91 protein-coding genes, 1 tRNA gene and 1 pseudogene (1 of these 93 only partly in view) are annotated in these 93652 nt (G+C 65.6%); 65 read left to right on the top strand and 28 right to left on the bottom strand.

The features are described from left to right. The first annotated feature begins 1238 nt into the window (after positions 1–1238). A complete protein-coding gene (locus QX135_RS29445) occupies positions 1239–1442 on the top strand; it encodes a hypothetical protein (protein WP_315739236.1) in 204 nt (67 codons plus the stop codon). Here the strand turns inward: QX135_RS29445 and QX135_RS29440 are convergent. Next, the gene (locus QX135_RS29440) at positions 1435–1650 is read right to left on the bottom strand and encodes a hypothetical protein (protein ID WP_316182047.1); all 216 of its coding nucleotides are present in this window, start codon (positions 1648–1650) and stop codon (positions 1435–1437) included. The genes QX135_RS29445 and QX135_RS29440 overlap by 8 nt on opposite strands. Positions 1651–1669: 19 nt before the next feature. Here QX135_RS29440 and QX135_RS29435 point away from each other — a divergent pair, with 19 nt between their 5' ends. Further along, positions 1670–2416: a TauD/TfdA family dioxygenase gene (locus tag QX135_RS29435; protein ID WP_316182045.1), complete on the top strand. Its 747-nt coding sequence runs from the start codon at positions 1670–1672 to the stop codon at positions 2414–2416. A 54-nt stretch (positions 2417–2470) separates the two neighbouring features. Here the strand turns inward: QX135_RS29435 and QX135_RS29430 are convergent, their stop codons facing one another. Then, entirely contained in the window at positions 2471–2752 is a 282-nt protein-coding gene (locus QX135_RS29430; protein WP_316182043.1) for a hypothetical protein, read from the bottom strand. Positions 2753–3140: 388 nt separating this feature from the next. Here QX135_RS29430 and QX135_RS29425 point away from each other — a divergent pair, with 388 nt between their 5' ends. The 5 genes from QX135_RS29425 (at position 3141) to QX135_RS29405 (ending at position 7929) form a co-directional block, all read left to right on the top strand. After that, the gene (locus QX135_RS29425) at positions 3141–3986 is read left to right on the top strand and encodes a CmcJ/NvfI family oxidoreductase (protein WP_316182041.1); all 846 of its coding nucleotides are present in this window, start codon (positions 3141–3143) and stop codon (positions 3984–3986) included. A gap of 163 nt (positions 3987–4149) precedes the next feature. Continuing rightward, positions 4150–5271: a methionine ABC transporter ATP-binding protein gene (locus QX135_RS29420; RefSeq protein WP_315786571.1), complete on the top strand. Its 1122-nt coding sequence runs from the start codon at positions 4150–4152 to the stop codon at positions 5269–5271. Next, complete coding sequence (locus tag QX135_RS29415) at positions 5261–5926, top strand: methionine ABC transporter permease (RefSeq protein WP_315786568.1); 666 nt, start codon at positions 5261–5263, stop codon at positions 5924–5926. The genes QX135_RS29420 and QX135_RS29415 overlap by 11 nt, the downstream gene beginning before the upstream one ends. Positions 5927–6110: 184 nt before the next feature. After that, complete coding sequence (locus QX135_RS29410; protein ID WP_316182038.1) at positions 6111–6893, top strand: class II aldolase/adducin family protein; 783 nt, start codon at positions 6111–6113, stop codon at positions 6891–6893. A gap of 259 nt (positions 6894–7152) precedes the next feature. Continuing rightward, positions 7153–7929, top strand: coding sequence for a MetQ/NlpA family ABC transporter substrate-binding protein (locus QX135_RS29405; protein ID WP_315739244.1), 777 nt, complete (start codon positions 7153–7155; stop codon positions 7927–7929). Here QX135_RS29405 and QX135_RS29400 read toward each other — a convergent pair. Next, a complete protein-coding gene (locus QX135_RS29400; RefSeq protein ID WP_316182034.1) occupies positions 7911–9335 on the bottom strand; it encodes an FAD/NAD(P)-binding protein in 1425 nt (474 codons plus the stop codon). The genes QX135_RS29405 and QX135_RS29400 overlap by 19 nt on opposite strands. A 448-nt stretch (positions 9336–9783) precedes the next feature. Here QX135_RS29400 and QX135_RS29395 point away from each other — a divergent pair, with 448 nt between their 5' ends. From QX135_RS29395 to QX135_RS29380, 4 genes are all read left to right on the top strand, one after another. Further along, positions 9784–11379: an FAD-binding protein gene (locus QX135_RS29395; protein ID WP_316182032.1), complete on the top strand. Its 1596-nt coding sequence runs from the start codon at positions 9784–9786 to the stop codon at positions 11377–11379. Further along, entirely contained in the window at positions 11376–11750 is a 375-nt protein-coding gene (locus QX135_RS29390; protein ID WP_316182031.1) for a ferredoxin family protein, read from the top strand. The genes QX135_RS29395 and QX135_RS29390 overlap by 4 nt, the downstream gene beginning before the upstream one ends. After that, positions 11747–12976, top strand: a complete 1230-nt coding sequence (locus QX135_RS29385) for an LLM class flavin-dependent oxidoreductase (RefSeq protein ID WP_315739248.1) — start codon at positions 11747–11749, stop codon at positions 12974–12976. Before QX135_RS29390 ends, QX135_RS29385 begins: the two co-directional genes overlap by 4 nt. A 135-nt stretch (positions 12977–13111) precedes the next feature. Next, positions 13112–13966 (top strand): NADPH-dependent oxidoreductase, encoded by an 855-nt coding sequence (locus QX135_RS29380; protein WP_315799077.1) that lies wholly within the window; start codon positions 13112–13114, stop codon positions 13964–13966. A gap of 58 nt (positions 13967–14024) precedes the next feature. Here QX135_RS29380 and QX135_RS29375 read toward each other — a convergent pair whose 3' ends face one another. The 9 genes from QX135_RS29375 to QX135_RS29335 form a co-directional block, all read right to left on the bottom strand. Continuing rightward, positions 14025–14852, bottom strand: coding sequence for a MetQ/NlpA family ABC transporter substrate-binding protein (locus QX135_RS29375; RefSeq protein WP_315777391.1), 828 nt, complete (start codon positions 14850–14852; stop codon positions 14025–14027). Between the two features lie 76 nt (positions 14853–14928). After that, positions 14929–16272: an LLM class flavin-dependent oxidoreductase gene (locus QX135_RS29370; RefSeq protein ID WP_316234423.1), complete on the bottom strand. Its 1344-nt coding sequence runs from the start codon at positions 16270–16272 to the stop codon at positions 14929–14931. 57 nt (positions 16273–16329) lie between these two features. Beyond that, complete coding sequence (locus QX135_RS29365; RefSeq protein ID WP_315739253.1) at positions 16330–16557, bottom strand: hypothetical protein; 228 nt, start codon at positions 16555–16557, stop codon at positions 16330–16332. A gap of 254 nt (positions 16558–16811) precedes the next feature. Further along, on the bottom strand, positions 16812–17771 hold the full coding sequence (epsC, locus tag QX135_RS29360; RefSeq protein WP_315739254.1) for a serine O-acetyltransferase EpsC: 960 nt from the start codon (positions 17769–17771) through the stop codon (positions 16812–16814). A 28-nt stretch (positions 17772–17799) separates the two neighbouring features. Beyond that, on the bottom strand, positions 17800–18372 hold the full coding sequence (locus QX135_RS29355) for a flavin reductase family protein (protein WP_315739255.1): 573 nt from the start codon (positions 18370–18372) through the stop codon (positions 17800–17802). Positions 18373–18434: 62 nt separating this feature from the next. Continuing rightward, positions 18435–19664: an acyl-CoA dehydrogenase family protein gene (locus QX135_RS29350; RefSeq protein WP_315739256.1), complete on the bottom strand. Its 1230-nt coding sequence runs from the start codon at positions 19662–19664 to the stop codon at positions 18435–18437. A gap of 41 nt (positions 19665–19705) precedes the next feature. Further along, positions 19706–20722: an NrtA/SsuA/CpmA family ABC transporter substrate-binding protein gene (locus tag QX135_RS29345; RefSeq protein WP_315739257.1), complete on the bottom strand. Its 1017-nt coding sequence runs from the start codon at positions 20720–20722 to the stop codon at positions 19706–19708. Positions 20723–20739: 17 nt separating this feature from the next. Then, complete coding sequence (locus tag QX135_RS29340) at positions 20740–21459, bottom strand: ABC transporter ATP-binding protein (protein ID WP_315739258.1); 720 nt, start codon at positions 21457–21459, stop codon at positions 20740–20742. Continuing rightward, positions 21456–22316 (bottom strand): ABC transporter permease subunit, encoded by an 861-nt coding sequence (locus tag QX135_RS29335; RefSeq protein ID WP_315739259.1) that lies wholly within the window; start codon positions 22314–22316, stop codon positions 21456–21458. The genes QX135_RS29340 and QX135_RS29335 overlap by 4 nt, the downstream gene beginning before the upstream one ends. Positions 22317–22618: 302 nt before the next feature. Between QX135_RS29335 and QX135_RS29330 the strand changes: the two genes are divergently transcribed. The 12 genes and pseudogenes from QX135_RS29330 to QX135_RS29275 all read left to right on the top strand — a co-directional run bounded on the left by QX135_RS29330 (position 22619) and on the right by QX135_RS29275 (position 33195). Next, positions 22619–23713, top strand: coding sequence for an LLM class flavin-dependent oxidoreductase (locus QX135_RS29330; protein ID WP_315739260.1), 1095 nt, complete (start codon positions 22619–22621; stop codon positions 23711–23713). A 250-nt stretch (positions 23714–23963) separates the two neighbouring features. Next, positions 23964–25055: an ABC transporter substrate-binding protein gene (locus QX135_RS29325; RefSeq protein WP_315739261.1), complete on the top strand. Its 1092-nt coding sequence runs from the start codon at positions 23964–23966 to the stop codon at positions 25053–25055. Next, complete coding sequence (locus QX135_RS29320) at positions 25033–26046, top strand: ABC transporter permease (protein ID WP_315739262.1); 1014 nt, start codon at positions 25033–25035, stop codon at positions 26044–26046. The genes QX135_RS29325 and QX135_RS29320 overlap by 23 nt, the downstream gene beginning before the upstream one ends. Beyond that, positions 26040–26831 (top strand): ABC transporter ATP-binding protein, encoded by a 792-nt coding sequence (locus tag QX135_RS29315; protein ID WP_315739263.1) that lies wholly within the window; start codon positions 26040–26042, stop codon positions 26829–26831. The genes QX135_RS29320 and QX135_RS29315 overlap by 7 nt, the downstream gene beginning before the upstream one ends. Continuing rightward, a complete protein-coding gene (locus QX135_RS29310) occupies positions 26825–28009 on the top strand; it encodes an acyl-CoA dehydrogenase family protein (protein ID WP_316234422.1) in 1185 nt (394 codons plus the stop codon). The genes QX135_RS29315 and QX135_RS29310 overlap by 7 nt, the downstream gene beginning before the upstream one ends. A 21-nt stretch (positions 28010–28030) precedes the next feature. Further along, the gene (locus QX135_RS29305) at positions 28031–29134 is read left to right on the top strand and encodes an LLM class flavin-dependent oxidoreductase (RefSeq protein WP_315799088.1); all 1104 of its coding nucleotides are present in this window, start codon (positions 28031–28033) and stop codon (positions 29132–29134) included. Then, entirely contained in the window at positions 29131–30072 is a 942-nt protein-coding gene (locus QX135_RS29300; RefSeq protein WP_316182000.1) for an ABC transporter substrate-binding protein, read from the top strand. The genes QX135_RS29305 and QX135_RS29300 overlap by 4 nt, the downstream gene beginning before the upstream one ends. Before the next feature lie 964 nt (positions 30073–31036). Next, positions 31037–31393 carry a hypothetical protein gene (locus tag QX135_RS29295; protein WP_315799090.1) on the top strand — a complete coding sequence of 119 codons (357 nt, stop codon included), beginning with the start codon at positions 31037–31039 and terminating at the stop codon, positions 31391–31393. A 177-nt stretch (positions 31394–31570) separates the two neighbouring features. After that, a pseudogene (locus QX135_RS29290) lies at positions 31571–31819 on the top strand (VapC toxin family PIN domain ribonuclease); the annotation flags it as partial. Between the two features lie 159 nt (positions 31820–31978). Next, on the top strand, positions 31979–32434 hold the full coding sequence (locus QX135_RS29285) for an RbsD/FucU family protein (protein WP_315777406.1): 456 nt from the start codon (positions 31979–31981) through the stop codon (positions 32432–32434). Between the two features lie 230 nt (positions 32435–32664). Further along, positions 32665–32919 carry a type II toxin-antitoxin system ParD family antitoxin gene (locus tag QX135_RS29280; RefSeq protein ID WP_315799091.1) on the top strand — a complete coding sequence of 85 codons (255 nt, stop codon included), beginning with the start codon at positions 32665–32667 and terminating at the stop codon, positions 32917–32919. A 24-nt stretch (positions 32920–32943) separates the two neighbouring features. Then, positions 32944–33195 carry a type II toxin-antitoxin system RelE/ParE family toxin gene (locus QX135_RS29275; RefSeq protein ID WP_315770961.1) on the top strand — a complete coding sequence of 84 codons (252 nt, stop codon included), beginning with the start codon at positions 32944–32946 and terminating at the stop codon, positions 33193–33195. A 327-nt stretch (positions 33196–33522) separates the two neighbouring features. Here the strand turns inward: QX135_RS29275 and QX135_RS29270 are convergent, their stop codons facing one another. Beyond that, on the bottom strand, positions 33523–35745 hold the full coding sequence (locus QX135_RS29270; RefSeq protein ID WP_316181994.1) for a right-handed parallel beta-helix repeat-containing protein: 2223 nt from the start codon (positions 35743–35745) through the stop codon (positions 33523–33525). A 718-nt stretch (positions 35746–36463) separates the two neighbouring features. On the opposite strand from QX135_RS29270, the gene QX135_RS29265 reads away from it, so the two are divergent. After that, complete coding sequence (locus QX135_RS29265; RefSeq protein ID WP_315799093.1) at positions 36464–36799, top strand: hypothetical protein; 336 nt, start codon at positions 36464–36466, stop codon at positions 36797–36799. A gap of 277 nt (positions 36800–37076) precedes the next feature. On the opposite strand, the gene QX135_RS29260 is transcribed toward QX135_RS29265, so the two are convergent. Further along, a complete protein-coding gene (locus tag QX135_RS29260) occupies positions 37077–37454 on the bottom strand; it encodes a hypothetical protein (RefSeq protein ID WP_315770966.1) in 378 nt (125 codons plus the stop codon). Between the two features lie 1052 nt (positions 37455–38506). Continuing rightward, complete coding sequence (locus QX135_RS29255) at positions 38507–39712, bottom strand: M20/M25/M40 family metallo-hydrolase (RefSeq protein WP_316181991.1); 1206 nt, start codon at positions 39710–39712, stop codon at positions 38507–38509. 143 nt (positions 39713–39855) lie between these two features. Between QX135_RS29255 and QX135_RS29250 the strand changes: the two genes are divergently transcribed. From QX135_RS29250 to QX135_RS29225, 6 genes are all read left to right on the top strand, one after another. Further along, positions 39856–40614 carry an SDR family oxidoreductase gene (locus QX135_RS29250; RefSeq protein WP_316181988.1) on the top strand — a complete coding sequence of 253 codons (759 nt, stop codon included), beginning with the start codon at positions 39856–39858 and terminating at the stop codon, positions 40612–40614. Next, complete coding sequence (locus tag QX135_RS29245; RefSeq protein WP_316181986.1) at positions 40611–41519, top strand: sigma-70 family RNA polymerase sigma factor; 909 nt, start codon at positions 40611–40613, stop codon at positions 41517–41519. The genes QX135_RS29250 and QX135_RS29245 overlap by 4 nt, the downstream gene beginning before the upstream one ends. Before the next feature lie 81 nt (positions 41520–41600). Continuing rightward, positions 41601–42167, top strand: coding sequence for a cytochrome b (locus QX135_RS29240; protein WP_315739273.1), 567 nt, complete (start codon positions 41601–41603; stop codon positions 42165–42167). Positions 42168–42307: 140 nt separating this feature from the next. After that, the gene (locus QX135_RS29235; RefSeq protein WP_316182051.1) at positions 42308–42712 is read left to right on the top strand and encodes an OsmC family protein; all 405 of its coding nucleotides are present in this window, start codon (positions 42308–42310) and stop codon (positions 42710–42712) included. After that, positions 42709–43410: a VIT family protein gene (locus QX135_RS29230; RefSeq protein WP_315739274.1), complete on the top strand. Its 702-nt coding sequence runs from the start codon at positions 42709–42711 to the stop codon at positions 43408–43410. Before QX135_RS29235 ends, QX135_RS29230 begins: the two co-directional genes overlap by 4 nt. A 254-nt stretch (positions 43411–43664) precedes the next feature. Further along, positions 43665–44483, top strand: a complete 819-nt coding sequence (locus QX135_RS29225) for an HlyD family efflux transporter periplasmic adaptor subunit (protein ID WP_316181982.1) — start codon at positions 43665–43667, stop codon at positions 44481–44483. 31 nt (positions 44484–44514) lie between these two features. Here the strand turns inward: QX135_RS29225 and QX135_RS29220 are convergent, their stop codons facing one another. Both QX135_RS29220 and recQ read right to left on the bottom strand, forming a co-directional pair. Then, complete coding sequence (locus QX135_RS29220; protein WP_315739276.1) at positions 44515–44820, bottom strand: hypothetical protein; 306 nt, start codon at positions 44818–44820, stop codon at positions 44515–44517. Positions 44821–45212: 392 nt separating this feature from the next. Then, on the bottom strand, positions 45213–47018 hold the full coding sequence (recQ, locus tag QX135_RS29215) for a DNA helicase RecQ (RefSeq protein ID WP_315739277.1): 1806 nt from the start codon (positions 47016–47018) through the stop codon (positions 45213–45215). 223 nt (positions 47019–47241) lie between these two features. Between recQ and QX135_RS29210 the strand changes: the two genes are divergently transcribed. From QX135_RS29210 to dhaK, 13 genes are all read left to right on the top strand, one after another. Further along, positions 47242–48129, top strand: a complete 888-nt coding sequence (locus tag QX135_RS29210) for a 4'-phosphopantetheinyl transferase (RefSeq protein ID WP_316181979.1) — start codon at positions 47242–47244, stop codon at positions 48127–48129. 331 nt (positions 48130–48460) lie between these two features. Further along, positions 48461–49792 carry an ABC transporter substrate-binding protein gene (locus QX135_RS29205; RefSeq protein ID WP_316181977.1) on the top strand — a complete coding sequence of 444 codons (1332 nt, stop codon included), beginning with the start codon at positions 48461–48463 and terminating at the stop codon, positions 49790–49792. A 124-nt stretch (positions 49793–49916) separates the two neighbouring features. Beyond that, positions 49917–50879, top strand: coding sequence for a sugar ABC transporter permease (locus QX135_RS29200; RefSeq protein ID WP_316181975.1), 963 nt, complete (start codon positions 49917–49919; stop codon positions 50877–50879). Further along, on the top strand, positions 50876–51829 hold the full coding sequence (locus tag QX135_RS29195) for a carbohydrate ABC transporter permease (RefSeq protein ID WP_315712568.1): 954 nt from the start codon (positions 50876–50878) through the stop codon (positions 51827–51829). The genes QX135_RS29200 and QX135_RS29195 overlap by 4 nt, the downstream gene beginning before the upstream one ends. Before the next feature lie 17 nt (positions 51830–51846). Beyond that, positions 51847–52044 (top strand): hypothetical protein, encoded by a 198-nt coding sequence (locus tag QX135_RS29190; RefSeq protein ID WP_315739282.1) that lies wholly within the window; start codon positions 51847–51849, stop codon positions 52042–52044. Positions 52045–52048: 4 nt separating this feature from the next. Next, the gene (locus QX135_RS29185; protein WP_316181973.1) at positions 52049–53161 is read left to right on the top strand and encodes an ABC transporter ATP-binding protein; all 1113 of its coding nucleotides are present in this window, start codon (positions 52049–52051) and stop codon (positions 53159–53161) included. Further along, positions 53154–54164, top strand: coding sequence for an ABC transporter ATP-binding protein (locus QX135_RS29180; RefSeq protein WP_316181971.1), 1011 nt, complete (start codon positions 53154–53156; stop codon positions 54162–54164). The genes QX135_RS29185 and QX135_RS29180 overlap by 8 nt, the downstream gene beginning before the upstream one ends. Before the next feature lie 3 nt (positions 54165–54167). Continuing rightward, on the top strand, positions 54168–54773 hold the full coding sequence (gene dhaL, locus QX135_RS29175) for a dihydroxyacetone kinase subunit DhaL (protein WP_315739285.1): 606 nt from the start codon (positions 54168–54170) through the stop codon (positions 54771–54773). A 2-nt stretch (positions 54774–54775) separates the two neighbouring features. Then, complete coding sequence (dhaM, locus tag QX135_RS29170; protein WP_284416623.1) at positions 54776–55174, top strand: dihydroxyacetone kinase phosphoryl donor subunit DhaM; 399 nt, start codon at positions 54776–54778, stop codon at positions 55172–55174. A gap of 12 nt (positions 55175–55186) precedes the next feature. Next, positions 55187–55489, top strand: coding sequence for an HPr family phosphocarrier protein (locus tag QX135_RS29165; RefSeq protein ID WP_315739286.1), 303 nt, complete (start codon positions 55187–55189; stop codon positions 55487–55489). A 2-nt stretch (positions 55490–55491) separates the two neighbouring features. Beyond that, entirely contained in the window at positions 55492–57111 is a 1620-nt protein-coding gene (ptsP, locus tag QX135_RS29160; protein ID WP_316181969.1) for a phosphoenolpyruvate--protein phosphotransferase, read from the top strand. After that, entirely contained in the window at positions 57108–57560 is a 453-nt protein-coding gene (locus QX135_RS29155) for a hypothetical protein (RefSeq protein WP_315777419.1), read from the top strand. The genes ptsP and QX135_RS29155 overlap by 4 nt, the downstream gene beginning before the upstream one ends. After that, entirely contained in the window at positions 57557–58546 is a 990-nt protein-coding gene (gene dhaK, locus QX135_RS29150; protein ID WP_316181967.1) for a dihydroxyacetone kinase subunit DhaK, read from the top strand. Before QX135_RS29155 ends, dhaK begins: the two co-directional genes overlap by 4 nt. Positions 58547–58558: 12 nt before the next feature. On the opposite strand, the gene QX135_RS29145 is transcribed toward dhaK, so the two are convergent. After that, positions 58559–59335: a GntR family transcriptional regulator gene (locus QX135_RS29145; RefSeq protein WP_315777421.1), complete on the bottom strand. Its 777-nt coding sequence runs from the start codon at positions 59333–59335 to the stop codon at positions 58559–58561. 66 nt (positions 59336–59401) lie between these two features. On the opposite strand from QX135_RS29145, the gene QX135_RS29140 reads away from it, so the two are divergent. The 6 genes from QX135_RS29140 to QX135_RS29115 are packed head-to-tail and all read left to right on the top strand — an operon-like array spanning position 59402 to position 66860. After that, positions 59402–60733, top strand: coding sequence for a M20 family metallopeptidase (locus QX135_RS29140; RefSeq protein ID WP_316181964.1), 1332 nt, complete (start codon positions 59402–59404; stop codon positions 60731–60733). Further along, positions 60721–62271, top strand: a complete 1551-nt coding sequence (locus QX135_RS29135; RefSeq protein WP_315739292.1) for an ABC transporter substrate-binding protein — start codon at positions 60721–60723, stop codon at positions 62269–62271. Before QX135_RS29140 ends, QX135_RS29135 begins: the two co-directional genes overlap by 13 nt. 15 nt (positions 62272–62286) lie before the next feature. Then, a complete protein-coding gene (locus QX135_RS29130) occupies positions 62287–63234 on the top strand; it encodes an ABC transporter permease (protein WP_315780351.1) in 948 nt (315 codons plus the stop codon). Next, a complete protein-coding gene (locus tag QX135_RS29125) occupies positions 63227–64057 on the top strand; it encodes an ABC transporter permease (RefSeq protein WP_315799279.1) in 831 nt (276 codons plus the stop codon). Before QX135_RS29130 ends, QX135_RS29125 begins: the two co-directional genes overlap by 8 nt. Continuing rightward, on the top strand, positions 64054–65628 hold the full coding sequence (gene nikE / locus QX135_RS29120; RefSeq protein WP_316181961.1) for an ABC transporter ATP-binding protein: 1575 nt from the start codon (positions 64054–64056) through the stop codon (positions 65626–65628). Before QX135_RS29125 ends, nikE begins: the two co-directional genes overlap by 4 nt. Before the next feature lie 17 nt (positions 65629–65645). Next, positions 65646–66860, top strand: a complete 1215-nt coding sequence (locus tag QX135_RS29115; protein WP_316181959.1) for a M20 family metallopeptidase — start codon at positions 65646–65648, stop codon at positions 66858–66860. Between the two features lie 7 nt (positions 66861–66867). Here the strand turns inward: QX135_RS29115 and QX135_RS29110 are convergent, their stop codons facing one another. The 4 genes from QX135_RS29110 to QX135_RS29095 all read right to left on the bottom strand — a co-directional run bounded on the left by QX135_RS29110 (position 66868) and on the right by QX135_RS29095 (position 71877). Then, positions 66868–67227 (bottom strand): carboxymuconolactone decarboxylase family protein, encoded by a 360-nt coding sequence (locus QX135_RS29110; RefSeq protein ID WP_315739298.1) that lies wholly within the window; start codon positions 67225–67227, stop codon positions 66868–66870. A gap of 9 nt (positions 67228–67236) precedes the next feature. Then, positions 67237–70458 (bottom strand): efflux RND transporter permease subunit, encoded by a 3222-nt coding sequence (locus tag QX135_RS29105; RefSeq protein ID WP_316181957.1) that lies wholly within the window; start codon positions 70456–70458, stop codon positions 67237–67239. Then, positions 70455–71444, bottom strand: a complete 990-nt coding sequence (locus QX135_RS29100; protein ID WP_315780360.1) for an efflux RND transporter periplasmic adaptor subunit — start codon at positions 71442–71444, stop codon at positions 70455–70457. The genes QX135_RS29105 and QX135_RS29100 overlap by 4 nt, the downstream gene beginning before the upstream one ends. Before the next feature lie 124 nt (positions 71445–71568). Then, complete coding sequence (locus QX135_RS29095) at positions 71569–71877, bottom strand: metalloregulator ArsR/SmtB family transcription factor (protein ID WP_315780362.1); 309 nt, start codon at positions 71875–71877, stop codon at positions 71569–71571. A 118-nt stretch (positions 71878–71995) separates the two neighbouring features. On the opposite strand from QX135_RS29095, the gene QX135_RS29090 reads away from it, so the two are divergent. The 5 genes from QX135_RS29090 to QX135_RS29070 all read left to right on the top strand — a co-directional run bounded on the left by QX135_RS29090 (position 71996) and on the right by QX135_RS29070 (position 75876). Beyond that, complete coding sequence (locus QX135_RS29090) at positions 71996–73282, top strand: FAD/NAD(P)-binding oxidoreductase (protein ID WP_315770992.1); 1287 nt, start codon at positions 71996–71998, stop codon at positions 73280–73282. After that, on the top strand, positions 73279–73719 hold the full coding sequence (trxC, locus tag QX135_RS29085) for a thioredoxin TrxC (protein WP_315739304.1): 441 nt from the start codon (positions 73279–73281) through the stop codon (positions 73717–73719). The genes QX135_RS29090 and trxC overlap by 4 nt, the downstream gene beginning before the upstream one ends. Before the next feature lie 61 nt (positions 73720–73780). Further along, positions 73781–73984, top strand: a complete 204-nt coding sequence (locus tag QX135_RS29080) for a DUF2892 domain-containing protein (RefSeq protein ID WP_315739305.1) — start codon at positions 73781–73783, stop codon at positions 73982–73984. Between the two features lie 37 nt (positions 73985–74021). Further along, positions 74022–75467: a cytochrome c oxidase accessory protein CcoG gene (ccoG, locus tag QX135_RS29075; protein ID WP_315780365.1), complete on the top strand. Its 1446-nt coding sequence runs from the start codon at positions 74022–74024 to the stop codon at positions 75465–75467. A 196-nt stretch (positions 75468–75663) separates the two neighbouring features. Beyond that, positions 75664–75876: a hypothetical protein gene (locus QX135_RS29070; protein WP_315780367.1), complete on the top strand. Its 213-nt coding sequence runs from the start codon at positions 75664–75666 to the stop codon at positions 75874–75876. Between the two features lie 72 nt (positions 75877–75948). Here the strand turns inward: QX135_RS29070 and QX135_RS29065 are convergent, their stop codons facing one another. Further along, positions 75949–76587, bottom strand: coding sequence for a TetR/AcrR family transcriptional regulator (locus tag QX135_RS29065; protein ID WP_315739308.1), 639 nt, complete (start codon positions 76585–76587; stop codon positions 75949–75951). 262 nt (positions 76588–76849) lie between these two features. Here QX135_RS29065 and QX135_RS29060 point away from each other — a divergent pair, with 262 nt between their 5' ends. From QX135_RS29060 to QX135_RS29025, 8 genes are read left to right on the top strand one after another with little or no spacing between them, the layout of a single operon-like run. Continuing rightward, positions 76850–77710: a xanthine dehydrogenase family protein subunit M gene (locus tag QX135_RS29060; RefSeq protein WP_315780634.1), complete on the top strand. Its 861-nt coding sequence runs from the start codon at positions 76850–76852 to the stop codon at positions 77708–77710. Beyond that, positions 77707–78240 (top strand): (2Fe-2S)-binding protein, encoded by a 534-nt coding sequence (locus QX135_RS29055; protein WP_315780369.1) that lies wholly within the window; start codon positions 77707–77709, stop codon positions 78238–78240. The genes QX135_RS29060 and QX135_RS29055 overlap by 4 nt, the downstream gene beginning before the upstream one ends. Then, positions 78237–80612 (top strand): xanthine dehydrogenase family protein molybdopterin-binding subunit, encoded by a 2376-nt coding sequence (locus tag QX135_RS29050; protein ID WP_316181946.1) that lies wholly within the window; start codon positions 78237–78239, stop codon positions 80610–80612. Before QX135_RS29055 ends, QX135_RS29050 begins: the two co-directional genes overlap by 4 nt. 24 nt (positions 80613–80636) lie before the next feature. After that, on the top strand, positions 80637–81887 hold the full coding sequence (locus QX135_RS29045) for an ABC transporter substrate-binding protein (protein ID WP_316181944.1): 1251 nt from the start codon (positions 80637–80639) through the stop codon (positions 81885–81887). Positions 81888–81897: 10 nt separating this feature from the next. Continuing rightward, the gene (locus QX135_RS29040; protein WP_316234421.1) at positions 81898–82770 is read left to right on the top strand and encodes a branched-chain amino acid ABC transporter permease; all 873 of its coding nucleotides are present in this window, start codon (positions 81898–81900) and stop codon (positions 82768–82770) included. Further along, positions 82770–83771, top strand: coding sequence for a branched-chain amino acid ABC transporter permease (locus tag QX135_RS29035; protein WP_316234420.1), 1002 nt, complete (start codon positions 82770–82772; stop codon positions 83769–83771). Before QX135_RS29040 ends, QX135_RS29035 begins: the two co-directional genes overlap by 1 nt. Beyond that, on the top strand, positions 83768–84523 hold the full coding sequence (locus QX135_RS29030; protein WP_316234419.1) for an ABC transporter ATP-binding protein: 756 nt from the start codon (positions 83768–83770) through the stop codon (positions 84521–84523). The genes QX135_RS29035 and QX135_RS29030 overlap by 4 nt, the downstream gene beginning before the upstream one ends. Then, positions 84516–85235, top strand: a complete 720-nt coding sequence (locus QX135_RS29025; protein WP_316232363.1) for an ABC transporter ATP-binding protein — start codon at positions 84516–84518, stop codon at positions 85233–85235. Before QX135_RS29030 ends, QX135_RS29025 begins: the two co-directional genes overlap by 8 nt. A 20-nt stretch (positions 85236–85255) precedes the next feature. Here QX135_RS29025 and eutC read toward each other — a convergent pair whose 3' ends face one another. Further along, a complete protein-coding gene (gene eutC / locus QX135_RS29020) occupies positions 85256–86047 on the bottom strand; it encodes an ethanolamine ammonia-lyase subunit EutC (protein WP_316234418.1) in 792 nt (263 codons plus the stop codon). Further along, complete coding sequence (locus QX135_RS29015; RefSeq protein WP_315770998.1) at positions 86047–87432, bottom strand: ethanolamine ammonia-lyase subunit EutB; 1386 nt, start codon at positions 87430–87432, stop codon at positions 86047–86049. The genes eutC and QX135_RS29015 overlap by 1 nt, the downstream gene beginning before the upstream one ends. Before the next feature lie 260 nt (positions 87433–87692). Between QX135_RS29015 and QX135_RS29010 the strand changes: the two genes are divergently transcribed. Beyond that, positions 87693–88037: a Lin0512 family protein gene (locus tag QX135_RS29010; protein WP_315757820.1), complete on the top strand. Its 345-nt coding sequence runs from the start codon at positions 87693–87695 to the stop codon at positions 88035–88037. Between the two features lie 787 nt (positions 88038–88824). On the opposite strand, the gene QX135_RS29005 is transcribed toward QX135_RS29010, so the two are convergent. Then, a complete protein-coding gene (locus tag QX135_RS29005; RefSeq protein WP_316159945.1) occupies positions 88825–88965 on the bottom strand; it encodes a hypothetical protein in 141 nt (46 codons plus the stop codon). 204 nt (positions 88966–89169) lie between these two features. Here QX135_RS29005 and QX135_RS29000 point away from each other — a divergent pair, with 204 nt between their 5' ends. After that, complete coding sequence (locus QX135_RS29000; RefSeq protein WP_316234417.1) at positions 89170–90174, top strand: glycerophosphodiester phosphodiesterase family protein; 1005 nt, start codon at positions 89170–89172, stop codon at positions 90172–90174. A gap of 58 nt (positions 90175–90232) precedes the next feature. Here QX135_RS29000 and QX135_RS28995 read toward each other — a convergent pair whose 3' ends face one another. Continuing rightward, the gene (locus QX135_RS28995; RefSeq protein WP_316234416.1) at positions 90233–91573 is read right to left on the bottom strand and encodes a TROVE domain-containing protein; all 1341 of its coding nucleotides are present in this window, start codon (positions 91571–91573) and stop codon (positions 90233–90235) included. A 173-nt stretch (positions 91574–91746) separates the two neighbouring features. Continuing rightward, positions 91747–91821: transfer RNA gene (locus QX135_RS28990), tRNA-OTHER, on the bottom strand. A gap of 1133 nt (positions 91822–92954) precedes the next feature. On the opposite strand from QX135_RS28990, the gene QX135_RS28985 reads away from it, so the two are divergent. Further along, positions 92955–93652, top strand: partial view of an Acg family FMN-binding oxidoreductase gene (locus QX135_RS28985; RefSeq protein WP_316234415.1) — the 5' portion only. 382 nt of this gene lie beyond the right edge of the window; the window shows 698 of its 1080 coding nt (coding positions 1–698); its start codon is at positions 92955–92957; its stop codon lies beyond the right edge, outside the window.

Raw genomic sequence — 93652 nt, 5'->3', positions numbered from 1 at the left:
TCAGTTTGTAAGCCGTCGGAAACTGACGGTTCTTCCCTCTTGCTGCCACAGGTCATCCTCGAAATGCCTGTCACAGAGATTATCGTGTCTCACTTAAGGGGTGCAGTCCAATGCATAAAACTCGTGAGCTTCGCTCGCTATCTCGAACGCCCTCGCTGCCCCGTTCAGCGCGGGGACCGCGACGAAGGCCCGGGCATCCACGTCTTTCTTCGTGATGACCACGACGTGGATGGCTGTGACCGAGCATGGCCATGACGATGGGGGAGGGCGAGGCGACTCACGGACGCCCGGTCGTCGTGGGATGGATCATCTGCCCGACGAGCAATCCACGCATTCCCTACATGCGCCAACTGCCCGTCGTGCCAGTTTGTCGCGGACTCCTCACTTGCGTTGTCGGGCAAATCACCTCCACATTCTCGCGCATCCCGGCTCGCTGAAGAGGGACGTTTCGCGATCGTCACGAGCGTCGAGCTGGGGAGGCGATGGGCGCGTTGCTCTGCAGCCGGGTGTCAAAGCCCGCGCCGACGAACGGAGCGATGCGACGGCGAAGTGGTGTGGTCCTGGCATCGCGGTGCTGATGCCAAGCCGGCGGTGATGATGATCCGCTGGCGACGGGGGCAAGACAGCCGATCCCCGGGGAGAGCGCCTATAACCCGTTCAAACCGTCGCGCAGGGAAGGCCGGATATTGGGCTGAACCTGTGGTTCTGCCGCGTGCTTTTTGTTGCACGCGGACCGCGGGTATCAGCCGATACCCGGTCTTCCCTGCGCCTCTTCTTCAAAGGAGAGGTCGAACGAATGCAAAGCTCGGGCGCATGCGGCCGCGAGATCCCCGAGCCATGCCTGCTGTTTGAAACGTGGAGAAAGCTTTTGTCGTACGATGTCCCACGCCGCGTCATCTGCAAGTCCGTCTCAATCCCAGCTTCCGGATAAGCGAGCGACTATTTGCGTCGAGATGTGTCGTTCTGAAATAAACGATGCGCTGGTTTGCAATCTTTGAAGTTCCATTTCATTGACCGCATAGCGCCTCGCGCCGATATTCCCTGTCGTCATCGCTCAACCACGGAACGCCAGATGAGAACCCGAACCGCAGCCGATCGCCTGGTGCGCAAGCGCCTTGCCGGCCGCTGTTTCTCTGCGGCGACCGGGGCCTGTTGCTGATCGCTGCAGCCGAATTCAACGCCTTCAACCATCTGCAGATCAGACAGGAGCGCCGCACGCACGCGGCGAACGACCAGTCATGTCCAAAGCCTATGTCATCGAGGTTCTCAACCGCACCGCCGGCATCGTCACGGCCGACGAGCGCGGCTTCAGCTTTTTCTCATCCGAACGCGCATTCGACAGCCTGGAGGGACAGCACTTTGCCTCCGCGCGCGAGGCCGAACGCGCGGCCCGTGCGCTCGTCGCGACCGGCGGAGGACGCCTGCGCCGCGCGGTCATCTGATCTCCCACATCGCAACTTTCGAGAAGGACAAGTCATGAGCTTCTACAGGGACTTCAACGACAAGCTGGCCATCCAGGGATGGAACAGCGCCCGGCGCGAGCCGTATCGCACGATTAAGGTGCGGCAGCTCAGTCCGACGGTCGGCGCCGAGATCGGCGGCGTCGATCTCACCAAGGATCTGCCGGACGAGCAGTTCGCGGAAATCCACCGCGCGCTCGATGAGAATCTTGCGATCGTGTTCCGCGATCAGGAGATCGTCGAAAGACGACCACAAGCGCTTTGCGCGCCGCTTCGGCAAGTCGCTGCACCGGCACGAGCTGGCCGCGACCCGCTTCCGGCACGACGGGCCGTTCGATCCGGAATTCCTGTCGTGGAAGACCGATGCGAATTCGCGCTTCACCGCCGGTGACGGCTGGCATCCGGACGTGTCCTGCGATCCCAGCCCGATTGCGGTCTCGCTGCTTCGTGTGACCAAGACGCCGCCGCTCGGCGGCGACACGGCCTTCGCCAACATGTATCTGGCCCATGAATTCCTGTCGGATCCGATCAAGCAGCTGCTGGATGGCCTCACGGCCATCCATGATGGATCATTGGCCTGGACCGCCGGTTATGGCGCCAAGCCCGATCCCGGCAAGACCTATCCGCTATCCGAGCATCCGGTGGTCGTGACTCATCCGCGTACCGGCCGCAAGTTCCTGTACGTCAATGCGTCCTTTACCTCGCACATCGTGCAGCTGACCCGGCGCGAGAGCGATGCGCTGCTGCAGCTCCTGTTCCGTCACATCGAAGGCCAGCTTGCACTGCAGACGCGGGTGCAGTGGCGGCCGAACTCGCTGCTGGTTTGGGACAATTGGGCGAGCCAGCATCATGCGGTGTGGGACTACTATCCCGAAGAGCGCTGGGGCGAGCGTGTGTCGGTGGTGACCGGCGAGGTGCCGCGGGCGCGGCTTGGACTCAGCGAGGCCGCGGAGTAGGGCGGTCGCGCTGCACAGGCGCGGGCCCGAACGGGCCTGCGCTTCCCTGCGGTGTCAGTCCGGGCTGATATGTACCAAGAGAAGGCGGGAGATCGCCCCGTCGGCAAGCTCGTCGGCGCGGTCGCGATAGACGGCGGCCTCGTCGTCGGTTGCTCCGCGGAGCGCAAGCCGTTCGGCCTGGGCGGGACGCCTCAGCCGGCAGAAAGCGTCGATCGCGCGGAGCAATCGCGGTGACCGCACCAGGCTCTGCGCCATGTCGTGATCATTCGCGGCGAACACGAAGGCCGGGCGCCGGCCAAGATCGATGGCGAAGACCTGCGGAGGTGCGGCTGACATGCGGTGGCGTCGGATCGTGTCTGTTCGGCGCGGGGCGCGTTGGTGCTCTGATGCTGAGTGTAGAAGGACGCCGCATGCCGTCAATAAAATGGGTCGCGCGATTTTCAGGCTGATCGAGCAAGAATTTTTCTGCGCGGGCGGCGTGACCCGAATGCAAGGGACCCGATGGCGCCGAGTCTGGCTGCGGTGATGTCATGCCAGCCATGTCCTGGCGCAGGACGCGACACCCAGAAGAAAACTTCGGTCTAGCACTGTGTTCGACGAGCAATTCCTTGCTACGCCGGGCCGTAGCGAAAGCAGGAGCGTTGCTATTTCGGGCGCCGGCTTGTTCTGACCGCCGGCGCCGATCAAGCTACATGCAATCGCATGAAACTGCCCGGAGACATCCATGAGCCTGGTCGAGAGAAAGATCGAAGCGTTGCCCTTCGTTCTCGCCGAGCTGAACTATCTGGCGCCCACCGCGGGCAAGCCGCGCACCTATGCGTTCGACCCGCCGCCGGGCGAGCCGAAATCGACCGCGCTGCCGGAGCCCCGTCAGGTGCCGGTGTTCAACGGCCGCCCGATCGCGCAATCATTCTCGCTCGACCGCGAGGGCTTTGCGCTGGTGCGACACCCCACATTCGTGCGTGACTTCACCAACGAGAAGGAAATCCGTAGCATCTATTATCCGGCGGCGGAGGCCTTCATTCGTGCGACCTTGCGCGCCGATCGCGTCGTGATCTTCGACCACACCCTGCGCAAGCGTGTGGCCGGTGCTCCCGTCGTCCGTGACGGCGGGCCGCGCCAGCCGGCGACGCGCGTGCATGTGGACCAGACCGCGACGTCGGGTGCCAACCGGGTGCGTGAGCATCTCGGCGCCGAGGCGGAGGACCTGCTGCGCGGGCGGGTTCAGGTGATCAACCTGTGGCGGCCAATCATCGGGCCGTTGCGCGACACGCCGCTGGCGATGTGCGACGGGACCACGGTCGCGCCGGATGATCTGGTCGCGTCCGACCTGATCTATCCCAACCGCAACGGCGAGATCTACTCCGTCACGTACAATCCCGTTCATCGCTGGTTCTATTTCCCGGACATGACACCCGACGAGGCGCTGCTGCTGAAGTGCTACGATTCGGCGACCGACGGGCGCACGCGGTTCGGACCGCATACCGCGTTCGTCGACCCGACGACGCCGGCCGATGCGCCACCGCGCGAGAGCATCGAATTGCGGATGCTGGTGTTCCACTTCGATTGAACGTGAGCAGGAGGATGACGTTTCACGGACGGTGACGCCGTGAGAAGCTTCGTCCAACTTGGGGGCATTTTCTGAAATTGCCTCTGGACTGATCGCAGGCGATGGTGAGCGCAATTCGAGTGCGCTGCAGCATCTGAAGCCAAGGTCAGTCCAAGGTCAGTCCATGAATGCCCACCCAACCCTGGGGATCGCCGAGCCGGTCGTGCCGGCCGGTCTCGTCCCTTCGTCTCTCGTCGCCGAGCCGATGGTTCGCTTCGAGGGACTGTCGAAGATCTATCCCGCCTATCGCGACAAGCCGGATGTCGAGGCGCTCAAGGATATTGACTTCGCGATCGCGCGGGGCTCCATCACCGGCGTGATCGGACGGTCCGGCGCCGGCAAGTCGAGCCTCGTCAGGCTGATCAATGGGCTGGAGAAGCCGACGGCGGGACGGGTGGTCGTCGATGGACGCCACATCTCGGCTCTGCGCGGCCAGGCGCTCCGGCTGGCGCAGCGTTCGATCGGCATGATCTTCCAGCACTTCAACCTGCTGTCGTCGCGCACGGCCTCCGACAACATCGCACTCCCGCTCGAGATCGCCGGCTGGTCGAAGGCCGACATCAGGACGCGGGTCGCCGAGCTGCTGGAGCTGGTCGACATCGCCGACAAGCATGATCGCTACCCGGCGGAGTTGTCCGGCGGTCAGAAGCAGCGCATCGGCATTGCGCGCGCGCTGGCGACGCGGCCGAACGTGCTGCTGTCGGATGAGGCGACGTCGGCGCTCGATCCGCAGACCACGCGCGCGATTCTTGACCTGCTCGCCAACATCAATCGCGAACTCGGCGTCACCATCATCCTGATCACCCACGAGATGTCCGTGGTCCGCCAGCTCGCCAAGGAAGTCGTCGTGATTGATGGCGGCCGCGTCGTCGAGCGCGGCCATGTCGCCGACATCTTCACCCATCCGAAGCATCCGACAACGCAGACCTTCCTGGCCGAGGTGCTCGGCGACGCCGTGCCGGTGTCGCTGGCGAGCCGCCTCGTGCAGGAGCCTGTGCCGATCGGACAGACGGTGCTCCGCGTCCAGGTGCGCGGCTCGGATGCCGGCGACACGCTGGTGGCGCGGCTGGCACGCGAGCTGTCGATCGATGTCGCGCTGCTGTCGGCGCGGATCGACGAGATCGGCGGCCAGCATGTCGGCTCGCTGATCCTGGGCATTCCCGGCGGCGAGGCGGCGGCGCGGCAGACGCTGGCCTATCTCTCACTGCATCACTTCGCAGCGGAGCGTCTCGGCTATGTCTCCTGAGCTCATCACCCTGATCATCCAGGCCACCGGCGAGAGCCTGTTCATGGTCTCGACCGCGGCGTTGGTCGCGACCTCGCTCGGGTTGCCGCTCGGCGTCTTCCTGGCGACGAGCCGCGCGGGGGAGTTGTTCGCAGCGCCCGCGGCCAACGCGATCCTTGGCGTCGTCGTCAACGCCACGCGCTCGACGCCCTTCATCATCCTGGTCGTCGCCATCATCCCGTTCACGCGCCTCGTCGCCGGCACGTCGATCGGCTCGGGGGCTGCGATCGTGCCGCTGACGGTGGCGGCGACGCCGTTCATCGCGCGGCTGGTCGAGGCGGCGATCCGCGAGGTCGATGGCGGCCTGATCGAGACCGCGTCCTCGTTCGGCGCGACTCCGCTGCAGATCGTGTTCAAGGTGCTGATCCCGGAAGCCTTGCCGGGCCTCGTGCTGGCGTTGACGCTCGCCGTGGTCAGCCTGCTCGGCTACTCCGCGATGGTCGGCGCCGTCGGCGGCGGCGGCCTCGGCGATCTCGGCATCCGCTACGGCTACCAGCGCTTCATGCCGGAGATGATGCTGGCGGTAGTGGTCGTCCTGATCGCGCTGGTGCAGACGGTGCAGACCGTCGGTGATCATCTCGCGCGCCGGCTCAATCGGCGGCTGCGGCAGCGCTGAGCAGAGATTGCGCTGCGACGGCGCGCCGGAGATGTTCTCGGTTGACGTGGGAAACGAGGGCTCGCCGGCATTTCCGGTGAGCCTCGATCTTTGAAAAGATCGTCTCGCGCGGTTCGTTCTACCATCAGCCCAACGAGCTGACCGCGCGATGGACGCGCGCGCTCGAGGCAAGAGGTGAACGGCCATGAATACGCTCGTCGAGAAACCCAGGAAGTTTGCGCTCGTCGAGCGCCAGCCCGCCGCCACGTTCGCGGAGGAGCGGCTGCATCGCAAGCAGCGCCTCGCGGCGACCTTCCGCCTGTTTGCCCGCTACGGTTTCGATCAGGGCCTGGCGGGCCACGTCACCGTGCGCGATCCGGAATTCCCCGACCGGTTCTGGATCAATCCGCTGTCGGCGCATTTCAGCCAGATCAAGGTGTCCGACCTGCAACTCGTCGATCACGATGGCAACATCCTGATCGGCGACAGGCCGATCAACCCGGCCGGCTTCGTCATTCACTCCGCGATCCATGCGGCGCATCCGCATGTGATCGCCGCCGCGCATACGCATTCGACCTATGGCAAGGCGTGGTCCGCGCTCGGCCGGCTGCTCGATCCGCTGACGCAGGATTCCTGCGCGTTCTACGACGACCACGTGCTGTTCGACCCGTTCGCCGGCGTCGTGCTCGATGCCGAGGAGGGCAAGAAGATCGCGCAGGTGCTGGGAACGAAGAAGGCCGCCATCCTGCAGAATCACGGGCTGCTGACCGTCGGCCCGACCATCGAGGCGACCGCGTGGTGGTACATCGCGATGGACAATGCCGCGCGTACGCAATTGCTGGCCGAGGCGGCCGGCCCGACCAAGCCGATTCCGCACGAGATCGCCAAGCTGACGGCAGGGCAGGTCGGCACCCACAAGGGCGGCTATTTCAGCTTCCAGCCGCTGTGGGACTGGATCACGGCGCAGGAGCCGGACCTGTTCAACTGAGCGAGCGCCCGTAGCCCGCATGAGCGTCAGCGACATGCGGGTTCTCCTCCACGGCCTCGTGTGACCCCGGATGTCGCTTCGCTCATCCGGGCTACAGATTGAGAGAATGAATCGATCAGAAGGGCTGAGATGAAAGAACATTTGTGCGCGATGATCACTTTCGAGAGCGCGTCCATTGCTTTGTTCGCACCTGCGATTGCGGCCCGGCTGTTGCGGCGCTAGTGAGCAACGAAACTTGGTTGTTTCGTTGGAGACTTGAATGCGCCTTCCCATTGTTGCCATTGCCGCCCTTGTGTCGTTGATCCTTCCCGCACAAGCGGAAGCCATCCGCGTCGGCGTGACCGCCGGGCCGCATGCCGAAATCATCGACGTCGTGAAGAAGGTCGCTGCCGAGCGCGGGCTCGACATCAAGGTCGTCGAGTTCACCGACTACGTGATTCCAAACCAGGCGCTGGCGTTGAAGGATCTCGAGGCGAACTCGTTCCAGCACGAGCCCTATCTGAAGAACCAGATCTCCAAGACCGGATGGAAGATCGTCAAGGTCGCGACCACCATCGCCTCGCCGCAGGGCGTGTATTCGCAGAAATACAAGACGCTGGCCGAGCTTCCGGAAGGCGCCAAGGTCGCGATCGCCAATGATCCGTCGAACGGCGCGCGCGGGTTGATGATCCTTGCGCTGCACGGTGTCATCAAGCTGAAGGATCCGAGCAATGTCGCCTCGACAGTGGTCGACATCACCGACAATCCGAAGAAGCTGAAATTCGTCGAGCTCGACGCGGCGCAGCTGCCGCGCGCGCTGGCCGATGTCGATCTCGTCTCGATCAACAACAACTACGCCGTCCAGGCCGGGCTCAATCCCGCCAAAGATGCGATCGCGCGCGAGAATGCCGAGGGGCCCTGGGTCAACATCCTCGCGGTGCGCGAGGAGGACAAGGACAAGCCCTGGGTCAAGCAGCTGATCGAGGCCTACCACTCCGAGCCGGTCAAGGCGTTCCTGGAGACGCGCTTCAAGGGCACCTACATCGCGACCTGGTGATCGGCAACCGCCGCCAACGCCGGCGCATCGCGCGGCGACCCGACGATCGGGCGGGCCTGCAATAGCCGGTCCGCCAGATCGGCGCACTGGCTTCGGATGTCCGGGATCGCGATGATCTCCCAGAAGGCGGCGCGGGTCAGCGGGCCGATTGCGAACAGGCGCTGTGACGGCGTGCCATCGGCACCGACGATGGCGCAGTCCGCCGTGACCTCGATGCCGATCCGCAGCGGATCGCAACGCGCCAGCCCCTGATCGAACAGGCTGCGGACCGCAGGATTGGCGGTGGCGCGGGGGTCCCTGACGATCCCCGTGCAGTCGATCACGGCACCGACCTCGAGCGTCTCGATCTCGCTGCGGCCACGCCGGCGATAATGCGCGCGGGCGCCTTGCGTCCCACCGTCGATCTTGACGAGCTTGGCGGCGGCGACCCGAAGCTGGCCGTCCGCGATCGCCTGCGCGATGCGCTTCTTCACCTCGGGCGCCATGCGGTGCCGATGCACATCCCACCATGCCCGCGCATGCTCCAGGAAGCTGCGCTTGGACGCCAGCGGCAAGTCCTGCCACAGCCGATGGCTGAACGGCCTGACGGCGTCGATGACGCCGCGCCAGTCGCCACCCTCGGCGATGTGGGCGGCGATCCGCTGCCGGAACCAGCGCAGTAGAACGCTGCCGCGCGCACCGAACGGAACCTCATCCTCGCTGATCTTGCAGGGAGTGATACGCCGATGTCCCTTGACCATCAGGCCGCGGCGCGAGATCGCGAGGATCGGGCCGCGATGGCCCTCGCGCAGCAGCGACAGCACGTAGTCCGCCATAGTCAGGCCGGCGCCGAGAATGAGCACCGCCGAATCGCGGCTGAAGCCGGGAATGGACGGCGAGATCCAGGGATCGGCATGCCAGGCCGAGCGCGGGATGGCCGCGTCATGCCCGGTCGCGAACACCGCGACGTCGCCAACCTGCCGCGTCCCATCCGCCAAACTCACGGTCACGGTGTGAGCGCCCTCGCTCACCGCGATGCATTCGCCACGGATAATGCTGAGACGCCGGGCGCCGTCCTCGGTCTCCAGGAACGGCGCGATCAGGCTAGCGATGTAGTCGCCATAAAGGCGGCGAGGCACGAAGCAGAACGGATCGGGACAAAGCCGCAGGCCATGCTCGTGCGTCGACAGCCAGCGCCAGAAATGGTCGGGATCATCGGGCAGCGCACTCATGTTGGCAGCGCGCACGTTGAGCAGGTGATCAGCATTGCCGGTGTGATAGGCCAGCCCGCGACCGACTTCCGAACGCTTCTCGATCAAGGTGACCCGGATATCGGACTTCGGACGTTGCAGCAGCTGATAGGCCAGAAGAACGCCGGATGCGCCGCCGCCGACGATGATCACGTGTCGTTCTGGAAAACGGCCCATGCAAAGATGCCTTTTCTCTCGCGCGCGGACGATGTGCTACGTTTGTAGTCTAGCACGTAAAACATCGGCCGGATTCGGAAAGACGAATATTCTACTTGTTGGCGCGTTCCGATCGATGGTGTTCCAAGAACATACAGATTGTTGTCGCAGGTGTGTCGTCATTAGCGACGCTGCGATAGAAATATTATTTGCAGCCGGCTGGCGCGCCGGGCGGCGATGGAAGCCTGGAACACTCGACCGAAATCTTCTCCGATCATGGATCGCGGCGAGAACAGAGCGTTTGAAAATCGCGCAACTCTGAAATTGCCAGCGACGCCGCACTGGATGACCATGACGGCGCGCGTGCGTCGTTTGCGCACGGCTGCGGAGTTCGGAACATGGTTGCGCAGGCCACGCCGGCAGAACGAACGGGAGCGCGCGCCTTGCGGATGACACATCCGGTGTCGCCGTGACTGCTTCAGGGCCAGATCCACTATCGCTCACCGCCGACGTGCTCGTCATCGGCGGCGGCATGGCCGGTGCCTGGGCTGCGGTCTCGGCCGCGCGCGCCGGTGCGCGGGTGATCCTCGTCGACAAGGGCTATTGCGGCACCAGCGGCGTCACGGCCGCGGCCGGCCCCGGTCACTGGTGGGTGCCGCCGCAGGCGCGCGAGCAGGCCGTCAGCCAGCGTGTCATCGCGGGTCTCGGTCTCGGCGAAGCCGCATGGATGCATGGGATCATCGCGGAGACTTGGCGGACATTGCCAACGCTCGCGAGCCACTACGCGTTCGGCATCGACGATGACGGGCAGACCAACTATCGCGCGGTTCGCGGTCCCGAATACATGCGGGCGCTGCGTGCCTTTGCGCGTGATCATGGCGTCACGATCCTTGACCATTCGCCAGCGCTGGAACTGCTGGCGCGCAGTGACGGCACGATCGGCGGTGCACGAGGCCTTCGCCGTCAGGATGGGGCGCGGCCTTACCAGATCGCCGCAGGTGCGACTGTGCTCGCTGCCGGCGGCACCAGCTTCCTGTCGCATCTCTTGGGATCGCGCACCAATACCGGCGATGGCTATCTGCTGGCGGCGGAAGCCGGCGCCGATCTCTCAGGGATGGAATTCACCGCGGCCTACACGATCGCGCCGGCGCATTCGACGATGACGCGCAGCATGGCCTATGCGTTCGCGACTTATTACGACGCCGACGGGCGCGAACTCGATCTGCCGTTCGGGCCGCAGCAGACGGTCGGGTTGGCCAAGGCTATGCTTGCTGGACCGGTGTTTTGCTCGCTCCATCTTCTGCCCGACGACATCAAGGCCCGCCTGCATACGATCTCGCCGAACGTGCCGCTGGTGTTCGATCGCTGGGGCGTCGATCCCTGGCGCGATCGCTTCGAGGTCACGCTGCACAATGACGGTACCATCCGTGGTCTCGGCGGCGTCAGGGTCGACGATCTCGACGGGCGTACTGCCGTGCCGGGGCTGTTCGTCGCCGGCGACAACGCCTCGCGCGAGAAGGTTGCCGGTGCGATCTCCGGCGGCGGCAGCATCAATTCGGCCTGGGCGCTGTCGTCGGGCGTCCGTGCCGGGCAGGCCGCCGCGCGACTGGCGCGCAGCATCGGGTCGAAAGCCTCGTCCTTGATTCCGCTCGGACAGGCCGGCTTGCGGCCGAGGGTGCGGAGCAGAGCGGGCGATCTCGACGCGATCAGGGCCGGCGTCCGCGCCGAGATGCATCCATTCGACAAGAACCTGTTCCGCAAGGAATCGACGCAGGCTGCGTCGCTCCGGTCGCTCGACGGGCTCTGGCGCGAGATCGCCGACCATGCGGGCGGCGATCCGCTGCGGTCGCGCGAGACGGCGGCGCTGGTCGCAACGGCGCGCTGGTCGGTCGCGACCGCGCGACAGCGGACCGAAAGCAGGGGGATGCATCGCAGGCTCGATCATCCCGGCGTCGATCCGGACCTCGCAGTGCGCCTGGTGAGCCGCGGCCTCGATCGCGTCGACATCGCAGCCGACACGCGCCGTGTGCCGGCAGCTCCAATCGCCCTGGAAGCCGCGTCATGATCGAGCTCATCGTTGCCGATCGCTGCACGGACTGTGGCGCCTGCGTCGAGGCGTGCCCGACCAACGTGCTCGACCGCGCGTCGTCGGGGCCGCCGCTGCTGGCGCGGGTCGAGGATTGCCAGACCTGCTTCATGTGCGAGCTGTATTGCCGCGCGGATGCGATCTACGTCGCGCCCGATTGCGACCGCCGCGTCACGATCACGCCGGGCGAGGCGGTGGCCTCGGGACGCCTCGGTCAATATCGCAAGCATTCCGGCTGGGACGAATGGGCCCGGCAGTTTCCTAACGAGCAATGGCTGATGGAAACGGTGTTTCGCCGCGCCGGCGAAACCGTGCGTGCAACCGCCGCAGACGACAGGAGGACGGCATGACCATCATCACCCACCGGCCAGGAGCCCTTGTCGGCCTCGACGGCTTTCCGGGACCGGCCGACCGGCCGGACAGCCCGTTGTCGCAGGCGCTGCAGCAGCCGCTGCTGCTCGGCCTGTTCCTGCCGATCCAGGCCGGCGGCTGGAGCGCGTCGACCTTGCCGCGGACGACGTCCTGGCATTTCGACTACAACCGCGACCTGGTGCTGGCTGCGGAGAATCTCGGCTTCGATCTGGTGTTCGCGCTGTCGCAATGGCTGCCCAAGGGCGGCTATGGCGGCGTCTTCACCGGCGAGGCGCTCGACTCGTTTATGACCACGGCGGCGCTGACCAGCGTGACCCGGCGCATCATCCTGGTCTCGACCATCCACGTGCTCTACGGTCCCTTGCATCCGCTGCATCTCGCCAAATATGGCGCCACGCTCGATCACATCTCCAACGGGCGCTGGGGCATCAATGTCGTGACCGGCCATCGCGCCGCCGAGCACGAGGCGTTCGGCTGGAGCCGGATCGATCACGACCGCCGCTACGAACTCGCCGCCGAGTTTCTTGAAGTGCTGCAGCGGCTGTGGGGCGACACTGAGAACTACTCATTCTCCGGCCAGTCGTCCTGGAAGCTCAACGGCGCCTTCGTGACGCCGAAGCCGCGCTACGGCCGGCCGGTGCTGGTCAACGCCACCGGCTCGGACGCCGGCATCGCCTTTGCCGCGCGCTATTCCGACATCGTCTTCATCACCAGCCCGACAGGCTCGAGCTTCGAGAGCGCCATTCCTGCGCTGCCGGCGCATACGGCGAGGGTCAAGCAGGCGGCGCGCGATCTCGGCCGCGAGGTGCGGACGCTGCTCAATCCGATGGTGATCTGCCGCGAGACCGAGCGCGAGACCTGGACCTATCACGATGCCATCGTCGCCCATGCCGATCCGGTCGGCGACTTCAACCGGCTCGACAGCGACGCTCATGCCTGGCGCGGCCGTGTCGGCGTCGATGCGCCCAAGCGCCGGGCGATCGGCGGCAACATCGAGGTGATCGGCACCCCCGAGCAGGTGGTCGAGCAGTTCGTCCAGCTCAAGAAGGCCGGCGTCGATGGCCTGCAGCTGTCGTTGTACGATTTCAAGCCCGACCTCGACTTCTTCGGCCGCCGCGTGCTGCCGCTGATGGAGCAGGCGGGCTTGCGTAAACCCGTGATTGAGACAGTGGCTCATCCTGCTGCTGCGGAGGCCGCCGAGTAGCCGTGAGCGCCGACCGACGCGGGCGATATGGGGATTGCCGTCGTCCGCGAGGTCGGCTTTGCTGCGGATCGAAGTGCGAGCTGGACGAGATGACTGCCGGCGCGAAAAGCGCACGGCATGACGTGAGGGACTGGAATGACGATTGTTGAAACGAGGACATCGCGCGCGGCGGAAGACGATGTCACGGCGGCGCTGCGCAAGCGTTATGGCGCGCATATCCCTGCGGTCGCCGCCGGCGCCGAGGACATCCTCGGCCAGTTGCTGGCGCATCGCTCGATCCGCAGCTATCGGCCTGATCCGGTGCCGCCGCACACCGTGGAGACGTTGGTAGCCGCCGCGCAGTCGGCCGCGTCGTCCTCTAACCTGCAGACCTGGAGCGTCGTCGCGGTCGAGGATCCCGCGCGCAAGCAGCGGCTGTCGGAGTTCGCCGGCAACCAGAAGCATATCCGCGAGGCGCCGTTGTTCCTGGTCTGGCTTGCCGACCTGTCGCGGGCCGAACGGCTGGCACGGCGCGAAGGGCGCTCCGACGACGGCATCCATTTCCTGGAAACGCTGTTCGTTGCGGTCATCGATGCCGCGCTCGCAGCCCAGAACGCCGTGGTGGCGCTGGAGGCGCTCGGGCTCGGCTCGGTCTATATCGGCGCGATCCGCAACCGCCCGCAGGCGGTGGCCGAGGAGCTCGGCCTGCCGCCGAACGTGCTTGCCGTGTTCGGCCTCTGCGTCGGCTATGCCGATCGGGCCGCCGGCGAGGACGTCAAGCCGCGGCTGCGCCAGAGCGTGATCCTGCATCGCGAGCGCTATGCGCCGACGGACGAGATCCACGGCATCGCCGCCTATGACGAGACGCTGCGCGACTTCCAGACCAGCCAGGGCATCGCTGCAGTCGGCTGGCGAGAAGCCGTGCTGAACCGACTGGGCTCGGCGAAGGCGCTCAACGGCCGCGACAAGCTGACCGAGGCGCTGCGCGCGCTCGGCTTCGGATTGAAGTAGAGCTGGCGTCGACCGAGATCAGCGGCGGCCCGTGACGAGCGCGGGCCGCCGCCGTTGGTCACTTCATGTAATCGGGCAGCGTGAAGCCGTCATAGAAGCGATCGGCGAGGATCGCGGCCTTGAAGCCTGGCGACTTGTAGCCCGCTACGATGTCCTTCGCCCAGGCGGTGTCGGCGTTGTCGCGCTTGACCGCGACCACGTTGATGTAGGGCGTCGTCATCTTTTCCAGCGCGAAGGCGTTGGTCAGCTTCAGGCCGCTGAAGATCGCGAAATTGCCCTGGACGGCGGCGAAGTCGACGTCGTCGAGCGCGCGCGGCGCCTGCGCGGCCTCCAGCGGGACGATCTTGATGCCGCCGGGATTCTTGATGACGTCGAGCTCGGTGACGTCGACCGGCTTGGAGTCGCGGATCTCGATCAGGCCGAGATCGCGCAGGATCCACAGCGCGCGCTGCAGGTTGACCGGATCGTTCGGCACCGCGATCTTGGCGCCGGCGCCGATCTTGGTGCCGAGCGGGTGCTTCTTGGAGTAGATCCCCATCGGCGGCGTCGGCACGTGCACGATGCCGGTGAGATCGGTCTTCTGCCGCTCATTGTAGGAGTTCAGGAACACCGTGTGCTGCATGACATTGGCGTCGATCTCGCTCTTGAACACGGCATTGTTGGCCTCAAGCCCGGTCGAGAACTCGACATAGCGGATCTGATAGCCCTTCTTTGCAAGCTCGGGCGCAACGCCGATCTTGAACTCGTCGATATAGGGGCCGGGCACGAAGCCGACCTTGAGCTCCTTCTTCTCGGCCGACTGCGCCGACGCGCTGGTGACGGTGAACAGGGAGAGCGTCGAGGCGGCGAGCAGGCGGAGGACTTGCGATCGTGTCAATGCAGGCATGGGACTTCCAAAGCTTCGACAAACGAAGAGCGGCGCGGATGCCTTGCAAGGCGTCCGCGCCGCTCGGGAACGGATCTCAGGCAATCGCCTGGACCTGGTGACTGAAGGCGCTGTCCGGACGGTCGAGCCCGTAATGCTCGCGCAGGGTCTTGCCGGTGTAGTCCTCGCGGAACAGGCCGCGCTTGCGCAGGATCGGAACGACGTGCTCGGCGAACAGGTCGAAGCCGCCGGGCAGCCAGGGCGGCATCACGTTGAAGCCGTCGGCGGCGCCGTTCTCGAACCAGGTCTGGATGTTGTCGGCGATCTTTTCCGGCGTGCCGGCGATCACCCAATGGCCGCGTGCGCCGGCGAGGCGCTGGATCAGCTGCCGGATCGTCGGCTTCTCGCGGTCGACGATGTCGACCACGAGCTTGAAGCGGCTGGCGACGCCGCGCGCGCCGTCGGTCTCGATCAGATGACGCGGGAACGGGCCGTCGAGATCGAAGCCCTGGAGGTCGAGACCGAGCATCTGGCGCAGCTGCACCAGCGAATAGTCCGGCTGGATCAGGTCGTTGAATTCCTCCTGCAGGCGGTCGGCTTCGGCCTGCGTCGAGCCGACGAACGGGCTGATGCCGGGCAGGATCTTGACGTGATCCGGATTGCGATCGAGCGAGCGCGCCTGGCGCTTGATGTCGGCATAGAACTCCTGCGCGCTCGCCAGCGTCTGGTGCGCGGTGAAGATGGCTTCCGCGAAGCGCGCGGCGAAGGCGCGGCCATCCTCGGACGAGCCGGCCTGGACGTAGACCGGCCGCCCCTGCGGCGAGCGCGGCACGTTGAGCGGACCGCGCACGCGAAAATACTTGCCGACATGGTTCAGCGCATGGACCTTGTCGGTGTCGGCGAAGATGCCGGAGGCGGGATCGTTGACGACCGCGTCGTCCTCCCAGCTGTCCCACAGCGCGGTCACGACATCGAGGAATTCCTTGGCGCGCTCGTAGCGTTCATGATGCGGCGGATGCTCCGGCAGGCCGAAGTTCTGCGCCGCCTGTGGCGCGCTTGTGGTGACGATGTTCCAGCCGGCGCGGCCGCCGCTGAGATGATCGAGCGAGGCGTACAGGCGCGCCAGATTATACGGCTCGTGATAGGTGGTCGAAGCCGTGCCGATCAGGCCGATGCGGCTGGTCGCGGCGGCGATCGCCGACAGCCAGGTGATCGGCTCGAAGCGGAAGCGTTGCGCGTAGCGGACGTTGTCGGCGAGCGCCGGACCGTCAGCGAAGAAGATCGCATCGAACTTGGAGTGCTCCGCCGTCCTTGCCAGCTGCTGATAGTAGGTGATGTCGAGCGCGCGGCTGGTCGCCGAGCCCTTGTAGCGCCAGGCCGCCTCGTGATGGCCGCCGGGATAGATGAAGAGGTTGAGGTTCAGTTGGCGACGCTGGCTCATGGGGCGCTCGTGTTGTGGCGTGCTGATGTGCGTGTATCGGCAACCGACCGATATCGGCTAGTGCGGATCGCGGGCGGATGCGTAGCTCAAGTCGTGAGCCGATCGCAGGCGCCGGGCGATTTGATCGGCCAGCCAGTTGATGCCGGCGCGGAGGTCGAGACCTGCTTTGTGGCCCTCCAGGCAGCGCTTGCCGGAATGGTCCTGGATGCCGCCGGGCGGCTCACCGGTACCGGCAAGCCCGGGCGTATTCTGCTGAAGACTGATCACGGCGAGAGGGTCGAACATCGCAGCTTCCGTTGAAACGCTGCAGCCATCGGAGCGACTGGCGCCGGCTGCGGGAGGTCAAAATCTAGTGGCCCTGTCCCGATGCTGTCGATGAAATGGATTTGCATTGTTGATCGGGGCACGAGCATGAATGCGTCGTCCTCATCAGGAACGGGGGAGCGACATTTCGAGCGGCTGCCTTCCTGCACAGCGGATCGTCGATCGACCGTGTGCTCGGTCGCGGCGACTGTCGCCGTCACCGCAAAATGAGTCGATCATGACTTCTGCAGCGCAGGTCCACCGACCTTGTTGCGCAGGGAGGCCTGGGTCACGACGCTGTTCGCGGGCACGTCGTGGGTCAGCCAGACGTTGCCGCCGATCGTCGAGCCCCGTCCGATCGTGATGCGGCCGAGGATCGTGGCGCCGGCATAGATGACGACGTCGTCCTCGACGATCGGATGGCGGGCGTCACCCTTGATCAGCGTGCCGTCCTCCTCGGTCGGGAAGTGGCGCGCGCCGAGCGTCACGGCCTGGTAGATCCGGACGTGGTCGCCGATCACGGCGGTCTCGCCGATCACCACTCCGGTGCCGTGATCGATGAAGAAACCGGAGCCGATCTGGGCGCCCGGATGAATGTCGATGCCGGTGCTGTTATGGGCGATCTCGGCGATCAGCCGCGACACGAGGCGAGCGTCGAGGCCATAGAGCAGATGGGCGAGCCGGTGATGGATGATCGCCGTCATCCCGGGATAGCCGATCAGGATCTCCGGGAAGCTCTTGGCGGCGGGGTCACCGACGAAGGCGGCGCGCAGATCGCTGATCAGGACACCGCGCAGGGTTGGCAGCCCAGCCGCGAAGCGGCGGGTCAGCTCCACAGCCTCGGGCTGGCGGAAGCCGGGGATCAGCTCATCGCCGACGAACAAAGCGGAGCGGTGGATCTGATCCGACAGCAGATCGAGCCCGATGCTGAGCCGGTGGCCGACGAAATAGTCGATGTTCTCGCCGTCGAGATCGTATTGGCCATAGTGGCGCGGGAACATCGCTTCGGTGAGCGCGGAGACGATCTGCGCCAGCTTGTCGCGCGATGGCGGCCGGTGGATGACGCCGTCCTTGCGGATGCTGTGCGTCTCCTCGCGTGACACGCGCAGCTCCGCAACGAGCCGGTCGAGACCCCAGCGTTCGCCTGCAGAGGTGGCGTTGTCCGGACCCGATCCCGTGGTGGGGCGAGAGCTCATGCCGTTTCCTCCGTGCGCATGCGCGTCATCACCGGACATGGGTCAAGGGCACGCTGACCTCGGCGAGCAGGTCGAGATCCGCATTGCGGTCGACCTCGACATACTGGTCGTTCCAATACAGCAGGCTCGACAATTTGGGCGCAAGCTCGACGCTGTCGGGGCGACCGACGATGATCGCATGCGCGTAGCGCTCGATGATCTCGTCGACCTCGCACGCGATCGCGGCCTGGGCGTGCTGCAGCAGCGGGACGCCGGCCGGGCCGCGCGACCAGTCGATGCCCTCGAACTTCTGCTGTCCCGACAGATGCGGCGTGCTGAAGCGATCAGCGAGCGCGAGCTGGTCCGAGCTGAGGATGTTGATGCCGAACCAGCCGTCGCGAGCGATCAGCGGGAACGCTGACGACCGGCTGCCGAGACTGATCATGAGCCGCGGCGGCTCTGATGACAGCGAGATCAGCGAGGCGATCGTCACCCCGGTGATCTCCTCGCCGCGGCCCGCGGTCACGACGCTGACGCCGGCCGCGACACGGCGCAGGGCCGAGTGGAAGTGCTGGGGATCGAACGCGGTCTCAGATACGAGATGAAGGTCACGCTTGCTCATCCGTCGCCTCCCTCGGGCACGCGCCGTATTGGCCGTGTCCCTCGTCGCGGCAGCGCCGTCGGTCAGAAGAAGCCCTTGGCCGGAAGCGGCGTGCCGTTGATCAGATACTGCCCGATCGCCCGCTCCTTGTAGGTGACCGGGTTGTGCGACGACAGGGTGCGGGCGTTGCGCCAGTGCCGGTCGAAATTGGTGGCCTTCTTGGTCGACGAGGCGCCGCCGACGTCGAAGATGTGTCCGCCATTTTTGATGGCCGCATCATCCGCGATGATCTTGGCCTGCGCCGACAGCAGTGCAGCCCGGTGGGCCAGCTCCTCGGCATCGGCGCGTCCGGCATCGAACGCCTCCGTGGCCGCGTCGAGCGCTTCGGCCGCGACAAGGACGACCGTCTCCGCGGCATGCGCCGCGCTCGCGATCTTGCCGATGGTCTCCTGCAGCAGCGGGTCCTCGGTCGGCTTTTCATGCGGCGCATAATAGAACGTGCGCTTGCGCGAGCGGACCAGCGCGATTGCGTCGCGCAGGGCGGCGCGGCTGATGCCGGCGACGGCGGCGGTCAGGAACAGCTGCGCGAACGTGTTCGAATAGGGCACGCCGTAGCCGATGTCCGGAGCGTCGAACACGATCTCCTGCTGCTTGACCCTGACGTTGCGGAAATGGGTGGTGCCGGTCGCCGTCAGCCGTTGCCCCATGCCGTCCCAGTCGTCGATCAGCTCGATGCCGTCGCGGTTGACCGGGATGATCGTGGCGCCGGGACGCCCGCTCGGATCGGCCGCACGCACCAGTACGAGGTCGGAATACAGGGTGCCGGTGCTGTAATATTTGGTGCCGTTCAGCAGATAGTCGTCGCGGTCGGGCGTGAAGGTCGTGTTCGGCGTGATGTTGCCGACCTGGGGACTGTCGAGCTCGGTGGTGGCAAGCCCGATGATCGCGCCGCCGGCCACCGACTTCTGCCATTCGCGCGCCTGGTCGTCGCGGGGATTGCGGACCAGCCGCTCGACGACGCTGAAATGATTGCGCAGGATGTGCGCCACATTGGCATCGGCCTCGGCGAGCCGGATCACGATCTGGAACAGATCGCGGATCGAGCCGCCGGCGCCGCCTGCGGCGACAGGCAGCCGCAGCGCGCCAAGCCGCGCCTGCTTGATCAGCGCAATCTGCTGGTGCGGCAGGATGCGCTCGCGCTCGCGGTCCGACTCGCCTTCGGCGATTGCGGCCAGCAGGGTCTCGAGTGCGCCAGGAGCGAGCGGAAGGGGCGGCTCGGTGGTGAAGGATTTGGTGGGCAGCGGCTTGTTCATGACGGATCCGGACGATAGCGAGACAAGAGGAAGCGAGCTGCTCAGCGTTGCGGCGTCGGCTCGTCGATCTGGGCGAGGTGGTCGGCGACATTGACGGGCTCCGGCAGCACCTTGCGCTCGACCAGCCAATCGGCGGCCTTCTGCAGGTCAGTGACGAACTGCTTGTCGTTGACGGAGAAATAGCGGTATTTGCGGTTCAGCGCGATGAACTGGTCGCGGATCTGATCGCTGTATTTGCCGGCCTTCTGCGCGATGTATTCGGCGTCCTTGCTGTTCTCCGAGATCCATTTGCCCTCGGCGCGAAACGCCTCGTTGACGGCGCGTACCAGGGCCGGATTCTCGGTCGCGAACTTGCGGGTGGTCAGATAGGACGTGTAGTCGATCTGGAACTCGAGATCGCGGCCTTCCAGGAAGATGTCGTGCGCCTTGTAGTCGAGCCGGGCGATATCGACGCCCGGGCTCCACATCGACCAGGCGTCGACCTTGCCCGAAGCCAGCGCCGGCGCCGCGTCCGGCGGATTGAGGTAGACGAACTTGACCTTGGAGCGGTCGACCTTGTGCTTCTCCAGCGCGGCGACCAGTAGGAATTCGCCGAGGCCGGAGCGGTTGACGGCGACCGACTTGCCGACGAGATCCTCGACCTTGTTGATGCCGGAATCGTCGCGGGCGATGATCGCTGTCGTGCGGGGCTCGTAGACGACGAATTGCGTAAACACCAGTGGCGAGCCGGCAATGATCGCGGCCAGCGCCGGCGTGGTCGAGCCGCCGAAGCTGAAATCCGCGGTGCCGCCGGTGACGGCCTGCAAGGTCGGGGCGTGGTTCGGGAACGGGCCGAGCCATTCGACCTTGATGCCGTCCTTGGCGAGCAGCTTCTCGAACTCGCCGCGCTCCTTGGCGATCAGGTTGAGGCCCGAGAGACCCCAGGTGAGACGCACCGTGTCCGTGACGCGGCCGGGCGCGGACCATGCGTCATCCGTCAGGGTGAAGCCGGCGAGCGCGCCGATGCCGAAGGCGGCGGTGCCGAGGAACTGGCGGCGGGAGAAGTCATCCGAAGACATGTCGATCCTTCCGAAAATCAATCGTGAGCGTGTGAACCGAGCACACCGAGTTCAGCCAGCAGGTCGCCGCGGGCGACCGTGCCGCTGCGATCCGCGCGGTGCTCGAAGGCGATCCGGCCGTCGCGCATCACCAGGATGCGATCGGCGAGCGCGATCGCTTCGTCGACGTCGTGCGTGACGAGCAGCACGCCGGGACGATGGTTGGCGACGAGCTCGCGTACCAGCGCGTGCATGCGGATGCGGGTCAGCGCGTCGAGCGCGGCGAACGGTTCGTCGAGCAGCAGCAGCTCCGGCTGCTGCACCAGCGCACGAGCGAGCGCGACGCGCTGCGCCTGGCCGCCCGAGAGATTGCGCGGCCAGTCGTCGAGGCGGTCGCCCAAGCCAACCTCTGCCAGCGCCGCGGCGGCGCGGGCGCGCGCGTCGGGCACATCGAGACCGAGCGCGACGTTGCGCCACAGGCTGTCCCAGGGCAACAGGCGATGTTCCTGGAACACGACGGCGGGCCGGCGCGGCCCGATGATGCGGCCAGCCTGGATCGGATCGAGCCCGGCCAGCGCGCGCAGCAAGGTCGTCTTGCCGCAGCCGCTCTCGCCGAGCAGCGCCACGAACTCACCGCGTTCGATGCGAAGATCGAGGCCTTCGATGACGGTACGCTCGCCATAGGCGCGGCGCAGACCATTGACGATCACCGCAGGCGCGGTGGCGCCCTGCAGCGGCGGCGCGAACTGGACCGTCATCGCGCCGCTCCGTAGTTCGGGTGCCATGCGAGCAGCCGCCGTTCCAGCCAGCGCGCGATCAGGTCGGCGCCGACGCCGATCAGGGCGTAGATCACGATGGTCAGCACGATGACATCGGTGCGCAGGAATTCGCGGGCGTCCATCGCGAGGAAGCCGAGGCCGGACTGCGCGCCGATCGTCTCAGCGACGACCAGCGCGAGCCACGCGGTCGCCAACGCATAGCGGACGCCGGTGAGAATGGAGGGCAGGGCGCCGGGCAGGATGATGCGGCGGATCAGCTGCAGCGTCGACAGCGCCTGGACCCGGCCGAGCTCGAGCAGTTTCGGATCCACCTGGCGGATGCCGAGCGTGGTGTTGATGTAGATCGGGAAGGTCACGCCGAGTGCGACCAGAAACACCTTCTCGGCCTCGCCGACGCCGAGCCAGACGATCACGAGCGGCAGCATGGCGAGGAAAGGGATCGCGCGGATCATCTGGACGCTGCGGTCGATCAGCGCTTCGGCGATCCGCGAGAAGCCGACGAGAATGCCGAGCACAAAGCCGATGGCACCGCCGATCGCAAAGCCGGCAGCAGCGCGCAGCAGGCTGACGCCGAGATCGTTCAGCAGGGTGCCCTGCGTCGTCAGCTTGAAGGCCGTGCGCATGATCTTGCTTGGCGCCGGCAAGACTTGCGGCGACAGATAGCCGCCCTGCGCCGCCGCTTCCCAGATCACGATGAGGAGGGCGGGCGCGAGCCAAGACAGGGCCTGCAGCGTCGCCGGGCTCAGCGCGCGACGCCTGTCCGCGCTGGGGCGCGCGGCGTCACGATTGGTCTGCGGCAGCTCGATCGTCCCGGCAGCTTGTTCGAGATTGCTCAAGAGTGCGTCGTCCTCGCGATGTCATGCCTCTGCCGATAGAGATCACTCGACAGATCTGTAGATCGGATGCGCGCAGGCAGCCGTGTCGTGCCGCCTCGTTGCGCGCCGGCAAACTGTCCCACGAAACTTGGCTGATCGAAATAGAGCCGTTTTCCAATTGTCGTCAGGCCTGGAGGTTTTCGATTTCCCGCGCGGGCCAAAAGCGGCAAGAACTTCTTTTCCGAATTTGTTAGTACCGGTGAAGAGGATCGCGCTTCGTCGAGATGACGATGCGAGAGACGTGCAGATCGTGAGGGTCGACCATGACAAGTCCGCTTCGTTTCGGCATTTGGGCCTCGGTACATGGCCCGCGCGCGGCGCATCAGGATCCGGAAGAGCCTTATGATGCCTCCTGGGAGCGCAATCGCGATCTCGTGCTGAAGGCCGAGGCGCTGGGGTATGATTCGACGCTGGTGGCCCAGCACACGATCAATCCGCACCAGGAGGATCTCGATCAGCTCGAGGCCTGGAGCGCAGCAGCGGCGCTCGCAGCGCTCACCAGCCGGATCGAGATCATCACCGCGATCAAGCCGTATCTGTATCATCCCGTGGTGCTCGCCAAGATGGCGCTCGGCATCGAGAACATCAGCCGCGGGCGTTTCGCCATCAATCTCGTGAATGCCTGGAACAAGCCCGAATTGGAGCGCGCCGGCATCGGCTTCGCCGAGCATGACGAGCGCTACGCCTATGGACGAGAATGGATCTCGGTGGTGTCGCGGCTGCTGCAGGGCGAGCGCCTCACGCACAAGGGCCGCTATTTCGACGTGCAGGACTACGCGCTGCGGCCGAAGGATCTCTACCAGGTCCGGCCGCGGATCTATGTCGGCGGCGAATCCGAGCCGGCGCGGTCGTTGGTCGCCGATCACGGTGACGTCTGGTTCATCAACGGCCAGCCGCTCGCCGACGTCTCCGGCCTGATCCGCGACGTTGCGGCGCGGCCGAGAGGTGCGGCGCCGCCGCTTCGCTTTGGCCTATCGGCCTTTGTGATCGCACGTCCGACCGCGGCGGAGGCGGAAGCTGCGCATCAGCGGCTGCTGCTTCTCGCCGAGAAGGACGCGCCGATGAAGGCGATCCAGAAGCAGAACACCGACCCCAAGGTGGTGATGATGCAGACCATGCAAAAGAGCGCGCGCGTCGGCAGCAATGGCGGTACGGCCGCCGGGCTGGTCGGCAGCTATGAGGAGGTCGCCGACCGCGCCATCGACTTCCACGCCGCCGGCATCGAGCTGTTCATGCTGCAGTTCCAGCCGTTCGAGTCCGAGATGAAGCACTTCGCGGACGAGATCATTCCGCGCGTGCGGCAGCGACAGCGCGATCTTGGTCTCGCGACGGCCGATTCCGGCCGACGTGTGGGGTGATCTCGCCTGCGAAGCGCGCGGAAGAACTGATTGCTTTGTGAAGTTCGTTGCGCGGGGAGATATTCGCTCACCGTCGCGCCACATTCGAAAATCCATTTCATTGACGATGTGGACGGGCGAACGCATCATCCATTCATCATTGGGGCGCTGACGACAGCGCACGGTCAACGAGACATCGAGGCATTCCGCGGATGGAGTGCGGGCGCCATGCGCCTGCGCATAGGCGGAGCGTTGTCGGCAGGAGAGGGTGATGGATAACACGGAGACGACAAGCGCTTTGAGCCGGCGTCGGCTGCTGCAGGCAGGCGCCGGAGCCGCGTTGGTGGCGCCGTTCGGCGGCCTTGCCGCGCAGGCTCTGTCCTTGCGAGCAGCGCCGGAGATCGACTTTCAGCAGTTTCCGATCTGCCGGACGGCGGCTGAAGTGCCAGCTCTCACCGGCGCGCCGCGCAAGCTGAAACTGTCGTGGAATGCCGGCGCAGTGTGCCTGACGCCGGTTCCGGTGGCGATCGACCAGGGCCTCTTCAAGAAGTACAATCTCGATGTCGAGCTGATCAACTACTCGGGCTCGACCGATCAGCTGCTGGAAGCCATCGCGACCGGCAAGAGCGATGCGGGCCTCGGCATGGCGCTGCGTTGGCTGAAGCCGCTGGAGCAGGGGTTCGACGTGAAGATCGCCGCCGGCACCCATGGCGGCTGCATGCGGGTGCTGGCGCGCAGCGATTCCGGCATCACCAAGCTGGCGGACCTCAAGGGCAAGGCGGTCGCCGTCGGCGATCTCGGTGGTCCCGACAAGAACTTCTTCTCGATCCAGCTCGCGCGGCTCGGCATCGATCCGGTGAAGGATGTCGATTGGCGCGTCTATCCAGGCGCCGTCGTCAACGTCGCCGCCGACAAGGGCGAGACGCAGGCGTTCCTGGCGTCCGATCCGCTCGCTTATCTCTGGCTGAAGGACCCGGCCTACAAGGAGGTCGCCTCCAATCTCGACGGCGAGTATCAGAACCGCGTCTGCTGCATCCTCGGCCTGCGTGGCAGCCTCGTGCGCGAGGAGCCGCAGGTTGGCCGCGCTATCACGCAAGCGCTGCTCGATGCCGCGATGTTCACGGCGCAGAACCCGGTCGAGGCGGCGAAGTCGTTCCAGCCTTACGCGCCGAAGCAGGCGACGCTCGCCGATCTCGAAGGCATGGTGCGCTATCACACCCATCATCATCATCCGCATGGTGCTCCGCTGAAGCAGGAGCTGAAGGCCTATGCCGACGACCTGAAGGTCGTCTCCGTCTTCAAGCCCAGCACCGACACCAGCAAATTCGCCGAGCGCATCTATGTCGACATTTTCTCTGTCTGACGTCGCCGCCGGCGAGCTCGCGCGGAGCAGCTTGCTTTCCGACAAGCTCCGCGAGGTGGCGCCCGGCATTGCCGCGGCGCTCGCTTGGGCCGCCTTCGGCGCATCCTGCCTCGTCCGCGAGGACATCGGTGACTGGTCGCGCACGACCGATCTCGCGGGCGCCGGATTTGTCATCGCGGCAATCCTATTGTTGGCCAGTCTTGCCGCGCACCTGCTCGGACGTGCGGGTGTCGGCGTGCGCAAGCGAAGTCCCTGGTTCATCGCGCTCGGCGTGTTCCTGACGCTGTGGGAGCTTGGCACCGCGAAATACGCCTGGCTGCCGCTGCCGTTCTTTCCGCCGCCGCAGGCCATCATCGAGGTCTACACCGACGATCTGCCGAAGCTGCTCGACAGCGTCTTCGCGTCGATCAAGCTGCAGCTCGGCGGCTACCTCATCGGTGCCACCATCGGCTTCGTCACGGGTGTCTCGATCGGCTGGTCGACGCGGATCGGCTACTGGGTGCATCCGGTGCTGCGCTTCATCGGACCGCTGCCGGCCACGGCATGGCTGCCGATCGCCTTCTTCAGCTTCCCGACCAGCTGGAGCGCGTCGACGTTCCTGATCGCACTCGCCACCGGCTTCCCCGTAACAGTGCTGACATGGTCCGGCGTCGCCAGCGTGCCAACCGCGTACTACGACGTCGCGCGGACGCTCGGCGCCAAGCCGTCGTTCCTGGTGCTGAAGGTCGCAATCCCTGCGGCGCTGCCGCATGTGTTCGTCGGCCTGTTCATGGGCCTCGGGGCCTCCTTTGCGGTGCTGGTCGTCGCGGAGATGATCGGCGTCAAGGCCGGTCTCGGCTGGTACCTGCAATGGGCGCAGGGCTGGGCGGCGTACGCCAACATGTATGCAGCGCTGCTGGTGATGTCGCTGCTCTGCTCTGGCGCGATCACGCTGCTGTTCAAGACCCGTGACCGCGTGCTGGTCTGGCAGAAGGGTGTCGTGAAATGGTAGCCGTTTCGGAAGCTCGACGGGCGGCGTTCCCGGGTGCCGCGATCGACATCGCCCATGTCGACCATGCCTTCGACATCGACGGCGCCGAGCTGAAGGTGCTCGACGATGTCAGCCTGATCGTCGAGCCCGGCGAGTTCGTCGCGTTGCTCGGGCCCTCGGGCTGCGGCAAGTCGACCTTGTTGCGTCTCATCGCCGGCCTCGACAAGCCGCGCAGCGGCGTGCTGCGCGAGGACGAGATCAGCATCAGGGGACCGCATCCCTCGCGCGTCGTCGTGTTCCAGGACCCGACGCTGTTTCCATGGCGCACGGTGCGGGACAACGTTGCGCTGGGACTGGAGGCGCAGGGCATCCTCAAGAAGCAGCGCCATCGTGTCGATGCGGCGCTCGACCTGGTCGGGCTGTCCGACTTCCGCAACGCCTTTCCGCATCAGCTCTCCGGCGGCATGGCGCAGCGCGTCGCGCTGGCGCGGGCGCTGGTCAACGATCCCAAGGTGCTGGTGCTGGACGAGCCGCTCGGCAAGCTCGATTCGCTAACCCGCATCGCGATGCAGGCGGAGCTCGTGGCGCTGTGGCAGCGCAAGGGTTTTACGACGCTGCTGGTCACCCACGATGTCGAAGAGGCGCTGGTGCTCGCCAATCGCGTCATCGTGCTCAGCGACCGCCCCGCGCGCATCAAGGCCGACATCGTCGTGGACAGACCCTATCCGCGGCATCGCGGTGATCCGCATCTTGCCGATCTGCGCCGGCAGATCCTCGGGCTCCTCGGCTTGGAGGCAACATGGTAGCCGTCATCGAAAGCATCGCGCCGCGCCCGGCCGGTGCAGTGGACGACGAAGAGCTGATTGCACGAGCCGTGCGGCTCGTGCCCGTCTTCGCCGAGCGTGCGCCGGCGCATGACCGTGACCGCAGCTTCCCGTTTCAGAATTTTCAAGACCTGTTCGACGCGGGCCTGCTGTCGCTGACCGTGCCGACCGCGCTTGGCGGGCATGGCGCCGGCGCACGTCTCACCGCGCGCGTGCTCGGGATCATTGCCGAAGCCGATCCGTCGACGGCGCTGGTGCTGGCGATGCACTACATCCAGCACTTGGTGATGGCGCGGCACCAGGAGTATCCGCCGCGGCTTGCGCGCAAGCTCGCGCGGGAGTCGGTCGAGCGCGGCGCGCTGATCAACACGTTCCGCGTCGAACCCGCGCTGGGCTCGCCGTCGCGCGGCGGCCTGCCGGAAACGATTGCGCGGCGCACCGACACCGGCTGGCGGCTGAGCGGCCGCAAGATCTACTCGACGGGTGCGCCGATCCTGAGCTGGTACTCGGTGTGGGCCAAGACCGACGAGGCCGAGCCCCGGCTTGGACTCTTCCTGGTCCAGGCCGGACTGCCCGGCATCAGCATTTTGGAGACCTGGGATCATCTCGGCCTGCGCGCGAGCGGCAGCCACGACGTCGTGTTCGATGACGTCGTGATCCCGCTGGACCATGAGATCGAGCTGCGCAAGCCGGAGGGCTGGCGGGTGCAGAACCCGACGCAGGCGCTGGTTCACGCCGCTTTCGTCGGCGCGATCTATGACGGCGTCGCGCGCGCCGCACGCAACTGGATCGTCGACTTCCTGAGGACGCGGACGCCGTCGAGCCTCGGTGCACCGCTCGCGACCTTGCCCCGGGCGCAGGAGGTGCTCGGCGCGATCGAGGCGCGGCTACAGGTCAATGCGCGGCTGATCGATAGCGTGGCGCGCGATTTCGACGAGGGCAGGGTCGTCAGCCCGGTCGAAGGCAACGTCATCAAGCTGACCGTCACCAACAATGCGGTGGCGGCCGTCGAGGACGCGCTGTCGCTGTCGAGCAATCACGGCCTCAGCCGCGCCAACCCGCTCGAGCGGCACTATCGCGACGTGCTGTGCGGCCGCGTGCATACCCCGCAGGACGATGCCACGCGGATCGCCGCCGGCCGTCTGGCGCTTGGACTCTGAGAACCTGAGGAGAGAGGACACATGTCCGAGATCGAATTCATCGGCTTCATTTCCAACAACAACTCGTCCGAGACCATCGTCCGCAAGGGACCGGTGCTCGACCCCGTCCACATCGAGACGGTGGCGAAGGCGCATGAGAATGCCGGCTTCGACCGCGCGCTGCTCGCGTTCCACTCGACCTCGCCGGACAGCCTGCAGGTCGCCCAGCATGTGCTCGGCGTCACCTCGAGGCTCAACGTGCTGATCGCGCAGCGACCGGGGTTCACGTCACCGACCCTGCTGGCGCGGCAGTTCGCGGTGCTCGACCAGTTCTCCAGGGGCCGCGTTGCGCTGCATGTGATCACCGGCGGCAATTCAACCGAGTTGCGACAGGACGGCAACACGCTCGACGACAAGGAGGCGCGCTATGCGCGGACAGCTGAGTTCCTCGACATCGTCCGCGCCGAGTGGACCAGCGAGAAGCCGTTCAGCTATGCCGGCAAGCACTATCAGGTCGAGAATGCATTCGCGCAGGTGAAGCCGTATCGGAAAGAGGGCATCCGGATCTATTTCGGCGGCGCCTCCGATGCCGCGATCAATGTTGCGGGCCGTCATGCCGACACCTATGCGCTGTGGGGCGAGTCCTATGCGCAGGTGCGTGAGCAGGTCGCCCGCGTCAGCGCGGCCGCCGCCAAGCACAGCCGGCCGGCACCGCGCTTCTCGCTGTCGGTGCGGCCGATCCTTGCCGATACCGAGGAGAAGGCCTGGGCCAAGGCGCAGGAGATTTTGGAGCGCGCCACCGCGCTGCAGGATCAGACCGGCTACCGCAAGCCGGCCGACGGTCATGCCACTGATGGCGCCAAGCGGCTGCTGGCGATCGCCGAGCAGGGCAAGCGGGTCGACAAGCGGCTGTGGACCGAGATTGCCAAGCTTACCGGCGCCAACAGCAACACCACCGCGCTGGTCGGCACGCCGGAGCAGGTCGCCGACGTGTTCGGCGACTACTACGATCTCGGCATCAGCCATTTCCTGATTCGTGGCTTCGATCCGTTGATCGATGCCATCGAGTACGGCCGCGAGCTGATCCCCGCGACGCGCGAGCTGATCGCGCGGCGGCAGGGCGCGAAGGGAGTGGCCGCGGAATGAAGCGCGTTCTGCTTGCCGCGGGTGTTCTGCTCGCGTTCACGGCCTCGGCCTTTGCGCAGGCGACCCTGCGCGTCGGCGACCAGAAGGGCAATGCGCGCGCCGTGATGGAGGCGGCGGGCGTGCTCAAGGACGTGCCCTACAGCATCGAGTGGAAGGAGTTCGTCGCCGCTGCGCCCTTGCTGGAGGCGCTGAGCGCGGGCGCCATCGAGACCGGGCTCGTCGGCGACGCGCCCTTTACCTTCGCTGCCGCCTCGGGCGTGCCGGTCAAGGCGATCGCCGCCATTCGCCAGACCCAGGAGGGTCTTGCGATGCTTGTGCCCGAAAGCTCGGCCATCAAGAGCTTCGACGACCTCAAGGGCAAGAAGATCGCAACCGGCCGCGGCTCGATCGGACATCAACTGGTGCTGGCGGCACTGGAGTCACGCGGCTGGACCACCAGCGACATCCAGCTCGTGTTCCTGCCGCCCTCTGATGCCAAGGTCGCCTATACGCAGGGCTCGGTCGATGCGTGGTCGACCTGGGAGCCGTATGTGAGCCAGGAGGAGGTGCTGTTCAAGTCGCGCCGCATCATCACCGGCGAAGGACTGACGCCCGGCCTGAGCTTCCAGGTCGCGACCCCCACCGCCATCAGGGACAAGCGCGCGGCGCTCGAGGACTTCGTCCAACGGCTTGCGGCGGCGCGTGCGTGGTCGCTCGGCAATGTCGAGAGCTATGCCGAGACCTGGGGCCGGCTGATGAACATTCCGTCCTCCGTACCACTGAACTGGCTCAAGCGTGCGAAGGTGCGCATCGTGCCGGTCGACGATGCCGTCGTCGCCGACGAGCAGAAGACGATCGACCTCTACACGCGCACCGGCCTGATCAAGGAGCGGCTCGACGCGGCGGCAATCCTCGACCGTTCGTTCACTGCGGCGATCGCGAAGGGGGCGGGGCTTTGAGCTGTCAGCGCGTCACGTGATCTCACCGAACACACGTGACTCTCGGCGGCGTCGGCCGCTGAAAACCATAGCACCCTTCAGCGGTGATCCCACCGTCAGCCTCCACGCTATCAGGCTGACCTTCCCGTAACCGTCCCGGCCCGCGCCGGTGAACTTGGTGCCACACCAGCTACACCACGTCACGCGGCACGATCGCGGCGCCTCCGCGAACCCGGGGGAAAAGGAGCCCGCTCCGATCCTCGAATGTGCCTCCCCTCTCAGCCTCTTCGCTGCGTTTGACTGGCGGGCGTCTTGCTTGCAAGTGTGCTTCAGGATCGCCGAGACGTAGTTGCGGCGCGAATCTCAGTTGCGCTGCCAACCGATCAGGACATGAAGCTGACCATCGTCTGGCGATTTTCCATCGCCGTCCTGGCGATAGCAGGCGATGGATGATGAAGGGCGCTCGGCGCGCCCGGCTTGTCTGGGCGTTCAAGTGTCCCAGAGGTTGCTGTGATTGAGCGAGAAGCCGCAGCGTACCGGATCACCGCATTCGCCGGCGATGACGCGCGAGTGCCTATGAGTACCGCAGGTTCCTGTGAGCGAACCTAATATATAAGGTCGCATCGCGATCTGAGGTATTAATACCTTCTAGTAGGTGGGTTGTGAATTGGGCGTCGTTGACCTCTCTGATTGGGCTTCATGGCTTCAGTGTGTGACGACGAGGCGCTCCAGCACCGGACGGATGACGACGCCGAACATCCAGCCGCCCGCGGTCTTCTATTCATGGCAATCGGGCCTTCCGTCGAGGGGAAATCGCGGCTTCATCGGCGATGCGCTCGAGCGAGCTATTTGATCTGTCCCGCTGACCAAGGTCGATGCCTCACGGCTGCAAACCATCTCTTGGATTGTCCAGTCATTGGCCGTACGTTGGTGGGCGGTGACGGAACAATGCCCAAAGCAAACACCGTGGAGAACAGTTGGTCTGATGGATGAAGACGACCCGAGCGATCAAATCTCCCGGATCGAGGCGCGGATTGAAGAGCTTGCCGAGATGGCCGAGCGGTGTCGCAAGATCATCCTGGCCTCGAGGGTCGTGATCTATGCCGGTGCAGGATTGCTGCTCGGCGCGGTGCTGGGCCTGCTGGGATCCAATGCGGTCGTCGCCCTCGGGGCGATTGCTGCGGTGCTGGGCGGCATCGTGTCGCTCGGATCGAACGTCAGCACATTGCGACAGACCATGGCGGCAATGGCCGCCGCCGAGACGTTTCGCGCCGACCTGATCGGCAGGATCGATCTTCGTCTGGTTGATGACGCGCGCCGAAGCGGATTGCAGCCTCGGTGACTCGCGCCGCCGGGTGTTGCACTCCGAGCGATCCGTTTGCGGGGGGCGGTGACGGTGCGCGAACTGACTACACCGGATCAACGCGACCTGTCGAGCAAAGCGGGTTCAGGTAGGCTGTATCGCCTTGCCGTGCGCAGCCCGGGCTGCTATATATAAGCAACGCGCAAGAGTGCTGATCTCGCCGAGTGGCTCGAGACGGTCATGCATCTGTACGGTGAGCGCATTCTGTCGTTCGACATGCGGGCAGCGCGGATCGCGGGCCGGTTGTCGGATCGGACGAGGGGGCCTGGACAGGCGCCGGGCTTCGCCGACATCATCATCGCAGCGACCGCGCGCCGGCATCAATTGACGATCCCGTCGCGCAACCTCAGACATTTCGAGCCGCTGGATGTCCCCGTGCTGGATCCATTTGCGGACTTGCCGTGAACGGCGCGGTCCGGGTTCTGATCGGCAAGTGGCGCGGATTCGACCTCGCGCGATGCCAATCAGCTCAGCCAATCAGCTCAATTGACGTGAGAGGATGGTTTCGCCGGCGCCCGACCTATCCTACGATAGCAATGAAAAAGAAGATGCAGGGAGTAAACCATGCTCAAGGGGATCGATCCGCTGCTCAATGCCGACGTGCTCTATGCTGTCAGGGCGATGGGGCATGGCGACCGCCTCGTGATCTGCGACAGCAATTTTCCGGCCGATGCGATCGCGCGGCGGACCGTGTTCGGCGAGCTCTTGCGCATCGACAATGTCAGCGCGGCCCGGGCCGTCCAGGCGGTGCTGTCGGTGCTGCCGCTTGACACCTTCGTCGACGATGCCGCGGTCAGGATGGAGGTCGTCGGCGAGCCCGAGGTGGTGCCGCCGGTGCAGCAGGAGGTTCAGGCTGTGATCGACCGCGCCGAAGGCAGGTCCTGGCCGCTGGTCGGCGTCGAGCGGCACGCGTTCTATGAAAAAGCCAAGACCGCCTATTGCGTGATCGCGACCGGCGAGCGCCGGTTCTACGGTTGCTTTCTGTTCAGCAAGGGCGTGATCGCGCCGGACGCGCAGTGAGCATACTCCTGGCCGCGCTCACATGGGTGATGCGCGTCGTGTTCTCGTCGCGTAGCCAGGGCGAGCGCCCGCCGATGCCCAACGGTCGTCGGCGGGAGCGGCCCCGGGGAGAGACCGGCCCCGCATGTCGCTACGCTCGTGGCGGGCTACGGACCGGTCACGGAGGCGGGAGCTGTTGGCTTGCGGTAGCAAATGGTGGCAATTTATGCTCCCCGGTCTTGGAGCATCCGATGGCATCTGTCGAAAAACTCAGCGTTGCGCTGACGAGCGAGCAGGTCTCAGCCCTCAAGACAGCGGTTGAGTCGGGCGAATATGCCACCACCAGCGAGATCGTCCGCGAGGCGGTGCGCGACTGGCAGCTGAAGCGTGAGCTGTGCCGGGAGGACGTCAGGCGCCCGCGGCAGGCCTGGGACGAAGGCATCGCCAGCGGATCTGCTGCCAAGGTCGATATGAAGCAGCTGCGCACGGACGCCCGCGACGGCTGAAGGGAGCGAAGCAAGCCTCCCACAATGCCGATTGAGCTGGTCTGGTCCAACCAGGCCTGGTCCGATCTGCTCGACATCTACCTGCTGATCGGGGTCGATCAGCCAGCCGCCGCTGAGCGTCATCTCGACCGAATCGAAGCGAAATTCGAACTGCTGAGATCGCAACCGCGGATGGGCGCCCGCCGTTCCGATCCGCCCGTCCATGCGTATGCTGGTCGAGGCGCCTTACCTGCTGCTTTACCGAACCGTCCCCGACACGGACGAAGGTCCGGTTGACTCCGTTGAAATCATCCGCGTCATCGACGGCGACGACGTCCGACCGACGGCAAATCCGCCCTCATGGCTTTGCGGGTTCGAGTCCTGCATCACCCATCATCCGGCCGCGGCCGGCCCCATGACGTCTGGGCGATGGGCCAAACATAGCCGCCGCCTGAAGGCTCAGCCAGCGATGTGGTGTCGGCTTTTCGATCGATGTTGATATGGCCGTAGAAGGGCACTGGCGAGTATCGAGCAGATATTGACGGTCTGCGCGCCATCGCAGTCGCCGTCGTCGTCTTGCTTCATCTCAGGGTGAGTGGCTTCAGTGGCGCGGCGTTGCCGCCTCTATTTGCTCTCGGATGGCGTCCGGCTGTAGACCGTCTTGGCCGGATAGGTCGAGTTCGTGATCGTCAGCGTACTACCATCGAGATTATAGATGCTGGCGCCGTCGCGCGCCTTGTTCTTGACGAATGCCGACTTGCTGACGCCGACGACTGTCGCTTCCAATTGCGAGGCCCGGCTGATCTCATAGATGGCGCCGCCCTGATGGCGCGCGCTATTGGCCGTAAACCGGGCTTGCTCATAGCTCACATGCGAGCCGTAATCCTCGTAGGTTGCGCCGCCATCCTGCGATGCCCGATTGCCGGTGAACGAGCACTTCTGACATGTGACGACGACGCCCTCGCGGTTGACGTTGGCGCCGCCATAGACGGCCCGATTGCCTTCAAAGACGGTATCGGAGATCGTGAGATTGGCCTTGCCGTAGGCATAAATCGCTCCGCCTTCGAGTGCTTCGTTGCGCTCGAAGCGGCAATTGTGCAGCGTCATCTTGAATCCGATCGCGGCCTCGCGCGGCAGAAATTTCTTGCCGGCATGATAGGCAAGCAACCCGCCGCCCTTGCCGTTGTAAGTCCGGCCGACCGCGCGACCGTCACGCAGCGTCAATCCGTCGAGCAGCGCGTCATCGGCGCCATAGAGGACGTGCGCATATCGATAGCCGCCTTTGGCGGCCCTCGCGCTCAGAATTGTCCGCGCGCCGGCGGCGCGACGCTGCTCTAAGGCAGTTTCAGTGCCGGCAAACCCGCCGTACAGCTTCACGCCGTCGTAGAGAATGAAGGCCGCGATACGGCCGTCCTTCTTGGCAGGCCTGTACGTGCCGGCCTTGATCCAAACCGCTGCCTTCGAGGCCGAGGCGAGGTCGATGGCCGCCTGCAAGTCGGAGAACCCGGTTGCCCAGGAAAGTCCGTCCTGTGCCTTGGCCGGGTTGTCCGGAACGACATAGATGACCGGCGCGGATACGGCCTTGGCGCTGACCGCTGGCCGGATGTACTCGCCCTGATATTCGACCGCGCCGCTGTTCTTCACGTAAATCTGGACGAGTTTCTCGACCAAGCCGTTCTTCAGCAGGAGCGCGCCGTCCAAGCCGGGCTGATAACCGCGCGCATAAGCGGGCGCGGATTTAAGGGCAACGGGTTCCAACTCCCCCTTGAGGTTGCTGATGGGGATGAAGTCGGCCAGCGGCAGCGTGCTTCCCGCATGAGCGAGCGAGCCGACCTCCGACACAATGTCCTCATGCCAATTATAGACCTTACCGACAACGCTGCGGATGAGGATCGGATTGCTGTTCGCACCTGTCCCCTGATAAAGGTCCGGGCCCAACGCGCTGCTGGCCTTGTTGCCCACGATTGTCACGTTGACGAGCAGTGGTGCCGAGCCGCCGTCGTTGCCGACGCCGCCGGCGCTCACGGCCGAGTTGCCTGTGAACAGCGTGTTGAAGACAAGCGGCGACGCGGCAAAGTCGTTGTAAAGGCCACCGCCTTTGTCGTTGCTGCGGTTGCCGATGAAGCGGCAGTTGATGAAGCGCGGCATAGCGCCGAGATCGTTGCTTACGCCGCCGCCGCGCAGCTCGGCGACATTGTCGATGAAATCGACATTGATGAAGGCCGCCTGGTCCGCGCCCGCCTTGTGCACATTGTAAACGGCGCCGCCCTTGGGCGAGTAGTTGTTCTTGAAGACGACGTTGCGCACAATGGGGCTGGTCATGAAGTTTCTCATGCCGCCGCCAACGACCATGTCGTTCTTGAGAATGTCGGCCGGCACGAGATGCATGCGGGGCTTGTCCGTCCCGTAAGAATCCGAGACCGTGAAGCCATCCAGAATGGCTCGGTTAGCGCCCATAATAATGGTCTTTGTGTTTTTCGTCTTGTCGCCCTTGCCGATATTGCCGCTGAGTATGGTTACATTCCTTCGAAAATCCCTTTGCTGCCGCGCCGTTTCGTTGCCTGAGAAGCCCCCATAGACGGCGATGTCCTCCTTGAGGACAAATGACTTGGTCTGATCGGTCGCATCGGGATAATACGTGCCACGCGCCACCCAGATTTCGTCGTTCTTAGAGGCCGCTGATAGTGCATCCTGCAGGGATTGGAACGGGGCATTCCAGGCGTGCCCGTCCCCCGCACTCTTGCTTGCCTGATTCACGTACCAAGTTTTTCCGGAATCGGCTTGCGAGACGCCCGAAGCTAAGGTGACGATTGCAGCCGCAAAAAGTGCCGTGAAAAGGTGCTTCATCTTCATTCCTAATCGGGGATTGATCCGCGGCGCGTCGGCTGAATCCGTAGGCGTTCCAGCGAGCAGGGGTCTCTATCGAGCAGAGCGCGGTTCTATGCTGGGTCACAATGTACAGCATGCTCTCGACGTCAATCGTTTGTGTTGATCTGAGTCAATCCGGCGCGAACTCGGGGCCTTCGCTGCGATTTGGCTCTTTCTGACCTCTATGGGTTGGCTCGCCAGCCTGCGTTGCCATCAGCAGCGAACGGTTCTCGTTGTGGTGAATATGAAGCGGTACGCTGTCGCCAAATATCCGCGGTAAGGCATCTCAAAAATGCCGAGAACATCGCCGGACTGTTAGCAGGTCCGCTTACGCAAATGATGGTCAAAGCCACGATGTGCCTGTCCTCCGCTCGACTCAGGGTCGATCGTAGCAGAATGCGGCGCGGCGAGATTGCGGGTGACAGTGCACTAAATCGTGCTGGGCCATCCGATGAAGTTGTTTCGTTCGATGGCCGATATTCGTCGTCTGTTCGATGAAGGATGACCAGCTCGCTCTCGGTGCGTTCGCGCCAGCGATTGCGGGATTGCGCTGACAGTGCACTTGACTATCTCGCTGACCAAGGTCGATGCCTCACGGCTGCAAACCATCTCTTGGATTGTCCAGTCATTGGCCGTACGTTGGTGGGCGGTGACGGAATAATGCCCAAAGCAAACACCATGGGGAACAGCTGGTCTGATGGATGAAGACGACCCGAACGATCAAATCTCCCGGATCGAGGCGCAGATCGAGGAGCTTGCCGAGATGGCCGAGCGGTGTCGCAAGATCATCCTGGCCTCGAGGGTCGTGATCTATGTCGGTGCAGGAATGCTGCTCGGCGCGGTGCTGGGCCTGCTGGGATCCAATGCGGTCGTCGCCCTCGGGGGGATTGCTGCGGTGCTGGGCGGCGTCGTGTCGCTCGGATCGAACGTCAGCACATTGCGACAGACCATGGCGGCAATGGCCGCCGCCGAGACGTTTCGCGCCGACCTGATCGGCAGGATCGATCTTCATCTGGTGGGTGACGCGCGCTGAAGCGGATGGCAGCTTCGGTCGCTCGCGCCGCTGGGTGTCGCCCTTCGAGCGATCCGTTTGCGGGGGGTGACAGCGCGCGAAACTGACTTCGCCGGCTCAGCGCGACGAGGCTCAACGGGCTTCGGGGAAGCGACGCCGGGGAGAGATCTGTCCCGCATGTCGCTGCGCTCATGGCGGGCTACGGGACTGGTCACGGGGGCAGAGAAGGGAGTCCAGCGCCGGGCGAGCGCCGCGAGACCTCGCCCGGTGCCACGCCGCGGTTTCAATCAGAAGCGGCTCAGCGGCAATTCCAGGTCGTTCCTTGCGCGCAAACCGCGTTCGGGCTGTCACCACCATAGATCTGATAGGGGTATTCGCCTTTGCGATAATAGCCATAGGCGTGGGGGTTCACTCCGTAGTAGGCGGGCGCCTCGTAATACGCCGGGCCGCCGTAGACCGGACCATCATAGTAATCATAGGCGTCGCGGCTTGCGGCGATCGCAAGACCGGTGCCGATGGCACCCGCCGCAAGCGCCGCGCCGACCGCAGCGCCGCCGCCACCGTGCCAGCGCCCATTTCGCGCGTCGGCACTGGTCGGGGCCAGGGCGCCGATCGCGAGTGCAGTCAATGAAGCAATTGCGGCCGTGCGGCCGAGCAGAGCTGTTTTGGTCGACATATCAGGCCTCCAGTGAAGTGCGCCGTGATCGGCGGATGTCTCCGGTGTCCGGCTCTGCCAAGAACGGTTGACGAATGTCAGAGCCGAACAAGGCCGGCAAACGGATGATCGATTGCGGTTCTTGATCCGACCTCGCTCGAGGAACTGGCGACAGTCCAAAGCGAATGTCAGGTCCATCACACTAGAACCGCTGCTGCGCTTTGGAGTTCCGGCCCCGCCCGAACTTCCATGCGATCGGACCGGTGCCGCTGGGCACGCGGAGGAGGGGAATGGCTCGTGCTTTGCCGACCCGGCAGCCCGGAGCCAACTCATCACCGTGACGGTGCATTCCAACAACTGAAGACGTTTGAAGGGCGTCGATGATGCTGGCCGCTATGACCCGATGAGCTCACGCCATCCCGAGTTGCACGACGGGCAATCTCTGCATGGCGCGCACGCGCCAACTGCCCGTCGAGCCAGTTTGTCGCGGACTCATCACTTGCCACGTCGGGCAAATCACCTCCACATTTCCGCGCATCCCGGCTCGCTGAAGAGGGACGTTTCGCGATCGTCACGAGCGTCGAGTCGGGGAGGCGATGGGCGCGTTGCTCTGCAGCCGGGTGTCACAGCCCGCGCCGACGAACAGAGCGAGGCGACGGCGAAGTGGTGTGGTCCTGGCATCGCGGTGCTGATGCCAAGCCGGCGGTGATGATGATCCGCCGGCGACGGGGGCAAGACAGCCGATCCCCGGGGAGAGCGCCTATAACCCGTTCAAACCGTCGCGCAGGGAAGGCCGGATATTGGGCTGAACCTGTGGTTCTGCCGCGTGCTTTCTGCTGCACGCGGACCGCGGGTATCAGCCGATACCCGGTCTTCCCTGCGCCTCTTCTTCGAGGAGAAGAGGACCAAAGGACGCAAAGCCCGGGTGCCATCCGCCGCGGGAGCGCGACGTCATGGCCTCGCTGTTCGACCTGTTCGGAACATGCGCGTTTGCCGGCAAGCCCGTCATCACGACGCTGCGCGGGAGCAGGGAGGTTGCAGCCATTCCGCTTGGGTGTTCGGACGGCGTCGTCTCACCCCGTCGTGGCCAGCCGCACCGCCAGCGCACACGCCCGGTCGTATTCGTCCAGGTTGATCCATTCGTCGATCGTGTGCGGCTCGTTCTGGCCGGTGCCGAAGGTCACGGTGGGGATGCCGTGGCGGACCATCCAGTTGGCGTCGAGGCCGCCATTGCCGGCGCGCAGGGTCGGCGCGGCGCCGATGTCGGAAACGGCAGCCATGGCGCGCTTGACGACGGGAAGGGTCTCCTTCATCCGGAACGGATGATAGTCGGTCTCGGCCTTGAACTTGACGCGGCCGGACTTGCCCTCGCTGTTGGTGACCTGCTTGGCCGCCTTCTCGAAAGCGGCCTTGTAGGCCTTGGTGATCTCGCGGATGAATTTGGCATCGTGGCTGCGACATTCGCCGCGGACGTGGACGTAGTCGGTGACGACGTTGGTGGCGTCGCCCGCGGGGCGGCCTTCGCCGCCGGTGACCGGGCCGACATTGCTGGTGCCTTGCTTGGCGTCCTTGCCCTTGCCCTTCACCACCTTGCCGAACCAGCCGCCGGCTTTCACCTCGGCGAGCGCGAGCGCCAGGATCATGGTGGCGCTGATGCCGCGCTCAGGCGCGACGCCGGCATGCGAGGCACGGCCGAAGATCTCGACCTCCCAGCGGTCGGCGCCGACGGCACCGATGGTGACGCTGGAGGCCGAGCTGCCGTCGAAATTGAAGGCCATCTCGGGCGCGCCGAGGTCATCCGTGTTGACGTGGCGCGCGCCATGGAGCCCGCTCTCCTCGCGCACGCAGAACAGCAGGGTGATCGGCGGATGATCGAGCTTCTGCCGGATCAGCTCGGCCGCGAGCGTGACGAGAATGCCGCACCCGCAGCGATTGTCGCCGCCGAGCGCCGTCCTGGCCTGGTTGACGATCTTGCGACCGGAGATCTTCGGCTGCGCGCCGGCGCACAGCGGCACCGTGTCCATATGGGTCATGAACATGATCCGCGGCTGATTGTGCTGGCTGCCGCGGCCGGGCAGCTCGACGATCAGATTGCCGGTCTCGGTCGGCAGCGGAATGCGCGTATTGGCATCGTCGAGCCGCATCGCCTTGGCAGGCACGCCGGCCTGCTTCAAAGCCGCCATGATCTCGCGCCCGATCGCCTTCTCCTGTCCGGTCACGCCCTGGACGGCCAGAAAACGCATCAGGCGATCGGTGGCGGCGGCGGTGTCGACGGACATGAAGCGATTCCCATGATGAACGATGTGCGCGGAGCATCCAGCCGGGCGGCCGGTTGCGCAAGGGGGCTCGCATTGGTTTCGCCGCCTGACTCTTTTCCGATGCCTCGATCGTCTTCATGTCATCTGGACATTGGAGCATCAAGATGAGCCTGAAAGACAAGACGATCGTCGTGACCGGCGGAAGCCGCGGCCTTGGCCTGGGAGTCGTGGAGGCCCTCGTCGATCGCGGCGCCAAGGTGACCGTCGTCGCGCGCGGAACCGAGGCGCTGAACGCGATTGCTGCGCGCCTGGGTGTGGCCACGATCGCGGCCGACGTCACCGACGAGGCCGCTGCGCATCGCATCGTCGGCGATATCAGCCCCGACATCCTGATCTTGAACGCCGGCACAACGCCGCTCATGGGCCGGCTGGATCGGCTGACCTGGAGGGATTTCTCGGCTGCCTGGGAAACGGACGTCAAGGCGGGCTTGTACTGGATCCAGGCGGCGCTCAAGCTCCCGCTCAAGCCAGGAAGCCGCGTGCTGGTCGGATCGAGCGGCGCGGCGGTGGGTGGTTCACAGATGTCAGGCGGCTACGGCGGCGCCAAGCGCATGCTCTGGTTCATGGCGAAATATGCCAACTGCGTGTCGCAGGACGACAGACTCGGCATCCGCTTCCAGGCGATCGTGCCGCGCATGATGATCCTCGGCACGGGAGTGGGGGATACGGCCGCGGGCGCTTATGCCGGGTCCATGGGCATCACGCCGGAAGCGTTCGTCGCCCGTTTCGGCGCGCCGATGCCGCCGCGCGCGTTCGGCGATCGCGTCGTCTCCGTGCTGGAGGACCCGCGATTCGCCGATGGTGTCGTGTTCGGTCTGAATGGCGACGACGGTGTGACGGTGATGGAAGGAGCGGCAGCTTGAGTGACGGACCACAGGATCAGCAAGACGCGCGCAGGGCCGAGCTCATGGCCCTGGCAGAGCAGTTGCGGCCCGAGCTGCATCGCTATTGCGCGCGGCTGATGGGGTCGGTGATCGACGGCGAGGACGTCGTGCAGGACACCCTGACGAAGGCGCTCGTCGCCGTGGGCGAGATGCGGGACCTCGCGATGCTGCGCGCCTGGCTGTTCCGGGTCGCGCATAACCGGGCGCTGGACCTGCTGCGCAGCCGTGCGATCCGGGCGGTCGAACCGATCGAGGCCGCTGACGACGTCGCCGATGACGCCGCACCGGATGCCGTGGAGGTGATGATGCGCGACGAGGCGATCAGGACGGCGGTGTCGCGCTTCACGGAGCTTCCGATCCCTCAGCGCAGCGTCCTCGTTCTCAAGGACGTGCTCGATGAGCCGCTCGCCGACATCGCGGCTCTGCTCGGCCTGACGTTGGACTCGGTGAAGGCGCATCTCGCCCGCGCCCGGGCGCGGCTCTCCGAGATCAACGCTGTGGCCGAGGCGCGGACGGCGGCGAGACCCGCCTCCGATGCGGTGGCGCGCTATGTGAGCCTGTTCAACCGGCGTGATTGGGACGGCCTGCGCGCGCTGCTGGCGCACGACGTCAAACTGCACCAGTCCACTCATCCCGTCCGTGTCGGCCCGGCCGATGTCGGGATGTTCTTCAGCATCTACGCCGGGATGGACGGCGTCTGGCTGGTGCCCGCCTGGCTCGAGGGCCGGGAAGTGATCGCCGTGTTCGAACGCCACGGCGATCCGCAGCCCAGCTACTTCATGTGGCTGAGCTGGCGCGACGGCAAGATCAGCTTCATCCGCGACTACCGCTACGTCCGCTATGTCATCGCCGATGCAGAGCTGGCACTCGTCCTGCTAGTCTGAGCACCCAGGCCGGCAAGGGCTTGATCCACGTCAACGAGGGACGGTCGCGTCAGGACCATATTCTGACGAGAGAGGTCCGAGATGCAGCTCTTCAACTCGACGCGAAGCTACGGCGCAATTCCGCAGACGTTGCATTGGCTGACGGTCGTGCTCGTGGCCGTCGCCTGGGCGCTTGGTGTCTTCGGTGACGTGCTGCCCAAGGGCGCACCGCGCGAATCCGGCCTGTTCATCCACGTGACGGCTGGGATCGCGATCCTCGCGCTTCTGGCCGTGCGCCTGGCTTGGCGGCTGGCCGATCCATCTCCGCCGCCCGAGACGACCGAATTCGCCACATGGATGGGAAAGTGGCAGGATCCGGCCGCGCGTTTCGCGCACTACGCCCTCTATGCGCTGCTCCTTGCCGTCCCTGTCGTTGGAATCGTGTTGCAGTTTGCACGCGGTGATGCCTTGCCGCTGTTTGGCATCGCCGAGATCGCGTCGCCCTGGCCCAAGGACCGCGCGTTTGCTCACAACGTCAAGGAAGTGCACGAAATTCTCGCCCACGCCCTCGTCATCGTGGCCGCAATGCATGCGGCCGCCGCGCTGATCCATCACTGGATCTTCCGGGATCGGACGCTCCTGCGCATGCTGCCTCATTCGGACGACTAGGGGAGGCGACAGGCCTGTCGGGAATGACGGATTGCGTCGTCGCTTCAGGCGCCGTGACCGAACGGTCGCGATCCGATCGATCACTCCGCTCATGGTTCGGATTGCCAATCCCCCAGGAAACACGGCCGGGAGACTCGCCAATGCTGGAGTATCGCGTCAACGCCCGATGGATCGATGCGCATGAAAGCGTCGCAGACTGCAAGGATGCGACCGTGGTGCTCGATACCGACGTCAAGGGACGGCGGGATGCATTCAACCCGGCCGAGCTTCTTCTCGCCGCGGTTGCCGCCTGCATGATCAAGGGAATCGAACGCGTGACGCCGATGCTCAAGTTCCATGTTCGGGGCGTCGAGGTACGGCTGATCGGCGTCCGTCAGGATAGCCCGCCGATGATGGCGTCGATCGATTACGAGCTGATCGTCGACACCGATGAAGATGACCGCCGGCTCGAGCTGCTTCATCAGAATGTCAGGAAGTATGGAACGATTTCCAACACCGTGGCCGCCGCGACGAAGCTGCAAGGCGTGATCAGGAGAAAGACATGAGCCGTCTTCACGTCCACCCTGAAAGCCACCTGGTGGCGCGGATCGGATGGCTCAGGGCGGCCGTTCTGGGAGCCAATGACGGCATCATTTCGACTGCAAGCCTGATCGTCGGTGTTGCTGCGGCAGCAGCGACACGAAACGACGTCCTGATCGCGGGTGTCGCGGGATTGGTCGCGGGAGCGATGTCGATGGCCGCCGGTGAATATGTCTCCGTCAGTTCGCAGTCGGATACGGAGCAGGCCGACCTTGCACGGGAGCGCAAGGAGCTGAGCGACAACCCCGCATTTGAACGCGACGAGCTTGCCGATATCTACGTCAAGCGAGGTGTGGATCAATCCCTTGCGCGGCAGGTGGCCGAGCAGTTGATGGCGAAAGACGCGTTGACGGCTCATGCGCGCGACGAATTGGGAATCTCGGAGATCACCGCAGCGCGGCCCATCCAGGCCGCCGTGACCTCGGCCATGATGTTTTCGGTGGGAGCCGCCATGCCCTTGCTGATGGTCGTCGTGTCGCCCGCCAATTTGCTGGTCCCGATCGTCTCCGCGGCTTCTCTCGCCTTTCTCGCGGTGCTGGGAGCGATCGGCGCAAAGGCAGGCGGGGCCAACATTCCGCGCGCCACCTTTCGCGTGACGTTCTGGGGGGCCTTCGCCCTGGGTCTCACCGCAGGCATCGGAAAGTTGTTTGGGGCCGTCGTTTGAAGCGCGGGCAAAGCTTGCGTGACGATCAACGGCGTTACCGCCGTCTCGTGTCGAGGTTGCGGCGGTGTCGCGGTGTCGTCGACGCCGGCATTGTTTCGAGAAATTGAAGACCCAATTCGGTCCAGGCGCCATTATCAACCGGCCCGCGAGCCGCCACATCGGCGTCACGAGCATTCGATGGGCGCGACCCTCACGTCACGAGGACGCCGCCGAGGCGGCAACGCGCCCGATGCCGTGGTCGTGAGGAGCGAGCGGTGGACGGACAGCAAGCGCCGGGCGGATCCCGGCCGGTCATTCTGCATCAGGAGCGTCCCCCGGCGGAGCCGCGCGCCAGGGCGTCCGCAGGACGTGCGCTGTGGTTGCTCGTCGCGCTCAGCCTGATGTTCGGAATGCTGGTCGCGCTGCCGTGGATGGTCGAGTATGTGACCGTCGGCCAATATCTCGTCCACACCGATGATGCCTATGTCAGGATGAACGAAGTCCCGGTCAGGTCGGCGGTGTCCGGCCTGGTCAGGGACCTGCTCGTGACCGACAATCAGGAGATTGTTGCGGGACAGGTTCTGGCGCGGATCGAGCACCGGGACGAGCGCGCCGCGACGGTCGCGCTGAACGACGTCATTGCTCCCGTCGCCGGCGTCGTGGCCGCAAGCGGTCTCCATGTCGGGGACGCCGTGACGGCAGATCGGTCGTTGATGGCGGTGGTCACGCCGGGCGAGCCCCACGTCATCGCAGCCCTCGCGGTTTCCGAGATCACCTATGTCGCGATCGGACAGGCGGTCACGATCGACGTGCCGGGCCTGCCCGTCCGGCTCTATGGACATGTCGCGGATGCTGAGTGGATCGGCGCGGCGTCCGGCTCGCCAGACGGCGAAAGCCGGATTGCGCTGAAGATCAGCCTGCTGAAGGCGGCCATGCCCGCCGGATTGCGATCCGGCATGGCTGTCGGCGCGACGATCCTGACCGGCCTGACCGGGACGGAGCGGATGGTCTCGCAGATCCTGCAGAAGAGGGCGCAGAGGACCTGCCGCTGCGAGCAGGATCTCCAACCCGCGTCGGTGCAGCGGCGCATCTGACCACGGCATCCCCACGCGACGGCGCCTGCGATCAGCCGCGGCTGAGCTCCTGCACGCCGTCGTGAACCTGGTAGACGACCTTGCCCTCGCGCCAGGCGAACGCGCCGCCGGGCTCGCGGCAGACGATGCCGGCTTCCGGAATCAGCTTGTCGCAGAGCATGACGATGATGTCCTCCAGCGGTGCGCTGGTGTCGTTCTCCTCGGTCATCCGGTCGATCGAGATCTCGCCGCCCTCGACGCCGTCGTCGATGTGGACGATGAAGATCTCCTCATGGCCATGGATGCCATGCGCCGTCACCCGAAACACTTCCCCCTTGTACTCGAATTCCCGAACCATCGCGTCCGCCCATATGAGTTTGTTGATTGCCGTTTCAAGCGGGGACGGAAACTAAGAGCGTGCCGCGCGAGGGTCAAGAAAAGTCGGTGTCGGGAATCCGACAAAATACAACGGGTGCGAACGCATGCTACGGGTGTGCGCGCATGTTCGCTGCACGACGGCAATCCGTGCATGCCGCTCATGCGCGAACTGCCCGTGGAGCCGATTTGTCGTAAACTAATCAATTGCACTCGGCAAATCACCGTCACATTTCCGCGCATCCGGCTCGCCGAAGAGGGACGTTTCGCGATCGTCACGAGCGTCCGGCCGGGATCGCGAGCCCATGTGTGAGGCCATGTGTGCCGTCTGATAGTCGAGCGAAGGAGTCGCGGTGCTGCGGGACGATGGCGGGCTCAGGCGCCCGCATCATGCGCTTTGATGACCGCCACGAATGCCTCGCCGTAGCGCGCGAGCTTGACCGTGCCGGCGCCGGGGATGCTCGCAAGCTCCGCGACGGAGCGCGGATGGCGGGCCGCCATTTCGGCCAGCGTCTTGTCGTGGAAGATGACGTAGGGCGGCACGTTCTGGGCCTTGGCGAGCTCCATCCGCCGGACGCGCAGCTTCTCGAACAGGTCACGGTCGAGGTCAGGAAATGTCGTCGTGGTCTGCCGCTCCCGAGCCTTGCGGTCGCGCCTGGTCTTCTTCAGCACGCGCAGGCTGAGTTGCGGCTTGTCGCGTAGGAACTGGCGGCCCTCGGGCGAGATCGACAGGCCGCCATGGCCGGCGACGTCGACGCTGATCAGCCCATGCGCGACGAGCTGGCGGACGATGGAGCGCCAGGCGTTGCGGTCGTGCTCCTTGCCGATGCCGAAGGTGGAGAGCTTGTCGTGGCCGAGCCGTTCGATGCGCTCGTCGGTCTCGCCGAGCAGCACCGCGACGACGTGGGCCTGGCCGAAGCGCTCGCCGGTGCGGTGGATGCAGGACAGCAGCTTCTGCGCGGCGATGGTGCCGTCGAAGGTCTCGGGCGGGTCGAGACAGATGTCGCAATTGCCGCACGGCGCGCAATCGTCGCCGAAATAGCGCAGCAGCACCTGGCGCCGGCATTGGCAGGTCTCGGCGAAGCCGAGCAGCGCATCGAGCTTGCGGCGCTCGGTGCGCTTGCGCGCATCGGGCGCGTCCGACTCATCGATGAAGCGGCGGCGCAGCGCGATGTCCTCGGCGCCGTACAGCATCAGGGTTTCCGATGGCAGGCCGTCGCGGCCGGCGCGGCCGGTCTCCTGATAGTAGGCCTCGATGCTGGACGGCAGATCGGCATGCAGCACGAAGCGCACGTCGGGCTTGTCGATGCCCATGCCGAAAGCGATGGTGGCGACCATGATCAGCCCCTGCTCGAGCTGGAAGCGACGCTGGTTCTTCTCCCGCGCCTTCATCTCCATGCCGGCATGATAGGGCAGCGCCGGAAAGCCGTGGTCGCTGAGCGAGGCGGCGACCTCCTCGGTCTTGCGCTTGGACAGGCAATAGACGATGCCGCTCTCGCCCTCGCGGGATTTCAGGAAGGCGAGCATCTGCTGCATCGTGCTGGTCTTCTCCGCCGCGCCGTAGCGGATGTTCGGCCGGTCGAAGCCGGCGATGAAGCTGTTGCCGTCGCCGATCGAGAGATGCTCGACGATCTCGGCCCGCGTCGGCGCATCGGCGGTGGCGGTGAGCGCGATGCGCGGGATCGTCGGGAACAGCCCGGCGAGACAGTCGAGGGCGCGGTATTCGGGCCGGAAATCATGGCCCCATTGCGAGACGCAGTGCGCCTCGTCGATGGCGATCAGCGACAGTTGCGCGGCCTTGAGACGCTCCAGGTTCTCCGGCCTGAGCAGCGTCTCGGGCGCCATGTAGAGCAGGTCGAGCTCGCCGCGTTCGATGTCCTGCCACAGCAGGTCCTTCTCGGCGCCCCAGAGCCGCGAGTTCAGCGCCGCGGCCTTCACGCCGGCCTGCCGGAGCGCGGTGACCTGGTCCTCCATCAGCGCGATCAGCGGCGAGATGATCAGCCCGAGGCCGGGACGCGCCAGCGCCGGGATCTGGTAGCACAGCGATTTGCCGCCGCCGGTCGGCATCAGCACGAAGGCATTGTGTCCGGCGATCACGTGCTCGACGATGTCGCGCTGCCGCCCGCGAAAGCTGTCATAGCCGAACACGGCCTTGAGGATCGAGAGCGGATCGGCGGTCATGGGAACGCACTTCTTCGGCAGACGGAGGGACTGGATAAGTCCCGTTGCGGGACGCCGCCGTCAAGCGAAAGCTGCCCGGTGACGCGCATTTCAGCGGCGCGGAGAAGCATGGCGGGGACAGTGGCAGGGGCGCGTTGGACAAGCCGACGAGTTATGGCAGAATCGACTTGCATCGCATTATGTTCCGATCCTGATACGAGCATGGGCTGCCGGGGCGAGCTGGGTGCCTTGGCACCTCGCCGGGCGCAAGGTGGTGCTGGTCGATGCCGATCCGCAGTGGTCGGTGGTGCGGCTCGCCGAGCGGCAGCGTGCGCTCGCCATGCAAAGCTCGGGCGCGTGGCGCCGCGAGATCGCGAAACATGTTGAACCGTTGGAATTCGCTTCGACGTCGCCGTGTCGTATACGGTGGCGGTCGGTCGAGGCCGGTCCGCAAAGAGACGCGCGCGCAGAGTTGGTGACGAGGGTGCTTGCAGATCTGTTTGAAGGCCCGGTCGTGGTCGTGGCCTCCAGCCTCTCGCTGGCGGACGACGAGCTGTTTGCCGAGGAGCGCGCTCATATTCAAGCCACGGTCGCCAAGCGGCGGGCCGAGTTCGCGACCGCGCGGGTCCTGGCGCGCAGGGCGCTGGCCGCGCTCGGAGCTCCGCCGGTGGCGCTCGTCCCGGCGCCGGATCGCGCGCCGGTGTGGCCGCCGGGCTATGTGGGAAGCATCTCACATTGTGCCGATCATTGCGCCGTGGCCGTAGCCCGAAGCAGGGATGTCTCGTCGCTCGGACTGGATGTCGAGGACCTGCGCGAGCTCGATCCGTCGATGCGCGACCTGGTGCTTACGCCGGCCGAGCGGCGATGGCTTCGCGCGCAGCCGGACGCCTTGCAGCCGATGCTGCCGATCGTGATCTTCAGCGCGAAGGAAGCCTACTACAAATGCCAATATCCGATCACGCACGGCTTCCTGGATTTCCAGGACGTCGAGCTCACGATCGCATGGGCGGCAGGCACGTTCGAGGCGCGCGTCGTGAGAGAGGGATGGCCGGCTGCCATTGCTCGCCTCGCCGGACGCTTCCTCATCGCTGACGGCCGGGTCAGTTGCGGCGTGACGTTGGCGAAGGGCTGATCGCGCGGATGCAGCCTGGAGTTGGGCCGAGCCAGCGTCCTGGCGGCTGCGCCGGAGAGCCGCGCCATCGCCATCCCGGCAAACCTCCGGACGACGAGCAGCTTACCGCAGTCGCTAAACATGATGCGCTGCAAACGTCGCGAAAACGCGCTTGACATGTTTAGTCATTCACAATCTACTAAACAAAATACTTAACTCGGACGGATGATCCGGGGCCATGGGGAAACGCTTGCGGCTCGCGCTGTCGTTGTGACGGCGCCGCTCGCCGCAGGCCATGCATCGCCGTCACCCACGCGAAGCGGGGACGGCGCCAACAGGGAGGGAGTGCCAGATGAAGTTGCTGCAGACATTTGCACTGACGGCGACGGTCGCCGCTGCGACCGTGCTCGGCGCATCCGCGCCGGCACACGCCGAAGGAAAGACCATCACCTTGTGCTGGGCCGCCTGGGACCCGGCCAATGCGCTGGTCGAGCTGTCCAAGGACTTCACCGCCAAGACCGGCGTCAGCATGAAGTTCGAGTTCGTGCCGTGGCCGAACTTCGCCGACCGCATGCTCAACGAGCTGAACTCCAAGGGCAAGCTGTGCGACCTGATGATCGGCGACTCCCAGTGGATCGGCGGCGCCGCCGAGAACGGTCAATATGTCAAGCTCAACGAGTTCTTCGATAAGGAAGGCATCAAGATCTCCGACTTCATGCCCGCCACCGTGGCCGGCTACGCCGAATGGCCGAAGGGCACGCCGAACTACTGGGCGCTGCCAGCGATGGGCGACGCCAACGGCTGGACCTATCGCAAGGACTGGTTCTCACGGCCTGAAATCCGCGAGGAGTTCAAGAAGAAGTTCGGCCGCGAGCTCGACGTGCCCAAGACGCAAGCCGAGCTGAAGGACATCGCCGAGTTCTTCCAGAAGCGGGTGATCGACGGCAAGACCGTCTACGGCGCGGCGATCTTCACCGAGCGCGGCTCGGAAGGCATCACCATGGGCGTCACCAACGCGCTCTATCCGTTCGGCTTCAAGTATCAGAACCCGAAGAAGCCGTATGACATGCAGGGCTTTGTCAATTCCGACGACGCCGTGAAGGGCCTCGAATTCTACAAGGCGCTGTACAAGTGCTGCACGCCGCCCGGCTATTCGAATGGCTACATGCAGGAAGGGCTCGACGCCTTCAAGTCCGGCCAGGTCGCGCTGCAGATGAACTGGTTCGCCTTTTTCCCAGGCCTCTACAAGGACCCCAATGTCGGCGGCGACAAGATCGGCTTCTTCGTCAACCCGGCGCAGAAGGAGAAGGGCTCGCAGCTCGGCGGGCAGGGCATCTCGGTGGTGGCCTATTCGCCGAACCGTGCCGAGGCGCTGGCCTACATCAAATGGTTTGCCTCGCTCGACACCCAGAAGAAATGGTGGGCGCTCGGCGGCTATAGCTGCCACAAGGGCGTGCTCAACGACCCCAACTTCAAGAACACCGCGCCGTTCGCCGCCGACTTTCTGGTGGCGATGGACCAGGTGGTCGATTTCTGGGCCGAGCCGTCCTACGCGCAGCTCCTGCTCGCCATGCAGAAGCGCGTCCACGACTATGTCGTCGCCGACCAGGGCACCGCCAAGGGCGCGCTCGACGGGCTGATCGCCGACTGGACCAAGGTCTTCAAGGAGGACGGCAAGCTCTGACGGCCGCGGCACCTCGCGCACACGCGGACTGCGCCACGACAATCCCTCCGGCGAGCTTCGGCTTGCCGGGCGGACCAACCAGTCTCACCGCCAGCCAGAAGCAGCCAGTGAAGCAGTCCCTCGCATGACCGACCAAACCGGACTGAGCAGCCTCGTCGACCGCGCCGCCCTGGTGACGCCGCCGGTCGTGGCGGGGCGCGTGCGCGGCCTGTCCGAGCGCGCCATCGCCTGGCTGTTCATCACGCCGACCATGCTGCTGCTGCTCGCGATCAACATCTTCCCGTTGATCTGGACCATCCGGCTGTCCTTCACCAATTATCGCGCGAACCGTCCGAACGCCACCGTGCTCGATGTCGGGCTCGCCAACTACCAGTCGATCCTGACCGATCCGGACGTCTGGGCGGCGATGACGGTGACCGCGCGCTTCGTGTTCTGGACCATCCTGATCCAGACCGTGCTGGGCTTCACCCTGGCCTGGCTGATCGACAAGAAATTCCGTGGCCACGGCCTTTGGACCACGTTGATCCTGCTGCCGATGATGCTGTCGCCAGCCGTGGTCGGCAATTTCTGGACCTTCCTGTACCAGCCGCAGATCGGCCTGTTCAATTACGTCATCGCCGCCGTGACCGGCATGCCGGCGTCGTCGTTCCAGATGCTGGCGCAGGTGCCGCTGGCGCCTTGGGCCATCGTCGTCGTCGACACCTGGATGTGGACGCCCTATGTGACGCTGATCTGCCTCGCAGGCCTGCGCTCGATTCCCGACTACATCTATGAGGCGGCCGAGGTCGACCGCGCCTCGCCGTGGCGGCAGTTCTGGTCGATCACGCTGCCGATGGCGCTGCCCTTCATCATGCTCGCGGTGTTGTTCCGCGGCATCGAGAACTTCAAGATGTTCGACATGGTCAACCTGCTGACCGGCGGCGGTCCAGGCTCGACGACCGAGGTCGCCTCGATCACCTTGAAGCGCGAGGCGTTCGAAAAGTGGCGGACCGGCTATTCCTCGGCGTTCGCCATCATCCTGTTCGTCACCGTGTTCGGTCTCGCCAACATCTACGTCAAGGCGCTCAACCGGGTGAAAAGCCGATGACCGGTCTCGCAACCGCTCATTCCGTCGTCGATCCGTCGCCGCTGACCAAGCGGATCGCGGCAACCGTGGTGATCGCCTATGCCCTGATCACTTTGGTGCCGCTGCTGTGGATCTTCATGACCGGATTCAAGTCGCCATCGGACGCGATCGCCTATCCGCCGAAGCTCGTCGCCGAGCCGAGCCTGGAGGGCTATTGCAACCTGTTCACGACCCGGACCCGGCAGGCGCCGGAGTACATGGCCAAACTGCCGCCGGCTGCCAGTCTGTGCGACCGCATCTCGCGCGGCCGCAACATGGTGGTCGCGGGTCCATCGAACTACATCCCACGCTACGTGAATTCGCTGGTGATCGCGTTCGGCTCGACCGCGCTGTCGGTCGTGCTCGGCACGCTTGCGGCCTACGCCTTCTCGCGCTTCAAGGTGCCGCTGAAGGATGACCTCTTGTTCTTCATCCTGTCGACGCGGATGATGCCGCCGATTGCGGTCGCGATCCCGATCTACCTGATGTATCGCGAGCTCGGCCTGTCCGACACGCGGCTCGGCATGATCCTGCTCTATACGTCCGTCAACATCTCGCTCGCGGTCTGGCTGCTCAAGGGCTTCATGGACGAAATCCCACGCGAATACGAGGAGGCGGCGATGGTCGACGGCTACACCCGCCTGCAAGCCTTCTTCAAGGTCGTGTTGCCGCAGGCCACCACCGGCATCGTCGCCACCGCGATCTTCTGCCTGATTTTCGCCTGGAACGAATATGCCTTTGCGGTGCTTCTGACCTCGGGCACGGCGCAGACCGCGCCGCCCTTCATTCCGATTATCATCGGCGAGGGCGGCCAGGACTGGCCGGCGGTTGCGGCGGGCACCACGCTGTTCCTGATCCCGATCGTCGTGTTCACGGTGCTGCTGAGGAAACACCTGTTGCGCGGCATCACCTTCGGAGCGGTGCGCAAATGAGCGAGTCGATCCGGAACATGCCTGCCGATGTGGCCACCACGCGCTGGCCACGGGCGCTGCGGCGCGGCCCGATGGAGACGCTGGCGACGATCCTCATTGCGGCGGGCGTGCTGATGCTGCTGCAGCCGTTCGCGCTGGTGCTCTACACCTATTCCTTCATCACCACGCTCGCTGGTGTCGTGATGTTCACCATCGTCTCCAAGTTCCCGGACTGACGCCATGGCCGAGATCCGGATCGAGAACCTGTTCAAGGAGTTCGGCGGCTTTGCCGCCGTGCGCGGCACCAGCTTCACGATCGCCGACGGCGAGTTCTTCTGCCTGCTCGGTCCGTCCGGCTGCGGCAAGACCACCACGTTGCGCATGATTGCAGGCCTGGAGCTGCCGACGTCGGGGACCATCAACCTCGGCGGCGAGGACGTCACCTTCCGGCGCGCGCGTGAGCGCGACATCGCCATGGTGTTCCAGCTGTTCGCGCTCTACCCGCACATGAACGTACGCAGGAACATCGCCTTTCCCCTGGTCTCGATGGGGGTGCCCAAGGCGGAGATCAGGCGGCGGGTCGAGGAAGCGGCGCGCATCCTGCGCATCGACCATCTGGTGGACCGTCCGGTGAGCGGGTTGTCGAGCGGCGATCGCCAGCGCGTCGCACTCGGCCGCGCCATTGTCCGCGAGCCCAAAGCGTTCTTGATGGACGAGCCGCTGGGCGCGCTCGATGCCGAGTTCCGTCACATCATGTGCGGCGAGCTGCGCGCGCTACACGACCGGCTCAAGGCGACCACTGTGTTCGTTACTCACGACCAGCTCGAGGCGATGTCGATGGCCGACACGATCGCGGTGATGAATCGCGGCGTCGTGGAGCAGCTCGGAACGCCCCAGGAGATCTACGACCGTCCCGCCACCATGTTCGTCGCGGACTTCATCGGCTCGCCAGCGATGAACTTCATCCGCTTCGCGGGCAGGCTCGGTGCCGGCACGAACTGCGTGCGCATCGACGGCACCGAGATCGGCGTGCCCGAGCTGCGCGAGGATGCCGAGAGCGATGAGCTGATCCTCGGCGTGCGGCCGGAGCAGGTGGCGCTCAGCGCCGAAGGCGGGCTGCGCGGCGAGGTGTTCGGCGCCGAATATCTCGGCACCACCCAGATCATCACCGTCACGACGTCTCATGGCATCGTCAAGGCGCGCGTGCCCGCGGCGGTCCGGGTGCAACGTGCGGAGCCGGTCGGGCTCAGCTTCCGCGCCGACCGGCTGTCGCTGTTCGACGCCGCCACGGGCCGTGCGGTCCGCACGGCGCTGTATGAGCAGCCGGTGAGAGGAGGGCGCCATCATGGCTGAGACGCGTCTCAACGCCGTCAGCAAGTCGTTCGGCTCCAAGCCGGCGGTTCGGGATTTGTCGCTGATCATCCGCGATGGCGAGCTCGTGGTGCTGCTCGGGCCGACAGGCGCCGGCAAGACCACGACCTTGCGCCTGGTGGCAGGCCTCGAGATGCCGGATAGCGGAAGCATCACCATCGGCGGCGTCGATCAGACGAAAGCGACGCCGGCCGCGCGTGACGTCACGTTCGTGTTTCAGCAATATTCGCTCTATCCGCATCTTTCGGTGTACGACAATCTCGCCTTTCCGCTGCGCTCGCCGGTGCGCAAGATTCCGGAGGCTGAGATCAAGCGCATCGTCGGTGAGGTCGCGGGGATGCTGCGGATCGAGGACAAGCTCGGCAACCGCGCTACTCAGCTCTCGGGCGGTCAGATGCAGCGCGTGGCGATCGGCCGTGCGCTGGTGCGCAGACCTGCGATCGCATTGCTCGACGAGCCGCTATCCTCGCTCGACGCCAAGCTGCGTTCCGAGCTGCGCATCGAGCTCAAGCGCATCCAGCAGGATCTCGGCGCCACCATGCTCTACGTCACCCACGACCAGATCGAGGCGATGACGCTTGCCAACCGCATCGGCGTGATCGAGCAGGGCCGGCTGGTGCAGGTCGGCAGCCCGCGGGAGGTCTATGAGGATCCGGCCAATACCTATGTGGCGACCCGGCTCGGCAGTCCCGGCATCAATCTGCTGCCGCGTGGGCTGTTCCCGGATCTCGCAGTGCCGGGCGACGTCGCGACGATCGGCGCGCGCACCGAGCACATGACGGTCCGGCGCGCCGAGACCCGTGCGGACGCACGGGTGAAATGGATAGAGCATCTCGGCGATCAGAATCATCTGCATATCACGCTGCAGGACCAGACCATCGTCAGCCTGGTCGAGCCGGATACGGAATTGAAAGTCGGCGACGCCGTCGCTATCGAGTTCACCCGGCCGCTGCTGTTCGACCGGGCGGGCCAGCGGGTGAGATAGACAATGGACCAGGCGTTCAAGCGCAGGCTGATCATGGCGATGGCCGATGCCATCATCGCGCATGCCGAGGAACTGACCGCGCTCGATTCGGCGATCGGCGACGGCGATCACGGACTCAACATGAAGCGCGGCTTCGAGGCCGTTCTCGCCGATGTCGAGAACATTTCAGCCAAGCCTCTTCCCGAGGCGCTGAAGGCGGTCGGCATGGCGCTGGTGATGAAGGTCGGCGGTGCGTCCGGTCCGCTCTACGGCACGCTGGCGATGGGACTTGGCAAGGTGCTGCCATCAGCGCCATCTGCCGCTGAAGCGGCGGCGGCGCTGGGGCGTGCCATTGCGGACGTGAAAGCCCGCGGCAAGTCGGAAGCAGGCCAGAAGACCATGCTCGACGTCTTGATCCCGGTGCAGGCAGCTTTTGCGGCCGGTGGCGACGATCTCGCCGCCCGGCTGCCCGCGATCGCTGGCGAAGCTGCCGACGCGACCGTGCCGATGCTGGCGATCCGCGGCCGTGCTTCGTTTCTCGGCGAGCGTTCGATCGGACACATGGATCCCGGCGCGCGCTCCTCCAGCCTGCTCGTGCAGGCGATCTGCAGCGTATTCAATGAGGCCTGATCATGAGTGAGCAGAAGAATGTCGGCATCGTCATCGTGTCGCATTCCGCCAAGGTGGCGGAAGGCGCGGCCGACATGGTCAGGCAGATGGTCGGCGACAGCGTGCCGCTCGCGGCGGTCGGCGGCAATGCCGATGGCGGACTCGGCACCGACGTTGGCGCCATCATGGGCGCGATCGACAAGGCATGGTCGGAGTCAGGTGTTGCGATCCTGGTCGATCTCGGCGGCGCTGAGACCAACAGCGAGATGGCGGTGGAGATGATGCCGGAGGAGCGGCGCGAGCGCATCGTGATCTGTAACGCGCCGCTGGTCGAAGGCGCGGTGATGGCGGCGACGGAAGCCTCCGGCGGCTCGCCGCTCGATGCGGTGCGCGCAACCGCCGAAGAGCTGATGGGCGGATGAGCAGGAACGAGAATGGCTGACGGTGGAGAGATCGGCATGCAGGAAGCGAAGGCGCATGCGCTGCTGACCAACGAGGTCGGGCTGCATGCGCGGCCCTCGGTCAAGCTGACCCAGCTCGCCAAGCGCTTTGCGTCGACCATCGAAGTCGCGATCGCGGCCGACGGGCCCTGGACCGATGCCAAGAGCCCGGTGAAGATCATGCGCGTCAAGGCCGCCAAGGGCGAGACGCTGTTTCTGCGCGCCAATGGAACCGATGCCGAGGCCGCCATCGCCGCGCTGGTCGATCTGGTGAACCGCAAGTTCGACGAGGAGTGACGATGGAGCGGCGTATCTTCGGGCGGGCGGCGTCGGACGGGCTGGCCATCGGGCCCGCGGCGATCCTGCATGCGCTGGAGGGCGCCAGCCGGAGGAAAGGGGCGATCGCCGAGGAGCATGAAGCGCTCGCCGTAGCGGTCGCGCATGCGCGCGAGGCCGTGGCCGAGCTGATCGGCAGGCTCGAGGGAGACGCCGCCGAACTGATCGGCTTTCAGCTCGCGCTGCTCGAAGACGATGCGCTGACGGAGGCGGCTTACGTCCAGATCGAGGGCGGCGTCGCTGCGGATGCGGCCTGGCGCGCGGCGATGGCGGAGGAGATGGCGGGGTATGAGTCCGCCGAGGACGAATATTTCCGCGCCCGCGCCGGCGACCTCGCCGACATCCGGGATCGCGTGCTGCGACACTTGTTCGGCTTGCAGCAGAACGGCAAGTTGCCGAAGGGGGCGATCGTCGTTGCGCGTGATCTGGCGCCATCGGCTTTCCTCGCCATCGAGTGGACGAATGGAGGGGGCATCGCGCTCGGCGAGGGCAGCCCGACCAGCCACGTCGCGATGTTGGCGCGCAGCCGCGGCGTGCCGATGGTGGTCGGGCTCGGTCACGATTGGGACAAGCTGACAGGGGATTTGCTGGTCGATGGCGGTCGCGGTGTCGTCATCGTCGATCCCGGCGCGCACTCTATCGCCGCCGCGCGGGCGGAGGACGAGACGGTCTCGCGCCGCAGGGCGGAGGCAAGGGCGCGGCAGCACGAACCGGCACTGACGCGCGACGGCACCTTCGTTTCCGTGCTCGTCAACATCTCCGGTCCTGGTGATATGACGGCGCTGCCAGCCGCAGCGTGCGATGGCGTCGGTCTGGCGCGCACGGAGTTTCTCACCGGCAACCTGCTTCACGATGAGGAGGCGCAATATCACGCCTATGCCGAGCTCGTGCGCTGGGCCGAAGGCCGGCCGGTCACGATCCGCACGCTCGATGCGGGCGGCGACAAGCCGATTCCGGGCTACACGATCGATGGTGAGAGCAACCCGTTTCTTGGCCTGCGTGGCCTCCGTCTGTCGTTGCGTCATCCCGAGATCTTCCGTGTTCAACTGCGCGCGCTGGCTCGCGCGGCTGCGCTCGGACCGCTCAAGGTGATGCTGCCGATGGTGACCAATGCAGCGGAGCTGGACATCGCGCGTCGCCATCTCCGCGCCGTGCTCGCCGAATTGGCCGCCGGCAACGTCGCGTTCGCCGCGCCGGCCTTCGGAATGATGGTCGAGGTGCCGGCTGCTGCGTTGGCAGCGCATGACTTCGCTGCGGACTTCTTCTCGATCGGCACCAATGACCTGACCCAATACGCGACCGCTGCTTCGCGTGACGGCGCCGAGGTCGCCGACTATGCCGACGTGCTGCATCCCGGGGTGTTGGCGATGATTGCCCATGTGGTGCGCGCTGGTCGTGCGCGGGGCGTGGAAGTCTCGATCTGCGGCGACGCCGCCGGGGATGTCAGAGCCATTCCGGCGCTGCTTGGGGTCGGCGTGCGCGCGCTGTCGGTCGCGCCGGGCCTGCTGCCGCTGGTGAAGTCGGTGATCCGCGAGCTTGACCTCGCCAAGGGCGCGGAAAAGGCCGCGGGAGAGGGCGCATGAGTGACCAGGATGCATCGGGGGGCGCAAGCCCGCTCGCCGAATACAAGGCGATCCTGCGCGCGGTGATCGACAGCCGTCCCTCCGGCACACGGCAGCGGTTGGCGGAGGCGATCGGCAAGAATCGCAGCTTCATCTCGCAGATCGTCAATCCGGCCTATGCGACGCCGATCCCGCTGCAGCATCTCGAGACCATCTTCCACATCTGTCACTTCTCGCCGCATGAGCAGCAGGCTTTCTTGACCGCCTACCGCGCCGCGCATCCGGGCCGGCTGGACGAGGCCGAGGCGCAGCGGCCGATGCGGCGACTCGTGGTCGAGTTGCCGGACTTCGGCGACTCCGCGCTCAACGCCCATGCCGACCGCATCATCACTGGCGTCGCGCGCGGCATCACCGCGCTGATCTCAGCCAATGAAAACAACGACGACGCCGAACCGGGAGGGAAGCCATGAAGAAGCTGATCAACGCCGTTTCCGACGTGCTGACCGAGAGCCTGCAGGGTTTTGCCGCCGTGCATGGCGACATCGTCACGCTGGGCGAGGACAACAAGTTCGTTCGCCGCACGAGCCTCAAACCGGGGAAGATCGCGCTGATCTCCGGCGGCGGCTCAGGCCATGAGCCGCTCCATGCCGGCTTCGTCGGGCCGGGCATGCTCGATGCCGCCTGTCCGGGCCAAGTGTTCACCTCCCCGACGCCTGACCAGATGCTCGCGGCCGCGCAGGCCGTGGACACCGGCGCGGGCGCGCTGTTCATCGTCAAGAACTACGAAGGCGACGTGATGAATTTCGCGATGGCCGCGGAGATGATGGAGGGCAAGGTCGCGACCGTCATTACCGACGACGACGTCGCGGTCGAGACCTCGACCTATTCGACCGGCCGCCGCGGCGTTGCCGGCACGCTGGTCGTGGAGAAGATGCTTGGCGCCGCGGCGGAGCAGGGGCGCGATCTCGATGCGCTCAAGGCGCTCGGCGACAACGTCAACAAGCGCACGCGGTCGATGGGCGTGGCGCTGACCTCTTGCACCGTGCCGGCCGCCGGCAAGCCGACCTTCACGCTCGGCGAGGACGAGATGGAGATGGGCGTCGGCATCCATGGCGAGCCCGGCCGCCGCCGGGTCAAGCTGGCCTCCGCGGACGCCATCGCCGAGGAGATGATGGGCGCGATCCTGGCCGATCTTGCAGCGAAGCCCGGAACTCCATGCCTGCTGCTGGTCAACGGCTTCGGGGCCACGCCAGCGATGGAGTTGTACGTGATGGCCAATGCGGCGCGGCGCATCCTGGAAGGGCGCGGGCTCGCCATCGCGCGCGGGCTGGTCGGCTCCTACGTCACCTCGCTCGACATGGCCGGCTGCTCGCTCACGGTCACCGCGCTCGATGAGTCGACGATGGCGCTGTGGGACGCGCCGGTGCACACGGCCGCCCTGCGCTGGGGCTGCTGAACCGAGGTCCGCTCAGCGGATCTCGTTGGAGTAGTAGTGCTGCGCCGTCGTGGCGCGGTGCTGGCTGAGGATCGCCAGCGCGCCGGTCTGGTCATAGGCTTCCTCGTCGATGACGAGCACGGCGGCCGGCGCGGAGAGGCCGAGCAGCTTGCGGTCCTCCTTGGTGGCGACCTCGGCCGTCACCTTCTCGCGCACCGCGGCGATCCGGAGGCCATAGGCCTCGAGCAGATGGCGGTAGATCAGGGCAGGGACCTTCTTCGGCTCGCGCGGAAATCCCGCCACGCGGCTCGCGACCATCGAGATCCGCGAATGCAGCACCGGCGCGCCGGCGACGCGGCGGATGCGATGAAGATGCAGCAGCGGCTCGCCGTCGGCCACGCCGAACAGCGCTGCTTCGGCCGGCTCGGCGGTGCAGGTCGTCACCGACAGCACCTCGGCTTGCGACTGCAGCAGGCTGCCGTCCGCGCCGAGCAGGCGGAAGTACTGGAAGAAGAAGCTGAGCCCATGCTGCGACGCGCGGCCCGTCACCACCGTGCCGGTCTTGCGCCGCCGCATCAGCATGCCGCCAGCTGTGAGGTCGGCCAGCGCCCGGCGGATGGTGCCGACGGCGACGCCATATTGGTTGGCGAGCGCGACCTCGCCGGGCAGCACCGTGCCCGGCGGCATGTCGCCGATCAGGATCGCCTCGGCGATCTGCCGCTTGACATGCTCGTAGAGCGGCACCGGCAGCGCGCCCGGACCCGCACCCACTCCGTCTGCCGCTTTGCTGGCCACAGCTGCCTTTTTCATGGAATTGACAAATGCCGCGTCGTGAATTCTATTTCTATATAGAATATAGGATTGAGCAGACGGCAAATGATTTCTCAGGGCATTCCAGTAGATCGGAGCCAGCCCGGCCTGGCCGGCGCCTTCGCTGCGATCGACGGCATGGCCGAGACTGCCGTCGTGGACCTGCGGAAGCTGGTGGCGGTCGATACCAGCTTTCCGCCGGGCGCCGGCTACGATGCCTTTGCCGACGTGATGGAGCAGCTCGCTAGGCCGCTGGCGCTGGATTGCGAGCGCGTGATTGTCCCGGAGGATCTATGGCGCGCACCGGGCGCGCGCGGACCGCGTACGAATCTGATCGCACGGCGCCGCTCCGGCAGACCGGTGCTCGGGCTCTATTTCCACGTGGACACAGTACCGGCGGCGCCCGGCTGGGCGACCGATCCGCTGCAACTGAGCCGCGACGGTGATCGTCTGACCGGACTCGGCGCAGCCGACATGAAGGGATCCGTCGCGGCAGCGCTGCTCGCGCTCCGCGCCGCGCAGCAGACTGGATTGTCGCTGGCCTATGATCCGCTGCTGCTGCTGTGCACGGACGAGGAGGCGGGGCTTTATCCCGGAGTGCGCTACCTTGCCGAACAGGGGCGCCTCGAAGGGCATATTCTGAATTTCAACGGCAGCGCCATGCCGCGGATCTGGGCCGGCTGCTTCGGCCTGTTCACGCTCACGGTGCGCGTTCACGGCACGGCGGCCCATGCCGGCGAGCAGCGCCGTGCCGGCGCCAACGCGATCGAGGCGGCCCTGCCGATCCTCAATGCGCTCGCCGCTTTGAAGCCGCTCGTCGCGCAGCGGACATCGACGTTGCCGCCACCTCCGCAGACGGCTGGACCGCTCACCGCGAGCCTCGACATCTCGGCTATTCATGGCGGCCAATGCGGCGGACAGATCCCCTCGCTGGTCGAGATTCTCCTGTGCCGCCGCTATGCGCCCGAGGAGGACTTCGCCGCCGCGCGCCGCGAGATCGAAACGGCGATCCGGCAGGCGGCCGGCATGCTCGACGTCGAGATCATCCTCACCGGTCATCTGATGCCGACATCCGATCCCGGCGGGCCGCATTGGCCGCGCTGGCAGCAGGCGCTGTCGGCCGGTTTCGGCTACGCGGCCGAGGACTTCGCCCGATGGGGGGCGTCCGGCTGCTCCGATTTCGGCTGGGTGCAGCAGGCCACGGGCCTGCAGGAGGTGCTGCTCACGGGTCTCGGCAGGCCCGATAGCCGCATCCATGCGCCGGGCGAATCGACGACGCTCACCGACATCGTCGCATTGGCGAAGTCGGTGCTCGCCTATCTTGCAGCCGAGTTCTGTCCCGAGCTCTCTCCCGAAGCCATCACGCCCGAAAAGGACTTCGCCCGATGCCGTCCGTGACTCGTCGTCATTTCCTTGCCGGCTCCGCGCTCGCGCTTGGTGCCCTGCCGCAAGTCTCTCTCTCCGCCGAGGCGCCCAAGCGCGGCGGCGTGTTGCGGATCTCGGTCGATCAGGGTGCGGCCGTCATTCACCCGCTGCTCGCGCGCGTCAATCCGGAATACCTTATTACCGAGCTGCTCTATTCCAACTTGACCCGGTTGAAGCCGGACATGTCGGTCGAGCCGGACCTCGCGTTGTCGTGGCAGGCCGGCGCGGGGCTCACCGAGTGGACGTTCAAGCTGCGGCCCAATCTCAGCTTCCACGACGGCTCGCCGCTGACGGCGGAGGATGTCGTCGCGACCTTCAAGGCGATCCTCGATCCGAAGACCGCGTCACCGGCGCGTACCAATGTCGGCCCGATCAAGGATGTCGCCGCCGTAGATGCGTCGACCGTGCGGTTCACGTTATCGGTTGCCTTCGCCGATTTTCCGGTCGCGCTCGCCTACAACAATGCGCGCATCGTGCCTGCGAAAGTCGTTGCCGCCGATCTCGCCAGCCTCGCCACAAAGGCGAATGGTTCAGGGCCGTTCAAGCTCGTGTCCTATGAGCCGGACCGCAAGATCGTCGTCGAGCGCAACCCGGTCTATTACGATCCCGCGCGGCCTTCACTCGATCGCGTCGAGATCCTCGTCTATCCCGACCGCACCGCCGAGGCATCGGCTCTGATTTCGGGCGACATCGATCTCATGTTGTCGACCACGCCCGGCGAATATGAGCGGCTCGGCAAGGCCAGCGGCGTCAAGGCGGTGCGGATCCCCTCGGGGCAGTTTCTGAACGTCAACATGGGCTGCGACCAGAAGCCGTTCAACGACGTTCGCGTGCGCCAGGCGCTGGCGCTGACCATCGATCGCGAGGCCATGGCCGGCTTCGTGGCCGGCGGCTATGGCACGCCCGGCAACGACACGCCGCTGAGCCCCGCCTACCGGTTCTATCAGGACAGCAAACTGAAGAAGCCCGACATCGCCAGAGCCGGGCAATTGCTCGCCGATGCCGGCTATCCCTCCGGCATCGACCTGACGATGGTGGCATCCGACAAGCCGGACACGCGCACGCAGCTCGGCGTTGCGATCCGTGAGATGGCGGCGCCCGCCGGCTTCCGCATCAACGTTCAGACGATGCCGCACGCAACCTATCTCGATCAGGTCTGGAAGAAAGGCAATTTCTACGTCGGCTTCTACAACATGCAGTCGACCGCCGACGCGATCTTCAAGCTGCTCTATACCTCGGATGCGGCCTGGAACGAGACGCGCTGGAACAATGCGCGCTTCGACGAGATCGTCAATGCGGCGCGTAGCGAGACCGACGATGCCAATCGTGCCGCGCTCTATGCGCGGGCCCAGACGATGATGAGCGAGGAGGTGCCGTCGGTCATTCCGGTCTTCTTCGACATCCTGGCGGCGCAGCGCGCCTATGTGGAAGGCTACCAGCTGCATCCGCGTGGGTCGGTGTTCCGGCTCGATCTCGTCTCGCTCGGCGCCGGCGCGCCCAAGCGCAGCTGAGGCAGGATCCGAGCGGTGTCATTCGCTTGGCTGCTACGGCGGCTGCTCCTGATGGTCTACACGGTCGTCATCGTCAGCGTGCTGGTGTTCGCCATCACGCAGGCGCTGCCGGCTGATGCCGCGCAGACGCTGCTTGGCGAGAACGCCTCGCCAGAGGCGCTGGCAGCCGTTCGCAGCCGGCTCGGGCTCGACGATCCGGTCTGGCAGCAATTCGCGCATTGGGTCGCGCACGCGGCCACGGGCAATTTCGGCGTCTCCATGCGCACCGGCCTGTCGGTCGCGCCGGAGATGCTGACGGCGCTGTCGCGCTCTCTGCTGCTGGCAGCTGGCGCGCTCGTCGTCACTCTTCTGATCGCAGTCCCGCTCGGAATCTTCGCGGCGCTCCGCAAGGGCCGGCCGACGGATACGACGACCAGCGTGATCGCCTATCTCGGGGTCTCGCTGCCGGAATTCGTCACCGCAACCGTGCTGGCGCTGCTGCTGACCGACATCCTGCCATGGCTGCCGGCGACCGGCTACGTGTCGCCGCTGGAGGATGCCGGGCTGGCGCTACGCCATCTGATCCTTCCGGTCCTGACGGTCTCGGTGATTCTCGTCGCGCATGTCATGCGCATGATGCGCTCGGAGACGCTGGACGTGCTGCAGTCCGACTACGTTCGCGCGGCGCGGCTGAAGGGCCTGCCTGAGCGGACGGTGCTGGTGCGGCACGTGATGCGCAACGCGCTGCTGCCGGTTATCACCATCGTCGCGCTCGACGTCGGCTATCTCTTGGGCGGCATCATCGTCATCGAGGAGATTTTCGCCATCCCCGGCATCGGCCGCGCATTGATGATCGCCATCACCACCCGCGATCTGCCGTCGATCCAGGCCGGCGCGATGATCATGGCGGTCACCTACGCGATCACCAACACGCTGGCGGATGTCGTCTACGCGCTGCTCGACAAACGGATCAGCTATGACTGAGCTGTTCGGCAGGATGATCCGCAAGCCGCAGGGGGCGATCAGCGTGATGCTGCTCGTTGCCCTCGCCATCGTCTGCATCCTCGGCCCGTGGCTCGCGCCCTATGGGCCGGAGAAGATGGATTTTCTCGGCCGTTTCCGCCCGCCGGGATGGCAGAACTGGCTGGGCGCCGACCAGTTCGGCCGCGACGTGCTGAGCCGCCTGCTGTCCGGCGCGCGCGCCACCGTTCCGATGGCGCTCGCGGCGACGCTCGCCGGCAGCGCGATGGGCGCCGTGATAGGCGTCGCATCGGCCTATCTCGGCGGCAAGGCCGACGAATTCATCATGCGCACCAACGATGCCGTGATGGCCATTCCCGGTCTCCTCATGGCGCTGCTGCTGGTCAGCACGCTCGGCAATGGGGCTGTCAACGCGGTGATCGCGATTGGCTTTGCGTTTGCGCCTGGCATGGCGCGGGTCACGCGCTCCGTAGCCCTTGCGGTGCGCAATCAGGACTACGTCAAGGCCGCCATCGCGCGCGGCGAGGCGGCATCGCAGATCATCTTTCGCGAAATGCTTCCCAACGTGATGGGCCCGATCATCATCGAGGCCACGATCCGGGTGTCGTTTGCGGTGATGCTGTTCGCTACGCTGAGCTTCCTTGGCCTGGGAGCGCAGCCGCCGGCATCCGAATGGGGGCTGATGGTGGCCGATGCGCGGCAATACATGCACCAGGCGCCGTGGATCCTGATCGCGCCCTCGGCGGCGATCGCGCTGTCGGCGATCGCCTTCAATCTCGTCGGCGATGCCCTGCGCGACGCGCTGCATCCGCGGGACGATCGATGAAGCCGGCGCTCGCCATCACCAATTACGGGCTGGACTACGTCACATCGGCGGGCGCCGTCGAGGTGCTGCGCGACGTGTCACTCGAGATCGCGCCGGGCGAGGTGCTCGGCCTCGTCGGCGAATCCGGCTCCGGCAAGAGTTCGCTGGCCTGGGCGCTGATGCGGCATCTGCCGGCCAATGCCCGCGAGATCTCGGGATCGCTGCGCCTCGGCGATATCGACCTGCGGTCTCTGAGCCCGAAGCAACTCACCGAGGTGCGGGGCCGCCGGATCGGCATGGTGTTCCAGGACCCGTCGACCGCGTTGAATCCGACACTGACCATCGGCCATCAGATCACCGAGACGCTGATGCGTCATCGCGGTCTGAACGCGCGGGCCGCCAGGGATCTCGCGATCGAGCTGCTCGGCCATGTCGAGCTGCGTGACCCCGCGGCGGTGCTGCGGCGCTATCCGCACGAGATCTCCGGCGGCGAGAAGCAGCGGGTGATCATCGCGACGGCCTTCGGCTGCCGGCCCGATGTCATCCTGTTCGATGAGCCCACGACAGCGCTCGATGTCATCACCGGTGCCCGTATCATCGAGCTGTTCGCGCGCCTGCGCGCGGAAACGGGCGTCGCTGCGCTCTACATCTCGCACGATCTCGCGATGATGTCCCGCGTCGCCGATCGCGTCGCGGTGATCCGGCACGGCCGCGTCGTCGAGCAGGCGGTGGCGTCTGATATATTTCGGACGCCGCAGCACGACTATACCAAGGCGCTCATCGCCGCGGTGCCGCGTCCGGAGCGGCGGCTCGTGAATGATCAGCCGGGCGCTGCCGTGGTGCTTGAGGCGCGTGGCATCGAGGTGCATTACGGCCGGGCCAGCCTGTTCCGCGCGTCGCCACCACCGGCAACCAAGGCCGTCGATGTCGACATCCGCGCAGGCGAAATCGTCGGCCTCGTCGGCGAATCCGGCTCGGGGAAATCGTCCATGGCGCGCGCCCTGACCGGGCTCGCCCGCTTCGACGGTACCATCAGTTTCGACGGCCGGATGCTGCGCGGGGCCCGCGACATGAATTCCGCCTATCGTCGCGATGTTCAGATCGTGTTCCAGCACCCGGATTCCTCGCTCAATCCGCGTCACCGCATCGGCGAGATCCTGTCGCGTCCCTTGAGGCTCTACGGCGGTGATGTCGCCTCAGTGCCGCGCCTTCTCGATCAGGTCCGGCTGCCAGCGTCCTATGCGATGCGCTGGCCGCACCAGCTATCCGGCGGCGAGAAGCAGCGCGTCGCGATCGCGCGTGCTTTTGCGGCGCGACCGCGCCTGGTGATCTGCGACGAGATCACGGCGCCTCTCGATGTCTCCGTCCAGGCCCAGATCATCGAGCTGCTGCTGGCTTTGCGCGCCGAGACCGGCGCGGCCTATCTCTTCATCACCCACGATCTCAACCTCATCAGGCAGATCGCGCACCGCATCGTCGTGATGCGCCACGGCCGGCTGGTCGACAGCCGTGCCGTCGATGCCTTCGGCGCAGACGACGTTCACCCTTACACCCGCGAGCTGATGGCGGCCTCGCCAGCGCCCGTTGGCTGACCGCAAGGATTGCCCCCATGGATCGCAACGACCTGCTCGCCCGTATCTCCGTCCCGGAGTCGCTCGCGCTGCTGTCGCGCATGGTACAGCATAAGAGCTATTCGAAGACCGAAGGCGAGAGGCAGCTCGCGACGCTCATGGCCGAGCAGATGAGCGAGATCGGCCTGGATGCGGCCGTCGCGCCGTTCGGTGCCGAAGGCCGCGTCAACGCCGTCGGCCGCTGGAACGGCACCGGCGGCGGCAAGAGTCTGCTGTTCAACGGCCATGTCGATACCAATCCGGTGACGGAAGGCTGGACCGTCGACCCCTGGGCAGGGAAGGTGGACGACGACTTCGTCTACGGAATCGGCGTGTCAAACATGAAGGCCGGCGACGCCGCCTATTTCTGTGCGGTCAAGACGCTGATCGAGGCCGGCGTCAAGCTGAGGGGCGACGTCATCCTGACCTATGTGGTCGGCGAGCTGCAGGGTGGGGTCGGCACCTACTCGTTGCTGAAGCAGGGGCTGCGCGCGGACTATTTCATCAATTCTGAGCCAACCGACCTCAAGGCGATGACGATGCATGCCGCGGCATTCATGTTCATCATCGAGCTCGTCGGCAACACGCGGCATCTGTCGAAGCGGGAGGAGGCGGTTGACGCCATCACTGCCGCCTGCGATCTCATTCCGCGTCTCAATGCGATGCGATTCTCCGGCGCGCGTTCGCCGGCACATGAGGCTATCAACCGCGTTCATGTCGGCGTCGTGCACGGCGCGCTCGGTCGCGAGCTGCACGAGTGGCGGACGCCGCAGGTCGCGGATTTCGTCCGCATCAAGGGTTCCGGCCGTTATGCACCAGGGCAGACCGAGCAAGGCGCGCTGGCGGACATGCGGCGCGAGCTCGATGCGCTGGAGGCGCGTTTTCCCGGCCTGAAGGCTCATCTGATGTCGGAGGATCGCGCCGGCGTACCGACCATGCCGCCGTTCGAGGTCGCGCCCGAGAGCGCGATCGTCCGTGCCGTCAACAATGCGTATCGCGTCGTGCGCGGCGCCGCCCAGCCGACGGGCCCGGTGGCGCCCAGCTGCTTCTATGGCACCGATGCTGGCCATCTTTATACCTATGGCGGCATGGAGGGCATCGTCTGCGGGCCGGGCGGCCGCTACAACACGATGCCTGACGAGCGCGTCGACATTCCCGACTATCTCGACATGATCCGCATCTACATGCTGGCGATTCTCGACATCTGCGGCTGATGCCGCGTCAGGCGGCGGCTGTCGCTTGTTCCTGGAACTGTTCGAAGGCCGCGATCGCATCGGCGGCATACATGAGCGACGGTCCGCCGCCCATGTAGATGGCCATGCCGAGCGTTTCCTCGACCTCCTGGCGGGTCGCGCCGAGACGCACAAGCGCGTCGGCATGGAAGCCGATGCAGCCGTCGCAGCGGACGGCAACGCCGATCGCCAGCGCGATCAGCTCCTTGGTCTTCTTGTCGAGGGCGCCGTCGCGACTCGCGGCCTGAGCCAGTGCAGAGAAGCCCTGCATGACCTCAGGGATGTCCTTGCGCAGCGTTCGCAGATTGCCGGAAATGTCCTTGCAGAGCTCGGGGTAGTTCTTGTCCATCATCATCTCCTAGGACATCTTCGTGGTGGGTTTGCCGGGCTCGCGCAGCGCGATGTAGATCGCGGGGATCACGAGCACGGTGAGCAGGGTGGATGAGGCCAGGCCGAACAGCAGCGAGATCGCCAGCCCCTGGAAGATCGGGTCGAGCAGGATCGTCGCCGCACCGATCATCGCCGCGAGCGCCGTCAGGAGGATCGGCTTGAAGCGCACGGCGCCGGCCTCCAGCACGACGTCGCGCAACGTCTTGCCCTCGCCGCCGCTGTGCCGGATGAAGTCGACCAGCAGGATCGAGTTGCGGACGATGATGCCGGCCAGCGCGATGAAGCCGATCATCGACGTCGCCGTGAACGGCGCGCCCAGCAACCAGTGGCCGAGCAGGATGCCGATCAGGGTCAGCGGGATCGGCGTCAGGATCACCAGCGGCAGCCGGAAGCTCTTGAACTGTGCCACGACCAGAACGTAGATGCCGAGGATGGCCGCGCCGAACGCCGCGCCCATGTCGCGGAAGGTCACGTAGGTGATCTCCCATTCGCCATCCCACAGCAGCGTCGGGCGGGACTCGTCCTTGGGCTGGCCGTGGAAGCCGATCACGGGCTTCGGCAGCTTGCCCCAGTCATGGGCGTCGATCCGGTCGGCGACCGAGAGCATGCCGTAGAGCGGGGCCTCGAAGCGGCCGGCGAGTTCGGCCATCACCATGTCGGCAAAGCGGCCGTCACGGCGGAAGATCGTCGGCGACCCCTCTTCCATGGTGGCCTTCACGACCTGGCCGAGTTCGACGACGGTCTTGCTGCCAGGCACCGTGTTGGCGGGCACCGGCGTCGATGCCAGGGCCTGGCTCCAGCTCTTGTCGTGCTTCGGCAGACGCACGGCGATCTCGATCGGATTGCGGTCTTCGCCGCGATGCGAGTAGCCGACCGAGACGCCGCCGAACAGCGTCTGGATCGTGTCGTAGACGTCGCGCTGCTCGACACCGAAGAATTCGAGACTGTCCTGATCGATCGACAGTCGCAGCCGCGGCCGTCGCTGACCGATGGAATCGTCGATATCGACGATGAAGGGAACGTCGGCGAAGACCTTCTTGAGTTCGGTGGTGACGGCGCGCCGAGTCGCCGCGTCCGGACCGTAGATTTCCGCCAGCAGGGTGGCGAGCACCGGAGGCCCGGGCGGCACTTCGACCACCTTGATGCTGGTGCCGGCCGGCACAGGGATGCTCTTCAGCCGCTGGCGCAGCTCGAGCGCGATGTCGTGGCTCGCGCGCTTGCGGTCGCCGCGCGCGGCGAGATTGACCTGGAGCTCGCCGAGCTCGGGCCGCTCCCGCAGATAGTAGTGCCTCACGAGACCGTTGAAGTTGAACGGCGCCGCCGTGCCGGCATAGCTCTGCACGGTCGTGATCTCCGGCAGCCCATGCGCGATGTCGGCGGCCGCGAACAGCGTGCGCTCGGTATCCTCAAGGCTCGCGCCTTCGGGCAGATCGACCATCACGGCGATCTCCGACTTGTTGTCGAACGGCAGCAGCTTGACGGTGACGGACTTGGTGGCGAACAGCGTCATCGACAGCAAGGTGGCGATACCGACGCCGAGCAGGAAGATCCAGGCGGAGCGCTTGCTGGCGACGATCGGGCGCGCGACGCTTCGGTAGATGCGTCCGAGACGGCCTTCGCCATGCGCGTCATGAGAGCCTGCCGAGGCGCTGGTCGACCTCGGCGCCAGCCGCAGCATCAGCCACGGCGCCACCACCATGGCGACGAAGAACGAGAACAGCATCGCCGCCGAGGCGTTGGCCGGGATCGGCGCCATGTAGGGGCCCATCAGTCCCGACACGAACAGCATCGGCAGCAGGGCGGCGACCACGGTCAAGGTCGCGACAACGGTGGGGTTGCCGACTTCGGCGACCGCCTCGATGGTGGCCTGCAGGCGCGGCCGGCCGTCATGCATGCCCCAATGGCGCGCGATATTCTCGACCACGACGATGGCGTCATCGACCAGGATGCCGATCGAGAAGATCAGGGCAAACAGGCTGACACGGTTGATCGTGTAGCCCATCAGATTGGCGGCGAACATCGTCAGCAGGATCGTGGTCGGAATCACCACGAAGGTGACGAGGGCTTCGCGCCAGCCAATGGCGACCGCAATCAGCACGACGATCGAGATCGTGGCGAGGCCGAGATGGAACAGCAGCTCGTTGGCCTTCTCGTTGGCGGTCTCGCCGTAGTCGCGCGTCACCGTGACTGCGACGTCGCTCGGAATGAGACTGGCCTTCAGCCCCTCGAGGCGCTGCGCGATGTCGTGAGACACCACCACGGCATTGGCGCCGGCGCGCTTGGCGAGCGCAAGACCCACCGCCGGCACCCGGTGCCAGTCGCCCTTGTCGTTGCGGGCGTCATCCCAGACGCGATGCTCTGCGAGGTTGGGGCCGATGACGACGGTGGCGACGTCGCGCACATAGACGGGACGGCCGTCGCGCGTCGAGATCAGCAGCAGGCCGATGTCCGGGATGCCCGTAAGCGTCTGGCCCGCGGCGACATTGCGCACGATGCCGCCGTCGCGGACGTCTCCGGCCAGGAACGAGCGGTTCGCGTCCTTCACCTTGGCGACGAGCTGCTGCAGAGTCACGCCGAACAGCGACAGCTTTTCCGGATCGGGCTCGACCCGGATCTGCTGGGCGCCGCCGCCGGAGATATAGGTCAGGCCGATATTGTCGACCTTGGTCAGCTCCGCACGCAGCTTGTCGGCGAGCTCGTAGAGGTCCTTGTCTGACCAGCGCCCGGCGGCTTCAGGCTTCGGCGACAGCGTCAGCACAGTGACGGCGACGTCGTTGATGCCGCGGCCGACGATCAGCGGCTCGGGAATGCCGACGGGGATGCGGTCGAGGTTGGCGCGTAGCTTCTCGTGGACGCGCAGGATTGCGTCCTCGAACTTGGTTCCCACCAGGAACCGCGCGGTGACCATGACACGGTCGTCCTCGGTCTGGCTGTAGACGTGCTCGACGCCATCGATCGCTTTGACAATGGTCTCCAGCGGCTTCGTCACGAGCTCGACGCCGTCAGGTGCACGCAGGCCGTCGGCGTTGACGCGGATGTCGACCATCGGCACGCTGATCTGCGGCTCTTCCTCGCGCGGGATCACGACGACGGCGATGAGGCCGACCACGAGCGCCGCGAGCAGAAACAGCGGCGTCAGCGGTGAGGCGATGGTCGCCTGGGTAAGCTTGCCTGAGAGTCCGAGTTTCACGGCTGCACCAACTGGTCGCCGGCGCGCAGGCCGGACAGGATTTCGAGTCCATCGGGGAGATCGGCGCTCGGCAGAGCGCGGCCGCGCTGCACCGGAACGCTCACCTTCTGCGCCCCTTGCTGCAACTGGACATAATCGATGCCGAACCGTGTTGTGACGTAGCGCTGCGGGATCACGTAGGCATCGCGTTGGCCGCCGGAGATCCAGACCCGGAGCCGGTCGCCGACGAAATACTGGCCGAGACCGGAGACGATCGCGTCGGCCACGACACGGCCTTCCTCGATCTGCGGATAGACCAGGTCGATCACCCCCCATTTGTTGGCGCTGTCACCGAACTCGGCGCCGTCGACCCGCACCCTGTCGCCCGCCTTGAGAAAGAGAGCGTGCCGCTCGGGCACGCGCAGTCGCAGCTTGAAGTTCTGCTGCGCCACGGTCACCACGGGATCGCCCGGCAGAACGACCGATCCGACGGCAACGAGCTTTTTCAGCACGCGGCCGTCGTCGGGCGCCAGCACTTGGCCTTCGCTCATCTGCTGGTTGACCACGGCACGCTCGGCGGTCTTGGCCCGCAGCCCGTTCTCGGCGACGTTGAGCGCCGTGCGCGTCTCGTCGAGCTTGATGCGGGGCAGGGTGCCGCGCTCGACGAGGCCCTCGGTACGCGTGAAGTCGATCTGCGCCTGGTTCGCTTGCGCCTGCAGCGCTTCGATCTGGGCGTCGAGCGATTTGATCTGCAGGGCCAGCTTTTCATCGCCGATCAAGGCGATGGGCTGGCCGCGCTTGACCGGGTCGCCTTCGCGCACCGAAAGCTGCACGATGGTGCCGCCGATGCGGCCGCGGGCAGGGACCACGCTGATGCTCTCCACCGTCGCGAACACCGCCTTCTCGTCGGCGACCTGCCGTGGCGCCACCGTCAGCGTCTCCGCAAGGGCCGGCGCCGCCTGCCACGCCATCGCGGCGACCAAGCTCAGGACCGATAATCTGCGCATCAGCCTATTCCTGTCTCTTCTATTGACCTAAATCGGGTAAAGCGAAACATCCGTGGGCGGTACAGACATCCCACCGGGATGCGGGTTCCCACTTGATGCTAGTCAAGTCGGCGGGATCGCGCCGTCATAGTCTCGGCGCAGGTTTCGGCGGCCGCGTTGCGCAATAGACCTGATAGAGGGTCTTCAGGACCTCGCGAGCCGGCTCGCTGGTGATCGAATAGTAGATCGTCTGCCCCTCGCGCCGCGCGGTGACCAGGCCGTCCTTGCGCAGCAGTGCGAGGTGCTGCGAGACGGTCGAGTCACGCAGGCCGAGGAATGCAGCAAGCTCGCCGACAGACCGTTCGTTGTCGACCAGCTGGCAGATGATCAGGAGCCGGTGCCGGTTCGACAGCGCCTTCAAGAGGTCACTGGCCTGGTCGGCCGCCGCTTCCATGATGTCAGCATTAAATTTCACAGTTGCGTATATACAGATATTCGAATATATAGTCAAGGCCAGCTCGTAAGGTCGCGGCTGGGCGAAACAATAACGAAGCAAGGCGATGGAGGACCCAATGGCGGATGTTGTCGTGATCGGAGCGGGGCTGAGCGGCTCCCTGATGGCTTATGAATTGTTGCCCCAGCTGAGAAAGGAGGATCGCGTGACCGTCATCTCGCAGGGGTCCTCCTATCATTTCGTGCCGTCCAACCCGTGGGTCGCCGTCGGTTGGCGCAAGCGCGACGAGATCGAGATCGATCTGGTCGACGTCATGCAGCGCAAGGGCATCCGGCTGTTGACGCAGGGCGCCAAGAGGGTGCACGCCGCCGAGAACCAGGTCGAGCTCACGGACGGCGCCATGGTGGCTTACGACTATCTCGTCGTCGCGACCGGTCCCGAACTCGCCTTCGATGAGATTCCAGGGCTCGGACCGGATGGACATACGCAGTCCGTGTGCCATGTCGACCACGCCGCCCATGCCAAGGCGGCATTCGACAGGCTGGCCGAGAAGCCTGGCCCGGTGATCGTCGGCGCGGTGCAGGGCGCGTCCTGCTTCGGACCGGCCTACGAATTCCTGTTCATCCTGGAGACCGAGCTGCGCCGCCGCAAGCTGCGCGACCAGGTGCCGATGACCTTCGTGACATCCGAACCCTATATCGGTCATCTCGGCCTCGACGGTGTCGGTGACACCAAAGGCTTGCTGGAGAGCGAGATGCGCGAGAAGCACATCAAGTGGATCACCAGCGCGCGCGTCACCAAGGTCGAGGACGGCCGCATGTTCGTGGAGGAGATCGCCGACGACGGCTCCGTCCGCAAGACGCATGAGCTGCCGTTCGCCTATTCGATGATGCTGCCGGCATTCCGCGGCGTCGGCGCCGTCAGAGGCATCGACAAGCTGACCAATCCGCGCGGCTTCGTCGTCGTCGACAAGCATCAGCGCAATCCGACCTTCCCCAACGTGTTTGCCATCGGCGTCTGCGTTGCGATCCCGCCGATCGGGCCGACGCCGGTGCCGGTCGGGGTGCCCAAGACGGGTTTCATGATCGAATCGATGGTGACGGCGACGGCCTTGAACATCGGGGCGCTGCTGCGCGGCGAGGAGCCAAAAGCCGAGCCGACCTGGAACGCGATCTGTCTTGCCGATTTCGGCGATTCCGGCGTCGCCTTCCTGGCTCAGCCGCAGATCCCGCCGCGCAACGTCAACTGGTCGTCGAAGGGGGAGTGGGTGCACTACGCCAAGGTCGCCTTCGAGAAGTACTTCCTGCGCAAGATGAGGCGCGGGACGCCCGAGCCGTTCTACGAGAAGTTCCTGCTCGACCGGCTCAACATCGCCAAGATCAAGGAAGTCAGGACCGGGACATGAGCAACGGCTTGCAGATCGTGTGCGGCCATTGCGGGCAGATCAACCGTCTGCCCGCGGACCGGGCGCCGGCGCAGGGGAAATGCGGCAAGTGTCATACGCCGCTGTTCAGCGGCCATCCGATCGAGGTCGACCAGCCCGCGTTCGAGCGTCATGTCGCGCATAGCAGTTTGCCGCTGCTCGTCGACGTCTGGGCGCCGTGGTGCGGCCCATGCCGTGCGATGGCGCCAATGTTCGCACGTGCGGCCCAGGAGCTGGAGCCGCGTGTGCAACTCCTTAAGCTGAACTCGGACGAGGCGCCGGAAGTTTCGGCACGGCTCGGCATCTCCGGAATTCCGACCATGCTGCTGCTGCAGCAGGGTCGGGAGCTGGCGCGGATTTCGGGTGCGATGGACTCGCAACGAATCGTCGCCTGGACACTGTCCGGCCTGCGGCAATAGCCGTACGGCCGGACCGGCACTTGCTTGATTACGCTCAAATGCAACCATGAGGGAGTATGTCATGAACGTCGACAAAGCAGTTCTCACCTTCGCAGGGATCGTCGTCCTGCTCAGTCTGGCCCTGGGCTGGTACGTCAGTCCCTACTGGTTCTTGCTGGCGGCCTTTGCTGGCGTGAACATGATCCAGGCCTCGTTCACGGGCTTCTGTCCGGCAGCGATCGTCTTCAAGAAGCTGGGGCTCAAGAGCGGCAACGCGTTCTCCTGAATCGGTCGGAAGGACGGCAAGATGAAGCGAGGATATCATGGCTGACTCGGACGAAACCTATATCGTCGGGCCGCTCTACAAGGCGCGCGAAAAGGTCTATCCGGCGGCCGTGCACGGCCGCTTCCGGCGCATCAAGTGGACGATCCTGTGCATCACGCTCGGCATCTACTACCTGCTGCCCTTCGTCCGCTGGGATCGCGGTCCCGGCATGCCGAACCAGGCGGTGCTGGTCGACTTCCCGCATCGCCGGTTCTACTTCTTCTTCATCGAGTTGTGGCCGCAGGAGGTCTACTACTTCACGGGGCTGTTGATCATCGCGGCGGTCGCCCTGTTCCTGATGAATGCAGTGGCCGGCCGTCTGTGGTGCGGCTACCTCTGTCCGCAGACGGTGTGGACCGACCTGTTCTACGCCGTCGAGCGCTGGGCCGAGGGCGACCGCCGTGAGCGCATGCTCAGCGACAAGCGCGGCTGGACCTTCACCCATATTCGCCAGGCCGCGCTCAAGCACTTCCTCTGGATCATGATCGGCTGGTGGACCGGCGGCGCCTGGGTGCTGTATTTCGACGATGCGCCTACGCTGGTGAAGGATCTGGCCACCTTCCAGGCGCCGTTCATCGCCTATCTCTGGATCGGCATCCTGACGGCGACGACCTACGTGTTCGCTGGCCACGCCCGCGAGCAGGTCTGCATCTACATGTGCCCGTGGCCGCGCATTCAGGCCGCGCTGACCGACGAATGGGCGCTCAACGTCACCTACAAGGGCGACCGCGGCGAGCCGCGCATGTCGGTCAAGAAGGCGGAAGCCGCACGGCTGCAGGGCGCTCCCGCCGGCGACTGCATCGACTGCCACCAATGCGTCAACGTCTGCCCGACCGGCGTCGACATCCGCCACGGCATCCAGCTCGGCTGCATCCAGTGCAGCCTATGCATCGACGCCTGCGACAGCGTGATGACCCAGATCGGCCGTCCGACCGGCCTGATCGGGTACGACACCGACATCAACGTGCAGCGCCGCAAGGAAGGTAAGCCCGAGATCTACCGGATCATCCGGCCGCGCACGGTCATCTATGCGAGCTTCATCGCGATCGTCGGCGGGATCATGCTGTACTCGCTGGCGACGCGCGGCACGATGGGCATCAACGTGCTGCATGAACGTAACCCGCTGTTCGTGCAGTTGTCGGATGGCGGCGTCCGTAACGACTACACAGTCCGTCTGCTCAACAAGCGCGGCGCGCGCGACTTCGTGCTGGACGTCGTGGGGCTTCCGAACGCCAAGGTGACGGTGGCCGGCGAGACGCGCGAGCAGGACGGTCGCATGGTGATCGATGTCGGCCAGGACCAGACCCGCGAGATCCGCATGTCGATCGAGGCCAAGGGAGCCGACCTTCCCTCCGCGCCGGTGGACATCGAGATCAAGATCACGGATCCGGCGACTGGTACTTCGGTCAGCAAGCGAGATCACTTCGTTCCAGCGACACGATAGAGCCGTGTCGTTCGATCGCCGATCATGAGGCGTCCGCGGCATTCCGTGGGCTTATCGGGACTGATCGAGGGAGGAGCAGTCGCTCCTCCCTCGATTGCTGAGTCCGGTTGTTCCAAATCAATGCCGGCTCGAAGTCGCAGGCAGAGCATTCTCGCGTCAAGGGATCGAAAGCTTTCCTACTGGCGGAGAAAGACAGATGTTCAAGGTCGCAATTCTCATCTGGGTCATGCTGGGCACCGTGCTTGCAGGCAGTGCGGTTACGGTATTGTTGACGGTGCAGGGGCTGGTTGCGAGCCCGATGAAGGACCTCCCGTTGGCGGCGTTGGTCGGATTCGTCGTCGCCATGCCGCTATCCTATCTCGTCGCCGCGAAGATCAGCCGCAATGGTGGGCGTAGCCGAACGGCGTGAGGGCCGCAGCCGGCAGGCATGTGCAGTATCCTCGGAGAGCCTGCTCAAGATCGCCGCCGACGACGGGCCGGATCATCGTGCTGTTCCGGCCTGATCGTCGTGCACGAGCCGCGGGAGCGCCAGTCTGGCGCCGTCCATGAAGAGGTCGATCGCATCACGCACGGTTTGCTCGAGGTCGGATGGAACGGGTGTCTCGTAGATGAACTTTCGGATCGCGAGATAGAAGATGCGTCCGTGCAGTCCCCAGAACATCTCCGTCTCGCGGCTGCCGAGAGGGCAGGTGGCGGCGTCTGGGAGCTGCAATTCATGCCGCAGCTCGATCGCGGCAGGCTCGATGATCTCGCGTCGGACGAGGTCGAGATAGCGACCGGTGATGCCGAACGACTTCATGCCCGAGAACACGAAGATCCGCACCCAATTATATTCGAACACGCGCGCCACATAGTCGAGATAGAAGCCGGTTAGCCGTGCCTTCAGCGGATGGCTGCGATCGCGGATCAGCGGGCCCCAATCCTGCGACCAGCGGCTCAGATAGACCTCCTGATAGACGCGCTCGATGAGGGCTTCCTTGCTGGGGAAGTGCCGGTAGATCACCGAATGCGCGATACCCATGCGCTTCGCGAGTTCCCGCGTCTGGCCTTCGAAGCCGCGCTCGGCGAAAAAGCGGATGGCTTCATCCACGATCACGCGCTCGCGGTCGGCGGCGCGCATGTTGCGGCGCCTCGCGCGAGGGCGGCCGTCGGTTCTCCGCTGGCCTCCACCAACGCGGCCGTTTGTCTCAGCGTTCGCTGTCTTCGAGGTCTTAGCCATGGTCTCATCGATTGCGGCGACAGCCTGCTTGATACCCGAAAGCAGATTTGTGACCAATCGTTCGTTTCTGGTTGACCGCGCTGCCGCCGCGTGCAACTCTTTTAAGACCAGATGGTCACAAATCTGGGACTCCGGGCTGGCGAGCCCTGGCGGCGAGGAACGGATGAAAGCGAGGGCTTTCAGCTATTTTCGTGCACACACGATCGGCGAGGCGCTCGAAGCTCATGCGGGCGCCGGCGACGATGCACGCTTCATTGCCGGTGGCCAGAGTCTGGTTCCGGCGCTGGCGTTGCGTCTTCAGGCGCCGCGTATTCTGATCGATATCAATCACATTGCAGAGCTGCGCGGCGTCACGCGGGACGGCGAGTGGTTGCGGATCGGCGCCTTGACCCGGCACTGCGAGATGCTGACCGATCCGCTGATCGCTGAGTTTGCGCCGCTGTTGCGCGCCGCAGCGCCGTTCGTTGCGCACCCTGCCATCCGCAATCGCGGGACCTTGGGCGGCAGTGTCGCGCTGGCCGACCCGGCCTCCGAATTTCCGGCGATGGTGTTGGCGCTCGACGCCGAGATCGAGATTGCCGGTGCGTCCGGCCGGCGCCGCGTCAAAGCCGATGACTTCTTCACCGACCTTTTTGAGACGGCGATCGCGTCAGGCGAGCTCCTCGTCGCAGTTCATGTTCCTCTCTTCAAAGCCGGCCAGCGCATTGCGTTCGATGAGCTGGCCCGCCGGCGCGGCGACTATGCATTGGTCGGTTGCGGCCTGCTCGCGACCTGTCAGAGCGATCTGATCGAGCGCATCCGCATTGCGTTCTTCTCGGTCGGCAATGTCCCGACCCGTGCTAGACATGCGGAGGAAGCGCTGACGGGCGGCCGGATCGATGCCGGACGGATTGCGGCTGCCCAGGCTGCGCTTGATGACGATCTCGCGCCTGCTGACAGCGACGATGTTCCGGCGGCGATGCGCCTGCATCTCGCACGCGTTCTGCTCGGCCGGCTGCTGGGACGGATCGGAGATGCCGCATGAGCGCGCCGGTCGACATCGAGGCCGACGAGCAGGTCCGCATTCGCCTCATCGTCAACGGCCGCAAGGTGGCTTGTGACGTCGCGCCTCGCGACACGCTGGTGGATTGTCTTCGCCAGCAGCTCGAATTGACCGGCACGCATGCCGGTTGCGAAATGGGCGCCTGCGGCGCCTGTCTGGTTCAGCTCGACGGCGCAGCTGTGCATGGCTGCCTGATGTTTGCCGTGCAGGCCGATGGCGCGCGGATCGATACGATCGAGGGGCTCTCGGAGAGCGGCGTGATCGCCGACCTGCAGGCCGAGTTTCATCGGCGCAATGCGCTGCAATGCGGGTTCTGCACGCCGGGCATGCTGATCACCGCTCATGAGCTGCTGACCCGTGCTGCACGGCCGAGTCGCGAGACCATCCGCGACGCGCTTTCGGGGAATTTTTGCCGCTGCACCGGATATGAAGCGATCGTCGACGCCATCGCCGCGGTGGCTGCGGCGCGGTCGGCAACGGCATCGCAGGACGCGGAGGGCTCGTCACAATGAGCGCGCCGCTGACCTCGCTGGACCGTCCGAATTCCTATATCGGCCGCTCCGTGCCGCGACCGAATGCGAAGCGGCTGCTCGCCGGACGCGGGCGCTACGTGACCGACATTCGCCTGCCTCGCATGCTGTACGCAGGCTTCCTGCGCAGCCCGTATGCTCATGCACGGATCACCCGCATCGAGGTCGATGCAGCGCGGGCGCTTTCGGGCGTGCATCTGGTCGCGACCGGCGCTGATCTTGCGAAGATCTGCACACCTTGGACCGGGACGCTCGATCATTTCAAGGGCATGACGTCCGAGCCGCAGCTGCCGTTGCCGGCGGATCGCGTCGTCTGGGCCGGGCAGGCCGTGATTGCCGTGGTCGCCGAGAGCAGGGCGATCGCCGAGGATGCGCTGGAGCTGATCTCGGTCGACTACGAGGAGCTGCCGGCGGTGGTCGATCTCGACGCCGCGCGCCGGCCGGGGATGCCGCTGGTCAATCCGGTTGCGGCGTCCAACATCTGTTTCCGCACGCAGCTCGACAGCGGCGGCGTCGATGAGGCCTTCGCGTCGGCCGCGCATGTGATCGAGGAAGAATTCAGCTTCGGCCGTCATACCCCGGTCACGCTGGAGCCGCGGGCCATCGTCGCGGATTATGATCCCGAGAGCGGCGCGCTGACGGTGCACCACGCCACGCAGACGCCCTACCAGTTCCAGGATCTGTACGCTCGCCACTACGGCATCCCGGAAGCCGGCGTGCGCGTGATCGCGCCCGATATCGGCGGCTCGTTCGGCATGAAGCTGCACGTCTACCACGAGGACATGGCGGTTGTCGGGTTGTCGATCCTGCTCGGGCGCCCGGTCAAATACGTCGCCGACCGCATCGAGTCCTTCGTGTCGGATATTCATGCCCGCGATCACCATGTCCGCGCGCGCATGGCCGTCGACGCCGAGGGCAAGATCCTTGCCATGGACGTCCACGATGCCACGGCGATCGGCGCGTTCTCGACCTATCCGCGCACCAGCGTCGTCGAAGGCAATCAGGTCATCCGCCTGATCGGTGCGCCGTATGACTTCAAGTCCTATCGTGCCGCGCTCGAGGTCGTGTTCCAGAACAAGGTGCAGACCAGCCAGTATCGCGCGGTCGGACATCCCATCGCCTGCGCGGTCACCGAGCGCATGGTGGATCTCGCCGCAAGCCGCGTCGGGATCGACCCGTTTTCCATGCGCGCCAGGAATGTGATCGCCGACAATGCCTATCCGACGGCCTCGCCGAGCGGCTACAGGTTCGAGGCGCTGTCGCACGAGGTCTGCCTGCGGCGGCTGCGCGAGATCATGGACTACGACGCGCTGCGCGCCGAGCAGACCGAGCTGCATCGGCGCGGCATCTATCGCGGCATCGGCATTGCGACCTTCGTCGAGATCACCAACCCGAGCCCTGCGTTCTACGGCGTCGGCGGCGCGCGCATCTCCTCGCAGGATGGCGCGACCGTCAGCCTGACGCCGTCGGGCGAGGTGCGCTGTGCGATCTCCGTGACCGAGCAGGGACAGGGCACCGAGGCGATCATCAGCCAGATCGTCGCCGACCAGCTCGGCCTCGCCCAGGAGCACGTCAAGATCATCACCGGCGATACCGAGGTCACGCCGCATGGTGGTGCGACCTGGGCCTGCCGCGGCGCGGGCATCGGTGGCGAGACGGCACTGCAGGCCGCGCGAAAGCTCAAGGCGAACATTCTGGAGATTGCCGCGCTGGTGCTGCAGGAGCAGCCCGCCGCGCTCGACGTCGTCGACGGCCAGATCGTCAGTGTCGCGACGGGGCAGACGCGTCTGCCGGTCGCCGAGATCGCGCGCATCGCCTATTTCCGGTCCGACACCTTGCCACCGGGCACTCAGGCGCAACTGACCGTCAGTCATCATTTCGCGCCCCAGGGCTATCCCTTTGCCTTCACCAATGGCATTCAAGGCTGCTACCTCGAAGTCGACGTCGAGACCGGCTTCATCAGGCTGCTGAAGCACTACGTCGTCGAGGATTGCGGCCGGATCATCAACCCGATGCTGGTCGACGAGCAGTTGCGCGGTGGTGTCGTGCAGGGTCTTGGCGCTGCGCTGTTCGAGGAGTGCCGTTACGGTGAGACCGGCCAGTTGCTCAACGGGTCGATGGCCGACTATCTGGTGCCGATGGCGTTGGAGATGCCAGACATTACCATCGATCACGTCGAGACGCCGACGGCGGACACCATTCTCGGCGCAAAGGGCTGCGGCGAGGCCGGCACCGCGGCCGCGTCGGCCTGTGTGCTAAATGCGGTCAACGATGCGCTGATGCCCTTCGGCGCCTCCATCAACACCATTCCCATCACGCCTGCGCGCGTGCTCAAGGCGCTCAACCGGTTCTAAGAAATACGAATGAGGGAGGAGATCATGCCAAACTACGAGACGAGGCTGCGACGCACAGGAATATCCCGCCGTACGGCGCTGATGGGGATGTCGGCAGGTGTCGCCACGCTCGCGATGCCGCGCCTGGGACGCGCCGCCGATGACACCATCCGCATCGGCTTTCCGACGCCGCTGACCGGCCCGTTCGCAGCCGAGGCCCGCGACCAGGTCAAATGCGCCGAGCTTGCGGTCAAGCTGGTCAACGACAAGGGCGGGATCGCCGGCCGCAAGGTCGAGCTCCTGGTGCGTGACGACAAGCTCAATGCCGGCGAAGCGGCGACGCGGACGCTCGAGCTGATCGAGAAGGACAAGGTCCACGCCATCGTCGGGGCGCTCTCCAGCGCCGTCCAGCTCGCCGTCAACGAGGTGACGCGGGCGCGCGGCGTGATCTACGTCTCGATCAGCCAGTCCGACACCATCAACGAAGCCAAGGATTTCAGCAAATACACCTTCCACGAGGCGCTGAACCCGCACATGACCACAGCGGCCGTGACCCGCCAGACCATCAAGAAGGGCATGAAGGTCGCCCATCTCGTGGCCGACTATGCCTATGGCCATGAGATGCTGCGCGGCTTCAAGCGGGCGCAGACCGCGATTGGTGCCGAGAGCGTCGGCGAGATCCTGCATCCGTTCGGTGCGGCCGACTATTCGACCTTCATGCCGCGCCTGATGTCGCTGCGGCCGGACGTGCTGTGCATCAGCAATTTCGGTCGCGACCAGGCCAATGCGATCAAGCAGGCGGTCGATTTCGGCATCAAGCAGCAGATGAAGATCGTGGTGCCGGTGATCCTGCACAACCAGCGCCTCGCCGTCGGTCCCGACGTGTTCGAGGGCGTCGTCGGCGGCGCCAACTATTATTGGGGTCTCGAGACACAGAACAAGACCGCGGCCGAGTTCAACAAGGCGTTCCGGGCCGCCAATGGCGGTGCGATCCCGACCGACTACGGCGCCTATGGCTACTCCGGCGTCGGCTCGCTGTTGCAGGCGATGCAGGCCGCCGGCGGCACCGAGACCGATAAGGTCGTCGCGGCGCTGGAGGGACTGCAATACGATCTGACCAAGGGCCCGCAGCATTACCGCAAATGCGACCACCAGTCGGTGCAGTCGGTGCTGGTGCTGGAATCCAAGAAGAAGTCGGCGATGGCGAACGAGAACGACCTGTTCGCGATCGTGGCCAGCGATCCAGGGGCGGACGAGATGCTGCGAAGCTGCAGCGAACTCGGCCACCCGACTTGATCCTGATCGCATGGACCTCTCGCTGATCATCATGCAGCTGTTTTCCGGCATCGCCCTTGGGGCGGTGCTGGTGATCACTGCGCTCGGCCTCACCATCGTGTTCGGCATGCTCGGCGTGGTCAATTTCGCCCATGGGGCGCTGTTCATGATCGGGGCCTATGCCGGTCTGTATCTGGCATCGCTGACCGGTAGCTTCTGGTGGGGCTTGCTACTCGCGCCAATTCTGGTCGGCGCGTTCGGCATGCTGATCGAATTCGTCATGGTCCGACGTCTGTATGGCCGCTCGATCGATGATCCATTGCTGCTCACCTTCGGCCTCAGCTACATCCTGGTCGAGGGCGTGCGCATCGTGTTCGGCAGCGACGGCATTCCGTTTCCAACGCCGTCCCAATTGATCGGCGTCGTCGATCTCGGCGTCGGCTTCTTTCCCAAATATCGTCTGTTCGTGATCGCGCTCGTGGCCGTCGTGCTGCTGGTGCTCTGGTTGATGCTGGAGAAGACCCGCGTCGGCCTGATTGTTCGGGCCGGTGCCCGTGATCCCCTGATCATGCGTGTGCTCGGGGTCGACATCGGCAAGGTGTGGCTCGCGATCTTCGGCCTCGGCGTCGGCCTCGCCGCGCTCGGCGGGGTGCTGGCGGGACCCATGCGCAGCGTCAATCCCGAGATGGGAACGCTGGTGCTGGCGGAAGCCTTCGTCGTCACCGTGATCGGCGGCCTCGGCTCGATCGTCGGTGCCGTGGTCGCGGGACTGATGGTGGGGATCTGCATCAGCATGGTCGCGCTGTTCGCGCCCGAGATGGCGACGATCGTGATGTTCGCGCTCATGGCCGCGGTCCTGCTGATCCGGCCGCAGGGCCTGTTCGGCCTCAGGGGGAGAGCGTGATGACGGTGCAGTCGACCGACGAAGCACCGCCGCTCCATCAGGCGCAGCGCCTCTTCGCTTTCCTCGCGGATCACCGCGTGGTGGTATCGCTGGTCGCGCTGGCGCTGCTGCCCTGGCTGCTGCCGTCGAAGGCGCTCGCCGTGAACGTCCTGATCTATGGCGTCGTGGTGATGGGCTACAATCTCCTGTTCGGCTACACCGGTCTGCTGTCGTTCGGTCACGCCGCATTCTTCGGCACCGGCGCGTATCTGACCGGCATCGCCATCGGTCGCTGGGGCCTGCCGTGGTTTGCCGCGGTGCCGGTGGCGATCGCGGCGAGCACGGCGCTTGCCGCATTGATCGGAACCATCTCGACGCGAACCCGCGGCATCTATTTCTCCATGGTCACGCTCGCGCTGGCGCAACTTGTCTACTACGTGGCATTGCAGGCCTCCTCCTTCACGGGCGGCGAGAACGGACTGCGCGGCTTCACGGTCGACCACATCGGTCTGTTCGGTGCACAGATCAACTTCCTCGATCCCGTGAACAAGTATTACGTGCTGATGGTGCTCGCGGCGATCGCGATCTGGGTTCAGTCGCGCATCCTCAACTCGCCATTCGGCGCGGTCATCGAGGCGATCAGGGAGAATGAGCAGCGCGCGCGGGCCTGCGGCTACGACGTCGAGCGCTGCAAACTGATCGTGTTCATGCTGTCGGGCGCGATCTCCGCCGTCGGCGGCTGCATGTCGGCGCTGCATCTGTCGATCGTGCCGCTCGACATCCTGCACTACCAGACCTCCGGCACGATCGTGATGATGGTGCTGCTCGGTGGCGCCCGCAGCTTCTTCGGGCCGTTCGTCGGCGCTGCCGTCTTCCTGATCCTGGAGGACGTCGTGTCGTTGTGGACGCCGCACTGGCAGATCGTGGTCGGTGCCATCTTTGTCGTGTTCGTGCTGTTCCTGCCCAAGGGCATCTGGGGCACGTTCCTGGACGCGCTGCCGATCGCGAGGGAGCGGCGATGAGCACCGAGCTGTTGCGCGCGGACGGGATCGGCCGTCGCTTCGGCGGCTTCGTCGCGCTCGAAGGCATCTCCGTCGCGTTCGCGGCCGGCGAGCTGACCTCGATCATCGGCCCGAACGGGGCCGGCAAGAGCACCTTCTTCAACATTCTCTCGGGCTCGCTGTCGCCGAGCAGCGGCACCTTGCGCTTCAAGGGCCGCGAGCTGAACGGCCTGCCACAGCATCGCTTCGTACATCAGGGCATCTCGCGGTCGTACCAGATCACCAACATCTTTCCCGACCTGTCGGTCCACGAGAATGTCCGGGTCGCCGCCCAGGCGATGCGGGTGAGCTACGATATCTGGCGCAAGCGCGCGGAACTTGCCGAGCTCGGCGAACGCGCTGATGCGGCGCTCTCTGCCGTCGGCCTGATCGGCAGGCGCGGCGAGCTTGCGAAGTATCTGGCCCACGGCCAACAGCGCGCGCTGGAAATCGCGATCGCGCTGGTCTCCGAGCCGGAGCTGCTGCTGCTGGACGAGCCGACCGCGGGCATGGGGCCGGAAGAGACCAAGGAGATGGTCGCGCTGTTGGAGCGGCTGGCGGAGAAGCGCACGGTGCTGCTGGTCGAGCACAAGATGAAGATGGTGCTCGGCCTGAGCCAGCGAGTGCTGGTGTTGCATCACGGCCGGCTGCTCGCCGATGGCAAGCCTGAGGACATCCGATCCAACCCCGACGTGCGCCGGGTCTATCTGGGACAGAGTGAAGGCTATGGCTGAGACCGCGTTGCTCGAGCTCGACGGCGTTCAGGCCTGGTATGGCGCCAGCCACGTCCTGCACGGCATCTCGCTGCGCGTGAACGAGGGCGAGGTGGTCGCGCTGGTCGGCCGCAACGGCGCCGGCAAGACCACGACATTGCGCACCGTCATGGGGCTGATGCCCCGGGCCGCGGGGCGCGTGCGCTTTGCCGGCCATGATCTGCTGCCGCTTGCGGCCCACAAGCGCTTTCATCTCGGGCTCGCTTATGTTCCGGAGGAGCGCCGCATCGTGCCGGGGCTTTCGGTGCGCGAGAACCTGCGGCTCGGGCTCGTCGCCGCCAAGGCCGACATCGAGGAGCGCGCGGCGTTCGCCGAGATCGCGGAGACCTTTCCGCGATTGAACGAGCGGCTGGATCAGGAGGGCGTCACGCTGTCGGGCGGCGAGCAGCAGATGCTGGCGATCGCGCGGGCCTTGATCGCGCAGCCGCGGATGGTGCTGCTCGACGAGCCCTCCGAAGGCATCATGCCGGTGCTGGTCGAGGAGATGGGCGTGCTATTCCGGCGGCTGCGCGATCAGGGCAAGACTCTGCTCCTGGTCGAGCAAAATGTCGAATGGGCGCTGCGGCTCGCCGATCGCGCCGTCATCATCGATCAGGGCGAGGTCGTGCATGAGAGCAGCGCCGCGGCGCTGCTGGCCGACAAGGATATCCAGGACCGCTATTGCGCGGTGTGATGCTTCGGACTGCGCCGGCATCATGACGCGCCATCTCCATCCGGCGCCGGCAGCTGCGGCAGCCGGGCGAGGCTGACGCCGGCGGCCTGGTGACGGAACATGCGTTCGAGCAGCTCGGCGGCTTGTCGCGCCGCATCCGCCGGCGCGAGCCCGCTTTGGCGGACATTGGAGATGCAGTTGCGCTCGGAATCGACGCGGCCGCGGCGTGGCATCCAGGTCAGATAGAGGCCGAGCGAGTCGGCGGCGCTCAGACCCGGGCGCTCGCCGATCAGGATGATCGAGGCTGACGCGTCGAACAGCTCGCCAACATGATCGGCGAGCGCGACGCGGCCCTGTGAAGCAACGATCACCGGCGACAGCCGTCGGCCGGTTGCGGCCAGGCGCGGCATCAGCGCATCGAGCACGGGGAGGGCGTTGACCTGCACCGCGCGGCTGCTCAGGCCATCGGCGACCACCAGCACGATGTCGGCCGGCGCGCGCGGCTCCGACAGCAGCGCTTCCGACGTGGGCGAGAGCAGGCGGCCTGCGTCGGGGCGCTGCAGATAGGTCGCGCGATCGGCGGCGCGGCTGTGCACGGCAAGCGCCGGCCAGCCATGCGCGGTGACCTCGGCCGCAAAGCGCTCGGCATCGAATGGCTTCAGCACGGCATCGCGCGCTTCGGCATGGGCTGCCTGGAAGCCGAGATGTGCCGACGTCGGCAGGCCAGGACCGCAGCGTCCCAACGCGATCCGTGCCTCGGTGTAGCGTGACAGCCAGCGCCAATCGTCCGATGACGAAGTTGCCGGCGAGTTGCTCTCGTCGGAGCCGCTCATCACTTGGCCTCCAGCAGCGGCAGCGCCGGCATCAGCCGCGCCGGCTCGAAGCGCAGCTCGCCTTTGGCATCGCTGAGGCCGGTGGCCGCGAGCCAGGCCTCGAACTCCGGCGCCGCGCGCTTGCCAAGCACCTTGCGCACATAGAGCGCGTCATGGAACGAGGTGCTTTGATAGTTCAGCATGATGTCGTCAGCGCCCGGCACACCCATGATGTAGGTGCAGCCGGCGACGCCCAGCAGGGTCAGCAGCGCATCCATGTCGTCCTGGTCGGCTTCTGCGTGGTTGGTGTAGCAGACGTCGCAGCCCATCGGCAGCCCCAGCAGCTTGCCGCAGAAATGATCCTCCAGGCCCGCGCGCATGATCTGCTTCCCGTCGTAGAGATATTCCGGACCGATGAAGCCGACCACGGTGTTCACGAGCAGCGGCCGATAGCGCCGCGCGACCGCGTAGCAGCGAGCTTCCAAGGTCTGCTGGTCGACGCCGCAATGGCCGCCGGAGGAGAGCTCGCTGCCCTGTCCGGTCTCGAAATACATCACGTTGCCACCGACGGGACAGCGCTGCAGGCCTTCGGCCGCGGCGAGCGCCTCGTCGAGCAGCGACAGCGTGATGCCGAAGCCGCGATTGGCCTCCTCGCTGCCGGCCAGCGACTGGAACACGAGATCGACCGGCGCGCGGCGCTCGATCGCCTTCAGCGCGGTCGTAACATGGGCCAGCACGCAGGACTGGATCGGTGCATGCGAGGCAAGCCGCAAGGTCTCGATCAAGTCGAGCAGCCGTACCATCGTGTCGACGTCGTCGCTTGCCGGGTTGATGCCGATCGTTGCATCGCCGACCCCGTACATTAGCCCGTCGAGGATCGAGGCCGCGACGCCCTTGAGATCGTCGAGCGGGTGGTTGGGCTGCAGCCGCGTCGACATCCGGCCCGGCAGGCCGATGGTGCAGCGGAAGCGCGTCACGACCTCGCATTTCGCCGCGACCGTCACCAGGTCCTGCAGCCGCATGATCTTGCAGACCGCAGCAACCATCTCCGGCGTCAGCCCCGGCGATACGCCGCTGAGCGCATCTGCGTCGGCCGCATCCGACAGCAGCCATTCGCGGAAAGCGCCGACCGTCAGGCTCGCGACGGGAGCGAACGCCTTGCCATCATGCTGGTCGACGATCAGCCGCGTGACCTCGTCGCTCTCGTAGGGAATGACGGCTTCGTTGAGGAAATGGCGCAGCGGCAGCTCGGCGAGCGCCATCCGTGCCGCGACGCGTTCGGCGGCATCCTGCGCGGCGAGGCCTGCCAGGACGTCGCCCGAGCGCAACGGCGTTGCCTTCGCAAGCAAGGTTCTGAGGTCGTCGAACCGATAGCGCGTGCCGCCCAGCGTGTGTGAAAAACCCATTGGTGCTCTCCTCAGCGGCTGCCGCGATCAGTCTCGGCGGCCCGGTCGATCACGGGGTTCGTCGGGATGGGGAGAGCGGAAGAGGACGTCATATCGAGGACCTTTCTCGGCACCGCGCAGAGCGGCATCATGCACGATATATGCCCGCATCCGATGACCATTTTGCCGCGCGTCACCGTCGATTTCGTGCGGGTTGCGTCGGCGGCGGCGTCGGCTAAGGTCGCGCGCCAAGCGACAACGCAACCCGAGAGGAACCTGACATGACGCGGATTCGCTGCATCACCGAGATGGGCATGGGCGTCGACGTCCATGGCCGCGACGCCACCAAGGCCGCCAGGCGCGCGGTGTCGGACGCGATCCGCCATTCCAGCCTCGGCTTCTTCCGCATGGTCGGCAAGACGCCGCAGGACATGCTCGTCGACGTCACCATCGGCGTTCCCAATCCGGAGGCTGTCGACACCGCCGCGGTCGCCAAGGAGCTGCCCTATGGCACCGTGACCGTGACCGCCGTCAAAGGTGGGCTGGAGATTCCGGCCGAGGCCGGCAGCGACGCCATCATCATCGCCAACGCGGCGGTGCTGGTCCATCTCGACGACGGCAAGTGACGCTCACGCGCAGGGGTCATGCGCGTGGCGTTCTGATATGAATGTCAAACAGCATGTCATCGCGATCCCGCAGCGCGTTGCGCGCCCGGGTGATGATCGTACGGTGTCCCTCTTTGAACAGAGGGCGCAGGGAAGGCCGGGTATCCGCTGATACCCGCGGCCCCCGTGCGTGAAGAAGTGCACGGGGCAGGAACCACAGGCTCAGCCGGACGATCCCGGCCTTCCCTGCGCAACGGTTTTCCGGCTTATACGTGCTCTCCTCGGGGACCGGGCTTTGTTGCCCCCGTCGCCTGCTGATCATCTCAGCCGGCTTGACCTCAGCATCGGGAGGCCAGGACCACACGATTTCGCCGGCGCGTCCTGCCGTTCGTCCGCACGGCAACACCATGCTGCGGCAGAGCTGCGCCCATCGCATCCCGCCTCCACGTTCGTGACGATCGCGAAGCGCCCCTCATGGCGAGGCGGGATGGGCGCAGTGTTTCATGGATTCCGAAAAAGCGAAAGGGAAATCTGGCCTGCGTTTGACTGACACCGGCGAACGCATTGAGAGCGTTGCCGGAAAAAATCTCCGGCGTGAGTCCGCGAGAGGCTGATCCGATGTCGCGGCTGCGACTCGCCGCGCGAATCCACGCCCTTTGAGTCGCCCGACGGGCAAGTTCCGTTGCTCGGGAGATCGTTCCGGGCATGGCGACACGACAGTTGCGTCCGTCCTTCGAACGCCACGGAACGGCCCGTGCGCGCAGGGTCAGCTCGAAATGAGTTCGCCGGATCGCGCCGGTCCAGCTCGTCAGGGCAGGCGGATCTCGGTTTTGCCATTGGGCCCGATGAGCGTCAGAACACCGGAAGCGCCCTCGCCATTGGCGAGATATTGATAGCTGTCGAGGGCATTTGCGTGGGGAATGCCGAGGAGTCCGGCAAGCTCCGACAATCAGTCTTCGGCGAACATGAATGGCTTGGTGGCGGACGACGCAACGACGCCTGCAGCAGCCAGCCGAAGTTCGGCGACGACCGTTCTGATGCAGGCTCGCGATCGGCGTGCCGGATGCAAGAATGCGTGATCCCCGCGGGAGAGCTTTTGCACCCACGAGGGATGGACGCAATTCGGCTCGAATCGTCACGGAATTGGCGGGGTATGAGCAGATTTTGGAAATGCGCCAGCGTGACGGCATTGCTGTGCGTCGGCTTCATGTTCGTCAACAACACCAGCTTGCTGGTGTCGAAGACTGCTGGACAGGCGATCGTTCTGGCTCATCGCGGTTTGTCGCAGCAATTCGATCGCACCGGCCTGGCTTCTGACACCTGCACTGCGGTGCGCACGCTGCCGCCGACGCACGACTATCTCGAGAACACCATCGCCTCCATGCGCGCGAGCTTCCTGGCCGGCGCCGATATCGTGGAATTCGACGTGCATCCGACCACCGATGGCCAGTTCGCGGTGTTCCATGACTGGACGCTCGATTGCCGCACCGATGGCAAGGGAGTCACGCGCGAGCATGCGATGGCGGCGTTGCGGCAGCTCGACATCGGCTATGGCTACACCGCCGATGGCGGCCGCACCTATCCGTTTCGCGGCAAGGGCGTCGGCCTGATGCCGTCGCTGGACGAGGTGCTCGCGACCTTTCCGGACAAGTCGTTCCTGATCAACGTCAAGAGCAATGATCAGGCGGAAGGCCGGCTGCTTGCCGCGGCACTTGCACCGATCGACGCTGCGCAACGCGGGCGGCTGATGGTGTATGGTGGCGATGCGCCGATCGCGGCGCTCAGGGCGGCGCAGCCGGAGCTGAAGGTGATGTCGCGCGGCATGCTGAAGAGCTGCCTGCTGCGATATATCGGATATGGCTGGACGGGGCTGGTGCCGTCCGCATGCCGGAACATGATGGTGCTGGTCCCGGTCAATGTCGCGCCGTGGCTCTGGGGCTGGCCAGACCGTTTCCTCGAGCGCATGGCACAAGGAGGAAGCAGCGTCTTCGTGGTCGGTGCCTATCATGGCGAGACATTCTCCACCGGACTGGATTCGCCGGACGACATCGCCCGGTTGCCCAAGAACTTCGCTGGGGGCGTGATGACGGACGAGATCGAAACGGTGGCGCCGCTCCTGAAGCGCGCTCCGCAAGGAGATCAATCGAGCCGGCCGTAACCGCGCAGCATGGGAAGGAGACCCGGGCGCGTCTGTGACGCGTCCGGGTCTGTTGTCGTCAGTGCAGGGTGGCGCCTCGCAGCGTCTCCTCCTGCGCCGCGATCCAGGCGATCACGGCCTCGGAGAAGCCGTCGACCCGCGTCCAGGGTCCGTAACCGACCCCGTGCTGGTACGACGCCACGTTGACCATGGTCCCGCGCGCCTTGGGCGACGGCACCGCATCGTGGCTCTGCTCGTCGGTGAAGACGATCAGGCGGTCTCCCTTGCGGTCGATCTCGCCGACCGCACGGCCGAGATAGGTCCCGGAATGCGGCTGCGACCCGAGGATCGCATCGCGCAGCGCAAAGCCACGGCGCGGCGGCACCTTCACGACCTTGTCGCTGAACGTGAAGATCTCCACCCCGTCGCAGACCTCGCGGGCGAGGATCGCGAGCCCGCACGCAGCCTCCGCGCGCGTCATCTCTGACTGCGCGGACAGCTTCGCGAACATCGATCCCGAGACGTCGATCAGGAGCCGCGTGCGACCTGGCAGCCGCGCGTAGCCCTTGATCGCGCCCAGCATCGCCTGCTCGAGCTCGGGCTCGAAGTCCGGCGCATGCCGCGCCGCCGTGATGAACCGATACGGCAGGATCCTGTCCGTCCGCATCGTCTCGATCGCGGCCGCGATGGTTGCCCGCGGCACCCCGACCTCTCGCATCAGGCGCAGGTTGCGCAACAGCGCCAGCGCTCCGAGCCGCTTCTCGGCGAGCAGCCGCTCGAAGCTCGCGCGCTTGTCCGCGCCCTTCGACAGCGCGACCTCCCAGGTGTCGGGCGAGGGCAGCTCGCTTGCGGCGAGCTGCTTCCACACCGCCTCCTGGGCGGCATCTCTGGGCTTGGCGTGCACCAGGAACAGGACGTCGCGGAGCCGCACCGGTCCCTCGCGGTCATACTTCGCGAGCTGATAGGCGTCGAACTTCGTGAACGCCTTCGCCAGCCCCTTCTTGACCTGCGCCGACACCGGCTGCCGCCTGCGCTGCTGCTGCGGACCCAGCGAGTCCGCCCAGTAGATCGCGAGCAGCTCGGTCATCTCGTCCGGCCGCTGGATGATGCGCGCCAGCGTCTCGGCGACCAGCGCACGGTGCTCCGGCAGCCGCGCCATCTCGCGGGCGACGAGCAGCGGCGCGTGCCGCAGCTTCATCTCCTCGCGCGCGCGGACCGCGAGCTGCGCCGCCTCGCGCGGCGCGACCTGCGGCACCAGCGCCTTGATGCGCTCGGCGACCGACACACCGTCCTCGTAGAACTGGTCCTCCCACAGCAGGCAGCTCAGCAGCGTACGCTGCAGTGCCTGCTCGGGCGCGAGCTGCCAGGACGGCGCACCCTCATGGGTGAAGGCGCGCAGGAACTTGTTGAGCCTGACCATGATGGCCTCCTCTCTGGGTTGATCTTGGTTGATGACGGGTGGAAGGGACGTCACGCGTGATCTCGTGCGGAGACCACGCGTCACAGATGACCACGCGCCGGGAACGGGCGAATGCTGAGCTCCGCTCCACTCGCGTGGAGCGGATAGTGCTCTGCCGCTGAGCTACCGGCGCATGGAACGCCGGATGGGATTCGAACCCACGACCTCTCGATTAGCAATCGAAGTATCAGCACTCTTCACCACGGCGCGTGGAAGAAGGTGGCGCAGCAGACGTCTGCGCCGCGACGATCTGACCGCCTGTTCGAAGACGATCAGTTGAGATGGATCACGAGCCGGGAACAGGCGACGGCTGAGACCCGGTCGCTGATGGACCGGACAGCGCTCTGACCTCTGAGCTACCGGCAGGACACCGGGCGGGAGTCGAACCCGCGACCTCTGGCGTGCAAGGCGAAGTAACAGTCGTCTTCACCACGGCTCGTGGATACGTTCGGCGGGGAATAGGCGATGCTGTTGCTGCCCCAATGGGGCGCTCGGTTTCAACGAAGTAACAGACATCTTCACCACCGCCTTGGCCGCCCGGCGGTTGCCGGGCGACGATGGATGGCATGCTGGGGAACGGCCGATCACGGAGATACGACGATCGAAACGCAGGCTTGGCATCAGCTTCACCGCAACCCGCGACTCACCCATCTCGCTAGACGGATTCCACGGTACGATCGATCGAAGGCGGCGCGTGGCCGCATTGGCGCGAAGGACCCGCGATCTTCACCACCAGCAGCTCCCGGCCGCGAACGACCGGGAATTCAAATAGCTTGTCTGCGGCGCGCGTTGGCGCCGCATGTTGCGAGCTCCAAGGAAGCTCGCTCTGTCATCGGTGTCCGGCGTTGCCGCCTCGTTCCCTCCGACAGGCCCCGCGCGCTCGGGCACGCGCATCACCTGCGCGAGCCCCGGGATCCGGGTCTCCCGTTCCGGCTGACAGCCGGGACTTCCGTTGGTTTCGCCGTGCAGGCCGCTCGCGTGAGGGCAACAAAAAACCCTCCGGAGCGGCTGGCTCGGGAGGGTCCGTGTGATGCGGACTGTTGATCTTGCCTCAAGCAAGACCGCTCCCCCGAGCATGGCGCGCGCCATCCACCGGCATGACGCCGTTGGACGTGCGGATGAAGTGTTCGTAGCCGAAGGACATCGTCTCGCTCATGTTTGTCGCGGGCGCAGTCGCTCGCGAGGCCGCGGGACATACGCCGCTTTGTTGGGGCTGTCAACAGCGTGTCTTCGAACTTTTTTGCCGGCTGCGGCGGCCTTGATCTGCAACAACGCGCCGATGCGATGCCGGCGTATTGTCATCCTTGGCTCGATTGCAGCGGAAAATGCAGGCGTGTTTGCTATGAACCGGCGGACGGTATTGTTAGGAACGGGGAGCGCGATTGCTGCCGCCTCGCTCGGCGCGGTATCCTGGCGCGCGATCACGGGGACGATGCACGACTATGAGACGTACAGCGCCCGACTGCGCGCGCCGCTGTCGCCCGATATCACTTCGGTGATCCGCTACGCGACGCTTGCAGCCAACAGCCACAACACGCAGCCCTGGCGCTTTCGCGTAGCGCAGGATGCGATCGAGATCATGCCCGATCCGTCACGCCGCACGCCGGTGGTCGATCCGGACGACCATCATCTGTTCGTCAGCCTGGGCTGCGCGGCCGCCAATCTCGCGATCGCCGCGGATGCGAGCGGCCGTCCGGGCGAGCTCAGCAGCGACGGCCGGACGGTGCGGTACAGCTTCACGAACGGCACAGCGCATGACGATGCGCGGCTTGCGGCAATCGTCCGCAGACAGTCGACGCGCGCGGAGTATGACGGACGACCGGTGCCGCCAGGCGATCTCGCCGCGCTGCAGGCCGTATCAGCCATGCCCGGGGTCGATCTCGCGATCATCACGGCTCCCGCCGCGATCGCCGCCATCCGCGATCTCGTCGTCGCCGGCAATGATGCGCAGATGCGCGATGCGGCGTTCATGCGCGAACTGAAGAGCTGGCTGCGGTTCAATCCGCGCAGCGCGATCGAGACCGGCGACGGGCTGTTCGC

This window comes from Bradyrhizobium sp. SZCCHNR1098 (assembly GCF_032489375.1).
In the GTDB taxonomy this organism is placed as follows: Bacteria; Pseudomonadota; Alphaproteobacteria; order Rhizobiales; family Xanthobacteraceae; genus Bradyrhizobium.
Note: the sequence above shows the minus strand (reverse complement) of the source record. Positions and strands in the feature narration are given on the sequence as shown.

Bases quoted from the DNA above. Each gene is read 5' to 3' on its own strand.
- QX135_RS29445 (WP_315739236.1), top strand. From the start codon at position 1,239: ATGTCCAAAGCCTATGTCATCGAGGTTCTCAACCGCACCGCCGGCATC.
- QX135_RS29430 (WP_316182043.1), bottom strand. From the start codon at position 2,752: ATGTCAGCCGCACCTCCGCAGGTCTTCGCCATCGATCTTGGCCGGCGC.
- QX135_RS29425 (WP_316182041.1), top strand. From the start codon at position 3,141: ATGAGCCTGGTCGAGAGAAAGATCGAAGCGTTGCCCTTCGTTCTCGCC.
- QX135_RS29420 (WP_315786571.1), top strand. From the start codon at position 4,150: ATGAATGCCCACCCAACCCTGGGGATCGCCGAGCCGGTCGTGCCGGCC.
- QX135_RS29415 (WP_315786568.1), top strand. From the start codon at position 5,261: ATGTCTCCTGAGCTCATCACCCTGATCATCCAGGCCACCGGCGAGAGC.
- QX135_RS29410 (WP_316182038.1), top strand. From the start codon at position 6,111: ATGAATACGCTCGTCGAGAAACCCAGGAAGTTTGCGCTCGTCGAGCGC.
- QX135_RS29405 (WP_315739244.1), top strand. From the start codon at position 7,153: ATGCGCCTTCCCATTGTTGCCATTGCCGCCCTTGTGTCGTTGATCCTT.
- QX135_RS29400 (WP_316182034.1), bottom strand. From the start codon at position 9,335: ATGGGCCGTTTTCCAGAACGACACGTGATCATCGTCGGCGGCGGCGCA.
- QX135_RS29390 (WP_316182031.1), top strand. From the start codon at position 11,376: ATGATCGAGCTCATCGTTGCCGATCGCTGCACGGACTGTGGCGCCTGC.
- QX135_RS29385 (WP_315739248.1), top strand. From the start codon at position 11,747: ATGACCATCATCACCCACCGGCCAGGAGCCCTTGTCGGCCTCGACGGC.
- QX135_RS29380 (WP_315799077.1), top strand. From the start codon at position 13,112: ATGACGATTGTTGAAACGAGGACATCGCGCGCGGCGGAAGACGATGTC.
- QX135_RS29375 (WP_315777391.1), bottom strand. From the start codon at position 14,852: ATGCCTGCATTGACACGATCGCAAGTCCTCCGCCTGCTCGCCGCCTCG.
- QX135_RS29370 (WP_316234423.1), bottom strand. From the start codon at position 16,272: ATGAGCCAGCGTCGCCAACTGAACCTCAACCTCTTCATCTATCCCGGC.
- QX135_RS29365 (WP_315739253.1), bottom strand. From the start codon at position 16,557: ATGTTCGACCCTCTCGCCGTGATCAGTCTTCAGCAGAATACGCCCGGG.
- epsC (WP_315739254.1), bottom strand. From the start codon at position 17,771: ATGAGCTCTCGCCCCACCACGGGATCGGGTCCGGACAACGCCACCTCT.
- QX135_RS29355 (WP_315739255.1), bottom strand. From the start codon at position 18,372: ATGAGCAAGCGTGACCTTCATCTCGTATCTGAGACCGCGTTCGATCCC.
- QX135_RS29350 (WP_315739256.1), bottom strand. From the start codon at position 19,664: ATGAACAAGCCGCTGCCCACCAAATCCTTCACCACCGAGCCGCCCCTT.
- QX135_RS29345 (WP_315739257.1), bottom strand. From the start codon at position 20,722: ATGTCTTCGGATGACTTCTCCCGCCGCCAGTTCCTCGGCACCGCCGCC.
- QX135_RS29340 (WP_315739258.1), bottom strand. From the start codon at position 21,459: ATGACGGTCCAGTTCGCGCCGCCGCTGCAGGGCGCCACCGCGCCTGCG.
- QX135_RS29330 (WP_315739260.1), top strand. From the start codon at position 22,619: ATGACAAGTCCGCTTCGTTTCGGCATTTGGGCCTCGGTACATGGCCCG.
- QX135_RS29325 (WP_315739261.1), top strand. From the start codon at position 23,964: ATGGATAACACGGAGACGACAAGCGCTTTGAGCCGGCGTCGGCTGCTG.
- QX135_RS29320 (WP_315739262.1), top strand. From the start codon at position 25,033: ATGTCGACATTTTCTCTGTCTGACGTCGCCGCCGGCGAGCTCGCGCGG.
- QX135_RS29315 (WP_315739263.1), top strand. From the start codon at position 26,040: ATGGTAGCCGTTTCGGAAGCTCGACGGGCGGCGTTCCCGGGTGCCGCG.
- QX135_RS29310 (WP_316234422.1), top strand. From the start codon at position 26,825: ATGGTAGCCGTCATCGAAAGCATCGCGCCGCGCCCGGCCGGTGCAGTG.
- QX135_RS29305 (WP_315799088.1), top strand. From the start codon at position 28,031: ATGTCCGAGATCGAATTCATCGGCTTCATTTCCAACAACAACTCGTCC.
- QX135_RS29300 (WP_316182000.1), top strand. From the start codon at position 29,131: ATGAAGCGCGTTCTGCTTGCCGCGGGTGTTCTGCTCGCGTTCACGGCC.
- QX135_RS29295 (WP_315799090.1), top strand. From the start codon at position 31,037: ATGGATGAAGACGACCCGAGCGATCAAATCTCCCGGATCGAGGCGCGG.
- QX135_RS29285 (WP_315777406.1), top strand. From the start codon at position 31,979: ATGCTCAAGGGGATCGATCCGCTGCTCAATGCCGACGTGCTCTATGCT.
- QX135_RS29280 (WP_315799091.1), top strand. From the start codon at position 32,665: ATGGCATCTGTCGAAAAACTCAGCGTTGCGCTGACGAGCGAGCAGGTC.
- QX135_RS29275 (WP_315770961.1), top strand. From the start codon at position 32,944: ATGCCGATTGAGCTGGTCTGGTCCAACCAGGCCTGGTCCGATCTGCTC.
- QX135_RS29270 (WP_316181994.1), bottom strand. From the start codon at position 35,745: ATGAAGCACCTTTTCACGGCACTTTTTGCGGCTGCAATCGTCACCTTA.
- QX135_RS29265 (WP_315799093.1), top strand. From the start codon at position 36,464: ATGGATGAAGACGACCCGAACGATCAAATCTCCCGGATCGAGGCGCAG.
- QX135_RS29260 (WP_315770966.1), bottom strand. From the start codon at position 37,454: ATGTCGACCAAAACAGCTCTGCTCGGCCGCACGGCCGCAATTGCTTCA.
- QX135_RS29255 (WP_316181991.1), bottom strand. From the start codon at position 39,712: ATGTCCGTCGACACCGCCGCCGCCACCGATCGCCTGATGCGTTTTCTG.
- QX135_RS29250 (WP_316181988.1), top strand. From the start codon at position 39,856: ATGAGCCTGAAAGACAAGACGATCGTCGTGACCGGCGGAAGCCGCGGC.
- QX135_RS29240 (WP_315739273.1), top strand. From the start codon at position 41,601: ATGCAGCTCTTCAACTCGACGCGAAGCTACGGCGCAATTCCGCAGACG.
- QX135_RS29235 (WP_316182051.1), top strand. From the start codon at position 42,308: ATGCTGGAGTATCGCGTCAACGCCCGATGGATCGATGCGCATGAAAGC.
- QX135_RS29230 (WP_315739274.1), top strand. From the start codon at position 42,709: ATGAGCCGTCTTCACGTCCACCCTGAAAGCCACCTGGTGGCGCGGATC.
- QX135_RS29220 (WP_315739276.1), bottom strand. From the start codon at position 44,820: ATGGTTCGGGAATTCGAGTACAAGGGGGAAGTGTTTCGGGTGACGGCG.
- recQ (WP_315739277.1), bottom strand. From the start codon at position 47,018: ATGACCGCCGATCCGCTCTCGATCCTCAAGGCCGTGTTCGGCTATGAC.
- QX135_RS29205 (WP_316181977.1), top strand. From the start codon at position 48,461: ATGAAGTTGCTGCAGACATTTGCACTGACGGCGACGGTCGCCGCTGCG.
- QX135_RS29200 (WP_316181975.1), top strand. From the start codon at position 49,917: ATGACCGACCAAACCGGACTGAGCAGCCTCGTCGACCGCGCCGCCCTG.
- QX135_RS29195 (WP_315712568.1), top strand. From the start codon at position 50,876: ATGACCGGTCTCGCAACCGCTCATTCCGTCGTCGATCCGTCGCCGCTG.
- QX135_RS29190 (WP_315739282.1), top strand. From the start codon at position 51,847: ATGCCTGCCGATGTGGCCACCACGCGCTGGCCACGGGCGCTGCGGCGC.
- QX135_RS29185 (WP_316181973.1), top strand. From the start codon at position 52,049: ATGGCCGAGATCCGGATCGAGAACCTGTTCAAGGAGTTCGGCGGCTTT.
- QX135_RS29180 (WP_316181971.1), top strand. From the start codon at position 53,154: ATGGCTGAGACGCGTCTCAACGCCGTCAGCAAGTCGTTCGGCTCCAAG.
- dhaL (WP_315739285.1), top strand. From the start codon at position 54,168: ATGGACCAGGCGTTCAAGCGCAGGCTGATCATGGCGATGGCCGATGCC.
- dhaM (WP_284416623.1), top strand. From the start codon at position 54,776: ATGAGTGAGCAGAAGAATGTCGGCATCGTCATCGTGTCGCATTCCGCC.
- QX135_RS29165 (WP_315739286.1), top strand. From the start codon at position 55,187: ATGGCTGACGGTGGAGAGATCGGCATGCAGGAAGCGAAGGCGCATGCG.
- ptsP (WP_316181969.1), top strand. From the start codon at position 55,492: ATGGAGCGGCGTATCTTCGGGCGGGCGGCGTCGGACGGGCTGGCCATC.
- QX135_RS29155 (WP_315777419.1), top strand. From the start codon at position 57,108: ATGAGTGACCAGGATGCATCGGGGGGCGCAAGCCCGCTCGCCGAATAC.
- dhaK (WP_316181967.1), top strand. From the start codon at position 57,557: ATGAAGAAGCTGATCAACGCCGTTTCCGACGTGCTGACCGAGAGCCTG.
- QX135_RS29145 (WP_315777421.1), bottom strand. From the start codon at position 59,335: ATGAAAAAGGCAGCTGTGGCCAGCAAAGCGGCAGACGGAGTGGGTGCG.
- QX135_RS29140 (WP_316181964.1), top strand. From the start codon at position 59,402: ATGATTTCTCAGGGCATTCCAGTAGATCGGAGCCAGCCCGGCCTGGCC.
- QX135_RS29135 (WP_315739292.1), top strand. From the start codon at position 60,721: ATGCCGTCCGTGACTCGTCGTCATTTCCTTGCCGGCTCCGCGCTCGCG.
- QX135_RS29125 (WP_315799279.1), top strand. From the start codon at position 63,227: ATGACTGAGCTGTTCGGCAGGATGATCCGCAAGCCGCAGGGGGCGATC.
- nikE (WP_316181961.1), top strand. From the start codon at position 64,054: ATGAAGCCGGCGCTCGCCATCACCAATTACGGGCTGGACTACGTCACA.
- QX135_RS29115 (WP_316181959.1), top strand. From the start codon at position 65,646: ATGGATCGCAACGACCTGCTCGCCCGTATCTCCGTCCCGGAGTCGCTC.
- QX135_RS29110 (WP_315739298.1), bottom strand. From the start codon at position 67,227: ATGGACAAGAACTACCCCGAGCTCTGCAAGGACATTTCCGGCAATCTG.
- QX135_RS29100 (WP_315780360.1), bottom strand. From the start codon at position 71,444: ATGCGCAGATTATCGGTCCTGAGCTTGGTCGCCGCGATGGCGTGGCAG.
- QX135_RS29095 (WP_315780362.1), bottom strand. From the start codon at position 71,877: ATGGAAGCGGCGGCCGACCAGGCCAGTGACCTCTTGAAGGCGCTGTCG.
- QX135_RS29090 (WP_315770992.1), top strand. From the start codon at position 71,996: ATGGCGGATGTTGTCGTGATCGGAGCGGGGCTGAGCGGCTCCCTGATG.
- trxC (WP_315739304.1), top strand. From the start codon at position 73,279: ATGAGCAACGGCTTGCAGATCGTGTGCGGCCATTGCGGGCAGATCAAC.
- QX135_RS29080 (WP_315739305.1), top strand. From the start codon at position 73,781: ATGAACGTCGACAAAGCAGTTCTCACCTTCGCAGGGATCGTCGTCCTG.
- ccoG (WP_315780365.1), top strand. From the start codon at position 74,022: ATGGCTGACTCGGACGAAACCTATATCGTCGGGCCGCTCTACAAGGCG.
- QX135_RS29070 (WP_315780367.1), top strand. From the start codon at position 75,664: ATGTTCAAGGTCGCAATTCTCATCTGGGTCATGCTGGGCACCGTGCTT.
- QX135_RS29065 (WP_315739308.1), bottom strand. From the start codon at position 76,587: ATGCGCGCCGCCGACCGCGAGCGCGTGATCGTGGATGAAGCCATCCGC.
- QX135_RS29060 (WP_315780634.1), top strand. From the start codon at position 76,850: ATGAAAGCGAGGGCTTTCAGCTATTTTCGTGCACACACGATCGGCGAG.
- QX135_RS29055 (WP_315780369.1), top strand. From the start codon at position 77,707: ATGAGCGCGCCGGTCGACATCGAGGCCGACGAGCAGGTCCGCATTCGC.
- QX135_RS29050 (WP_316181946.1), top strand. From the start codon at position 78,237: ATGAGCGCGCCGCTGACCTCGCTGGACCGTCCGAATTCCTATATCGGC.
- QX135_RS29045 (WP_316181944.1), top strand. From the start codon at position 80,637: ATGCCAAACTACGAGACGAGGCTGCGACGCACAGGAATATCCCGCCGT.
- QX135_RS29040 (WP_316234421.1), top strand. From the start codon at position 81,898: ATGGACCTCTCGCTGATCATCATGCAGCTGTTTTCCGGCATCGCCCTT.
- QX135_RS29035 (WP_316234420.1), top strand. From the start codon at position 82,770: ATGACGGTGCAGTCGACCGACGAAGCACCGCCGCTCCATCAGGCGCAG.
- QX135_RS29030 (WP_316234419.1), top strand. From the start codon at position 83,768: ATGAGCACCGAGCTGTTGCGCGCGGACGGGATCGGCCGTCGCTTCGGC.
- QX135_RS29025 (WP_316232363.1), top strand. From the start codon at position 84,516: ATGGCTGAGACCGCGTTGCTCGAGCTCGACGGCGTTCAGGCCTGGTAT.
- eutC (WP_316234418.1), bottom strand. From the start codon at position 86,047: ATGAGCGGCTCCGACGAGAGCAACTCGCCGGCAACTTCGTCATCGGAC.
- QX135_RS29015 (WP_315770998.1), bottom strand. From the start codon at position 87,432: ATGGGTTTTTCACACACGCTGGGCGGCACGCGCTATCGGTTCGACGAC.
- QX135_RS29010 (WP_315757820.1), top strand. From the start codon at position 87,693: ATGACGCGGATTCGCTGCATCACCGAGATGGGCATGGGCGTCGACGTC.
- QX135_RS29000 (WP_316234417.1), top strand. From the start codon at position 89,170: ATGAGCAGATTTTGGAAATGCGCCAGCGTGACGGCATTGCTGTGCGTC.
- QX135_RS28995 (WP_316234416.1), bottom strand. From the start codon at position 91,573: ATGGTCAGGCTCAACAAGTTCCTGCGCGCCTTCACCCATGAGGGTGCG.